This window comes from Enterobacter ludwigii, assembly GCF_001750725.1.
In the GTDB taxonomy this organism is placed as follows: domain Bacteria; phylum Pseudomonadota; class Gammaproteobacteria; order Enterobacterales; family Enterobacteriaceae; genus Enterobacter; species Enterobacter ludwigii.
This window is the reverse complement of record NZ_CP017279.1, coordinates 3,090,863-3,206,205: the sequence shown is the minus strand read 5'-3', so window position 1 is coordinate 3,206,205 and position 115,343 is coordinate 3,090,863. Positions and strand designations below refer to the sequence as shown.

The following is a 115,343-nucleotide window of genomic DNA, read 5'->3' as shown; positions in this document are numbered from 1 at the left end:
GATGTAGCACGGTACCTGCTGCGGATGTTGAGCCGCATTGCCCATGAACGAGAACACCGGCATGGGGTTATCACCGTGCTGTTGTGCCAGCACGCTGAAATCAATGGTGCGCGCATCAATACGCGGTGGCGTGCCTGTTTTCAGGCGACTGACGCGCAGCGGAAGTTCACGCAGACGACGAGACAGCGGAATGGACGGCGGATCGCCAGCACGGCCACCGCTGTAGTTATCCAGACCGATATGGATTTTGCCATCCAGGAAGGTCCCGACAGTCAGTACGACGGCTTTCGCGCGGAACTTGAGGCCCATCTGGGTTACGGCACCCACAACGCGATCGTTTTCAACGATAAGATCTTCTACCGCCTGCTGGAAGATCATCAGGTTTGGCTGATTCTCCAGGGCAGTACGTACCGCCTGACGGTAAAGCACGCGGTCTGCCTGAGCACGGGTGGCGCGCACAGCGGGACCTTTGCTTGCGTTTAGTATCCTAAACTGGATGCCGGCATGATCGATCGCTTTCGCCATCAGGCCGCCAAGTGCATCCACTTCTTTTACCAGGTGTCCTTTCCCAATGCCGCCAATCGCCGGATTACAGGACATTTGTCCCAGCGTGTCGATATTGTGTGTCAAAAGCAGGGTCTGCTGACCCATTCGCGCTGCGGCCATTGCGGCCTCAGTGCCTGCATGACCCCCGCCAATGATGATGACGTCAAAAGGATCCTGATAAAACATGGTGGTCTGCCTCGCGTAAAGCGGTATGAAAATGGATTGAAGCCCGGGCCGTGGATTCTACTCAACTTTAGTCTTTCGAGAAAGCATTGGGATCCTGGGCTATTAAAAAGAAGATCTTTTTATTTAGAGATCTGTTCTATTGTGATCTCTTATTAGGATCGAGTACCTCTGTGGATAAGCCCGATCTCACGATGAAGATCATGCAGTTAGAAAGGATCGTTTGCTGTGAATGATCGGTGATCCTGGCCAGTATAAGCTGGGATCAGATCGCGACTTTATACACAGGGCCAAAACAGCCTCAGAGTTATAACTTGGATAACTACCGCTTAATACGAGCTTTTAACCAGAGTTATCCACATCTGTTCGCGCGATCTTTAATCGTTTTTGAGTAAATTTTTCCATTCACCCAGCCAGATCTCCGCTGGATCTTCCGGAATGTCATGATCGAGGATGTTGATCTTTAGTGTTTCACCTAGCTGTTTTGCCCCACAGGCAGTCACAGCGGCTTCGACTTTCTCTATTGCACCGCAAAAGGTGTCATATTCACGACTGCCGATACCCACCGCGCCAAAACGGACGTTTGACAGGTCAGGCTGCTGTTCCAGCAGTTCGTCATATAAAGGTTGCAGATTATCCGGCAGATCGCCTGCGCCGTGCGTCGAGGTGATCAGTAGCCAGACCCCATCAGTCGGGAGATCGTCAAGCAACGGGCCGTGCAGTGTTTCGGTGGAAAAGCCCGCGTCTTCCAGCTTCTCAGCCAGATGTTCCGCAACGTATTCCGCGCCGCCCAGGGTGCTGCCACTGATAAGGGTAATGTCTGCCATTGATCGCTCGCTCAAATAAAGAGGGGCTCATTGTACGCTGTGAACGAGCTGGGATCTACCTGTGGAAAATGTGGGAATGAATTTGCCCGATCAGGGGCGGATGGTACGCATGATCGGGTTCTGCAGGGAGATCAATGTTTCAGTGGACTGAATTTCATCAATTGTTTGGATCTTGTTGATAAGTACCTGCTGGAGGGCATCAATGGAGCGGCACATCACCTTTATAAAGATACTGTAGTGCCCGGTGGTGTAGTACGCCTCCGTGACTTCTTCAAGCGCGTTGAGCTTCGCCAGGGCTGACGGATAGTCTTTGGCGCTTTTGAGAATAATGCCAATAAAGCAGCAGACGTCATAACCCAGCTGCTTAGGGCTGACGTCGATACGTGCGCCAGTAATGATCCCCGCCTGTTTCATCTTTTCCACGCGAACGTGGATTGTGCCCGGACTGACGCCAAACTGTTTCGCCAGTTCCGCGTAGGCAGTACGTGCATTGGCCATTAAGGCCTCCAGGATGCCGCGGTCCAGATTATCGATCTGATAATTTTCCATAGCTTTTTCTTATGAACATTAATGAATCTCTCTATTCTAGCGCCTTATTTTAATGAATCAAAAGTGAAGGTGGCTTTTTGTTGATGGGTTATTGAATAACAGGCCATTTCTGTTGCTTAATCTCTATCAACAGGACGCAGGAGTATAAATAATGAAAACCGCTTACATCGCAAAACAACGCCAGATCAGCTTCGTTAAATCCCATTTTTCACGTCAGCTGGAAGACAAGCTTGGTCTGATCGAAGTCCAGGCGCCCATTCTCAGCCGCGTGGGTGACGGGACGCAGGACAACCTTTCTGGATGCGAAAAAGCGGTACAGGTGAAAGTGAAAACACTGCCAGACGCCCAGTTCGAAGTGGTGCATTCCCTTGCGAAGTGGAAACGTCAAACCCTGGGACAACACGACTTCAGCGCGGGCGAAGGGCTTTACACGCACATGAAAGCCCTTCGCCCCGATGAAGACCGTCTTACGCCAATGCACTCTGTCTACGTCGATCAATGGGACTGGGAGCGCGTCATGGGCGATGGCGAGCGTCACGTCGGTACGCTGAAATCCACCGTTGAGGCGATCTACGCCGGGATCAAAGCGACCGAAGCGGCAGTGAGCAAAGAGTTTGGTCTGGCACCGTTCCTGCCGGAATCGATCCACTTTGTCCACAGCCAGGAACTGCTGAGCCGTTATCCCGATCTGGATGCCAAAGGCCGTGAGCGTGCGATCGCCAAAGAATTGGGTGCTGTGTTCCTGATCGGGATTGGCGGCAAATTGTCTGACGGTAAACGCCATGATGTGCGTGCGCCGGATTATGATGACTGGAGCACGACGGGTGAAGGCGAACGCGCCGGTCTGAACGGCGATATTCTGGTCTGGAACCCGGTGCTGGAAGATGCGTTCGAGCTCTCTTCAATGGGGATCCGCGTGGATGCTGACGCCCTGAAGCGTCAGCTGGCACTGACCGGGGATGAAGATCGCCTCACGCTGGAGTGGCACCAGGCGCTGCTGCGCGGAGAGATGCCGCAGACCATTGGCGGTGGTATTGGCCAGTCCCGTCTGACCATGCTGCTGTTGCAGCTGCCACATATTGGTCAGGTGCAGTGCGGTGTCTGGCCACAACAGGTACGCGATCGCGTTGAATCTCTTCTGTAATTAGCGCTGCCAGCGTCTTAGCAGGCGGCTACGTAACCCGGTATCAAAGCGCCAGATATGATCGAAGATGCGCATGATGCCGGGCTTTCCATGGGCAGACATCGCCACAGCATGGAAACGGTGCTGGTGCACTCGCTGTATCTCCTTCACTTTATTCACCACGTCATCCGGTAGCCGCTGGGCAATAAAATCGGAGATGACCACGGCGTCAGCGTCATACCAGTCTCCGCCCTGCATCCGCTCAACGATGCTTCGAAAACAGCTGGCCAGATCGGTACCGCCACGAAAGCGCTGGCTTAAAAAGCGGATCGCCTGCTCAATACCCTGCTGATGGGTCAGTTCATACCCCACAACTTCGCTGGAAAAGAGCATGATGAAGCAGCGACGTCGATCGGCGAGCGCCACGCGCATCAGAGCCAGGCAGAACGCTTTCGCGCACTGTTCGTTAAACCCCCCCATCGAGCCGGACGTATCCACGCACACAATAAAAGGCCCGCGCGGCTGTTCGTCAAAATCCTGATGGATGACCGGGCGCTGGCTGAGCTTTTCACGCCAGGCTTCGCCATGCAACCGGTAGGTCAGAAGCTGTTTTTCCACCAGCCGGCGATAAAACTCGTACTCAAGCTCGGTCATCCCCAGCGTACTCAACTCCGTGGGCAGCAGGCGCAAAATATCGTCGCTTTGCTGGAGCCCATCCACCTGCTCAGGCACGGTGGCCGGTTCACGGACCAGGGTGCGGAAGGTCTCCATTGGGGCATCTTTCTTTGGGACCGATTTGGCCTCCCGTGAACGACCCAGCTGTTCGGCAAGCTTCATCAGCTCTGGCTGCTGTGCCAGAAAATCGCCGTACTTGACGATGAGCTGGTAATCTCCGCGCCGCAGCTGACCGGCGCTCATATCCCAAAGACGCCCGGCGGCGTTTTCATTTTCCACCAGCACCTGCTCCAGTTGACCGCTTAAGGTCATGCGTTCCTGCACTTCGCTAAGCAGCTGTTCACGCTCCTCATCCAGCAACTGCTGGTTCAACGTTGTGGCCTGCACCACCAGGCTGAGGCGCCAGCGTTGTAAAAAGAGGGTGTGTAGCGCGGGGGTAAACGTGGCGTTATCCGTGACCAGCGCTCGCGCCTGGCTGGCAAACGGAGAGTGTACCGTGTCGAGTAACGTCAGGGTTTGCGGGAGCTGGGCGATAAACTGTGACGTAGAGAGCCGCTGGCACTGCTGATAGCAGGCCACCTCGTCAGTTAATTCAGGGGGGACTTCGGTCTCTTTGAACCGCTGACGCAGGTTTTCGCGCCAGCGCGGGAGATCGTCGGTCATCGCCTTTTTGAGCCGCGGGAATTTTTCAAAAAAAGCCGCCAGCTGCGGGGAGGCCAGAAGGGTGATGACCACCTCTTCGATCAACCCCTCTTCGCTGACGGCCAGCATGACGTTAAGCGTATCCAGCGTTAGCATTGACGAGCCTGTTTGATCTGCGCGCTGACATCCTGCAGGCTGGCTTCGATGCGACCTAACCAGTCGCTATGAATAAAGAGGCATTTTTGCTGCTCGCTGAAGCGCGTATGTTGCTGGTGCCATTCCGTATCCAGCGCTTCAAGCTGGCGTTTAATCTCTTCCGGCACGCTGTCAGAGGCGGTTCCCGGAAGCGCAAGACGCGATCCCTGCAGGCTGACGTCGCGGATCACCAGATGCTGGCTGCTGTCCACTTCCAGCGTCAGCGGCTGGGCAAAACCGATGCCGTTGAGTTTGCCGCGGATCTCCCCGCCCTTATCAAGCCACTGAGCCAGTGGCTCTCGCTCCACGGTGATATGGACCACCTGCATGTCATGCAGCTTAAGGGGCTGCTGAAGCAGGAGCGTCAGCGTTGTACTGGTCAGTTCGGACGGCAGCTCATAATGCGCTTTGCGGGCGAACATACCGCCAAGGCGGTTTACTTTCAGCGCTGTTTTGTCGCTTTGTTGTTGCTGCAGCTGAATACGCCGTTGGGCAATCGCCCCGAGCTGGTTGAGCATCGACTGCTGGCCCCAGGCGTGTCCGGTCATCAATACGTCAAGCTGCTGCTGCATCAGGTTCATGCCTTCCGCGTCGTGCCAGAGACAATCTTTTAAAAGGATCAGATCGATTGGCGCAACGGCATCGCGGCCGCTGAACAGGGCGCTGGCCTGCAGCAGGCGGATCGCTTTTTTCCAGCGACGGTCGGAGACATACGGCGCAGAAGGCAGTAAATCGAGCTGCTGGCGCAGCAGATAGATCAGCTCAAACACCGAATCCGGCAGTGTGATTTTGCCGATATCCTCCTGCCACTGGTAATACTCCTCATCCGTGACCTGCAGCGAAGCGGGGACCGGGTTTTCATTCTCATCCTGCTGGCTGACCAGCATCGAGCGGAAGTTGGATTTATCCTGCACTTTGTCGAGCCACAGGCGGATCAGCATGCGGTCATACAGCGCTTCAAGGCTGCTGTCGGCTTCCGGGAGTTCGTTAGAGGCCGCCACCAGAAGGCGCATCGGGATTTTCTCTTCGCTGGCACCGTTGCGGAATCGGCGTTCGTTTATCGCCGTGAGCAGGGTGTTCAGAATAGCCGGCCCCGCTTTCCAGATCTCATCAAGAAAAACAATTTCCGCTTCCGGAAGATACCCCTCAGTCAGGCGCTGATAGCGCCCCTCATCTTTCAGCGCCTGAATGGAAAGCGGGCCGAAAACTTCTTCTGGGGTGGAAAAGCGGGTCATCAGGTATTCGAAAGCGCGGGCGTTCTGAAAGGCAAATTTCAGCCGGCGGGCAATCAGGCTTTTGGCGATGCCCGGAGGACCAAGCAGAAAGACGCTTTCACCGCTCAACGCCGCCAGTAAACAGAGGCGAATGGCGTGGCTACGCTCGAAAAGGCCTTTTTCCAGCGCGCCGCTGAGGCGGGAAATTCTTTCTGCTATTAAATGTGAGTGAGCCATAATAGTTTTGCATCCTTTCGCCGTCGTGGCGGCCAATTGAAGCGAGTATAGACGTTTCAGTCAGGGCTGGTAATAGACTGAAGTGCGGCGCTATTTTCTTTGCGCTACATTAATGCGGTTGCATTTAGGGGTACGATTTTGCATTGAATCGTGCATACTGTGCGCTTTTTGTGGGCCAAGGGACTAAGCACACATTTGTTATTTAAACGAAAAGACTAGTCTATGAGCACTGATAATAAGCAATCATTACCCGCAATAACGCTTGCGGCGATCGGGGTTGTCTACGGTGATATCGGCACCAGCCCGCTTTATACGCTTCGTGAATGTCTGTCCGGTCAGTTTGGTTTTGGTGTTGAGCGCGATGCCGTCTTTGGCTTCCTGTCCCTCATCTTCTGGCTGCTGATCCTGGTGGTTTCAGTGAAATACCTCTCCTTCGTTATGCGTGCAGATAACGCCGGTGAAGGGGGGATCCTGACTCTGATGTCCCTTGCCGGGCGGAATACCTCCGCCAGAATGACGTCGGTGCTGGTCATTATCGGCCTGATTGGCGGCAGCTTCTTCTATGGGGAAGTCGTCATTACGCCCGCGATTTCGGTTCTCTCGGCGATAGAGGGGCTGGAGATTATCGCGCCACAGCTTGATTCATGGGTTGTTCCGCTGGCGATCCTTGTCCTGACGCTGTTGTTCATCATCCAGAAGCACGGCACCGGGCTGGTGGGCAAGCTGTTCGCTCCGATTATGCTGGCCTGGTTCCTGGTCCTGGCGGCACTCGGTTTACGCAGCATTATTGCTAACCCGGACGTGCTGCATGCGCTGAACCCTTACTGGGCCGTGCATTTCTTCCTGGAATACAAAGTGGTTTCCTTCGTCGCGCTCGGTGCCGTCGTGCTCTCCATCACCGGTGTTGAGGCGCTGTATGCCGATATGGGGCACTTCGGGAAACTGCCTATCCGCGTGGCGTGGTTTTTAGTGGTCCTGCCGTCGCTGGTGCTGAACTATTTCGGTCAGGGTGCGCTGCTGCTGCAAAACCCGGAGGCGATTAAGAACCCATTCTTCCTGCTGGCTCCGGACTGGGCGCTGGTGCCCATGCTGATTCTGGCGACGCTGGCGACCGTTATTGCCTCGCAGGCGGTAATTTCAGGCGTGTTCTCTCTGACGCGTCAGGCTGTGCGTCTGGGGTATCTCTCGCCTATGCGCATTATCCATACCTCCGAGATGGAGTCGGGCCAGATTTACATTCCGTTCATCAACTGGCTGCTCTATTTCGCCGTGGTGATTGTCATCGTCAGCTTCGAGCACTCCAGCAACCTGGCGGCGGCGTACGGTATTGCGGTAACCGGTACGATGGTACTGACCTCGCTGCTCTCCACCACGGTAGCGTACCGAAACTGGCACTGGAACAAATTCCTCGTGATGATGATTCTGGTCGGCTTCCTGTGCATTGACGTGCCGCTGTTCTCCGCCAACCTCGACAAGATTGTCTCCGGTGGCTGGCTGCCGCTGACGCTCGGTCTGGTGATGTTCATTGTCATGACCACGTGGAAAAGCGAACGTTTCCGCCTTCTGCGCCGTATGCATGAGCACGGTAACTCCCTGGAGGCTATGATTGCCTCGCTGGAGAAATCGCCGCCGGTACGCGTGCCGGGCACCGCGGTGTATATGTCGCGTGCGCTGAACGTTATCCCGTTTGCGCTGATGCATAACCTCAAGCACAACAAAGTGCTGCACGAGCGCGTGATCCTGCTGACCCTGCGCACCGAAGATGCCCCGTACGTCCACAATGTCCGCCGCGTGCAAATCGAGCAACTGTCGCCGACCTTCTGGCGCGTCGTGGCAAGCTACGGCTGGCGTGAGACACCAAACGTCGAAGAGGTGTTCCATCGCTGCGGTCTGGAAGGTCTGAGCTGTCGCATGATGGAGACCTCGTTCTTTATGTCCCACGAGTCGCTGATTATCGGCAAGCGCCCCTGGTATTTGCGTCTGCGCGGCAAGTTGTACCTTATCCTGCAGCGTAACGCCCTTCGCGCGCCTGACCAGTTTGAGATCCCGCCTAACCGTGTGATTGAGCTGGGAACGCAGGTCGAAATCTAGGTCCTCGAGTGGCCTGAAGCCCTCTCCTGGATGGAGAGGGTGCAACCCTAAAAAAGCGGTAACCAAAGGGTTACCGTTTTTGCATTTATCGCCTTCTCATTTCACGTAGCGAAACGTTTCGACGCCGATCACAAATCTGTTATGTCATGGTGGTTTTCTGAACACCGTTAAGACTAAACTGATTTCAGCGAAACGTTTCGCTAGTGGAGCAAGAAAATGAAGAAAGGCACCATTCTTAACGCAGAAATCTCATCGGTTATTTCCCGTCTTGGGCATACCGATACGCTGGTGGTTTGCGATGCAGGCTTACCGGTTCCGCGCAGCACCACCCGTATTGATATGGCGTTAACGCAGGGCGTGCCCTCGTTTATGCAGGTACTGGACGTGGTGACGGCGGAGATGCAGGTTGAGGCGGCCATTCTCGCGACGGAAATTAAACACCATAATCCGCAACTCCACGAAACGTTGCTCAGCCACATTGAGCAACTGCAACAACACCAGGGAAACACCATAGAAATTCGTTACACAACGCACGAGCAATTCAAACAACAAACCGCAGACAGTCAGGCGGTGATTCGCAGCGGGGAGTGTTCCCCGTATGCGAATATCATTCTCTGTGCTGGCGTCACCTTCTGAGGCCATCATGGACGCATTACTGCAACTGAAAGGGATCGATAAAGCGTTCCCGGGCGTAAAAGCCCTCTCTGGCGCGGCACTGAACGTTTATCCCGGACGCGTAATGGCGCTGGTAGGCGAAAACGGGGCCGGCAAATCCACCATGATGAAAGTGCTGACCGGTATCTATCAACGCGATGCCGGCTCGCTGCTGTGGCTGGGTAAAGAGACCACGTTCAACGGCCCGAAATCCTCCCAGGATGCGGGGATCGGTATTATCCACCAGGAGCTGAACCTGATCCCGCAGCTCAGCATTGCGGAAAACATCTTCCTCGGACGTGAGTTCGTTAACCGGTTTGGCAAAATCGACTGGAAAACGATGTATGCCGAAGCGGATAAACTGCTGGCGAAGCTAAACCTGCGCTTCAAGAGCGACCGTCTGGTGGGCGACCTCTCCATTGGCGATCAGCAAATGGTTGAAATCGCGAAGGTGCTGAGCTTTGAGTCGAAGGTCATCATTATGGATGAACCGACGGACGCGCTGACCGACACCGAAACCGAATCTTTATTCCGCGTTATCCGCGAGCTGAAATCGCAGGGACGCGGGATTGTCTATATCTCTCACCGTATGAAAGAGATTTTCGAGATCTGCGACGACGTAACGGTCTTCCGCGACGGGCAATTCATTGCCGAGCGCGAAGTCGCCACGCTGACCGAAGATACCCTTATCGAAATGATGGTGGGACGTAAGCTCGAAGACCAGTATCCGCATCTGGACAAAGCACCGGGTGAGATCCGCCTTAAGGTGGACAACCTCTGTGGCCCGGGCGTGAACGATGTCACCTTTACCCTGCGCCAGGGGGAGATCCTTGGCGTGGCGGGGTTAATGGGGGCAGGCCGTACCGAGCTGATGAAAGTGCTCTATGGCGCACTGCCGCGTACCAGCGGTTATGTCACGCTCGACGGTCATGAGGTGGTGACTCGCTCTCCACAGGATGGCCTGGCAAACGGCATCGTCTATATCTCCGAAGACCGCAAGCGTGACGGCTTAGTGCTGGGGATGTCGGTAAAAGAGAACATGTCGCTTACTGCCCTGCGCTATTTCAGCCGCAGCGGTGGCAGCCTGAAGCACAAAGATGAACAGCAGGCGGTCAGCGATTTTATCCGTCTCTTCAACGTTAAAACGCCGTCGATGGAGCAGGCGATTGGCCTGTTGTCCGGTGGGAATCAGCAGAAAGTGGCCATTGCACGCGGTCTGATGACGCGTCCGAAAGTGCTGATCCTTGATGAGCCAACCCGCGGCGTGGACGTTGGGGCCAAGAAAGAGATCTATCAGCTGATTAACCAGTTCAAGGCCGACGGCCTGAGCATCATTCTGGTCTCTTCCGAGATGCCAGAAGTATTAGGCATGAGCGATCGCATTATCGTCATGCACGAAGGGCATCTCGGTGGTGAATTCACTCGCGAGCAGGCCACCCAGGAAGTTCTGATGGCTGCCGCTGTGGGCAAGCTTAATCGCGTGAATCAGGAGTAAGAAGATGACTACCCAGGCTGTTTCTGGTCGCCGTTATTTCACAAAAGCATGGCTGCTGGAACAAAAATCGCTGATTGCCCTGCTGGTGTTGATCGCGATTGTTTCGACCATGAGCCCAAACTTTTTTACCGTTAATAACCTGTTCAATATTCTTCAGCAGACGTCGGTTAACGCCATTATGGCGGTAGGGATGACGCTGGTGATTTTGACGTCGGGTATCGATCTGTCCGTCGGTTCCCTGCTGGCGCTCACCGGTGCGGTTGCGGCTTCAATTGTAGGGATTGAAGTCAACGCGCTGGTGGCCGTTGCAGCTGCGCTGGCACTTGGGGCGGCAATTGGTGCCGTGACCGGTGTGATTGTGGCGAAAGGTCGCGTTCAGGCGTTCATTGCGACGCTGGTCATGATGCTCCTGCTGCGCGGTGTCACCATGGTTTACACCAACGGCAGTCCGGTAAATACCGGCTTTACGGATAACGCCGATCTGTTTGGCTGGTTCGGTATTGGTCGTCCGCTGGGTATCCCGACGCCGGTCTGGATCATGGCTATCGTTTTCCTCGCGGCGTGGTACATGCTGCATCACACCCGTCTGGGTCGTTATATCTATGCGCTGGGCGGTAACGAAGCGGCAACGCGTCTGTCCGGGATCAGCGTCAATAAAGTCAAAATCATCGTCTATTCGCTGTGTGGTCTGCTGGCCTCTCTGGCAGGCATCATCGAAGTGGCGCGTCTCTCTTCTGCGCAGCCAACGGCGGGGACGGGGTATGAGCTGGATGCCATTGCGGCAGTCGTTCTGGGCGGTACGAGTCTTGCGGGCGGTAAAGGTCGCATTGTTGGGACATTGATCGGCGCACTGATCCTTGGTTTCCTGAATAATGGTTTGAATTTATTAGGTGTTTCCTCCTATTACCAGATGATCGTTAAAGCAGTGGTGATTTTGCTGGCGGTCCTGGTAGACAACAAAAAACAGTAACTGACGACACTACAGGACATCTTAGATATGAACATGAAAAAGCTGGCAACCCTGGTTTCTGCTGTCGCGCTGAGCGCAACCGTAAGTGCTAACGCAATGGCGAAAGACACCATCGCGCTGGTTATCTCCACGCTGAACAACCCGTTCTTCGTCTCTCTGAAGGACGGTGCACAGAAAGAAGCTGACAAACTGGGCTACAACCTGGTGGTGCTGGACTCTCAGAACAACCCGGCGAAAGAGCTGGCAAACGTTCAGGACTTAACCGTACGTGGCACCAAAATCCTGCTGATCAACCCAACGGATTCTGACGCTGTGGGTAACGCCGTGAAGATGGCAAATCAGGCGAAGATCCCGGTCATCACCCTTGACCGTCAGGCGACGAAAGGCGACGTAGTCAGCCACATCGCTTCTGATAACGTACTGGGTGGCAAAATCGCGGGTGACTACATCGCGAAGAAAGCGGGTGAAGGCGCGAAAGTTATCGAACTGCAGGGTATTGCCGGTACGTCAGCGGCGCGTGAGCGTGGTGAAGGCTTCCAGCAGGCGGTTGCAGCGCACAAATTTAACGTACTGGCCAGCCAGCCTGCTGACTTCGACCGCACGAAAGGTCTGAACGTGATGCAGAACCTGCTGACCGCGCACCCTGACGTGCAGGCTGTGTTTGCACAGAACGACGAAATGGCGCTGGGCGCGCTGCGTGCTCTGCAGACCGCAGGTAAATCTGATGTGATGGTTGTCGGATTTGACGGCACGCCGGATGGTGAAAAAGCAGTAAAAGATGGCAAACTGGCGGCGACCATCGCTCAGCTGCCTGAGCAGATCGGCGCAACGGGCGTGCAGACTGCTGATAAAGTGCTGAAGGGCGAAAAAGTTCAGGCCAAATATCCTGTTGACCTGAAACTGGTCATCAAGCAGTAAAAGGCGAATCAGGCAGTCGCTGGCTGCCTGAGGGACACCCTATAAAGAAAAGTGTGGCATACGCCACCGGGTCACACCGGTGGCGCTCTCAGATGGACACCTCAACCATGAAAACCGCAGGCAATCTTGTCGTCCTTGGCAGTATCAATGCCGATCACATTCTTAACCTTGAATCGTTCCCGACACCGGGCGAAACCGTCACCGGTAATCAGTATCAGGTGGCATTCGGCGGTAAGGGCGCCAACCAGGCCGTCGCCGCAGGACGCAGTGGGGCGAAGATCGCCTTTATTGCCTGCACGGGTGATGACGATACCGGTGAGCGCGTACGCAAACAGCTGGCCAGCGATAACATTGATATTGCGCCTGTCAGCGTTGTCGAAGGGGAATCAACCGGCGTGGCGCTGATTTTCGTCAACGCGGAAGGTGAGAATGTCATCGGTATTCATGCGGGGGCTAACGCCGCGCTGACCACTGAGCGGGTAAACGCGCAGCGCGAGATCATCGCGAATGCCGAAGCGCTTCTGATGCAGCTGGAATCACCTGTTGAAAGCGTCCTGGCGGCCGCAGAGATAGCGCATCAAAATCATACCACTGTCGTACTCAATCCTGCGCCTGCGCGGGTATTATCAGACGAGCTGCTGGCGCTGGTGGATATCATTACCCCGAACGAAACTGAAGCGGAGAAACTGACAGGCGTTCGCGTTGAAAATGATGACGACGCCGCGCGGGCGGCGAAAGTGCTGCACGATAAAGGCATCGGCACCGTTATCATTACCCTTGGCAGTCGTGGAGTGTGGGCCAGCGTAAACGGGGAAGGCCGTCGCGTACCGGGCTTTAAGGTTAAGGCGATTGATACCATCGCGGCGGGAGATACCTTTAACGGTGCATTGGTGACTGCGCTGCTGGAAGGCAAGAGAATGGATGATGCTATTCGCTTTGCCCATGCCGCCGCGGCGATTGCCGTAACGCGCAAAGGTGCCCAGCCTTCCGTTCCGTGGCGTAAAGAGATTGATGAATTCTTAAGTCAGCAGGGGTAACGCTTGGCCACAATGAAAGATGTCGCCCGCCAGGCGGGCGTTTCTACGTCGACAGTCTCCCACGTCATTAATAACGATCGCTTCGTTAGCGAGGCGATTCGGGAGAAAGTCGAAGCCGCGGTTAAAGATCTCAATTATGCGCCGTCCGCGCTGGCGCGCAGCCTCAAGCTCAACCAGACGCGCACCATCGGCATGCTGATCACCGCCAGTACCAACCCCTTTTATTCTGAACTTGTTCGCGGTGTCGAACGCAGCTGCTTCGAGCGTGGTTACAGCCTGGTGCTGTGCAATACCGAAGGGGATGAGCAGCGAATGAACCGCAACCTGGAGACGCTGATGCAAAAACGCGTCGACGGGTTACTGCTGCTGTGTACCGAAACACATCAGCCCTCGAAAGAGATTATTCAGCGCTACCCTTCTATTCCCACGGTGATGATGGACTGGGCGCCGTTCGACGGTACCAGCGATCTCATTCAGGATAACTCGCTGCTGGGGGGTGACATGGCCACCCAGTATCTGATCGATAAAGGCTATACCCGCATCGCCTGCATTACCGGCCCCCTGGATAAAACCCCGGCGCGCTTGCGTCTTGAGGGGTATCTTTCTGCGATGGCGCGGGCGGGGCTTACTGTTCCGGATGGCTACCGTATTACCGGTGATTTCGAATTTAACGGCGGCTTTGAAGCTATGCAGAAACTGCTGTCGCAAGCGCAGCGTCCGCAGGCTGTGTTTATCGGCAACGATGCGATGGCGTTTGGCGCGTATCAGGCGTTATATCAGGCGGGACTGCGTGTTCCACACGATATGGCGGTGATTGGTTACGATGACATTGAACTGGCCCGCTACATGACGCCGCCGCTCACCACGATTCATCAGCCAAAAGATGAACTGGGCGAGCTGGCCATCGATGTGCTTATCCACCGAATGGCCGAGCCCGGCCTGCAGCAACAACGTCTGCAGCTTACTCCTGTTCTGATGGAACGGGGTTCGGTTTAGCCTTTGCTTTGTGGCGCTCTTTGATCAGGTTGCGGCCATCTTTGGGTTTTAACAGCATAAAGACCAACGCCGACACGACGGTGAGTGCGCCCATGGTAATAAAGGTATAGTGGAACTGTTCGACGGTGTTCGCGCTGTCAAAACCTTCATAAAACCGCAGTACCGCCGCACTGACGGCCACCCCCAGACTGATCGACAACTGCTGAGTCACTGCCAGCACGCTGTTGCCGCTACTGGCGTTATCGTCGGTCAGGTCGGCGAGGGTGATGGTGTTCATCGACGTGAACTGTGTCGACATGGCCATTCCCAGCACAAACAGGGGCAGGATCAGCATCCAGACCGGTAAAGAGGCGGATTGCAGGGAGAACTGCGCGATCATCAGCCCGATAAAGACCGTTACACCTACCAGCGTCTTACGATAACCAAACCAGCGCAACACCTGCGTGACGGTTGATTTGGCCAGAATAGAGCCCATCGCCGTGGGGGCCATCATGCAACCGGCAATCAGAGCCGGGTAGCCGAAACCCACCTGCAGCATCAGTGGCATCAGGAACGGCACGCAGCCCGTCCCCAGGCGTGAGGCAATGTTGCCCGCAATCCCCACGGAAAACGTTCGGGTGTTAAACAGCGACAGAGAAATTAACGGCGTCGGGTGACGGCGTGCATGACGTATATAAAGAAGGAACAGCAAAATACCGCCGAGGATGACGGAGAGTGCAATCCATGTCGCGACGATCTTCTCACCAAACAGCTCCATCCCGCTGGAGAAGAGCACCAGGCTCAGGCCAAACAGGAAAAAACCACGCATATCGAAACGGCGTCTTGGGGTGGTGAAGTTCGGCATATATTTGCGGGCATAAAGCAGCCCCGCGACGCCAATGGGAATATTAATCAGGAAGATCCAGTGCCAGCTTGCCCAGGTAACGAATACCCCGCCGAGAACCGGACCCAGTATGGGGCCGACCAGGCCGGGCATCGTGACGAAGTTGAGCACAGGAAGCAGTTCGCTGCGCGGATAGGCGCGCAGTAACGCCAGACGCGCCACGGGCATCATCATCGCCCCGCCAACGCCCTGAAGAACACGGAAGATGACCAGCTCTGTAAGAGACGTTGACAGCGCACAGGCCAGAGAGCCGAGCGTAAAGAGCGTCACGGCCAGCATGAATATTTTGCGGGTGCCGAAGCGGTCAGCCAGCCAGCCGCTTACCGGAATGAGCATCGCGACAGTCAGGGTATAACTGATGATGGCGGACTGCATCGCCAGCGGGGATCGGTTAAGGCTTTGTGCAATCGCGGGTAGCGCTGTGTTGAGGATGGTGGCATCCAGTGCCTGCATAAAGAACGCCATGGCTGCAATCCACGGCAATCCGGCCATGCTGCGCGCTTTTCTCTCTCTCATTTATGTACCTGCTGGTGGGTTGGCGCGGCCAGCAATGCCTGGCATGCATCCTGGGCTCGCTGCCCGTCGCTCTCCTGAATGGCATCAACAATCGCCTGGTGCAAATCCAGCTTTACCACTTCGTCTTGCGTAATAGAGGTAAAGTAGGTGTGGTATACCGAATGGAATAAAGAGGCAAAGGATGTCAGGAACGGATTGGCGCTCATCATATAGATGTGTTCATGCCAGGCCATATCGACCTCAATCCAGCGTTCGCGGTTGAAGTGTTTTTTCAGGAACACCATCTCTTCCATTAGGGCATTGAGCTGCGCTTTCTGTTCTGCCGTCCCGAGCGTGGCGGCAAGGAGGCAGGCCTGAGGTTCAAGACTGCTGCGCATCACCAGGAAGTGATCGACGACCTGATGAAAGTTATCTTCCGTCATCCACCATGAGAGCAGTTCCTGATCGAGGAAGTTCCAGTTGCTCTGTGGCATCACACGCGTACCAATGCGAGGACGCGGAAGCACCATTCCTTTTGCCGTTAAGGTTTTCACCGCTTCGCGAACGGCAGTACGGCTCACCCCAAACTGCTCACCCAACTCCATTTCACCCGGCAGGATGCTCCCCGGGGCATATTTACCCGCTAAAATCAGCTGAGCCAGTTTTTCTGCCAGCACATACGACAGGTTTTTTTGGGCAGCCAGTTGTTGTGCGCTTAATGGCATCGCGTTTATTCCTTAAAGATTCATGCTGATAATTATGCCACCTCGGGTGTTATTTTGGTTGCAGATACATCAAATAGAACAATTTGTAGCTTGATTTCACCCCTGTTGGTGAAAAAAAACACGGACAGAAACTTTTTTTGAATTTCCTCTTGTCACTTCAGAATAACTCCCTATAATGCGCCTCCACTGACACGGAACAACGGCACACACGCCGCCGGGTTGGCGGGGTTCAGAGATGAACACCAACAGAGAAAAGCAAAAATAAATGCTTGACTCTGAAGCGGGAAAGCGTAATATGCACACCCCGCGCCGCAGCGAAAACGAAGCGGCACTGCTCTTTAACAATTTATCAGACAATCTGTGTGGGCACTCAAAGTGACATGGATTCTTAATGTCTTCGGACACTAAATGAATACCAAGTCTCTGAGTGAACATACGTAATTCATTACGAAGTTTAATTCACGAGCATCAAACTTAAATTGAAGAGTTTGATCATGGCTCAGATTGAACGCTGGCGGCAGGCCTAACACATGCAAGTCGAACGGTAGCACAGAGAGCTTGCTCTCGGGTGACGAGTGGCGGACGGGTGAGTAATGTCTGGGAAACTGCCTGATGGAGGGGGATAACTACTGGAAACGGTAGCTAATACCGCATAACGTCGCAAGACCAAAGAGGGGGACCTTCGGGCCTCTTGCCATCAGATGTGCCCAGATGGGATTAGCTAGTAGGTGGGGTAACGGCTCACCTAGGCGACGATCCCTAGCTGGTCTGAGAGGATGACCAGCCACACTGGAACTGAGACACGGTCCAGACTCCTACGGGAGGCAGCAGTGGGGAATATTGCACAATGGGCGCAAGCCTGATGCAGCCATGCCGCGTGTATGAAGAAGGCCTTCGGGTTGTAAAGTACTTTCAGCGGGGAGGAAGGTGTTGTGGTTAATAACCGCAGCAATTGACGTTACCCGCAGAAGAAGCACCGGCTAACTCCGTGCCAGCAGCCGCGGTAATACGGAGGGTGCAAGCGTTAATCGGAATTACTGGGCGTAAAGCGCACGCAGGCGGTCTGTCAAGTCGGATGTGAAATCCCCGGGCTCAACCTGGGAACTGCATTCGAAACTGGCAGGCTAGAGTCTTGTAGAGGGGGGTAGAATTCCAGGTGTAGCGGTGAAATGCGTAGAGATCTGGAGGAATACCGGTGGCGAAGGCGGCCCCCTGGACAAAGACTGACGCTCAGGTGCGAAAGCGTGGGGAGCAAACAGGATTAGATACCCTGGTAGTCCACGCCGTAAACGATGTCGACTTGGAGGTTGTGCCCTTGAGGCGTGGCTTCCGGAGCTAACGCGTTAAGTCGACCGCCTGGGGAGTACGGCCGCAAGGTTAAAACTCAAATGAATTGACGGGGGCCCGCACAAGCGGTGGAGCATGTGGTTTAATTCGATGCAACGCGAAGAACCTTACCTACTCTTGACATCCAGAGAACTTTCCAGAGATGGATTGGTGCCTTCGGGAACTCTGAGACAGGTGCTGCATGGCTGTCGTCAGCTCGTGTTGTGAAATGTTGGGTTAAGTCCCGCAACGAGCGCAACCCTTATCCTTTGTTGCCAGCGGTCCGGCCGGGAACTCAAAGGAGACTGCCAGTGATAAACTGGAGGAAGGTGGGGATGACGTCAAGTCATCATGGCCCTTACGAGTAGGGCTACACACGTGCTACAATGGCGCATACAAAGAGAAGCGAACTCGCGAGAGCAAGCGGACCTCATAAAGTGCGTCGTAGTCCGGATTGGAGTCTGCAACTCGACTCCATGAAGTCGGAATCGCTAGTAATCGTAGATCAGAATGCTACGGTGAATACGTTCCCGGGCCTTGTACACACCGCCCGTCACACCATGGGAGTGGGTTGCAAAAGAAGTAGGTAGCTTAACCTTCGGGAGGGCGCTTACCACTTTGTGATTCATGACTGGGGTGAAGTCGTAACAAGGTAACCGTAGGGGAACCTGCGGTTGGATCACCTCCTTACCTTAAAGAACCTGCCTTTGTAGTGTCCACACAGATTGTCTGATGAAAAGTAAATAGCAAGGCGTCTTGCGATTGAGACTTCAGTGTCCCCTTCGTCTAGAGGCCCAGGACACCGCCCTTTCACGGCGGTAACAGGGGTTCGAATCCCCTAGGGGACGCCACTTGCTGGTTCGTGAGTGAAAGTCACCTGCCGACATATCTCAAAACTCATCTTCGGGTGACGTTTGAGATATTTGCTCTTTAAAAATCTGGATCAAGCTGAAAATTGAAACGACACACATGTTATGTGTGTTCGAGTCTCTCAAATTTTCGCAAACCGGTGATGAATCGAAAGAAACATCTTCGGGTTGTGAGGTTAAGCGACTAAGCGTACACGGTGGATGCCCTGGCAGTCAGAGGCGATGAAGGACGTGCTAATCTGCGAAAAGCGCCGGCGAGGTGATATGAACCTTTGACCCGGCGATGTCCGAATGGGGAAACCCAGTGTGTTCCGACACACTATCGTTAACTGAATACATAGGTTAACGAGGCGAACCGGGGGAACTGAAACATCTAAGTACCCCGAGGAAAAGAAATCAACCGAGATTCCCCCAGTAGCGGCGAGCGAACGGGGAGCAGCCCAGAGTCTGAATCAGCTTGTGTGTTAGTGGAAGCGTCTGGAAAGTCGCACGGTACAGGGTGAAAGTCCCGTACACGAAAGCACACAGGCTGTGAACTCGAAGAGTAGGGCGGGACACGTGGTATCCTGTCTGAATATGGGGGGACCATCCTCCAAGGCTAAATACTCCTGACTGACCGATAGTGAACCAGTACCGTGAGGGAAAGGCGAAAAGAACCCCGGCGAGGGGAGTGAAAAAGAACCTGAAACCGTGTACGTACAAGCAGTGGGAGCCTCTTTTATGGGGTGACTGCGTACCTTTTGTATAATGGGTCAGCGACTTATATTCTGTAGCAAGGTTAACCGTATAGGGGAGCCGAAGGGAAACCGAGTCTTAACTGGGCGTTAAGTTGCAGGGTATAGACCCGAAACCCGGTGATCTAGCCATGGGCAGGTTGAAGGTTGGGTAACACTAACTGGAGGACCGAACCGACTAATGTTGAAAAATTAGCGGATGACTTGTGGCTGGGGGTGAAAGGCCAATCAAACCGGGAGATAGCTGGTTCTCCCCGAAAGCTATTTAGGTAGCGCCTCGTGAACTCATCTTCGGGGGTAGAGCACTGTTTCGGCTAGGGGGCCATCCCGGCTTACCAACCCGATGCAAACTACGAATACCGAAGAATGTTATCACGGGAGACACACGGCGGGTGCTAACGTCCGTCGTGAAGAGGGAAACAACCCAGACCGCCAGCTAAGGTCCCAAAGTCATGGTTAAGTGGGAAACGATGTGGGAAGGCACAGACAGCCAGGATGTTGGCTTAGAAGCAGCCATCATTTAAAGAAAGCGTAATAGCTCACTGGTCGAGTCGGCCTGCGCGGAAGATGTAACGGGGCTAAACCATGCACCGAAGCTGCGGCAGCGACGCTTATGCGTTGTTGGGTAGGGGAGCGTTCTGTAAGCCGTTGAAGGTGTCCTGTGAGGGGTGCTGGAGGTATCAGAAGTGCGAATGCTGACATAAGTAACGATAAAGCGGGTGAAAAGCCCGCTCGCCGGAAGACCAAGGGTTCCTGTCCAACGTTAATCGGGGCAGGGTGAGTCGACCCCTAAGGCGAGGCCGAAAGGCGTAGTCGATGGGAAACAGGTTAATATTCCTGTACTTGGTGTTACTGCGAAGGGGGGACGGAGAAGGCTATGTTAGCCGGGCGACGGTTGTCCCGGTTTAAGCATGTAGGCGGAGGTTCCAGGTAAATCCGGTTCCTTATTAACGCTGAGGTGTGATGACGAGGCACTACGGTGCTGAAGTAACAAATGCCCTGCTTCCAGGAAAAGCCTCTAAGCATCAGGTAACATCAAATCGTACCCCAAACCGACACAGGTGGTCAGGTAGAGAATACCAAGGCGCTTGAGAGAACTCGGGTGAAGGAACTAGGCAAAATGGTGCCGTAACTTCGGGAGAAGGCACGCTGATATGTAGGTGAAGCCCCTGCGGGTGGAGCTGAAATCAGTCGAAGATACCAGCTGGCTGCAACTGTTTATTAAAAACACAGCACTGTGCAAACACGAAAGTGGACGTATACGGTGTGACGCCTGCCCGGTGCCGGAAGGTTAATTGATGGGGTTAGCGGTAACGCGAAGCTCTTGATCGAAGCCCCGGTAAACGGCGGCCGTAACTATAACGGTCCTAAGGTAGCGAAATTCCTTGTCGGGTAAGTTCCGACCTGCACGAATGGCGTAATGATGGCCAGGCTGTCTCCACCCGAGACTCAGTGAAATTGAACTCGCTGTGAAGATGCAGTGTACCCGCGGCAAGACGGAAAGACCCCGTGAACCTTTACTATAGCTTGACACTGAACACTGGTCCTTGATGTGTAGGATAGGTGGGAGGCTTTGAAGCGTGGACGCCAGTCTGCGTGGAGCCAACCTTGAAATACCACCCTTTAATGGCTGGTGTTCTAACGTAGACCCGTGATCCGGGTTGCGGACAGTGTCTGGTGGGTAGTTTGACTGGGGCGGTCTCCTCCCAAAGAGTAACGGAGGAGCACGAAGGTTAGCTAATCCTGGTCGGACATCAGGAGGTTAGTGCAATGGCATAAGCTAGCTTGACTGCGAGAGTGACGGCTCGAGCAGGTGCGAAAGCAGGTCATAGTGATCCGGTGGTTCTGAATGGAAGGGCCATCGCTCAACGGATAAAAGGTACTCCGGGGATAACAGGCTGATACCGCCCAAGAGTTCATATCGACGGCGGTGTTTGGCACCTCGATGTCGGCTCATCACATCCTGGGGCTGAAGTAGGTCCCAAGGGTATGGCTGTTCGCCATTTAAAGTGGTACGCGAGCTGGGTTTAGAACGTCGTGAGACAGTTCGGTCCCTATCTGCCGTGGGCGCTGGAGAATTGAGGGGGGCTGCTCCTAGTACGAGAGGACCGGAGTGGACGCATCACTGGTGTTCGGGTTGTCATGCCAATGGCACTGCCCGGTAGCTAAATGCGGAAGAGATAAGTGCTGAAAGCATCTAAGCACGAAACTTGCCCCGAGATGAGTTCTCCCTGAGACTTTAAGTCTCCTGAAGGAACGTTGAAGACTACGACGTTGATAGGTCGGGTGTGTAAGCGCAGCGATGCGTTGAGCTAACCGATACTAATGAACCGTGAGGCTTAACCTTACAACGCCGAAGATGTTTTGGCGATGAGAGACGATTTTCAGCTGATACAGATTAACAGAATTTGCCTGGCGGCTTTAGCGCGGTGGTCCCACCTGACCCCATGCCGAACTCAGAAGTGAAACGCCGTAGCGCCGATGGTAGTGTGGGGTCTCCCCATGTGAGAGTAGGGAACTGCCAGGCATCAATTAAAAGAACCCCGTACCGTATGGTGCGGGGTTTTTTGCTTTGGGTTTTTCCCGTCGCCGGAGAGAGCATCAGACAGCACACCAATTCAAAATAAACGCGGCGATCTCCTCAACGTTATTCAAATCCAGTACCGGTACCTCCAGATCCAGGGCTACGTCACTGGCGATTGCAATCACATGCTCATCAAGCGTCAGCTCGTGAACATCATGCCCGGCATGGCTTCTGAACAGCAGGATCTTTGCCACCGCGTCATGCTTAAACCCCTCAACCAGCACCAGATCCAGAGTAGAGTGATCCATCCGGCTAACCAGATACATGAGATCCAGCGGCGCTTCATCCGGTGTTTCAGTCATCAATGCCCAGCGCTGATCACTCGCCACCATCGTTTGGGCTGCTCCCGCCTTACGCAGCTCATAGCTGTCTTTTCCCGGCTTATCGACATCCATATTGTGATGCGTATGCTTAATTAATCCGGGGCGAACACCTTTAGCGCAAAGCGCAGGGATCAGTTTTTTCAGCAGCATCGTTTTCCCGGTACCACTCCAGGCTGAAATGGCCAAAACAGGTATCATTTTTTCTCCTGCATCATCTGCAAATCTTCTGTGGTATTGACGTTCATAAACGCCGACTTAAAATCGCTAAAATCGACTGGATGGCCGCCTGACTGGCGCATAAAAGCCATCACCCTGCGCTCTCCTGCCGTCAGGTACTCCTGTAACGCCGTAACTAACGAACGGTGGATCAACGCAACAGCAGGGTGGTCACGCTCACCATCATGGGCCCAGACAACGGGTGCGCTACCACGAAGCCGTACCATGCGTTCGACAAGACAAGACGGAATAAACGGGGTATCACACGGACAGAAGATAAACCACTCTCCGTGCGACTGCTGCATAACCGAAAGCATACCGGCCAGCGGCCCGGGGTAATTCTCCTGGATATCCTCGTAAACGGGATACCCGCTACGCTGATAAACATCTCTATGCCTGTTAGCGCTGATGGCCATTGTCATGACCTGGCCCGCAAGCGTATCAGCGACATGCTGCCAGAGTGGCTTACCGTTAAGGAGCTGAAGACCTTTATCTTTCCCCCCCATTCGGGTTGCCTTGCCACCCGCCAGAACAACGCCGATTATTTGCTGCCCATGATTCATGAATATCGCCTCTTTTATTGTGGGATTGACCCTGCTAACGTGTCACTCTCAATGAAAGGAGCACCACCATGAAATGTAAACGTCTGAATGAAGTCATTGAACTCCTCCAGCCGGCCTGGCAAAAAGAGCCAGAGCTTAATCTGATGCAATTTTTACAGAAACTGGCGAAAGAGTCAGGTTTTGACGGCGAACTGACAGACCTTTCTGACGATATCCTGATCTACCATCTCAAAATGCGCGACTCTGCCAAAGACGCTGTTATTCCTGGTATTCAGAAAGATTATGAGGAAGATTTTAAAACCGCGTTGCTGCGCGCACGTGGCGTAATTAAAGAGTAAAAGCTTGTAAGCGGCGGCACCGAAATCGCCACAAGATGATATCCTGAATCATTCGTATAATTTCCGGATGATCGGATGAACGACCAGGCTTTTACTTTCCAGACATTACACCCGGATACCATTATGGATGCGCTGTTTGAACAGGGTATTCGGGTGGATTCCGGGCTAACTCCCTTAAATAGCTACGAAAACCGCGTCTATCAGTTTCAGGACGAGGATCGTCAGCGCTTCGTCGTAAAGTTCTATCGCCCTCAACGTTGGTCCGCAGAACAAATTCAGGAAGAGCACCAGTTTGCTCACGATCTGCTGGATGATGATGTTCCCGTTGCCGCGCCGCTTAAATTTAATAACCAAACGCTGCTCACCCACGAAGGGTTTTACTATGCCGTATTCCCAAGCCTGGGGGGCCGCCAGTTTGAAGCGGATAATATCGATCAGATGGAGTGGGTTGCCCGATATCTGGGACGCATTCACCAGACGGGACGCAAAGAAGACTTTATTGCCCGTCCGACAATCGGTATTCAGGAATACCTGCTTGAACCTCGTCAGGTATTTGAAACCTCGGCGCTAATCCCCAAAGCGCTTAAGGATAATTTCCTCAACGCGACCGATAAACTTATTGATGCGGTGAAAACCTGCTGGCGCGATGATATTTCCGTTCTGCGTCTGCACGGCGATTGTCACGCTGGTAATATTCTCTGGCGTGATGGCCCGCTGTTCGTCGATCTCGATGATGCACGTATGGGGCCTGCGGTTCAGGACCTGTGGATGCTGCTCAATGGCGATAAAGCTGAGCAACGGATGCAGCTTGAAACGATTATTGAGGCCTATGAAGAGTTTAGCCCTTTTAATTCAGACGAAATTGTCCTGATTGAACCTTTACGCGCGATGCGTTTTGTTTACTATCTCGCATGGTTAATCAGGCGTTGGGACGATCCTGCATTTCCCCGTAATTTCCCGTGGCTTACCGGAGAGGATTACTGGCGCAGCCAGATATCCACATTTACTGAGCAGGTTAAGGTTCTTAAGGAGCCCCCTCTGCAATTAACGCCGATGTATTAATTGGACACACCCAGGAGAGAGTTAATCATGAAAAAAATTTGGCTGGCGCTGGCAGGTATGATTCTGGCATTTAGCGCTTCTGCTGCGCAGTTTACCGACGGCAAACAGTATACGACGCTGGAAAAACCAGTCGCTGGCGAGCCACAGGTTCTGGAGTTCTTCTCGTTCTATTGCCCACATTGCTATCAGTTCGAGCAGGTGCTGCATGTTTCCGATAACGTGAAGAAAAAGCTGCCAGAAGGCACCAAAATGACCAAGTATCACGTTGAGTTCCTGGGCCCATTGGGTAAAGACCTGACTCAGGCATGGGCGGTAGCTATCGCGCTGGGCGTGGAAGATAAGATCACTGCACCAATGTTTGAAGCAGTCCAGAAAACCCAGACAGTTCAGACGACTGCAGATATCCGTAAAGTCTTCGTGGATGCCGGTGTGAAAGGTGAAGAATACGACGCGGCATGGAACAGCTTTGTGGTGAAATCTCTGGTAGCCCAGCAGGAAAAAGCCGCCGCAGACCTTCAGCTGCAGGGCGTTCCGGCGATGTATGTTAACGGCAAATATCAGCTGAACACGCAGGGCATGGACACCAGCAGCATGGATATCTTCGTACAGCAGTACGCGGATACCGTGAAATATCTGGTCGAGAAGAAGTAAGATCAATAAAGAAAAAAACGCCGGTCACTGACCGGCGTTTTTGTATGAAGATTTAATCTTTTCTATCTGTTCATCTTTCTCATTCCAGAGCGTATTCAGCCAACGCTGGAAAAGACGTTTGAAATTCTTATCGTTAACGTAATCCCCGTGCAACCCGTCATCAACCGGCACCAGCTCGATACGTACAACGATCCGCGTCAGCTTGCCGCTGAGCATATCGAAGAACGGTGTCCTGTCGTTTTCCGGATAGCAGAGCGTGACGTTGAGTAATTTATCGAACTGCGCGCCCAACACGTTAAGCGCCATCGCAATGCCCGCAGCCTTGGGCGGCAGCAGGTGCTGATAAGGAGAGCGAGTTTGTTGACGCTTCTCTTCCGTAAAGCGCGAGCCTTCCACGAAGTTCACAATGGTTGTCGGATGCGCGCGAAATTTTTCGCAGGAACGGCGCGTGGTTTCCACATCTTTACCACTACGCTCCGGATGACGAAGCAAATAGCTGCGCGAATAGCGTTTCATAAACGGCATATCGAGCGCCCAGCAGGCCAGACCGATAAAAGGTACCCAGGCGAGCTGCTGTTTCAGGAAGTATTTGTTCATCGGGATATGTTTGCGGAAAAGCACGCATAACACCACGATGTCAGCCCAGCTGTGGTGGTTGCAGATAAGCAGGTACCAGTTCTTTTTGTTGAGGCCTTCAAGCCCTTCCACATCCCACTTCAGGTGTGGATTCAGGTACAACAGGAACGCCAGTCCTTCACACCAGCAGTACATCATAAAATTACAAAATGCGGATACGGCTCGCCATACCACGGGCACGGGCAGCAGCAACTTAATGATGCCGGCAATAATGATCGGCACAGAACAGGCGACAGTCACCAGAATAGTTAAAATGATGCTTAAAGGTAATGTTATTGCTGCGAGCAATCTCGACATGATGAGCTTTTTCAGATGGTTAGCTGTAAGTGAGCGGCCGGCTATCCGGTGCAGGGCGCTGATTTTATCAGAAATCAGACAAAATAAGGGTGCTTTCATGCCAGGCGTTGCGGGATAACGCCCGGGAGCAGAAGATTTCGCTATAACGGCATGCGGCCCTGGGCTTATATCCACATAGACTAAATTGTCATCAATTGGCCATAAAGATCAAATGAAACATAATAACTCTATGATATATAGCATCTATTTATTATGAGGTATGTACTTTTAGCGTCTGTTATTCCTGTGACGTAAAAGTATGCACAAACTTATCCACAGATTTATTTTTGCGAGCGATCCTCACGATCGCAAAATCTTTTCCTGTATCTGGCGCTAATAACTGATGTTTTCATCCTTCTGTGGCATCCTTTACGCATAAATTGATTAAAGGCACGGACATTATGGTTCAGATCCCAGAAAACCCTCTTATTCTCGTCGACGGCTCTTCTTACCTGTATCGGGCGTACCATGCGTTTCCTCCTCTGACCAATAGCGCAGGGGAACCTACCGGCGCAATGTACGGCGTGCTAAACATGCTGCGCAGCCTGATCCTTCAGTACCAGCCAACCCATGCGGCAGTGGTGTTTGATGCGAAAGGTAAAACCTTCCGCGACGAGCTTTTTGAGCATTACAAATCTCACCGTCCGCCAATGCCTGACGATCTGCGTGCGCAGATTGAACCGCTGCACGCGATGGTAAAAGCGATGGGCTTGCCGCTGCTGGCCGTCTCTGGGGTCGAAGCCGATGACGTAATAGGTACGCTGGCACGTGAAGCAGAAAAAATGGGTCGTCCGGTACTGATTAGTACAGGGGATAAAGATATGGCGCAGCTGGTAACGCCAGGTATCACCCTGATTAACACCATGACCAACACCATCCTGGGGCCTGAAGAGGTGGTCACAAAATATGGCGTGCCGCCAGAGCTGATTATCGACTTCCTCGCGCTGATGGGCGACTCCTCGGATAACATCCCAGGTGTACCTGGCGTGGGTGAAAAGACCGCCCAGGCGCTGCTTCAGGGATTGGGTGGGCTGGATACGCTGTACGCGGAGCCGGACAAAATCGCCGGGCTCTCCTTCCGTGGTGCAAAAACCATGGCCGGAAAGCTGGAAGAGAACAAAGAGGTGGCTTATCTCTCCTATAAGCTGGCAACCATTAAAACCGATGTTGAACTGGAACTGGGTTGTGAGCAGTTGGAAGTGCAGCAGCCTTCCGCAGACGAACTGCTAATCCTGTTTAAGAAATACGAATTTAAGCGCTGGACCACTGACGTGGAAGCCGGTAAATGGCTGCAGGCAAAAGGGGCCAAACCGGCCGCTAAGCCAAAGGAGACGATTGTCGTTGATGCCGAAGAGCTGGCAGAAGAAGAGGCCATCGCGCTCTCTTTCGACAACTACGAAACCCTCCTTGAAGAGTCACAGCTGGTGGCGTGGATTGAGAAACTCAAAAAAGCGCCGTTCTTTGCCTTCGACACGGAAACCGACAGCCTCGATAACATCTCGGCCAATATGGTCGGCCTGTCATTTGCGACGGAGCCGGGAATGGCGGCCTATGTGCCCGTTGCACATGATTACCTCGATGCGCCTGATCAGATCCCGCGTGAGCGTGTGCTGGAGCTGCTGAAGCCGATTCTGGAAGATGACAAGGCGCTTAAGGTCGGGCAAAACCTCAAATATGATCGCGGCATTCTGCAAAACTATGGCATTGAGCTGCGCGGCATTGCGTTCGATACCATGCTGGAATCTTACATTCTCGACAGCGTGGCGGGTCGTCACGATATGGACTCCTTATCCGACCGTTGGCTCAAGCATAAGACCATTACCTTTGAAGAGATTGCCGGAAAAGGTAAAAACCAGCTCACCTTCAATCAGATTGCCCTGGAAGAAGCGGGTCGCTACGCGGCCGAAGACGCCGATGTCACGCTGCAACTGCACCTGAAGATGTGGCCAAAACTGCAGAAGCACGAAGGTCCGCTGAACGTGTTCCAGCACATTGAGATGCCGCTGGTACCTGTGCTCTCGCGCATTGAGCGCAACGGCGTAAAAATTGATCCGACGGTGCTGCATAACCACTCTGGAGAACTGGCGCAGCGGTTGACCGAGCTTGAGCAGAAGGCGCATGAGCTTGCCGGCGAACCGTTTAACCTTTCGTCTCCGAAACAGCTTCAGACCATCCTGTTTGAAAAACAGGGAATTAAGCCGCTGAAGAAAACCCCTGGCGGCGCGCCATCAACGTCTGAAGAAGTGCTTGAGGAACTGGCGCTGGATTACCCGCTGCCAAAAGTGATTCTCCAGTACCGTGGTCTGGCGAAGCTGAAGTCTACCTATACCGATAAACTTCCGCTGATGATCAACCCTAAAACGGGCCGCGTGCATACCTCGTATCATCAGGCTGTGGCGGCGACCGGTCGTCTCTCCTCGACCGATCCAAATCTGCAGAACATTCCGGTACGTAATGAAGAAGGCCGTCGTATCCGTCAGGCGTTTATCGCGCCAGACGACTACCTGATCGTCTCGGCCGACTACTCGCAAATTGAGCTGCGTATTATGGCGCACCTGTCACGCGACAAGGGGCTGCTGACGGCCTTTGCGGAAGGAAAGGATATCCACCGTGCAACGGCGGCTGAAGTCTTTGGGCTGCCGCTGGACAGCGTGACTCACGAGCAACGTCGCAGTGCGAAGGCGATCAACTTCGGTCTGATCTACGGCATGAGCGCCTTTGGCCTTTCGCGCCAGCTCAACATTCCGCGTAAAGAGTCGCAGAAGTATATGGATCTCTACTTCGAGCGTTATCCGGGCGTGCTGGAATATATGGAACGCACCCGTGCGCAGGCGAAGGAGAAAGGCTACGTCGAAACCCTGGATGGTCGTCGCCTTTATCTGCCGGACATCAAATCAAGCAACGCCGCACGTCGTGCCGGTGCAGAACGTGCTGCCATCAACGCCCCGATGCAGGGGACGGCGGCAGACATTATTAAGCGCGCGATGATCGCAGTTGATGCCTGGCTGGAAAAAGAGAAGCCACGCGTGAAGATGATCATGCAGGTACACGATGAACTGGTATTCGAAGTCCACAAAGATGATCTGGACGCCGTGTCGAAGAAGATCCACGAACTGATGGAACGCAGCATGACGCTTGACGTGCCGTTGCTGGTGGAAGTGGGCAGCGGTGAAAACTGGGATCAAGCTCACTAAGGGTTCTGCCAATAACGCGCTTTTTATGTAAGTTAGCAACATAACAAAGTGCGTTTTGTGACGATCATTAGAATTCCCTATGTAAAGAATGAAAAAAAACTACAAAAAGTGCTTTTTCTACAGCAAAAAAAGGGGTAGAGTTATTCGCGTAGGGTACAGAGGTAAGATGTTCTATCTTTCAGACCTTTTACTTCACGTAATCGGATTTGGCTGAATATTTTAGCCGCCCCAGTCAGTAATGACTGGGGCGTTTTTTATTGCGGCAAAGAAAAATCCAGGCAAAAAAAAGCGCGGACATCGCCGCGCTCGGTATTACTCTTCTTCCGCTTCCGTCGCGGGTTCCAGCTCGTTGAACCAGCTATCGAGCTTCTGACGCAGCTTGTCGACACCCTGCTTTTTCAGCGAGGAGAACGGCTCTACCTGTACGTCGCCGTTAAAAGCCAGCACCGCTTCGCGAACCATATTCACCTGCGCTTTACGCGCGCCGCTCGCCAGTTTATCCGCTTTAGTCAGCAGTACCAGCACGGCTATCTCACTTGAGACAGCCCAGTCGATCATCTGCTGATCGAGATCTTTCAGGGGATGGCGGATATCCATCAGCACCACCAGACCTTTCAGGCACTGGCGTTTTTCCAGGTATTCACCCAGCGCGCGCTGCCATTTGATCTTCATCTCTTCCGGTACTTGCGCGTAACCATATCCTGGTAAGTCGACCAGGCGTTTGCCTTCTGCCACTTCAAACAGGTTAATCAGCTGAGTACGGCCAGGTGTTTTTGAGGTACGCGCCAGGCTCTTCTGATTGGTCAGCGTATTCAGGGCGCTGGATTTGCCCGCGTTAGAGCGGCCAGCAAAAGCCACTTCAATGCCAGTATCAGAAGGAAGGTGGCGGATATCGGGCGCACTGGTGACAAAATGCGTCTGTTGGTAGTTCCAGGTAGTCACGTGGTCGTCTCCAAAATCGTAATCTGAGGGGGATTATACCTGAATGCCGGCAAAAGACTTTTTTGATTGCACAGTGCCTGTAGGTTAAAACCCTGGCGGTTGTGAGAGATCGGCTATGAATACTATGGGAGATTTCAGAGAATTCGCAGGCGTTAAAAAAGCCAAATTGTTTTAAATCATAAGTTTATTCTCGGGTAATTATCTGAAAATCCGTTTTTGTGCCGTTTCGTTGCTTGTCAGTTTAACTGAACAGGGTAAAGTGTGCGTCAGGGCGAGGAAGCCAACAGGAAACAGACTTAAGGATTAGGGTCAGGAGCGCCAGGAGGCGAAGACGCAGGATTGTCAGGATGACCAACGCCTGGAGGCGTTTTAACAGGAAACGGAACCGTATCACGGATGGTATTAGCCAAGGGATAAACAGGGTTTGTTGTTGGCAAACACGGAATGTCTGACCCGTTAAGGGTTGTGAGTCAGGAAAAAAGGCGACAGATTGCTCTGTCGCCTTTTTTCTTTGCTTGCTTTCTGCTAGATTTCGCCGCAATTCTATACTGAAGAAAACGACTTAAAGATAAAACATCATGAAAAAACCGACCTCCGCTGCGGGTGCCAAACGCCCTGCAAAAGCACACCGCAAAACGCGCGAAGAACTGAACCAGGAATCGCGCGATCGCAAACGCGATAAAAAACATCGCGGTCATGCTGCGGGTAGCCGTGCAAACGGTGGTGATGCTTCTGGCGCTTCTGCGAAAAACAAGCAGCAGAAAGACCCACGTATTGGCAGTAAAACACCTGTTCCACTGGGCGTGACAGACACCCCGGTCACTAAGCAGCACAAACCAAAGAGCGAGAAACCTATGCTTTCACCGCAGGCTGAGCTGGATTTGCTGGAGAACGATGAGCGCCTGGACGCGCTGCTGGAACGTCTTGAAGAGGGTGAAACCCTGACCGCCGAAGAGCAGTCATGGGTTGATGCCAAACTGGACCGCATTGATGAGCTGATGCAGAAGCTGGGTCTGTCTTACGACGATGACGAAGATGAAGAAGAAGACGAAAAGCAGGAAGATATGATGCGTCTTCTGAAGGGTGGAAACTAACATTTGCATCCGGCAGGGACGATAGTCCTGCTAATAACCCTTCCGGTTATATGTTATCTGGTGTGGTTATTCGTTAAACTACGGCGGTTGTCGCGGCGACAGAAGTGGCTGCGCACCCGAGTGATGGCCCGCGATGGGGCCAGAACGGGCCGCCGTATGCGAACGCGACACCAACGGAAGGAGTGAGCATGTCTGTACCAACTATCGACTGGGATTTGGCCCTAATCCAGAAATATAACTATTCCGGGCCGCGTTATACGTCATACCCCACCGCGCTGGAGTTCTCCGATAGTTTCGGCGAAGCGGCGTTTCAGCAGGCTGTCGCGCGCTACCCCGAGCGTCCGCTGTCGCTCTATGTCCATATTCCGTTCTGCCACAAGCTCTGCTACTTCTGCGGCTGCAATAAAATCGTTACCCGTCAGCAACATAAAGCCGATCAGTATCTGGATGCGCTGGAGCAGGAGATTCTGCACCGTGCCCCGCTATTTGCCGGCCGTCACGTCAGCCAGCTTCACTGGGGTGGGGGGACGCCAACGTATCTGAATAAAGCGCAGATCAGCCGTTTAATGACGCTCCTGCGCAACAACTTCCGGTTTAACGACGATGCTGAAATCTCGATCGAGGTCGATCCGCGCGAAATTGAGCTGGATGTACTGGATCACTTACGCGCTGAAGGTTTCAATCGCCTGAGCATGGGCGTGCAGGACTTCAACAAAGAGGTGCAGCGGCTGGTGAACCGTGAGCAGGATGAAGAGTTTATCTTTGCCTTACTCAACCACGCCCGCGATATCGGCTTTACGTCGACCAATATCGACCTGATTTACGGCCTGCCTAAGCAAACGCCGGAGAGCTTCGCCTTCACGCTGAAACGCGTGGCCGAACTCAACCCGGACCGCCTGAGCGTCTTTAACTATGCGCATCTGCCGACGCTGTTTGCCGCTCAGCGCAAAATCAAAGATGCCGACCTGCCTTCTGCCCAACAGAAGCTGGATATTCTGCAGGAAACCATCGCCTCGCTGACCGAAGCCGGTTATCAGTTCATCGGCATGGATCACTTTGCTCGTCCGGATGACGAGCTGGCTATTGCCCAGCGCGAAGGCGTACTGCACCGAAATTTCCAGGGCTACACCACCCAGGGCGACACCGATTTGCTGGGGATGGGCGTCTCCGCCATCAGCATGATCGGTGACTGCTACGCGCAGAACCAGAAAGAGCTGAAGCTTTACTATCAGCAGGTAGATGACGCGGGCAACGCTCTGTGGCGCGGTATCGCATTAACGCGCGATGACTGCATCCGTCGTGATGTGATTAAGGCGCTCATCTGTAACTTCCGTCTTGATTTCAGCGAGGTGGAAACGCAGTGGGAACTGCATTTCAGCGATTACTTTGCTGATGACCTGAAGCTGTTAGCGCCTCTGGCAAAAGATGGGCTGGTGGATGTTTCAGAACGTGCAATTGACGTGACACCCAAAGGGCGCCTGTTGATTCGTAATATCTGCATGTGCTTCGACGCCTATCTGCGTCAGAAAGCGCGTCTGCAGCAGTTCTCACGCGTCATTTAAGACGTGCCAAAATATTTGGCCGGGTAAGGCGAAGCCGCTACCCGGCTTTTTTGTTAGCGACTCTCTAGCTAAACAGCCCAACCAGCGCCGCGCACAGCACAGCAGCAACGGCTGTTTGTGGCGTGTGGCTTTCAGCTGCTCCACTTGAGAGCATATTCACTAATGTTTCCAGCATGATGATCACCCTCACTTTCCGGGCACGATCATACAAAAATCATTGATACAGTAAAGCGCAAAATAGCAGCAATTTGCGCTCAATTAATAACCTTTACACAAGGGTAAAGATCACTCCATGCCAAGCTCTTTCAGCTTACGCGTCAGGGTATTACGTCCCCATCCCAGCAGGCGTGCCGCTTCCTGCTTATGGCCCTGTGTATGGCGGAGTGCGGTGGTCAACAGCGTGCGCTCCATCTCGGGCTGGGCTTCAGACAGCAAGTTTTGATGACCGGAACGCAGCGCGCGATCGGCCCACTGTGCCAGCAGCGTCGCCCAGCTGTCCGGCAATGCATGTCCGGTGCTGCTTTCTGGCGCAGTCGCTTCAAACAGTTCAGCCGGTAAATCCTGAATCAGGACTTCCTGTCCGGCGGCCATTACGGTCAACCAGCGACAGGTGTTTTCCAGCTGACGCACGTTGCCCGGCCACGCCAGACGGGTGAGGGCGGCATCGGTTTCCGGGTGCAACTGCTTGGCTTCCACGCCCAGCTCACGGGCAGCGACCTGCAGAAAATGACGCGCCAGGCGGGGAATATCTTCACGGCGTTCACGTAGCGGTGGCAAATGAACGCGGATCACGTTCAGGCGATGGAATAAATCCTCACGGAATTTACCTTCCTGGACGCGCTGCTCCAGATTCTGGTGCGTCGCGGCAATAATGCGCACGTCAACCTTCACCGGCGCATAGCCACCTACGCGATAAAACTGTCCGTCGGCCAACACGCGCAGCAGACGGGTCTGGACATCCAGCGGCATATCGCCGATTTCATCCAGGAAGAGTGTTCCACCGTCAGCCTGCTCGAAGCGACCCTGGCGAATGGTATTCGCGCCAGTAAAAGCCCCTTTCTCATGGCCAAACAGTTCGGATTCAATTAAATCCTTTGGGATGGCTGCCATATTTAGAGCGATAAACGGTGCTTTTGCCCGCGGGCTGTGGCGATGTAAGGCATGCGCTACCAGCTCTTTACCGGTTCCCGATTCGCCATTAATCAGTACGCTGATGGACGAGCGTGACAGACGGCCAATGATACGAAACACATCCTGCATGGCCGGCGCTTCGCCAATGATGTCCGTCGTGGGCCCGAAGTCAGGCGTGTGACGAGGCTGTTGCTGCTCCTGGTAGTGGCTGATCGCGCGCTCAACCAGGGCGACCGCTTCGTCAATATCAAACGGTTTGGGCAGGTAATCGAACGCCCCTTGCTGATAGGCGCTCACCGCGGCGTCCAGGTCGGAATGCGCCGTCATTATGATGACCGGAAGCATAGGATGGCGTTGTTTGATCTGCTTTAAAAGCGCCAGCCCGTCCATTCCCGGCATGCGAATATCCGAAAGCAGCACATCCGGCGTTTTGGTGGTGAGTGCGTCGAGCACTTCGCTGCCGCTCTCAAACGTCGTGCAGCTTAATCCTGCCCCTGTGAGCGCGCGTTCAAGCACCCAACGGATGGAGCTATCGTCATCGACTACCCAGACTATCCCTCGTTGCATAAACGTCACCTTTATTTTTTAATCGGCAGGAAAACCGAAAACTCGGTATGTCCCGGCCAACTGGTAAATTCAATTTTTCCAGAGTGTTGATCGATCAAACTACGGGCAATGGATAACCCCAGGCCGGTACCGCCTTCGCGACCGCTGACCATCGGGTAGAACAGGGTGTCCTGAAGATGCGACGGAATACCCGGCCCGTTGTCCTCAACGTCGATGCGAGCAGCCAGACGATAGCGCACGCCGTGCAGTGTGAGCTGGAACGCGGTGCGGGTGCGCAAAATAATTTCGCCCCCTTCCGGCCCCAGTGCCTGCAGGGCATTACGCACAATATTCAGCAAGACCTGCTCAATCTGATCCGGGTCATGCGCCAGTTCCGGCAGGCTTGGGTCGTAATCACGGACCAGCGTGACGTTCTCCGGCAGCTCCATTGAGACGAGTTTCACAACCCGCTCAGCCACTTTATGAATACTTTCTGAGACATGCATGCCGGGCTGTTGCGGCCCGAGCAGACGGTCAACCAGGTTACGCAGGCGGTCTGCCTGCTCAATGATGACGTTGGTGTACTCCGCCAGCGCAGGGTCGGGCAGCGCTTTGGTCAGGAGTTGTGCCGCACCGCGTAAGCCACCCAGCGGGTTCTTGATTTCATGCGCCAGGCCTCGCACCAGGTCACGGGCGGCAATTTGCTGGGCATGCTGAAGTTGTTCCTGGCTCAGGCGGCGCTGATTATCCATCGGCGCCATTTCAAGCAGGATCAGCCCTTCAGGAAGCCGTTGTGCGGTAAGCGATAAAATATGTGAGCGCCCGTCGATCACCAGCGTGACTTCGTTATCGGTAAAGCCCTGACCGGCCTGCAGACTTTCCTGCATCAGGCCAATATTCAGCGAGAAATAGCTCAATAATTCCGGAAGCGGGGTGCCAAACAGTTTGCGTGAGCTCTGGGCGAGCAGCTGCTGCGCCGCCGGGTTGGCGTAATGTACGGCCAGCTCGTCGTCGACCAGCAAAATACTGTTAATCAAAGAATTGAGGATCTGCCCAGCATCGGGCAGCGTGCCAGTTGCCATTCAGCAGTCTCCTGGAGTTGGTTGCACTAATTTAGTGCAGTATAGCTTTTTCGTCGTAAAAAGCGCGTGAGATCAGTTTGTTGGTGGAGAAAAAAGCCCATCCGGAGATGGGCTGAAAGTTTCCACGGCAACAAATAAAAGCTTGTGAGATCGCGCGTAAAAGGGCGCGCGAAACTCATTGAAACTTAAACGCTGTAGTACAGTTCGAACTCAACCGGGTGTGGCGTCATACGCACACGGTCGTTCTCTTCAGTACGCAGGGCGATGTAAGCATCGATAGCGTCGTCAGTGAACACGCCACCTGCAGTCAGGAACTCGCGGTCTGCATCCAGCGCCTGCAGGGCTTCTTCCAGAGAGCCTGCAACCTGTGGGATCTCTTTCGCTTCTTCTGGCGGCAGGTCGTACAGGTTTTTGTCCATGGCTTCGCCTGGGTGGATCTTGTTCTTGATACCGTCCAGACCCGCCATCAGCAGTGCTGCGAAGCACAGGTATGGGTTAGCAGCTGGATCCGGGAAGCGAACTTCGATACGACGCGCTTTAGGAGACGCTACCACAGGGATACGGATAGAAGCAGAACGGTTACGCGCAGAGTACGCCAGCATTACCGGTGCTTCGTAGCCTGGGACCAGACGCTTGTAGGAGTTAGTGGTTGGGTTCGCCAGGGCGTTGATCGCTTTAGCGTGTTTGATTACGCCGCCAATGTAATACAGAGCCTGCTCAGACAGACCGGCATATTTGTCGCCAGAGAACAGGTTGGTTCCGTTCTTGGACAGAGACATGTGGCAGTGCATACCGGAACCGTTATCGCCAAACATTGGTTTTGGCATGAAGGTCGCGGTTTTACCGAAACGGTGCGCAACGTTGTGCACAACGTATTTGTAGATCTGAATTTCGTCTGCTTTTTTGGTCATGGTGTTGAAGCGGGTTGCCACTTCGTTCTGACCCGCAGTCGCCACTTCGTGGTGGTGAGCTTCAACCACCAGGCCCATCTCTTCCATCACCAGACACATGGTGGAACGGATGTCCTGAGCGGAGTCGACCGGAGGAACCGGGAAGTAACCGCCTTTAACGCCAGGACGGTGACCTTTGTTACCACCTTCGTATTTGGTGGCGGAGTTCCATGCACCTTCGATATCGTCGATGGCAACGTGGGAGCCAGAAATAGAGGCACCGAAACGGATGTCATCAAACAGGAAGAATTCTGGTTCTGGCCCGAACAGTACGGTGTCTGCGATACCGGTTGAACGCAGGTACTCTTCAGCGCGTTTCGCGATGGAGCGTGGGTCGCGGTCGTAGCCCTGCAGTGTGCCTGGCTCGAGGATGTCGCAACGGATGATCAGGGTTGGTTCTTCGAAGAACGGATCAATGACCGCAGTGGAAGCGTCAGGCATCAGAACCATGTCAGATTCGTTGATACCTTTCCAGCCGCCAATGGAGGAGCCGTCAAACATTTTGCCTTCTTCAAAGAATTCGGCGTTTACCTGATGAGCAGGAATAGTGACGTGCTGTTCTTTACCTTTGGTATCGGTGAAGCGCAGATCAACAAACTTCACTTCATGTTCGTTCAGCATCGTCAAAACGTGTTCAGCGGACATACTTAACTCTCCAGATTGGTCATTGTCGTCGTGGTAACGAGGTCTTCAATTTCTGTCTTGGGCTGGCTGTGTGCCATTTTTTTGCCGTATTTTTATAAAGCGAAATCTGTGCCAACTTTTAAAACACCCCAAAAAGGCGTTATCATGCGCACCATAGTGCAAAAGTGCTGCACCACAATGGTTATGTTGCACCAGTATAGTGCTTCAGTGTGAACACTGAGCACCATATTGGTGCAATTTTCGTTAAAGTGCCCTTTTTACGCTCCGTGAAAGCGATCACAAAGCATCTCTGCAATACTTGTTTGCGGGGGATGTTTGTGATCCTGTTTTGTAGTGCGATTAATCCGTGTACAATAACGCGCTATTTCTAATGCCTGAGGCAAAGTTGTGATCGAAAATTTGCGTAACATCGCCATCATCGCGCACGTCGACCATGGTAAAACCACCCTGGTTGATAAGCTGCTGCAGCAGTCCGGTACGTTTGATGCTCGTGCCGAAACTCAAGAGCGTGTGATGGACTCCAACGATTTGGAGAAAGAGCGTGGGATTACTATCCTCGCGAAAAACACCGCTATCAAATGGAATGACTACCGTATCAACATCGTTGATACCCCAGGGCACGCCGACTTCGGTGGTGAAGTTGAGCGCGTGATGTCCATGGTGGATTCCGTGCTGCTGGTGGTTGACGCATTTGACGGCCCAATGCCGCAAACGCGCTTCGTGACCAAAAAAGCATTTGCCCATGGCCTGAAACCTATTGTTGTTATCAACAAGGTTGACCGTCCGGGCGCGCGTCCTGACTGGGTTGTTGATCAGGTGTTCGACCTGTTCGTTAACCTCGACGCGACCGACGAGCAGCTGGACTTCCCTATCATTTACGCTTCGGCGCTGAATGGTATCGCGGGTCTGGATCACGAAAATATGGCGGAAGACATGACTCCGCTGTATCAGGCGATTGTCGATCACGTACCGGCTCCGGATGTTGATCTTGATGGTCCGCTGCAGATGCAGATCTCCCAGCTGGACTACAACAACTACGTTGGCGTTATCGGTATCGGCCGCATCAAACGCGGTAAAGTGAAGCCGAACCAGCAGGTTACTATCATCGATAGCGAAGGCAAAACCCGTAACGGTAAAGTGGGCAAAGTGCTGACTCACCTGGGTCTGGAGCGTATCGACAGCGAACTGGCTGAAGCGGGCGACATCATCGCGATTACCGGTCTGGGCGAGCTGAACATCTCTGACACCATCTGCGATCCGCAGAATGTGGAAGCGCTGCCAGCCCTGTCTGTTGATGAGCCAACGGTAACCATGTTCTTCAACGTCAACACCTCTCCGTTCTGTGGCAAAGAAGGTAAATTCGTTACCTCTCGTCAGATCCTTGACCGCCTGAACAAAGAGCTGGTGCACAACGTTGCGCTGCGCGTTGAAGAAACTCAGGATGCTGACGCATTCCGCGTTTCTGGTCGTGGTGAGCTGCACCTGTCTGTTCTGATCGAAAACATGCGTCGTGAAGGTTTCGAAATGGCGGTTTCCCGTCCGAAAGTTATCTTCCGCGAAATCGACGGCCGTAAACAAGAGCCGTTCGAGAACGTAACGCTGGACGTTGAAGAGCAGCATCAGGGTTCTGTTATGCAGGCTCTGGGTGAGCGTAAAGGCGACCTGAAAAACATGAATCCAGATGGCAAAGGCCGCGTACGTCTCGACTACGTGATCCCAAGCCGTGGTCTGATCGGTTTCCGTTCAGAGTTCATGACCATGACGTCCGGTACCGGTCTGCTGTACTCCACCTTCAGCCACTACGACGACGTGCGTCCGGGTGAAGTTGGTCAGCGTAACAACGGCGTTCTGATCTCCAACGGTCAGGGTAAAGCGGTTGCGTTTGCGCTGTTCGGTCTGCAGGATCGCGGTAAGCTGTTCCTGGGTCACGGTGCTGAAGTTTATGAAGGCCAGATCATCGGTATTCACAGTCGTTCTAACGACCTGACTGTAAACTGCCTGACCGGTAAGAAACTGACCAACATGCGTGCGTCCGGGACTGACGAAGCAACGGTTCTGGTTCCACCGATCAAGATGACCCTGGAGCAAGCTCTGGAGTTCATCGATGACGACGAACTGGTAGAAGTGACCCCACTGTCTATCCGTATCCGTAAACGTCACCTGACCGAGAACGATCGTAAACGTGCAATGCGCGGTGCGAAAGAAGAGTAATACGGTCAATCCGTAGGCCGGGTAAGCGCATGCGCCACCCGGCACGTAAAAAGCCGCTGAGCGATCAGCGGCTTTTTTTATTATCAGAACGAATACCTTAACCCCAGGCGGATACGGTACTGCTCGCGGTTGTAATCATTCCATCTGTCCAGCCACTGAAGCTCAAGATAGGGCAGCCAGTTTTTATCGATTTTATAGCTAAATTTATGGGTGATTTCCCAGTGATGGTCTTTGCCATTTTTGCTGTGGTAATCGTTCACGCGCTGGAAAAAATGCGGTTCAAAGGTATAGAAAAACGCATCCGTGACCTTGAAATTCCAGTAGTTAGCGAATTCGTGAGTGTCGTTTTTATCCATCTGGCCGTTGTAGTCCGGCGTATCGTAATTGTTGTGGTTATAGCGATAGCGGAAGGTCAGATTAAACCAGTCGAGAAATTTATAATTGGTATCCAGATAGATAGCGCCTCCGGACCCGGCGCTGCTGTCATTCAGTAAACCGCCAGGCTGAAAGGTGAGTTTATCGGTCGGTTTAAAAAGTGGATACCACCCTTCAATTTCGTTATAGCTGTGCTTAAGCTCGTCCCATTTGCCCACGTTATAGGCGTTAGTGAACATCAGCCCCGCGCCCTTATCGAAGTTATAGCCAGCACGCAGGATCACTTCGTGCAGTTCAGAGGCCGTATTATAGGCTTCGCGCGTTTCGACATAGGCGCCGGCAATTGCCGAGCAGGACACAGACGACACAACCAGTGCAGTAACGATTCTTTTCATAATCAGTCCATGTATGAGGTACAGAAAGGCCCCCCTCCTGTTACACAGGAAGGGAATCAGGGCCGGATTTATTGTTATAAAGTGACTGCTGACGCTTTATTGTTGGTGGTTAACTCAGGGGGTTTTGCGGGTTGTTTTTTCCGTTTTCCAATCTCCTCAATAATAAAGGCGAAGCGTGCTTCGTTGAGTTTATAAAAGAGTCCCATGGTTATCGCGGCAACGATCGCCAGGCCGCACGGCCAGAGAAAAATTAGCTGACGGAGCCCTAGTAGCGTGCCCGCACTCTGCACGGCGTGTGGAATGTAGCCAATCTGCGTCAACATAATGCCCGGCAGGAAACCGGCGAGGGCGGCGGAGATTTTGCGCGAGAAGGTATAACCGGTATAAACCGACCCTTCGGCGCGAATGCCTGTTTTCCACTCGCCATAATCCACGGTATCGGGCACCAGCGCCCAGTTGAGGCTGTTTACGAATGCCGTACCGAAAAAGGCCATGCAGGAAAAGAGCACAAAGAGCAGGGAGCTGGTTCCCCAGAGGAAGTTCATTACGTCGCCCACGGCCCACAGCGTCAGCCCGCCAAGGTAGACCGGCTTCTTGCCAAAGCGCTTAACCGCGCCCGGCACCAGAAACACGCCAACCAGAATGCAGCCCATACTGAAAAAACCCATCCACGACAGCAGATGCAGATCGTTTAGCACGTACTGGGTGTAGTAGACCTGAATCGCCAGTTTGATATTAAACGCGGCGAGGGTGCAAAGGTTGGCGATACACAACACCAGCAACGGTGGGTTGCGGAAAATGGCACAGAAGGATTTCAGGATGCCAGGCTTATGATGATCGGGCGTGACCTCCACATAGCGCTCTTTCACACCGCTGTAGCACCACCACATGCAGAACAGACCGCCGGTGACGAACACCAGTGCGGCCACCAGATAGCCGAGAGAGGGCTGGCTGACAAACAGCGCCTGGATTGGCATAAACCCCACGGTGCAGAGCAATAACCCAACCGTTGCGCCGCCCTGGCGCCAGGCCGCAAGCTGCGCCCGCTCGTTCGGATTTTTAGTGATGGCGGGAACCATCGCACCGTAAGAGCAGTTCATCAGGCTATAACAGAGGCCAAACATCATGAAGAGCAGGGTGGCAATAGCGGTTTTCACCGTCAGGCTAAAATCGGTGGCCACAAACTGCGCCGTGGCCACCAGGGCAACCGGCACCGAGGCATAAAGAATAAACGGCCTGAATTTGCCTCTGGCACCGATGTTACGCCGCGAATCCAGCAACACCCCGGTCAGCATGTCGGTGAATGCGGTAAAGAACTTCGCCACCAGGAAAATAATGCCGCCATAAAAAGCGGGCATGCCCAGTTCATCAGTATAAAACTTCAGCAGATACAGCGTGCCAATACAGAGCATCAGGTTAGAGCCAAAATCGCCCATCCCGTAGGCGCACTTTTCGCGCAGGCTCAGCTTCAGGGTTAACGGATCACTCTTGTGTGTCATGGTCGATCCTCACAGCGCCCCGCAGGGCGCTCTCTCAAGTCAGTTATGCTGTACGTTTGCGCAGTTCAATTTCTTCCACGATGCGCACATACATCTTCTCGTTGAGGTTGTAGAAACAGCCCATCGCCACGATGGTGATGACGGCCAGCAGACTGGGGTAGATAAATATCAGCTGCCGCAGCCCTTCAACCGTTCCGGCGGATTGCACCACGTTTGGCACATAGCCGATTTGCGTGAGCATGATGCCGGGGAAGAAGCCGGCCAGCGCCTGTGAGACCTTCCGGAAGAAGGTAAAGCCGGTATAGACCGTCCCTTCGGATCGCACGCCGGTACGCCACTCGCCGTACTCCACGGTATCGGACACCAGCGCCCAGTTGAGGCTATTCACGAAGGCTGAGCCGAAGAAGGCCAGACAGGAGAACGCCACAAAGCTTACCGAACCACCGCCAAAGAAGTAGTTGAGCAGGTCGCCTGCCACCCAAATCAGCAGCCCGCTGATATAGACCTTTTTCTTGCCGAAGCGACGCACCGCGCCGGGCATCATAAAGACGCCGATAAAAATGCAGCCCATGCTGAAAAAGCCCATGTAGGACAACAGAATAGGGTCGTTCAGCACGTACTGCGTGTAATAAACCTGAATGGCGAGCTTAACGTTAAAGGCCCCCAGCGTGCACAGGTTGGCGATGCAGAGAATAAACAGCGGTCGGTTACCGGCGATGGCGCGAAACGACTGCAGCAGGCCGGGCTTCTGGGCTGGATTGGCGGGCTGCATTTCAACGTAACGCTCGGTCACGCCCTTATAGCACCACCACATAAAGAACAGCCCGAACAGCGAGAAGAGGGTCGCGGCAAAGATATACCCAAGCTGGTCATTGCCTTCAATCAGGTTCATTACCGGCACAAACCCGACGGTACAGAGCAGCAGGCCAAGCGTGGCGCCACCCTGACGCCAGGCGGCCAGCGAAGCGCGCTCGTCCGGGTTTTTGGTAATGGCCGGCACCATCGCACCGTAGGAGCAGTTCATCATGCTGAAGAACAGGCCGTAAAGCATGAACAGCACGGTCGCCATCACTGTTTTGCCGGTGATTTCAAACGGCGTGCCGACAAAGTTTGCGATGGCCAGTAACGTCACCGGGAACGCCGCATACAGCACGAACGGGCGGAATTTGCCCTTAGGACCGATCTTGCGTCGGGAATCGAGCATGATACCCGTGCCCATATCGGTGAAGGCGGTGAAGAACTTGGCAATCAGGAAGATGATCCCGCCGTAGGTACCAGGCAGGCCAAGAACGTCGGTGTAGAACTTCAGCAGATACAACGTGCCGATATCCAGAAGGATGTTAGAGCCGAGATCGCCCATCCCGTAGGCGAGTTTCTCTTTAAACGGCAGGCGTAGCGTTGCCGGATCGGAAGCGTGTTGACGCATTATTGTTCTCCATCTGCCCGCAGGTTTCCCTGCGGGCGAGCCTTATCAGATATGACGTAAGGTGCTAAACAGGTCTGCCCATTCGCTTTGCTGGCGATAAAACACCGGCGGTTTGCCGAGCGGAGCGTCAACGGTGATGTCACCGCCCTCATGCGTTTCACCCGTCCAGGCATTCACCCAGGTGTCCTCAGGCAAATAGAGCGTCCAGTCACGACGGCCTTCTTCATGGACCGGTGCCACCAGCAGATCGCGGCCAAACAGATACTGGTATTTCAGCGTGTAGCTGCGCGCATCGTTTTCGTAATGCAGGAACAGCGGACGCATCACCGGCAGGCCGCTTTTCGCGTTCTGCGCAACGGCGGCTTTGATGTAGGGCTTCAGGGTAGTGAAGACGGTCGTCATACGCGCAAAGTGGGCGATGGTTTCGCCGTCGCCATCAAACTGCCAGTTATCGCCAGGGCGGTTGCCCTCGTGGGTACGCATCATCGGTGTGAAGGCGCTGAAGTCGCACCAGCGCAGCAGCAGCTCTTTGCTGCGTTTCATCTCAAACAGCGTGGTATAACCGCCGATGTCGCTGTGATGCAGCCCGTGCCCGGTCATTGCCAGTGAGAGTGCCGCAGGAACCACTGATGCCAGACCGTCGTCCAGGCTCCAGTCGACGTTCTGATCGCCGGCCCACATCATCACCGAGTGTTTCTGGCTGCCGGTATAACCCGCGCGCATAAAGAACAGGATCTCGCCGAGCTTGCCGGTCTCTTCCAGCGCCTCGTAGTTACATTTCGCCCATAGCGCAGGCCAGGCGTTATGCATGATTTCCGCGCTCACGCCGTTGTGCAGGAAGGTATCAGTCGGCAAATATTCACCAAAATCAGCCATCCAGCCGCCACAGCCCAGCGCTATCAGGTTCTTTTTGATGACCTCTTTGTACCAGCCGTAGGCTTCCGGATTCGTCAGGTCGATAACGCCCGCGTAGAACTCGCCGAACTCGACGTGATAGTCCTGACCGTCGGCGTTTTTGGTCAGATAACCGCGTTTCGCCGCCTCTTCACAGAGGTCTCTGTCGCTGGCCACGTAAGGGTTGATATAGGAGAGGAACTGCACGCCCTCCTGCTTCCACTGCGGGATACGTGTATCCAGCTGCGGATACAGATCGCTGTTCCACTTCCAGTTCCACATCACGCGTTTGCCAAAGGAGGTCATCCGGATGCCGGACCAGTCCTGCGCCCAGATACCGTTCACCTTCACACCGCCGTTGCGCATGGTGTCGAGCTTTTGCTGGCACACGTCGGTGCCGCCCTGAACGCCCAGCGTTACCCCGTCGTAAACCCAGTCCGGCAGTTCGGGCTGACGGCCCAGTAACCCGGTCAGTTTTTCCAGCAGATCGACATACGTTTGCGCACATTCGAAGCGCAGCGTGGCGTTATCTTCCCAGAAGGCCAGCTCGTGGAACCCCGGCGCGCTGAAGTCGAAATTCATATAACAGCTGTTATCCACGTGGCAGTAGTACTTCTGGGTACTCACAAAGGTGGGTTGCGGGAAGAAGGTCCAGTAGTAATCGCCGCCCGCGTTCTCTTTGCAGTCTGCCTGCCAGGTGACGTAGGTCTGCTTATTACGGCCCACGCCCTGCTCGCTAGTCCACAACGGGAACGGCTTGCCGCGCAGGTCGAAGTAGGAGAACTGCTCTCCGCAACCATAGATATGATCCTCGGGCTGGGCCGCCAGCCGCAGCCAGATGCGGTTATGGCAGGTGGCATCATTTTTGAGTTTCAGCTCCAGGCGTCCTTCGGCATCCACACCCACCAGTAGCGTGGCGCTGACGGCGTCACCCCGGGTAAAGCGAATCGCCCAACCCGCATTTTGCGGCGCGACGGTGGCCTCGGTCAGGGCAATTTTTTCGTTGAGTTTGTCTTTGATGCTGAAGTTGCCGCGAAACATCTCGATATCGGCTTCACCTGCGCCGATCCACAGGCACGGGGTGTCGGCGGTGTGGGACAGAATCAGACGATCCTGCCAGCTCAGGGTGAAACCATGTTCACTGCTTTTAAGAATAATATTGTGTAGGGTACGCATAAGATCTCCGTTTTTATTATTTGGCTTGGCTATCCAGTAATCCGGCGGCAACGGCCGGGGCTAACCCTGGCGCCAGCGGTAAGCGAGGGATCACCAGGCAATGCAGCAGATGATAAATATCCTGCTTGCCGTCCCAGACTTTGGTGGTCACTTCGTTATGGATATCCAGCTCCTGCCACCATGAACCGTTCTCGTAGTCGATCAGGTATTTGATGCAGTAATCCCACCATTTCTGATACCAGGCTTCGTACTGCGCCTCGCCGGTGACGGTATAGAGCGCATAGGCCGTTCCCATCGCTTCGACAATCGGCCAGCGCACGCGCTCGCGAACGATGGGCTTACCGTCCCAGCCAACGGAATAGACAAAACCGTCGGCACCATCGGGTGCCCAGGCGTCGCGGATTGTGGCGTGGAACAAGCCTTTTGCATCTTCCAGCAGCCATGCGGGGGGTGTTTCAAAACGCGCTTCCAGCGCAGCGCGCAGGTGCAGCATCAGGCGGCCCCACTCGATCCAGTGGCCTGGCGTACCGCCGTAGGCGCGAAAACGGTGAGCGGGGTTATCAATGTTGTAATCGCGGATGGGGTTCCATTGCGTATCGAAATGCTCATTAACCCGGTACTCGCCCTTGCGTGCCACGTCGTGAATGATCACCGAAGCAATGCGCAGTGCGCGGTCGAGCCATTTACGGTCATGCGTCACGTCATACACAATCAGGAAGGCTTCGACAGCGTGCATATTGGCGTTGCCGCCACGGTACTCTTCGGTTTTGCTGAAGGCCTCATCCCAGGATTCCAGGCACATCTGTTCCTGTTCGCTCCAGAAATAACGCTCAATCACCTCGATGGCATCGTCCAGTAACTTGCGAGCCTGCGGATGGCCGGTGGTGACGGCGCTGGCCGCGCCCAGCAAAACAAAGAAGTGCTGATAGCCCTGCTTGGAGGCATCCATAACGCCTTCATCGTTAATACAGGCGTACCAGCCGCCATATTGCGGGTCACGCAGCGGGCCATTCAGGGCGTTGATGCCATGCTCCACCAGGGCATATGCGCCGGGACGCCCCATGTTTGCCGCCACGGCATAAACGTGCAGCATACGGGCGGTGATCCACAGATGCGTGCCCATATCGCTGCGCACCTGACCGTTATTGCCCAGCCAGCCAAAACCGGTCGGCACGGCGGCGTTTTTACCGAAATCGAGAATGCGGTCAGTCTCTTGTTCAAGCCAGCGGTTATGGCTCAGGGTGTTAAACCATTTCATGTTCGGGTCCTTTCTTAACGGCGAGCCATCATTTCGTCGACGATCTCACCCAAACGCTGCAGTTTCGGCACAGAAATATCACGGAGCATCAGTTCCGTGTCCGGCAGGCCAATCACTGATGACCAGACGGCGCGGCCGGCTAAAAAGCCGGATGCGCCCGCCTGCATCGCAACACTCACCGCCCTTGGGAACAACTTATCGTCCACGCCGGATGAGAGGATCACCCACGGCATGGCGATGTTCTCGTTCAGTTTTTGCGAGGCAGTCAGCAATTCCTGCTGACTGCCTTTGCCGAACAGGGGCATCTCCACTTTGTAGAGGTCAGCTCCGCTGTCTCCCAGCTCTTTTGCCGCGTCGATAATGGCCTGTTCACGATTAAACGTCGCGCCGCGACGCGGCGGGCGGACTACCGGCTCAATAATGCTAAGTAGTCCATTGTTATGGCACAGCTGATTGAACGCCTTCACCATCTCCAGACGCTGCTGTGGATCTTCGTCGCTACGCCACAGCACCAGTAGCTTCAGTGCTTTGCCGCCATCGCGCCTGACCGCCTGAGCATCAACGTTTTTATCGATGACGACGCTGTCAACGGGGATCCCGTTCCCCGGAATAAATTCGTCTGCTGCCACAATCATCGCGCAGCTTTTGGCAACGGCCTGTTGCTCAACGATCTGCTGGTAGCAAAACTGCTGATCGACAAGAATGGCGGAGGCATACGGCGACAGAATTTTGGCCGCGTTGACCTTAAAGTCGGTGAGATGCCGATCGGTGACCGGCACCGGAGCGCCCGCCGCAGCAAACATCAGGCGCATCGCTTCGCGCTGGTCAACGGCCAGCATTGCAAAACCGCCGGAAGGTCGGGTGATATCTTTCAGGGTGTACATCGTCATTCCTCAGTCCTTTCGTATCAGTGTGTTTTTTTCAGCCCGGCGGATGCGCGAACCTGTTCAAGAATGGCTGTCCAGTCTTCGCGCCCGCGTCCGGCGGCCCGCGCCTGGTTGTAGACTTCACGGGAGGCGGCGCCCAGCGGCATCGGGACGTGGAGCTGGTTTGCCACGTCCAGCGCGATCCCCAGATCTTTATGCGCGAGGTCGATCATAAAGGCCGGTGTAAGATCGCCTTTGAGCACCTTGTTAGGCCATGAGGTGGTGAAGTGGCCTTTGCCTGCTGGCGTACCGCTCATGACGCTGAGCGCCACATCGAAAGAGAGGCCGAGGGCTTCACACAGCACGGCGGCTTCAGCGGACAGCGCGTTCAGGGCAATGCTCATGTAGTTGTTAATAAGCTTCACGCGGATACCCATGCCTGGCCCACCTGCGTTTATCAGTTCATTGCCCATCGCCATCAACACCGGCGTGGCTCGTTCAACCTGCTGCGCGGTGCCACCAGCCAGAAGGAGTAATGTTCCGGCGACGGCATGGTCCGATGTGCGTCCGACAGGCACATCCATCATGCTGAAACCACGTTCAGCCATGTCGTGGATCAGGGCATCGGTCTGTAGCGGGTGAATGGTGGACATATCAATGACCAGCGCTTCGCGGGATAACCCTTCGCAGACGCCCTGCTCACCAAACAAGACTGTGCGAACCAGGTCTCCGTTTGGCAGCATGGTGATGACAAATTCGGCCTCCTTTACTGCCTGTGCAGGCGTGGCTGCAGCCAGGGCTCCACGCGCCACCAGGGCCTGTATCGCCTGTGGGTTTACATCAAAAACGTGAAGCTGGTGGCCCTGTTTAAGCAGATTCGTTGCCATAGGCGCACCCATCTGTCCTAACCCGATAAAGGCAATTGCTGACATGCTTCTCTCCTGTCACATCGTGTCAATTATTGAGCGTTTGTGTTGTCTGTTTTTGATCGTATTTGTAATTTATAGTCAAAAAATTGACAGGGGTCACTTTTTAAACATTTCGTGAAATTAAAATGAGAGCATCAGAAAACGCAGAAGGAATCACCATGACTCGCATCGTTTGTGTCGGCATTACCGTGCTGGATCGCATCTGGTATCTCGATGATTTACCGAAAGAAGGTGGCAAATATGTCGCAAAAGACTATACGGAGGTGGGCGGCGGTCCTGCGGCGACTGCGGCGGTGGCGGCAGCGAAACTGGGGGCTGAGGTGGACTTTATTGGCCGGGTGGGTGATGACGATACCGGCAGAAGACTGCTCGCGGAGCTGGAGTCCCTGGGGGTAAACACGCGCTATACGCGGAGGGTGAAAGGAGCCCGTTCATCGCAATCGGCCGTGCTGGTGGATGGTCACGGGGAGCGTGTCATTGCTAACTACCCCAGCCCCGATCTCCCGGCTACGGCGGCATGGCTGCAGGATATCGACTTTTCGCAATGGGATATCGTATTAGCCGACGTGCGCTGGCACGAAGGGGCTAAACAGGCGTTCACCCTTGCCCGCCAGCAGGGCGTCAGCACGCTGCTTGATGCCGATGTCACCCCGCAGGACATTGCTGAGCTGGTCGCCTTAAGCGATCACGCGGCCTTCTCCGCGCCGGGTTTGCGGCGTTTAAGCCAGCTGGACGACACGGAAAGCGCGCTGAGAAAAGCACAAACGCTCACAAATGGACATGTCTACGTCACGCAAGGGCGTGAAGGGTGTTACTGGCTGGAGCAGGGCGCGCTTCGTCATCAGCCGGGATTTGCGGTCGACGTGGTGGATACCACAGGTGCAGGGGATGTCTTTCACGGTGCGCTGGCGGTGAGTCTGGCGCAGCAGGGGGCGTCACCAGACGCGGTACGTTTCGCGAGTGCGGTTGCGGCACTGAAATGTACCCGGCCCGGCGGACGGGCGGGTATACCTGACTGTGATCAAACCCGCTCTTTTTTGTCACTTTTTGTATAAAATGCGGGGCGTGATGGTTTTCAGAGGACAGCCCATGAGCCTTACCGAACTGACCGGCAACCCGCGGCACGATCAACTGCTTACGTTGATTGCTGACCGCGGCTATATGAACATTGATGAACTGGCGCAACTGCTGGACGTCTCAACGCAAACCGTGCGCCGGGATATCCGCAAGCTGAGTGAGCAGGGGCTGATCACGCGTCATCATGGCGGCGCGGGCAGGGCATCCAGCGTGGTGAACACCGCGTTTGAGCAACGTGAAGTCTCCTTGACCGAAGAGAAACGGGCCATTGCCGAAGCGATTGCCGACTACATTCCCGATGGTTCAACCATCTTCATTACTATCGGGACGACGGTGGAGCACGTTGCCCGGGCGCTGCTCAACCATAATCATCTGCGCATCATCACCAACAGCCTGCGGGTGGCGCATATTCTGTATAAGAACCCGCGCTTTGAAGTGATGGTGCCTGGCGGTACGCTGCGTCCGCATAACGGAGGCATTATCGGGCCTGCAGCGACGGCGTTCGTGTCAGGCTTCCGTGCCGATTACCTGGTGACCAGCGTCGGAGCAATTGAACACGACGGCGCGATGATGGAGTTTGACGTTAATGAAGCCAGCGTGGTGAAAACCATGATGGCCCACGCGCGACATATTTTACTGGCGGCCGATCATACGAAATACCACGCCTCTGCTGCCGTTGAAATTGGTAACGTGTCGCAGGCAACCGCGCTCTTCACCGATGAGCTACCGGGATCTGCACTGCACAATCATCTCAAATCCAGCAAGGTTGAAGTTGTTGAGGTGAATTCAGGCGACGAACAGCAGGCAGGCTAACCCTTCTTAATGGCCCGATATTCAGGCTCGGGCCTTTCCTTTCTGTAAGCTGAATCTGGCGCATAGCCAAACCTTATCTTTCCCGCTACAGTTACTTTTCCACGGCGAGCAGGAGATAAAAAATGCTTTATATCTTTGACTTAGGAAATGTAATCGTCGATATCGATTTTAATCGGGTGCTGGGCGCATGGAGCGACTTTAGCCGTGTCCCGCTGGCGACGTTAAAGCAGAGTTTCGCCATGGGCGAGACTTTCCATCAGCACGAGCGCGGCGAAATTAGCGATGAAGAATTTGCTGAACGTCTGTGTCATGAAATGGATGTGCCGTTAAGTTACGAGCAGTTTTCCCATGGCTGGCAGGCAGTGTTCGTCGCGATCCGCCCTGACGTGATCGCCATTATGCATAAACTCCGCGAGCAGGGGCATCGGGTTGTGGTGCTGTCGAATACTAACCGTCTGCATACCACGTTCTGGCCTGACGAGTATCCTGAGGTGCAGGCGGCGGCCGATAAAATCTACCTCTCCCAGGAGATGGGGATGCGTAAACCCGAAGCGCGTATCTATCAGGCGGTTCTGCAGGCGGAAGGATTTACCGCGGCTGATGCGGTCTTTTTCGACGACAATGCCGATAATATAGAGGGAGCTAACCAGTTGGGTATCACGTCAATTCTGGTGACCGGAAAGGAGACGATACCAAACTATTTTGCGAAGCAGTTATGCTAAAAACCGTTCATCAAAAAGCCACGCATCATACTCGTCCGCTCAGGGCGTGGCTGAAACTGCTCTGGCATCGCATTGATGAGGACAACATGACCACGCTGGCGGGTAACCTCGCCTACGTGTCATTGCTCTCGCTTGTGCCGCTGGTGGCCGTCATTTTTGCGCTATTTTCCGCTTTTCCGATGTTTGCAGATGTCAGCCTGCAGCTTCGCCACTTTGTCTTTGCGAATTTTATTCCCGCCACCGGGGATGTCATACAGAACTACATTGAACAGTTTGTCGCTAACTCCAGCAAAATGACGGCGGTCGGGGCGTGTGGCCTGATCGTCACGGCGCTGTTATTGATGTACGCCATAGATAACGCGCTGAATGCCATCTGGCGGAGTAAAAAGGCGCGGCCCAAGGTTTATTCCTTTGCGGTGTACTGGATGATCTTAACGCTGGGGCCCTTGCTGGCCGGAGCGAGTCTGGCTATCAGTTCGTATCTGCTTTCGCTGCGCTGGGCCAGCGATCTCAACGGCGTTATCGATAACCTGTTGCGTATCTTCCCGCTGATTTTATCGTGGCTCTCTTTCTGGCTGCTGTACAGCGTGGTACCGACCACGCGCGTGCCTAACCGCGATGCGGTCGTGGGCGCGCTGGTCGCGGCATTGCTCTTTGAACTGGGCAAAAAAGGGTTTGCCCTTTACATCACCATGTTCCCGTCTTATCAGCTGATTTACGGCGTGCTGGCGGTGATCCCCATTTTATTTGTCTGGGTCTACTGGACCTGGTGTATCGTCTTGCTTGGTGCCGAAATAACTGTCACTCTCGGCGTATACCGCGAACTTAAAAAAGCAGCAGAAGCTGAAAAACAACAAGAAGCAGACCAACCATGATTGCATTGATACAGCGCGTAACCCGTGCCAGCGTCACCGTGGAGGGAGAGGTGACGGGTGAAATTGGCCCAGGACTTTTAGTGTTGTTAGGTGTCGAAAAGGATGATGACGAACAGAAAGCCAACCGCTTATGCGAGCGCGTGCTGGGCTACCGCATTTTCAGCGATGCGGAAGGTAAGATGAACCTGAACGTTCAGCAGGCGGGTGGCAGCGTGCTGGTGGTCTCCCAGTTTACGCTGGCGGCCGATACCGAGCGCGGCATGCGCCCGGGTTTCTCTAAAGGTGCCGCACCGGATCGTGCAGAAGCCCTTTACGAGTACTTTGTGGCGCGTTGTCGTCAACAGGACATGAATACGCAAACCGGACGATTCGCTGCAGATATGCAGGTATCGCTGGTGAACGATGGCCCCGTCACATTCTGGCTCCAGGTATGAGCCAACTGGCGGCGTGGCCGCGGGTAACAAGAGAGAGTACAGCTATGTATCACCTTCGAGTACCGCAAACGGAAGAAGAGTTAGAAGCCTATTACCAGTTCCGCTGGGAAATGTTACGCAAGCCATTACATCAGCCAAAAGGGTCTGAGCGCGACGCCTGGGATGCGATGGCCCATCACCAGATGGTGATGGACGAAGAGGGTAACCTCGTCGCCGTCGGGCGTTTGTACATCAATGCCGATAACGAAGCTTCAATCCGCTTTATGGCGGTTCATCCTTCCGTGCAGGATAAAGGCCTCGGCACCTTGATGGCGATGACTCTTGAGTCCGTCGCCCGTCAGGAAGGGGTTAAGCGCGTCACCTGTAGCGCCCGCGAAGACGCCGTCGAATTCTTCGCCAAACTCGGTTTTGTTAACCAGGGGGAAATCACCGCCCCGCAAACCACGCCGATTCGTCACTTTTTGATGATCAAACCCATCGCTACGCTGGATGATATTCTCCATCGCGCCGACTGGTGTGGGCAGCTCCAGCAGGCCTGGTATCAGCACATTCCCCTGAGTGAAAAAATGGGCGTGCGTATTCAGCAGTACACCGGGCAAAAATTCATTACCACCATGCCGGAAATCGGCAATCAGAACCCCCATCACACCCTGTTTGCCGGCAGCCTGTTTTCACTCGCCACGCTGACCGGCTGGGGGCTTATCTGGCTGATGCTCCGCGAACGCCATCTTGGCGGCACCATTATTCTGGCCGATGCCCACATACGTTACAGCGCGCCGATCAGTGGTAAGCCGAGCGCCGTTGCCGATCTTGGCGCACTCGGGGGCGATCTCGACCGCCTGGCGCGCGGGCGTAAAGCGCGCGTACAGATGCGCGTTGAGCTGTTCGGCGATGAAACGCCGGGTGCCGTCTTTGAAGGTACCTACATCGTTCTTCCTGCGAAGCCGTTTGGCGCGTTTGAAGAGGGTGGAAACGAAGAAGAGTAGGCTCCGTCGTCCCGGCATGATTGCCGGGCTAATTCCCCGCGCCGATCCGTCTGGCAATATCCCTCAGAAGATCGCGCGCAGACGGGCTGACCCCGCCAAGCTGGAAAAATCCATGGATAACCCCCAGCCACCGCTGAGCCGTACACGTGACGCCTTGCTCAGTCAGGCGCTGATATAGCGCCTCACCTTCGTCGCAAAGCGGATCAAACTCGGCAGTAATGATGTGCACGGGAGGCAGGCCGCTAAAATCCTTTCGCCAGAGCGGGCTCGCTTCAGGATGCTGGCGTTCCGTGTTGGCCAGATAGAGCTCATATCCGCTCAGCAGCGTATCGCGGGTGATGACGTAATCCGCGCCGTTACGGGTATAACTTTCAAAATAGGCCGTGGCATCCAGCATCGGGTAGATAAGAATGAGCTGCGCAGGCTGCCAGAGTCCGGAAGACGTGAGCCGCAGGGCAGTCACCAGTGCCAGATGGCCTCCCGCGCTGTCCCCGCACAGGGTGATACGGTTTTTATCCACACCAAACATATCCGCGTATTGCCAGACCAGATGTGCGCCTCTTTCTGCATCATCATGGGCGGCAGGGTAGGTATGTTCAGGAGCAAGTCTGTACTGGATCGCAATGACGCGGCAGTTGCCATAAAACGCTAACTGGCGCAGTTGATTATCGTGAGTATCGAAGCCGCCGCTGATAAAGCATCCCCCGTGGTAGTAGATAACGGTCGGCAGCTTTTCAGCAGCATCTGGCGGAGAGAAGACGCGATATGTGATGCCTTCGAGGTTCAGCGTTTCTACGTCAACGCGCGTTTCTCTCTCACCGGCAAGCGCTGTGCTGGCAATATAGCCTGCTCTCCGGTCATCAATACTTTGGCTACGCGCAGAAGGGCGTCCTGCTGCGATGAACGCCTGAACCAGCGTATCAATCCCTTTTTCGAGTGCCATGTGGGTCCCTTTAATCTGTATGAATATACAGTGTTATAACTCAGTTTGCTGTCGAGTGAAACAGGGAAAATGAGGCTGAAAACGATTCTGGAAAGCGGCTCGCAAAAGTAAACATGGATGTTAAATTTGGCTTTAGTCCTGAATAACGCACGTGTAGTTTGCCTGAACAGTGATGCTGGAAGATATGCGAGAGGAAGGCGAGGATGTTTCAGTCAACCAGATACAGGCCGGGCAAACCAACGTTGCCCGGCACTGTGAGTGGGGATTACTCCCCTTCACCCGGGAACAGGAACGGGTTAATAGAGCTGCGGGCAAAGCCCTCTTGCTCCATTTTGGCGTCCAGAATCAGCGAGGCGAGATCGTCGGCGACGGCTTCGACTTTCGGGTCTTTTTCCTGATAAAGGATCTTCAGGTAGGTACCGCAGTCGCCGCAGCTTTCAGCTTTGACCGCCGCGTCTTCATTTTCCAGCGACCAGTAGTTGAGATCGCGCGTCTGCTCGCAGTTGCTGCATTTAATGCGCACCACGTGCCACTCGGTTTCACACAGGTTGCAGTGCAGATAACGCAGCCCCTGAGTGGTACCGATCTGCACCATGCTGGACACCGGCATTGAGCCGCATACCGGGCAGAATTGACGCGCTTCACCGTATTCGGCACGGGCTTTACCCGGGATCAGGCTGGCCATTTGCGCCCAGTAAAGCGACAACGCTGCCCAGATGAACGGCGCTTTGTCGCTGCTGACCAGGGAGAAATCGGACGCAAACAGCGCGCTCGCCATCTCTTCCAGCTCCTGATCGGAGGCTTTTTCCAGATTCTCAATGACCGCCAGCGCGGTACCGCTCATCTCGGGTTTCAGCTCGGCAATCAGGGAGTGCAGCAGCGTATGCCAGTGCTTATCGCGCGGCAGAACGTGGATATCCAGCGGAGGCTTACCCTGCTCGCTGGCCTCTTTGATGCGCGCGGTCAGGTCAATTTGCAGCGGGTGGTCGTACAGCACCACTTCCTGCGCATGGGCAACCAGCGCGGCAAAACGCAGAAAATCACCCAGTGGGTTGTTCTCTGCCAGCTCGCGCAGACGCTCTGCGCGGCGGTTATAGAGGTTCTTGAGTCTGGGGAATAACAACGGCGGAATATATTCCGCCGTGCGTTTCTCGCTCGAACCCAGCTCATCTTGCGGGATTATGCGAATACTCATTCAGATGACTTTTCCTGTTTCTGGCGGACCTCTCGGTACCAGCGCGGGTGATGTTTCTTCGCCCACGTACTGGTTACCCAGCCTTCCACCATCGCGGTAATGGTGCCTTTCACCCAAAGGGCGGCGTAAATATGCACCATGATAACCACAATTAACGCCACTGCGGCAAATGAATGCAGCATCAGCGCGAATCGGATCACCGGGATTGAGAAAGCAGGCGCAAAATACGGACGCCAGATGATCACGCCGCTCACCAGCAACAGGACCAGGAAGATAATCGCCGCCCAGAATACGCACTTCTGGCCGAAGTTATAACGCCCGGTATCACCCACTTCCTCGTTGACGACGATCTTACGAATATTCTTCGCCCAAAAGATATCATCCCGATTGATTAGGTTATGGTGCCAGTATCGGAAAAACATGATGATGAACGACGCGAACATGATGACGCCAACAAACGGGTGCAGTATACGCGCCAGCTGTGGTGTCCCCATGATCTGCATCAGCCAGTTGAAGGAGGGGAAGAAGAACCCCAGCCCGCTTATCGCCGCCAGCATGAAGCAGAAGGCGGTGACCCAGTGGTTAATGCGTTCCGGCGCGGTATAGCGCACGATGGTGTCACGTTTTTTCATTTGCGCACCTCGTCTTTCTCTTCATGCAGGTTGTCGTCTTCCTCTTCCGCGCGGTTCGGACCAACACCGACATAGTGGAAGATGCTCGCTGCGAAGGTGGCAGCAAAACCCACCGCTGCCAGCGGTTTCCAGATGCCTTTCCAGAACTTCACGGTCGCGCTGATTTCCGGGTTCTCCGGCAGGCCGTGATACAGATTCGGCTTGTCTGCGTGGTGCAGCACATACATCACGTGCGTGCCGCCCACGCCGGCCGGATCGTACAGGCCTGCGTTGTCGTAGCCACGGGTTTTCAGTTCGCTCACGCGTTCAGCCGCCAGCGTTTTCATATCCTCTTTGGAACCAAAGTGGATAGCGCCCGTCGGACAGGTTTTCACGCACGCAGGCTCCTGGCCGACGTTTACGCGGTCTACGCACAGCGTGCATTTGTAGACGCGGTTGTCTTCCGGGTTCATGCGAGGGACATCGAACGGGCAGCCCGCTATGCAGTAGCCGCAGCCAATGCACTGCTCGGACTGGAAGTCGACGATACCGTTAGCATACTGAATGATAGCCCCTTCTGACGGACATGCCTTCAGGCAGCCCGGATCCGCACAGTGCATACAGCCATCTTTGCGGATAAGCCATTCCAGTTTGTCGTTCTGTTCCACTTCCGAGAAACGCATCACCGTCCAGGACTTGGCGGTCAGGTCAGCCGGGTTGTCGTACACCCCGACGTTGTGACCCACTTCATCACGGAGGTCGTTCCACTCAGAACAGGCCACCTGGCAGGCTTTACAGCCGATACAGGTGGTCACGTCGATAAGCTTCGCCACTTCCTGCTGGTGGTCCCGCGCCTGAGGCGCGGGCGTGAAACCGTTAGTCGCGGAACGACGGATAATGTCTTGAGATTGATAAGCCATAAGTCGTCTCCGTTACACCTTTTCCACGTTCACGAGGAAGGCCTTAAACTCCGGCGTCTGCGTGTTCGCATCACCGACGAACGGCGTCAGGGTGTTCGCAATGAACCCTTTCTTCGCCACGCCCTCATAACCCCAGTGAATCGGAATACCGATGGTATCCACCTGCTGACCGTGAACGTTCAGCGTGCGAATACGCTTGGTCACCACCGCCTTGGCCTTGATGTAGCCACGGTTAGAAGAGACCTTCACGGTATCGCCATGGGCAATGCCGAGCTTGTTCGCCAGCTTCTCGCCGATCTCCACAAACTGTTCCGGCTGCGCGATAGCGTTAAGCAGCGCGTGCTTGGTCCAGTAGTGGAAGTGTTCGGTCAGACGGTAAGTGGTGCCCACATACGGGAACTTGTCTTTTTTACCCAGCGCGTCGAAATCGCCCTTAAAGATGCGGGCTGCCGGGTTAGAGACCACGTTCGGGTGCAGCGGGTTGGTGCCCAGCGGCGTCTCAAACGGCTCGTAGTGTTCCGGGAATGGCCCTTCCGCCATCTTATCGATAGCAAACAGGCGTCCCATCCCTTCAGGCTGCATGATAAACGGCCCGACATCGCTGCCTGGAGGGGCAGTACTGTAGTCCGGAATATCCACACCGCCCCATTTCGCGCCGTCCCATTTCAGCAACTGACGCTTCGGATCCCACGGATTACCCTGCGGGTCAGCGGAAGCACGGTTGTAGAGAATGCGGCGGTTCAGCGGCCATGCCCAGGCCCAGCCCAGCGTATTGCCGAGGCCTGACGGGTCAGCATTATCGCGGTTGGCCATCTGGTTACCTTTCGGCGTCCAGCTACCGGCAAAGATCCAGCAGCCACTGGCGGTCGTGCCGTCATCACGCAGGTGCGCGAAGGTACTGAGCTGATCGCCTTTCTTCGCCAGCACCGTCCCGGTGGCCGGGTCGATAACATCTGCCAGCGCTTTACCGTTGCTCTCCATCGCCACTTCTTCCGGCGCTGGGTTTTCCGGCGTCGAGTAGTTCCAGGTCATGTTCAGCACCGGTTCCGGGTTCGCACCGCCTTCCGCCGCATACATCTTACGCAGGCGTAAGAAGATACCGGCCAGGATCTCGCCGTCGTTCATGGCGATGCCCGGGGCGTCCGCACCTTTCCAGTGCCACTGCAGCCAGCGGCCAGAGTTCACGATGGAACCGTTCTCTTCCGCGAAGCAGGTAGAAGGCAGACGGAACACTTCAGTCTGAATCTTCGATGGGTCAACGTCATTCGACTCACCGTGGTTCTGCCAGAAGGTCGACGTCTCGGTGTTGAGTGGGTCAATCGTCACCAGGAACTTCAGTTTCGACAGCGATTCAACAACCTTGTTCTTGTTCGGGAATGAGGCGACCGGGTTAAAGCCCTGGCACAGATAGCCATTCACCTTGCCCTGATGCATCATCTCGAAGTACTGCAGAACGTCGTAACCTTTGTCCCACTTCGGCAGCCAGTCAAAGCCCCAGCTGTTTTCCGCTGTCGCTTTGTCACCGAAGAAGGCTTTCATCATCGAGACGAAGAACTTCGGATAGTTGCCCCAGTAGTTCACCTGACCTTCGAGCAGCGGTTTAGGCGTACTGGCTGTGAGGTAGGTTTGCAGGTCGGTCTGTTTTTCGCTTGGCAGGTTCATGTAACCTGGCAGGCTTTGAGACAGCAGACCAAGGTCGGTCAGACCCTGAATGTTGGAGTGACCACGCAGGGCGTTCACGCCGCCGCCAGCCATCCCCATGTTGCCGAGCAGCAGCTGTACCATCGCCATGGTACGGATGTTCTGCGCGCCGACAGAGTGTTGGGTCCAGCCGAGCGCGTAGAGGAACGACGCCGTTTTGTCTTTCGCGCTGGTTTCGGCGATAAGCTCGCACACCTTCAGGAAGTCTTCCTTCGGCGTACCACAGATGTTTTCGACAACGTCCGGCGTGTAGCGGGAAACGTGCTCTTTCAGCAGGTTCCACACGCAGCGCGGATGCTGCAGCGTCGTATCACGCTTCGCAAAGCCTTTCTCGTCCAGCTCATAGTTCCAGCTGGTCTTGTCGTATTTGCGTTTTTCGGCGTCATAACCGCTGAACAGTCCATCTTCGAAGTGGTAATCCTCACGCACGATCAGGCTGGCGTTGGTATAGGCTTCGGTGTATTCGCGGTTATATTTTTCGTTGGTCATCAGGTACAGCAATACGCCTGACAGGAAAGTGATGTCAGTACCTGAACGAATAGGGGTGTAGAAATCCGCCACTGACGCAGTACGCGTAAAGCGGGGATCGATCACAATCAGTTTCGCACCGTTGTGGATTTTGGCTTCCATCGCCCAGCGGAACCCGACAGGGTGCGCTTCAGCGGCGTTACCGCCCATCACCACAATAAGGTTGGCGTTCTTGATGTCGACCCAGTGGTTGGTCATCGCACCGCGACCAAATGTTGGAGCAAGACTTGCTACCGTTGGTCCGTGTCAGACACGCGCCTGGTTGTCGACCGCGAGCATACCGAGTGCACGCGTAAATTTCTGGGTTAAATAGCCGGTTTCGTTACTGGAAGCAGACGCACACAGCATCCCGGTGGAGAGCCAGCGGTTGACGGTGACGCCTTCAGCGTTCTTCGCAATAAAGTTGGCATCGCGGTCTTCTTTAATCAGTTTAGCGATGCGGTCAAATGCGTCTTCCCAGCTGATTTGCTGCCATTTATCGGAACCTGGCGCACGATATTCAGGGAATTTCAGGCGGCTTTCGGAGTGGATAAAGTCAACCAGGCCGGCACCTTTCGGGCACAGCGCGCCGCGGTTGACCGGATGGTCCGGGTCACCTTCGATATGGAAGATAGACGCTTTGGCGTTTTTAGCACCGTCGCCGAGGCTATACATCAACAGCCCGCAACCGACAGAGCAGTACGTACAGGTATTACGGGTTTCACGGGTGCGCAGCAGTTTATATTGCCGCGTCTCCGCCAGCGCTACACCGGGTGCAAAACCCAGTGCCGCCGCCGTGGTGCCTGCCATACCGCCAGCGCAGATCTTAAAGAACTGCCTTCTGCTGACCTGCATGGGTCACTCCTTGTTTCGACATTGCTTACATATGTAGTTTTGACTTCGCGGTTGAACAGTGACCGCAAAGGAGAAAAATTTGCGTTAATCCCTCAGTTCTACGAGGGATATCATCAGAATACCACAATGTCGGTACGCCTGTTCCAATGGCGTTAATACAAAGTGAACGTATTATCACTGTGTTGATTATAAAGTGTGATATGAGTCACATTATTGCCCCGGCATGTTAAAGGGCTGTATCACCGCCTCGGTTGCGCCTCTCCCAAATGAGTAGGTAAACTTGATGAGGATGGGTGCTGAAAAGTTGATCCATACTATGCGTATGGCCTGCGGTTTGTGATGCAATAGCAGGCTCACCTCCGTGGTTGTTCAGGAATACCGCTGTGTCTAAACAAAACCGTGTTACCCACTCGTCGCCACTGCCTGCCGGTATCGTGGAACTGTCGGTACACAGACCGCCCCACATTACCCACACCACGCCTGATTTTCTGGCGGAGGAAGTGCCCGTTGCTCTGGTTTACAACGGTATTTCCCATGTGGTGATGATGGCCTCGCCCAAAGATCTGGAGCTGTTTGCGATTGGTTTTTCCCTCTCGGAAGGCATCATTGAGCACCCGCAAGAAATTTACGGCATGGATGTGGTGAAGGCCTGCAACGGCCTTGAAGTGCAAATCGAACTCTCAAGCCGCCGCTTTATGGGGCTCAAAGAGCGGCGACGCGCGCTGGCCGGGCGTACCGGATGTGGGGTTTGCGGGGTAGAGCAGCTCAATGATATCGGTAAGCCTGTCGCACCTCTGCCGTTTACCCAGACTTTCAATCTGGCCCATCTCGACCATGCCCTTGAACATCTGAATGACGTGCAACCTGTCGGCCAGCTGAGCGGATGCACGCATGCGGCGGCATGGGTTCTGCCATCGGGCGATATTGCCGGGGGGCATGAGGATGTCGGCCGCCATGTGGCGCTGGATAAACTGATGGGCCGCCGGGCGCGCGAAAGCGACCTCTGGCAGCAGGGGGCGGCACTGGTCTCCAGCCGCGCCAGCTACGAGATGGTGCAAAAGTCGGCGATGTGCGGCGTTGAAATCCTTTTTGCCGTATCGGCCGCGACCACGCTGGCGGTGGAAGTGGCGGAGCGCTGTAATCTGACGCTGGTGGGGTTCTGTAAGCCGGGAAGGGCGACGATTTATACCCATCCGCAGCGTTTAATAGTTAATCAGTAAATTTGAAAAAGAATAGCAAATCCTTCCGCTTTTAGTTGTTCATGATGAGGTCTACTATTTATCTCATCAAGGCACGGTGCCTTAAACAAACAACTAATTGAAAGGGTTTATATCATGAAAAGCATCAAAACTTTTGTCGCAGTAATCGCTCTGGCTACGTCTTTCGGTTCTTTCGCTGCACAGACTGTGACCGCAACCGCCTCTACCATTGATGGCGCAGAAGCGAAAATTGCTGCACAGGCTCAGGAAGCGGGCGCGTCATCTTACAAAATTACGCAGGCGTTTACGGGTAACCGCGTACACATGACCGCTGAACTGAACAAATAAGCTGCCACACCGTCGAAAGAGCGCCCCAGGGGCGCTTTTTTTATTGGATACCCGCCAGGCGCAGCATTGCAGTCACGACCGCTGCCGCCACGATCACCACAATTAACGGCATTTTTCGCCATGCCAGAAACACTGCAAACGCCACGCCCAGTACGCGCGCCATACCGGCAAAATGCTCACCTTCATAGAAGGTGGTCGCCAGCGCGACGGAAAACAGCAAAACCGTTGCCGCATCTGAAAGCAGAGCCTGAGAGCGGTCTGACAGCGCCAGTCGGTTGCCGAGTTTTGCCCCGCCGAGACGCATTAAATAGGTTCCCACGGAAAGCACGGCGATACCGAGAATAAAGACCGTCATATTCCCCATTATTTTTTCCTCGCAGCAAGACCCAGTAAAGAGAGCAGAACCGGTAAACCCACCGGGGCAAACGGCACGGCGGCCAGTGACAATGCAGCACCGCTGCAGGCGCGGATCAGGGTAGTGCGATTTTTAAAAGCCGGCACCACTAACGCCAGTAAAATCGCCGGGAATACCGCATCCAGCCCGATGGTTTCAAGGTCCGGCAACAGTTTGCCAACCATGGTGCCCAGCAATGTACCCAGCGGCCAGACGATCGCCACGCCTAAACCGCATAACCAGTATGCCGCCTTACGCTGTTCGGGCGTTTTTTGCGACAACCCGAACACCACGCTTTCGTCGTTCATAATGTGGCAACCCAGAAAACTCAGGCCACGTTTACCCACCAGTTCACGCACCGTCACTCCAAACGGTACATGACGTGCATTAACCAGTAATCCGGCAGCCGCCGCTGCCAGAGGGTTACCGCCGCTTGCCACAATGCCGATAAACATAAATTCAGAGGCACCCGCCAGCACGGTAATGGAGAGTAAAAACGGGACCCAGACCGGGAAACCGTAGGCCATTGCCAGCGAACCATAGGACATCCCGACGACGCCTACCGCGAGACACACCAGGATGATTGCTTTTATCGTGTCGCCTTTCAGGATTGAGAGATGATGCTTCATACAATTTTAGCCATATCGAACGTATTTCCATTATAATGAACGCATCAGAATCGTTTTTCAAGACGAACGATTCGTTCGATTTATAGAACAAAGGGGCCGTTTTTATGACGCAGCCAATCAGCGTGATCGCTAAAAGTCTGGTGCGAGAACGCCTGCGAACCGGACTTTCACTGGCGGAAATCGCGCGCCGTGCCGGGATCGCTAAATCCACGCTGTCGCAGCTGGAGTCCGGCAACGGGAATCCCAGCCTGGAGACGCTCTGGTCACTCTGTGTGGCGCTGGACATTCCTTTTGCCCGTTTGCTTGAACCGCAGCAGCCGACCACTCAGGTGATCCGCCGTGGAGAAGGAACGAAGGTGGTTGCCGGACAGGCCAATTATGAAGCCATTTTGCTGGCGGCGTGCCCGCCGGGCGCGCGTCGTGACATCTACCTGTTACTCACCCAGCCGGGTGCCGACCGCATTTCTCAGCCACATCCGGCAGGCTCAGTGGAGCATATTATTGTGACGCAGGGTAGAGCGCTGGTTGGTCTGATCGACGCGGCGGAAGAGCTTGGCCCGGGGGATTACATTTGCTATCCCGCTGACCAGCCGCATATCTTTAAGGCCCTGGAGCCGGATACGCACGCGCTTCTGGTGGCTGAACAAAATTAACGCAGATACGGAAAATCATGTCGCTTAAAGCCATTGCCAAAGAACTGGGGCTGTCTGTTACCACCGTTAGCCGCGCCCTTAACGGGTATGACGATGTCTCCCGCGAGACGCGCGCCCGCGTCGAAGCGGAGGCTCAGCGCCGTGGCTACCGGCCAAACACCTTCGCGCGTCGCCTGAAGATGGGCAAAATCGACGCCGTGGGTCTGGTTTTTCCGGTGCATCCTGTTCCGCTCAATAACAGCGTCTTTATGGACATGGTCGGCGAAATTAGCCACGAACTGGCGCGACATGAAATCGATCTCCTGCTGATTGCCGATGACGATCTGGCGGATAAGCACAGCTATATGCGTATGGTGCAAAGTCGTCGCGTGGATGCGCTGATTGTGGCGCACACGCTGGATCATGACCCGCGGCTGGAACAGCTTCAGGCCGCCGGTTTTCCCTTTCTCGCGCTCGGGCGCAGCCAACTGCCGCAGCCCTATGCGTGGTTTGATTTCGACAACTATGCCGGCACGTACAATGCCACCCGCTGGCTGATTGAAAAGGGGCATCGCCGCATCGCCTTGCTGGGTGAAAGCAACAATCAGGCCTTCATCACCCAGCGCCGCCAGGGTTATCTGGATGCGCTACGCGAAGCCGGGTTATCCAGCGAATGGCTGTGCGCCATGCCGCCTTCGCGCCGCGTGGGTTACGCCACGACGAATGAACTTCTCTCCCTGCCGCAGCCCCCCACGGCCATCATTACCGACTGCAACACTCACGGCGACGGCGCGGCCATGGCGCTGGCGCAGCGGGGTCTTCTCTGCGGTGAAAACGCCGTTTCGCTGGTGGTTTACGACGGCTTACCGCAGGACAGCATTGTCGATGTTGATGTGGCGGCGGTTATTCAGTCCACCCGCCAGGGCGTCGGGAAACAGATCGCTGACATGGTGCGTCAGTTGATTAACGGCGACGATATCGCTCAGCTTCAGGTGCTCTGGCAGCCAGAGTTCTTCCCGGGCCAGACGGCCTAAACACAGCAAAATTCCAAAGCCGATCACAGATCCGAAACGTTTTGGTTTGTATCCGAAACGTTTCGGATCAACACTCAGATCATCCCGATGACAGGAGAGGTCTGATGCACGATTCCATTTTTCGACTCGAAAGTAAGGCGGTTGACCTGGTGATTACCACGCACCCGTTCGCCGAAATTCTCTACTGGGGGCCGCACCTTCACCACTTTTCACCGCAAGATGTGGTAAGTCTTGCTCGTCCGGTGGCGAACGGCAGGCTCGACGTTGACGCCCCGGTGACGCTGATGGCGGAGCTGGGACACGGTCTGTTTGGTTCGCCCGGTATTGAAGGGCACCGCCAGGGGCTGGACGGGTCGCCTGTCTTTAAGACCACCCATGTGCAGCACGAGGGGCAAACCCTGACGTTAACGGCGGAAGATGAACATGCCGGGTTGCGTCTGACCAGCGAGCTGGCACTGGATGCAAGCGGGGTTCTGGTGGTGCGTCACGGTTTAACTAACCTGCGGGCGCAGGCGTGGCAGGTTGATCGTTTCGCCGTGACGCTACCGGTCGCTGAACGCGCGCAGGACGTGATGGCGTTCCACGGACGCTGGATCCGTGAGTTCCAGCCGCATCGCGTGAAGCTTGAACACGACAGCGTTGTGATTGAAAACCGCCGCGGCAGGACCTCTCACGAACACTTCCCGGCGCTGATCGCCGGTACGTCCTCATTTAACGAAATGCACGGCGACGTCTGGGGCGTGCATCTGGGCTGGAGCGGCAACCACCGCCTGCGTGCGGAAGTCAAAACCGACGGACGCCGCTATCTGCAGGCCGAAGCCCTCTACCTGCCGGGAGAAATGGCGATTGAAGAGGGGGAAACGCTCTGGACACCACGCCTGTATGCGAGCTACTCCGCACGGGGTCTGAACGGCATGAGCCAGTCGTTCCACCGGTATCTGCGCGAGAACGTTATCCGCTTCCCTGAAAACAAACCGCGCCCGGTACATCTCAATACCTGGGAGGGGATCTACTTCAGCCATGACCCGGCGTACATCATGCGCATGGCCGATGAGGCTGCGGCGCTGGGCGTAGAGCGTTTTATCATCGACGACGGCTGGTTCAAAGGCCGTAACGATGACCACGCGGCGCTGGGTGACTGGTACCTGGACGAGAAAAAATACCCGGACGGGCTGACGCCGGTGATTAACCATGTGAAAAAGCGCGGCATGGAATTTGGTATCTGGATTGAGCCGGAGATGATTAACCCGGACTCGGATCTGTATCGCGCCCATCCCGACTGGGTGCTGGCGCTGCCGGGCTACACCCAGGCAACGGGCCGTCATCAACTGGTGCTCAACCTGAATATTCCGCAGGCTTTTGATTATCTGGTCGAGCGCATGAGCTGGCTGCTGGGCGAACATGCCATCGACTACGTTAAGTGGGATATGAACCGCGAACTGGTACAGCCCGGGCACCACGGCAAAGCCGCCGCGGATGCGCAGACGCGGCAGTTTTATCGTCTGTTAGACGTGCTGGGCGAGCGTTTTCCGCACATCGAATTTGAGTCCTGCTCCTCGGGCGGCGGGCGAATCGATTATGAAGTCCTGACCCGCAGTCACCGCTTCTGGGCCTCTGACAACAACGACGCGCTGGAGCGCAATACCATCCAGCGTGGCATGAGCTACTTCTTCCCGCCGGAAGTGATGGGCGCGCATATCGGTCATCATAAATGTCACGCCACCTTCCGCCAGCACAGCATTGCTTTCCGCGGCCTGACGGCACTGTTTGGCCATATGGGACTGGAGCTTGATCCGCTCACCGTCGATGCTCAGGAGCGTGAAGGCTATCGCCATTACGCCGCGCTGCACAAGCAGTGGCGGGAAGTCATCCATCACGGTACCCAGTGGCGCGTGGATATGCCGGATGCCAGCACGCTGGCGCAGGGTATAGTGAGCGAAGACAAAACGCAGGGGTTGTTTATGGTCAGCCAACTGGCCATGCCGGATTACACGCTCATGATGCCGCTGCGCATGCCGGGGCTCGACGCGCAGGCGCAGTACCGCATCACGCTGCTCGACCACCCCAACATTCGACTCACCGGTGAGGGCGGGCACACCATGCGCAAGCTACCGGCGTGGATGGAAACGTCCCAGACGGCCAGCGGTGAGTGGCTGATGCAGGCGGGGATCGCACTGCCGATTCTGGACCCGGAAACCGCCATTCTGATTGGCGTTGAACGCGTGTAAGGGTGATGGGCCGGGAGACTGGCCCTCCGTTGAGGATAAAAATAATGAACACAACAACCTGTACCCACAAAGACAACCCTAACTTCTGGATCTTCGGGCTGTTCTTCTTTCTCTACTTCTTCATTATGGCCACCTGCTTTCCGTTTCTGCCGATCTGGTTGTCGGATGTCATCGGCCTGAACAAAACCCATACCGGGATCGTATTCTCCTGTATCTCGCTTTCGGCCATCGCCTTCCAGCCCGTGCTTGGGGTCATTTCGGATAAGCTGGGGCTGAAAAAACACCTGCTGTGGATTATCACGGTGCTGCTGTTTCTGTTCGCGCCGTTCTTCCTGTATGTCTTTGCGCCACTGCTGAAAACCAGTATCTGGCTGGGGGCGCTGAGCGGCGGTCTGTATATCGGTTTTGTCTTCTCCGCAGGTTCAGGCGCAATTGAGGCCTACATCGAACGCGTGAGCCGTAACAGCGTGTTTGAATACGGCAAGGCGCGCATGTTCGGCTGTCTCGGCTGGGGGCTGTGCGCTTCAACGGGCGGTATTCTGTTTGGCATCGACCCGTCGTATGTCTTCTGGATGGGATCAGCGGCTGCGCTGCTGCTGATGCTGTTGCTGGTGGTTGCGAAACCGAAGCCAAACCAGACTGCGCAGGTGATGAATGCGCTGGGGGCTAACCAGCCGCAGATCACCGCCAGGACGGTCTTTAACCTGTTCCGTCAGCGCAGAATGTGGATGTTCATTCTGTACGTCATCGGTGTGGCCTGCGTGTATGACGTTTTTGACCAGCAGTTTGCCACCTTCTTTAAAACCTTCTTCGCAACGCCGCAGGAGGGAACGCGAGCCTTTGGTTTTGCCACTACGGCGGGGGAAATTTGCAACGCGATCATCATGTTCTGCTCGCCGTGGATCATCAACCGTATCGGCGCGAAGAATACGCTGCTGATTGCCGGGCTGATTATGGCGACGCGCATTATCGGCTCGTCGTTCGCCACCACCGCGGTGGAGGTCATTGCCCTGAAGATGCTGCACGCGCTGGAGGTTCCGTTCTTGCTGGTGGGGGCGTTCAAATACATCACTGGCGTGTTCGATACCCGTCTGTCGGCCACTATCTATCTGATTGGCTTCCAGTTTTCCAAACAGTCGGCGGCGATTTTCCTCTCTGCTTTCGCCGGGAATATGTATGACCGGATCGGTTTCCAGGAGACCTACCTGATGCTGGGGTGTTTTGTACTGGCGATTACGGTGGTCTCGGCCTTTACGCTGAGCAGTAAGCAGGAGATTGCGGCGCGCCGCGCTGCGGTGGAGGCAAACTAACGCAGGACGCTGCCGCGGATGCGGCAGCGTTAACGCTTTAGGGCAGGTAAAACACCGCTTTCAGTTCGGCACTCACCGGGCTATTGTCGGGGTTCGAGGGCATTACCTCACCCATGTATTTCCACCAGCGCTGACAAACGTCGGTCTTTGCCACCGCGTTCCAGCGCGCTTCCGATTCAATTTCAACGCTCGCAAACAGCAGGTTACGCGCCTCATCGAGATAGATAGCGTAGTGGTGCGCACCGTGGTCTTTTAATACCGCCTCCAGCTCTGGCCAGATGGGGTTATGGCGACGCGCGTACTCGTCGTGCGCGTCAGGGTTCACCTGCATCACAAATGCTTTGCGGATCATCATGCCTCCAGCCGCTTTCGCGGGCCGCTATGGGTACAAATCCAGTGCCGACTGCATCGGCGTGACGCCAAAGCGTTTACCGAGTGCTATCAGCTCTTCCCGGGTAATGGTCTGCTTCATGCCGCCCATCGACAGGACCTTCACCAGCACCTCGGCGGACTTCTCGGCGGTATCAATCAGACCAAACGTTTCGTCGAGCGTCGGCCCGCTGCCGAATACCCCGTGGAACGGCCACAGCACCAGGGAGTGTGACTGCATTTCGATGGCGGTGGCCTGGCCGATTTCGTCGGTACCCGGCACCATCCACGGCAGAATGCCGACCCCGTCGGGGAAAACCACCAGACATTCGGTGCTGCCTTCCCACAGCTTCCGCGTGAGGTAATCGCTACTGTTTTCCAGCACGTAGGTCAGGGCGATCAGGTTAGTGGCGTGACAGTGCATGATCACCCGGTCTTTGCCGTGGGTTGCCTTGATACGCTCACAGTGAGAGAGGAAGTGCGCCGGGAGTTCAGACGTGGGCACTGCATCGTCCGTCAGCCCCCAGAGGATGTGATAGCCTGCGCCGTCGCTGTCCACTCTCACCACCCCGAGGTTGGCCTGCGGGTCGAGTTGCACGTTACGGAAGAATTTACCGGAACCGGTGACGATAAACGGCGTACTGGCGAGCTGCGGCATTGGCTGGCTCAGGGCGATATAGCGCGGCTTCTGATGGAACTCGGCGGCGAACGGTTCAATGTCGGCATCATCCAGGCGCAGCGTCAGGTTACCGCCATTGCGCTCGTCCCAGCCTTTCAGCCAGGCGTCGGAGGTGGCTTTAATCATGCCCTGGACGAACCAGGCGTTAGTGATGGTCTGCATAGTGTTTCATTTCCCGTGATCGTGGTGAGCGTTTCCCTCACCCCGGCCCTCTCCCTGTGGGAGAGGGGGTAAAAGTGGCCTCTTCCACAGGAAGAGGGTGAGGGCATATTTATCCGCGCTGACTCAGCACGTCTTTCTCATACATCCGCACGTTATCCAGCCACTGACTGCCCGCTGGGGTGTCGTTACGCTGGCAGTACATCTCCCACACCGCCTGCCACGGCAGGGTTTTCTGCTCTTCCAGCAGCACCAGGCGCGCGGTGTAATCGCCGTTCTCTTCCAGCTGTTTCAGGGCGCTGGTGGGCTCCAGCAGCGCACGCAGCAGGGCTTTTTTCATGTTGCGGGTGCCAATCACCCAGGCTGCGATGCGGTTGATGGAGGCGTCAAAGAAGTCGAGGCCAATGTGCACGCGGTCAAACAGATCGTGGCGAATGATTTCGCTGGCAATGGCCTGGGTTTCGTCATCCAGCAGCACCACGTGGTCGCTGTCCCAGCGTACGGGACGGCTCACGTGCAGCAGCAGGCGGGGTACGTAGAGCATGGCGGCGGAGATTTTGTCGGAGATCACCTCCGTCGGGTGGAAGTGGCCGGCATCCAGGCACAGCGCGGTCTGGCGGCTGGTGGCGTAACCCATGTAAAACTCGTTCGAGCCCACGGTGTAGCTTTCCGCACCAATACCGAACAGCTTGCTCTCTACGGCGTCGATGTGGTGCGCCGGGTTCAGTTTTTCGCTGATGGCTTCATCCAGCGCCGCCAGCAGGCGCTGACGCGGGGCCAGACGGTCAACGGTGATGTCTTTCATGCCGTCCGGGATCCAGATGTTCATCACCGACGGCGTGCCGAGCTGCTCGCCAAAGTACGCGGAGACGCGGCGGCTGGCTTTTACGTGGTCAATCCAGAACTGGCGGATATCGTCGTTCGCGTGGGCAAGGGTAAAACCGTCGGCGCTCAGCGGGTGCGAGAAGCAGGATGGGTTGAAATCCAGGCCCAGCTGGTTGGCTTTCGCCCACGCCACCCAGTTTTTAAAGTGCGCAGGTTTGAGCTCGTTACGCGCGACCGGCGTGTCAGATTCCAGATAGATAGCATGCAGGTTCAGCCGCTTAGGCCCCGGGATCAGGCTCAGCGCCAGCTCCAGGTCGGCGCGCAGCTCGGTGGCGTTACGCGCTTTGCCCGGATAGTTGCCGGTGGCCTGAATGCCCCCCGTCAGCGAGCCGCCCGGGTTTTCAAAACCGGCAACGTCGTCGCCCTGCCAGCAGTGTATGGAGACCGGCAGACGATCGAGCTGGCGCAGCGCCTCATCGACATCCACGCCGACGGCGGCGTAACGCTGTTTAGCCAGGTCCCAGGCTTGTTCAAGTTGAGTGGTCATGCGCAAAGCTCCTTAGTCAGTCGGTTTTGCTGAAACTGCGCCCGATAGCGGGCAATTTCATGGCAGGGATTGGGGATGAACGTGGTCAGCGTGGCGTTCGCCGAGACCACCGTGCGGAAATCGTCCACGCTGGCAAGTTCGTCCAGGGTCATGAGCTGAATGCCAATATTGCCGAGCGTCGACGCTTCAATCGGGCCCGCCACCACGGTGATCCCGCAGGCATCGGCGCAGAGCTGGTTCAGAAGCTGGTTCTGGCAGCCGCCACCGACAATATGCAGCTGAGTGAACGGCCGGCCGCGAAGGTCGGCCAGCTCGCTCAGGATCTCGGCATACAGCAGGGCGAGGCTGTCGAAAATACAGCGTGCCAGCTCTGCCGGTTTCGATGGAACGGGCTGCCCGGCGTCGACGCAGGCGGCCTGGATTTCGGCGCTCATGTCCGCCGGGTTGATAAAGCGGTCATCATTAGGATTGATCAGGAAACTGCAGGCTTTCAGTCTTTCGGTGTCGGCAATAAGCGCGGGCAGGTCGGTAATGTTCTGCTCTTTAAGCACGCGCTGGAGCAGCCACAGACCCATGATGTTCTTCAGCACGCGGTAGCGCCCTTCGGCACCGCCTTCGTTGGTGATGTTCGCGGTCAGCGCGGCATCGCTGGTGTAGGGAGTTTTGCTCTCAAAGCCCATCAGCGACCAGGTCCCGGAAGAGAGGTAGGCCGCGTCGTTACCGGCAAGCGGAGACGCAATGACGGCGCTGGCGGTATCGTGACTCGCAACCGCCACCACCGGGATCGCATTACCCTGCGGGCACATCCATTGACCGATCACATTGCCAGGGTGCGTCGGCGTGCCGAACCAGGAGGGTGAAGCCCCGGTCCAGGCCAGCAGGTGTTCATCCCAGTTATCGGAGTTGATGTTCACCAGTTGCGTGGTGGTGGCGTTGGTGTATTCCCAGTTCATGTTGCCGGTCAGGCGGTAGCTGAAGTAGTCCGGGATCAGCAGTGCATGCGCCACGCGGGGAACCAGCGCCGGCTGCTGTTCGACCAGCGCGCGCAGTTGATAGAGCGTATTGAATGGCAGAAACTGAATACCGCTGCGGCCATAAATATTCTCTTTGCCAAGCCCGGCAATCGCACGCGCCATCAGGCCGTCGGTGCGGCTGTCGCGATAGGCTATCGGCAAACCAACGCGTTCACCGTTGCTGTCCAGCAGTACGTAATCGACGCCCCAGGTATCGATGCCGATACTGTCGATACGGATCCCCGCATCGCAGACCTTCTGCAGTCCGGTGCGGATCGCTGCCTCAAGGCTGTCGATATCCCATACCTCACAGCCGTCCTGCTTTTGCAGGCAGTTAACAAAGCGGTGCATCTCCCGAAGCGAAAGCGTCTGCCGCTTGCCGTCATAAGTGGCCAGCATTACACGGCCGCTGGATGCGCCGAGATCGACAGCCACGCAATGGCGAAAAGTCATGGTTGTGTCCTTCTTAAAGTCATTAGCGGTGAGTGTAAAAAAAGGAACCCATCTCCACCTTCTCGCCAGTGACAGCGGTTTTCCGGGGCTGGCAAGAAAGCAAAGATGAACGTGAGGGAGTTCACAGTTTCCAGGCGTGACGGGGTTTGCAGGCAGTGTGACGCTTACCGCATTTCCTGATCTTTCAGCCTGTTTCTTGAAAAACGGACAGTTTTTGCGAGGTTTACGGTCGAAAATTTAAGGTGAGGGGGCGGGGCCTTAATTACTATTTTGAGAACATTTCTCATTGATGGGGCCGTTATGACCGTACTGCACAGCGTGGATTTTTTTCCTTCGGGTGGGTCGTCTGTCGCGATTGAACCGCGACTCCCTCAGGTGGCGTTTCCTGAGCATCATCATGATTTTCACGAAATTGTGATTGTTGAACACGGAACGGGGATCCATGTGTTTAACGGCCAGCCGTATACCATCAGTGGTGGGACGGTCTGCTTTGTGCGCGATCATGACCGGCACTTATATGAACATACCGACAACCTGTGCCTGACTAACGTGCTCTACCGTTCGCCCGATGCGTTCCAGTTCCTGTCCGGGCTGAACCATCTCCTGCCGCAGGAGAAGGACGGCATCTATCCTTCGCACTGGCGGGTGAATCAGTCCACGCTGCAGCAGGTGCGCCAGCTGGTGAGCCAGATGGAACAGCGCGACGAGGGACAGGAGACCCACGTCATCGCCACGCGTGAGCTGTTGTTTATGCAGCTGCTGGTGCTGCTGCGCCGCAGTAGCATGGTGGCCGGGCTGGAGAATAACGATGCGCGTTTGACTCAACTGATGGCCTGGCTGGAGGACCATTTCGCCGAGGATGTCTGCTGGGAAAAGCTGGCGGATGATTTTTCGCTGTCGCTCCGGACCTTACATCGTCAGCTGAAGCAGCAAACCGGGTTGACGCCGCAGCGCTATTTGAATCGTCTGCGCCTGATTAAAGCGCGCCATCTGCTGCGTCATACCGATGAGAGCGTCACGGATATCGCCTATCGTTGCGGTTTCGGCGACAGTAACCACTTTTCGACCCTGTTTCGCCGGGAATTTAGCTGGTCACCGCGCGATATTCGCCAGGGAAAGGACGCGTCACTGCAGTAACGCGAGGGTTGTCACCGTTTCCCGTGGGCAAAAACGCTAATAATGTCAGGTTATTTGCTGTCGAGGTGGTGTCGTGGTTGCTCAGTTAATGCTTCGCAAAGTGGATTTTTTTGCCTCCGCCGGCCAGGCCGTCGCGGTGGCGGATCGCTATCCGCAAAACGTCTTTGCCGAGCACACTCATGAGTTCTGCGAGCTGGTGCTGGTGTGGCGGGGCAATGGCTTGCATATCCTCAACGACCGGCCCTACCGCATTACGCGTGGGGATCTGTTTTACATCCGTGCTGAAGACAAACACGCCTACGCTTCGGTCAACGACCTGGTCCTGCAGAACGTGATTTACTGCCCTGACAGGCTGAAACTCAACGTCGACTGGGCGGCTTACATTCCGGGTTTTAATGATACGAAGTGCGCGGCGCACTGGCGACTGAGCAGTAACGGCATGACGCAGGTGCGACAGGTGATTTCTCAGCTGGAGCAGGAGAGCCAGAAAAGCGATCCTGAGGCTCACCAAATGGCTGAACTGCTTTTCGCCCAACTGGTCATGACGTTGACGCGCCATCGCTACGCCATTGATAACCCGTCGGCTACCGCGCAGGAAGCCCTGCTCGATAAGCTCATCACCACCCTGGCGGGCAGCCTTAACAAAAGCTTTGTGCTGGAGAAATTCTGCGAGCAGGCACAGTGCAGCGAGCGCGCGTTGCGCCAGCAATTCCGCACCCAGACCGGGATGACGGTGAACCATTATCTGCGCCAGCTGCGCATCTGCCATGCCCAGTACCTGCTTCAGCATACGGAACTGATGGTCAGCGATGTGGCGATGCGCTGCGGCTTTGAGGACAGTAACTATTTTTCGGTGGTCTTTAACCGCGAGGTGGGGATGACGCCGGTTCAGTGGCGTCATCGCAGTCGTAACGCGGCGTAATCAGTTCGCCATGCCGAGGCCCACAATGTTGGCCGCAATAATGATCACCACGCACCCCAGACTCAGCACGCCCACCGGGCGACGGCCGGCGTTGTTCCACTCTTTCAGAAGCAGACCCACCAGCCCACCGCACAGCACGTAGAAGCTCATGTGCAGCATCCAGCTCATATAGTCATACTGCGCCGGAATACTGGCGTGACCCCACGCGTAGAAGAAGAACTGGAGATACCACATCAGCCCACCGAGCGCCGAGAGCAGCACGTTCCCGATAATCATCTGTTTAGCCAGCGAGAAGTCGGCTTTCAGTGACAAGGTCTTCACGTTTGCCAGACGGAAAAAACAGAAACCGAGGTTAACCACCGCTCCGCCACCCATGATCACCACGTAGCTTGGCAGTGCCACGTACAGCGGGTCTACGCCCAGTGCGGCAGCAGCTTCATGCATCGGTTTGGCGGCGTTCATCGCGAATGACATGCCTGCGGAGAAGATCCCGCACATCACCGCCAGCAGCAGGCCTTTCTTCAGGTTAAACTCTTCGGCTCTGATGCCCATTTTGCGCTCTTTCAGCTGCCCTGCGCGGGTGACAATGCCCACGCCAATGACGGCCACCAGCACGCCCAGCAGCGTCATCTGGCCGCCTTTGGTGTTGATCAGCACGTCGACGTTACCGTTGAGGATCGGCGTCATCAGAGTGCCAACAATCAGCGTAATACCAATCGCGATGCCAATGCCCATCGACATGCCGAGGTAGCGCATGGTGAGGCCATAGTTAATGTTACCGACGCCCCACATGGCGCCAAAGAGAAAGACCGGCAGCAGGGTGGAGGCGTTAAAGGAGGAGAAGTAGCCCCAGAAATCCGGGAGCAGCATGGCGCTGATGGTCCAGGGAAGAATTATCCACGAGACCACACCGCCGACGGACCACATGGTTTCCCATGACCACTGTTTGACCTGTTTAAACGGGGCATAGAAACAGGCTGCACTGGCCGCGCCTATCAGATGCCAGAAAATACCCATCGTAATCGCATGATTCATGTTTACATCCTCATCGTTTTTATATGCCGGTGGCTTCCCACCGACTCGATGAGTGTAAAAATTAAGCAGTCGGGTAACCTTCGGAAGGTTGCCGCACTTTGGTTTTGAATGGCAATCAACGCGTTAACCGGGTGAGCAGACTCACAATTTCAGCAATAACCGAAAACCGAATAACCTTATAAAAACTACGGCATTGATAATCATTTTCAATATCATTTAATTAACTATAATGAACCAACTGCTTACGCGGCATTAACAGCTGTGCCGCCCGACAATAATGGAGAGGATTATGAGTTATACACTGCCATCCCTGCCGTATGCCTACGACGCACTGGAACCGCATTTCGACAAGCAGACGATGGAAATCCATCACACTAAACACCACCAGACCTATGTGAACAACGCGAACGCCGCGCTGGAAAGCCTGCCAGAGTTCGCTAGCCTGCCTGTTGAAGAGCTGATCACCAAACTGGACCAGCTGCCAGCTGACAAGAAAACCGTTCTGCGTAACAACGCAGGTGGTCACGCTAACCACAGCCTGTTCTGGAAAGGCCTGAAAACCGGTACCACCCTGCAGGGCGACCTGAAAGCGGCTATCGAGCGCGATTTCGGTTCTGTAGACAACTTCAAAGCGGAATTCGAAAAAGCCGCTGCGACCCGTTTCGGCTCTGGCTGGGCGTGGCTGGTTCTGAAAGGTGACAAACTGGCGGTTGTTTCAACGGCTAACCAGGATTCCCCGCTGATGGGTGAAGCAATCTCTGGCGCATCCGGTTTCCCTATCCTGGGTCTGGACGTGTGGGAACACGCTTACTACCTGAAATTCCAGAACCGTCGCCCTGACTACATCAAAGCCTTCTGGGACGTGGTGAACTGGGACGAAGCAGCAGCGCGTTTCGCCGCGAAAAAATAAGGTTGCATTGACGCCTGTGAGAAGCGAGTCTGATGACTCGCTTTTTTTGTATCTGCAGAAAGGAGCAGCGATGCATTTTCCGGTGAATGTCTTTACAGGCAAGGTAAGGGAGTACGACGGTAGCCGCCCGAGCGCCATCGCCAAAATTCAGGTCGACGGCGAGTTGACGTTAACCGACCTCGGGCTGGCGGGCGATGAGCAGGCCGAAAAGAAAATCCATGGCGGGCCTGACCGCGCGCTGTGCCACTATCCGCGGGAACACTATCAGCACTGGATAACCGAGTTTCCCGAACAGGCGGATATGTTTGTCGCGCCCGCGTTTGGTGAGAATCTCTCAACGGAAGGGCTGACCGAGAAAAACGTCTTTATCGGCGATATCTACCGCTGGGGCGATGCCCTGATTCAGGTGACGCAGCCGCGCTCGCCGTGCTTCAAACTAAACTATCATTTCGGCATCAGCGACATGTCTGCCCGACTGCAGGGCGCGGGTAAAACGGGCTGGTTATATCGGGTGGTGCTGGCAGGACAGGTATCGGCAGATGCGCCGCTGGTGCTGGCATCGCGCCTGAGTGATGTCTCGGTATATGACGCCTGCGCGATTGCCTGGCATATGCCGTTTGATGACGACCAGTACCATCGGCTTTTGTCCGCTGCGGGGCTGTCCACGAGCTGGACCCGAACGATGCAGAAACGCCGTTTAAGTAGCAAGATCGAAGATAATTCGCGGAGATTGTGGGGGAAATAGTTTCCCCGCAGGAGAGGCAAGCCGGGTCAGCGATACCGCCGCCCGGCTAAACGGCTACGAACGTTTATACAACGGCAGCCACAGCGTTAACCGCAACCCACCCAGCGGGCTGTCGTCGGCCTTCACCCAGCCTCGATGCTGCTGCATGGCGGTTTCCACAATCGCCAGACCCAGCCCCGTGCCGCCAGATTCACGGTCACGCGCCTCGTCGGTACGGTAGAACGGACGGAAAATCTGTTCGCGGTCTTCCGGGCTTACCCCAGGACCATCGTCATCAACGATGATGGTGATCCCGTCTTTATCCACCGAGAAGGCTACCTCAATCTTCGTGTGCGAATAGCGCAGGGCGTTACGCACGATGTTCTCCAGCGCGCTTTCCAGCGTGTTGGGGTTACCGTACAGCGGCCATGGCCCTGGCGGGAAGTTGACGGTAAAGGATTTCCCCATCTGCTCCGCTTCGAACGCCGCGTTATCCAGCACTTCATGCCACAGGTGGTTGGCTTTCACCGTTTCGCTCACCAGCGCATTTTTCTGCTGATTGCGCGACATGACCAGCAGGTCGTTAATCATGCTGTCCAGACGATGCGCTTCCGTTTCAATACGTTCCAGCTCTTTGCTCTCACCGCTGCGGCGACGCAGCAGCGCGGTGCCGAGCTGTAAGCGCGTGAGCGGCGTGCGCAGCTCGTGCGAGATATCCGACAGCAGGCGTTGCTGTGCCGTCATCATGCGGTCGAGGGCGCTCACCATCTGGTTAAAACTGGTCCCGGCGGCAAGGAACTCCTGTGGACCGGCTTCCAGTTCAGGGTGTTGTCGCAGGTTACCCTGCGCCACTTCGTCCGCCGCGTTTTTCAGCTTACGCGCCGGTTTCGCCAGACTCCACGCCAGCCACAGCAGCAGCGGTGAGCTAACCAGCATGGTGACAATCAGCAGCAGAAGCGGACGGTCAAACAGCAGGTTGATGAAATCGGACTGGGAGTTGCTCGCCGGGCGGATCAGGTAAAGCTGGTAATTATCCTCGCCATCTCTGACGGAGAAGGGGCCCACCATCTCAACCCGACCGTATTTTTTCTTCTGAGGATGGTCGGCGTTATCCGCCTGACCAATGAAGTTACGGATGATCTGCATTTCATTGCGATCGGCGCCAATCACGCGCCCTTCGCTGGTCACCAGCAACAGGCGCTGGCCTGGCGGTGCCCATTTGTCGATAGCGCGAAACAGCCTGCGCCACCACATTAAATCGTTCGGCGGGTCGTTTGCCAGCTCGGCTTCCACGTGCTGCTCGATCATCACGCCCTGACGTTGCTCGCTGTCGAGAAGCTCCGTCATCTGGCGTGAGTCGAGTTTTGGCAACATCAAAACGAGCATTAAAACCAGTGCCAGCGTCAGCCAGAAAATGGCGAAGATGCGGGCTGTTAAGCTTCCTATCATGAAGCGGAAACCATCAGATAACCGCGACCACGCAGGGTTTTAAACCACGGGTGCCCGTCCTTGCGTTCCGGCAGCTTGCGGCGCAGGTTCGAGATATGCATATCGATGGCGCGATCAAACGGGGTGAGGCGTTTGCCGAGCACTTCCTGGCTCAAATGTTCACGCGATACCACCTGGCCGAGGTGCTGGGCCAGCAGGTACAGTAGGGTGAACTCGGTGCCAGTCAGTTCCAGCGTTTCACCGTCAAAACTCGCTTCCTGACGGCCCGGATTCAGGCTCAGGGAGTCGACTTCCAGCGTCGGTGAACTGTTGTCGCTGTTCTGCTGCTGTTCGCTCCAGTGAGAACGACGCAGGATAGCGCGAATACGGGCAACCAGTTCACGGTCGTTAAACGGCTTTGGTAAATAGTCATCCGCGCCCAGCTCAAGGCCAAGTACACGGTCAAGTTCGCTACCGCGAGCGGTCAGCATAATTACGGGCGTCTGGTGTGTCTGGCGAAGCTCTTTCAACGTATCAATGCCGTTTTTCTTCGGCATCATAACGTCGAGCAAAAGTAAATCGATGCTGTCGTCAAGGAGACTCAGCGCCTGCTCGCCATCATGGGCAACCAGAACGTTGAAACCTTCCATGTCGAGCAACTCCTTTAAAAGGGATGTGAGCTCTCGGTCATCATCAACTAACAGGATTTTATTCATTGTTTAAATACCTCCGAGGCAGAAATTACGACATCAAGGCTATCTAATCCATGACTTTACGTTGTTTTACACCCCCTGACGCATGTTTGCAGCCTGAATCGTAGACTGTCTCTCGTTGAATCGCGACACGAAAGATTTTGGGAGCAAGTGATGCGCAAAGTTACCGCTGCCGTCATGGCCTCAACGCTGGCGTTCAGTACATTAAGCCAGGCCGCTGTAGCTATCCCCGGCGATAACGGGCCCTCAACGGAGGGGGCAACGCAGCACAGCAGCCAAAGCCATATGTTTGATGGCATAAGTTTAACCGAACATCAGCGTCAACAGATGCGAGATCTGATGCAGAGGGCACGACACGACCAGCCCCCTGTTAATGTTAGCGAAATGGAGACAATGCACCGCCTTGTCACCGCAGAAAAATTTGACGAAAGCGCTGTACGCGCTCAGGCCGAAAAAATGGCACAGGAGCAGGTTGCCCGCCAGGTAGAGATGGCGAAGGTCCGCAACCAGATGTTCCACCTGCTAACGCCCGAGCAGCAAGCGGTTTTGAACACAAGACATCAGCAGCGAATGGACCAGTTGCGTGAGGTTGCACGGATGCAGCGAAGCTCAGAAACAACGTTTTTCAGTAGCAATAGCAGTACCCGTAGTAACCAGTAAACCCTGTTTTCCTTGCCATAGACACCATCCCTGTCTTCCCCCACATGATGTGGGGGTTTTTTTTGCCCTTCATTCTGCTTTGTTAACCGTTTATTCATCCTTTGACTCCCCATGCTTCCGTTATACTAGCGGCATGACATGACAGGAGCGTTTATGAATCAATCCTATGGAAGACTGGTAAGTCGGGCAGCGATTGCAGCGACCATCGTGGCTTCAAGCCTGTTAGTGATTAAAATTTTTGCGTGGTGGTATACCGGCTCAGTCAGTATTCTCGCGGCGCTGGTGGACTCGTTGATGGATATTGCCGCCTCGCTGACGAACCTGTTGGTTGTGCGTTACTCGCTGCAACCGGCAGATGAAGAACACACGTTTGGGCACGGTAAAGCCGAGTCGCTGGCCGCGCTGGCGCAAAGCATGTTTATTTCCGGCTCCGCGCTGTTTCTGTTTTTAACCGGTATTCAGCATCTCGTCTCGCCGTCACCGATGAACGATCCCGGCGTGGGTGTGGTCGTAACGATTGTGGCACTTATATGCACACTTGTTCTGGTAACGTTCCAGCGCTGGGTTGTTCGCAAAACGCAAAGCCAGGCAGTACGGGCGGATATGCTTCATTATCAATCTGATGTTATGATGAATGGCGCTATTCTTATTGCGCTCGGTCTGGCCTGGTATGGCTGGCATCGGGCCGATGCGTTGTTTGCGTTAGGGATTGGCATCTATATTTTATATAGCGCCTTACGGATGGGGTATGAAGCGGTGCAATCGCTTCTGGACCGCGCCCTCCCGGACTCAGAACGTAATGAAATTTTTTCTATCGTGACCTCCTGGCCTGGTGTCAGAGGTGCACACGATCTTCGAACGCGGCAGTCAGGGCCGACCCGCTTTATTCAGATTCATATTGAAATGGAAGACAACCTGCCACTGGTTCAGGCTCACGTTATTGCTGAGCAGGTCGAGCAGGCGATTTTGCAGCGTTTTCCTGGTTCAGACGTCATTATTCACCAGGATCCCTGCTCGGTTGTACCCGGACATGTTGAGCTTTCGTAATTGGTTGTAAAAAAGTGAGCCAGGCCAGCATTTTGTGTATAAATTACCGCCATTTGGTCTGACCTGAATCAATTCAGCTGGAAGTGATTGATATACTATTTGCAGTATTCGTTGGTCGATAAATTCTTCCGGCAACAGATTTCAATTTTGCATTCCTAAGTTCAGAGGTAGTCATGATTAAGAAAATCGGTGTGTTGACAAGCGGCGGTGATGCGCCGGGCATGAACGCGGCAATTCGTGGGGTTGTCCGTTCAGCGCTGACGGAAGGCCTGGAAGTTTTTGGTATCTATGATGGTTATCTGGGCCTGTATGAAGATCGCATGGTTCAGCTCGACCGTTACAGCGTGTCCGACATGATCAACCGTGGCGGTACCTTCCTCGGTTCTGCGCGCTTCCCGGAATTCCGTGATGAACACGTCCGTGAAGTGGCTATTGAGAACATGAAAAAACGTGGCCTCGACGCACTGGTTGTTATTGGTGGTGACGGCTCGTACATGGGTGCAAAACGTCTGACTGAAATGGGCTTCCCGTGCATCGGGCTGCCGGGTACGATCGACAACGACATCAAAGGCACTGACTACACCATCGGTTATTTCACCGCACTGGGCACCGTTGTTGAAGCGATTGACCGCCTGCGCGACACCTCTTCTTCCCACCAGCGTATCTCCATCGTGGAAGTGATGGGCCGTTACTGTGGTGACCTGACGCTGGCTGCGGCCATCGCCGGCGGTTGTGAGTTCGTGGTGGTTCCGGAAGTGGAATTCAGCCGTGAAGATCTGGTGGCTGAAATCAAAGCGGGTATCGCAAAAGGCAAGAAACACGCCATCGTAGCCATCACCGAGCATATCTGTGACGTTGACGAGCTGGCGAAGTACATCGAAACCGAAACCAAACGTGAAACGCGTGCTACCGTTCTGGGCCACATCCAGCGTGGGGGTTCCCCGGGTCCATACGACCGCATCCTGGCATCACGTATGGGTGCATACGCCATTGAACTGCTGCTGCAGGGTCATGGCGGTCGTTGCGTGGGTATTCAGAACGAAAAACTGGTTCACCATGACATCATCGACGCCATTGAAAACATGAAGCGTCCGTTCAAGGGTGACTGGCTGGACTGCGCAAAAAAACTGTACTGAGCGGTGACTTTCCCCCGGTCGCGCTGAGTTAACCGGGTCCGCAGTCCACGCTCATAAAGACCGGGTAAGGCGATATCGCCGCCCGGTTTTTTTATGCCTGCTCGTTTTTTATTCCTCTACGTTATAGCCAATCTTTTTTTATTCTTTAATCATTGGTTAGCTTTCTGGCACGCTGCAAGCATCAAAACACTACACAAGAGATCCGGGCGATGAATAAATGGGGCGTGGGGTTAACATTATTGCTGGCATCGACCAGCGTTCTGGCTAAGGACATCCAGTTACTGAACGTGTCATACGACCCGACGCGTGAGCTGTACGAGCAGTACAACAAAGCCTTCGCGGCACACTGGAAACAGGAAACCGGCGACAACGTGGTGGTGCGTCAGTCGCATGGTGGCTCCGGTAAGCAGGCGACCTCGGTAATCAACGGGATTGAAGCCGACGTGGTTACCCTGGCGCTGGCCTATGACGTCGACGCCATCGCCGAGCGTGGGCGTATCGATAAAAACTGGATCAAACGCCTGCCAGACAACTCAGCGCCTTACACCTCGACCATTGTTTTCCTGGTGCGTAAGGGCAACCCAAAACAAATTCATGACTGGAACGATCTGGTTAAGCCGGGCGTTTCCATTATCACCCCGAACCCGAAAAGCTCGGGTGGCGCACGCTGGAACTACCTGGCGGCCTGGGGCTACGCGCTGCATCACAACAACGGTGACCAGGCGAAAGCCCAGGCGTTCGTGAAAGCGCTGTATAAAAACGTTGAGGTGCTGGACTCTGGCGCACGCGGTGCCACGAATACCTTCGTTGAGCGTGGGATTGGCGACGTGCTGATCGCATGGGAAAACGAAGCCCTGCTCGCCACCCACGAACTGGGTAAAGACAAGTTCGAGATCGTTACGCCAGGCGAATCTATCCTCGCCGAACCTACCGTTTCTGTGGTTGATAAAGTGGTTGAGAAGAAAGAGACCAAAGCGGTGGCGGAAGCGTACCTGAAGTATCTCTACTCGCCAGAAGGCCAGGAAATTGCGGCGAAAAACTACTATCGTCCACGCGATCCGGCGGTGGCGAAGAAATATGAAAGCGTCTTCCCGAAACTGAAGCTTTTCACCATTGATGAAGAGTTCGGCGGCTGGGCGAAAGCGCAGAAAGAGCACTTCTCTAACGGCGGAACTTTCGACCAGATCAGCAAGCGTTAAACGTTAGCAGGACAGACACGGTGACCCGGCGCGAGAAATCCGCCGGGTTTTTTATTTGGTCATCATTTTGCGTTACTCTTTCGCCACTATCGAAAACAGGGAACGCATTGTGAAAAAAATACTATTACTGATTCTGGTTGTCATCATTCTTGCCGCGGGTGGCTGGTACTGGATGAAAACGGGTAATCCGAATGCGTTGCGTCATATCGTTCTCGACCAGTGTCTGCCGAATCAACTCCAGCACCGTAACCCGGCCCCGTGCGCGCAGGTAAAGCCTGATGCGGGTTATGTGGTGTTTAAAGACCGCAACGGGCCGCTGCAGTATCTCCTGATGCCGACTTACCGTATCAAAGGAACCGAAAGCCCGCTGTTGACCGAGCCGAATACGCCCAACTTCTTCTGGCTGGCCTGGCAGTCACGCAACTTTATGAGCATGAAGCGCGGGGCCGAGGTGCCGGACAGCGCAATTTCGCTCACCATTAACTCCCCGACAGGCCGTACGCAGAACCATTTTCATATCCATATCTCCTGCCTGCGCCCGGACGTGCGCGAGAAGCTTAATGCCGCGCAGGGGCAAATCAGTACCCAGTGGTTACCGTTCCCGGGCGGGCTGGAAGGGCATGAGTACCTCGCCCGTCGCGTGACGGAAAATGAGCTGGTACAGCGCAGTCCGTTTATGATGCTGGCTGAAGAGCTGCCGGAAGCGCGTGACCATATGGGGCGCTTCGCGCTGGCCATGGCGCAGCAGTCGGATGGATCGTTTGTCTTACTGGCGACCGAACGTAACTTGCTGACCCTGAATCGCGCGTCAGCTGAGGAATTGCAGGATCATCAATGCGATATCCTGAAGTAACATCACCATAAATAGCGTTTACTCGTCCTGCCTGTCACCGTAGACTTGCTGAAAAAAACGACAGGAGACAGGAATGTCGCTCTGGTTAACGCATCCTCTGTTTGTGCCCTCATTGATAGTCGGCGTCACCATCGTGCTGTGGGCGACGTCGCTATTGCCGGAATTTATCACCGCGCTGCTGTTTTTCACGGCGGCGATGACCGCCAGAATCGCCCCGGCGGAGGTGATTTTTGGTGGTTTTGCCTCGTCTGCATTCTGGTTAGTGTTTAGCGGCTTCGTGCTGGGGGTGGCAATCCGTAAAACCGGTCTGGCGGACAGGGCCGCACGGGCGTTGTCGGCAAAACTCACTGATTCGTGGGTATTGATGGTGGCAAGCGTGGTGGGGCTAAGCTACGCGCTGGCGTTTGTGATGCCGTCGAATATGGGCCGTATCGCGCTGCTGATGCCGATTGTCGCCGCCATGGCCAAAAGGGCCGCCATCCCCGACGGTTCCCGCGCGTGGTATGGCCTGGCGCTGGCCGTCGGGTTCGGAACCTTCCAGCTCTCGGCGACCATCCTGCCTGCCAACGTGCCGAATCTGGTGATGAGCGGCGCCGCGGAGGGCTCGTACGGGATCCATCTGAACTATGTCCCGTATCTGCTGCTGCATACACCCGTCCTCGGGATCCTGAAAGGAGGCATTCTGATCGGCCTGATCTGCTGGTTGTTCCCTGGCAGCCCGAAACCGGCCACCGATCTTACGCCGTCTGAACCGATGGGCCGGGATGAAAAACGTCTCGCCTGGCTGCTGGCGGTGGTGCTGGGGATGTGGGTGACAGAGAGCTGGCACGGCGTTGGACCGGCGTGGACGGGGCTGGCGGCGTCGGTCATCGTCATGCTGCCACGCGTTGGGTTTATCACCGGTGAAGAGTTTTCTGCGGGAGTGAACATGCGCACCTGCATTTACGTGGCGGGGATTCTCGGGCTGGCGATTGTAGTGACCCAAACGGGTATCGGTTCCGCGGTGGGGGAGGCGTTATTGCGGATTATGCCGCTTGATGCCAACAGACCGTTCACCAGCTTCCTGGCGCTTACCGGTATTACCACGGCACTCAACTTCATTATGACCGCGAACGGTGTACCGGCGTTGTATACCACGCTGGCACAGAGTTTTTCGGACGCCACCGGCTTCCCGCTGTTGTCGGTAATCATGATTCAGGTACTGGGGTATTCCACGCCGCTGCTGCCGTATCAGGCGTCGCCGATTGTGGTGGCAATGGGTTTAGGGAAGGTGCCTGCAAAGGCGGGGATGTTGCTCTGTCTGGCGCTGGCGATTGCAACGTATCTGGTGCTGCTGCCGCTGGATTATCTGTGGTTTAGCGTGCTAGGGAAAGTGTAATTTCCCTCCCCGGTGGGGGAGGGAAGTCGGTTTTTACGCCTGTTTAGCCGCTTCTGCTGCTTTAACGATCACCGCGAAAGCGTCAGCTTTCAGGGATGCACCGCCAACCAGCGCGCCATCGATGTCTGGCTGGGTGAACAGCTCAGCAGCGTTGGATGCGTTAACAGAACCGCCGTACTGAATAATTACCTGCTCAGCCACTTTCGCGTCCGCTTTAGCAATGTGGTCACGGATAAATTTGTGAACCGCCTGTGCCTGCGCAGGGGTCGCTGATTTGCCGGTACCGATCGCCCAGACGGGTTCGTACGCGATAACCGCGCCTTCGAATGCTGCAGCACCCTGCGTTTTCAGCACGGCGTCGATCTGACGAGCACACACTTCTTCCGTTTTGCCTGCTTCGTTTTCGGCTTCGGTTTCACCGATGCACAGAACCGGGATCAGACCCTGCTCTTTCAGCACCGCGAATTTCTTCGCGATAAATTCGTCGGATTCTTTGTGGTAAGTGCGACGCTCAGAGTGGCCGATGATGATGTATTTCGCGCCGATATCTTTCAGCATTTCAGCAGAGGTTTCACCGGTGAATGCGCCTGACAGGTTAACGTCAACGTTCTGTGCGCCCAGAATGATGTGGCTGCCGTCAGCGGCATGTTTAGCCAGATCCAGGTACATATCCGGCGGAGCGATAGCAACCGCGCAGCCCGTCACGCCCGCCAGCTCTTTACGCAGGTTCGCAACCAGTTCGTTTACCATGTGGCGGCTGCCGTTCAGTTTCCAGTTACCCATCACTAAAGGATGTCGCATTTCAATTCTCCACGCTAAATTAGCGAATTAAGGAATATGGCCGCCCTGTCGGGCAGCATGGTCTGTGAATCAGTATAGAGATTTTCCCTCGAAAGGCTTTGCTTTTTGTCATTAATTCGCCCCGCCGAGTGTGTCTGATAGTGCCAGCTTAATCGGTTCAACAGCGAAGGTCAGTCCTTTTTCGCCGTTATCTGCCACCACATAGCGTATGGCCCCTTCGGTATCGGCGTAGTACCGCTTGTTTTTACCGGCGGTGAGAAGTTTTTGCAGCTTTTGCTGGCTTTGCTTTTTGGTCAGTGCGGGCGTAAAAGCCTGCAGTATCGCGCTCATGTACTCGAGCGCTTTTGCCTTAGCGGCTTTCTGCTCTGGCCCCTGAATCGGCAGCCAGGTTATCTGCATGCTTTTGATTTTTAGCGTGCCGCGCTCCAGCGCAGTGGAGGCATATAAATTCTCGTTAATCTTGCTCGCAGCCCGGGTCAGGGTTGGCGTATCCCGGGAGCTGTCAATGGCGCGGAATTCATCCAGCGGTAGCGTGGGGTTGGTTTTATTGAAGGTTTCACGAAACTGGCTGATTGACTGATCGAACGAGGGCGCACCTGCCAGCAGATAGGGGGCTGTCGTCGGGGCAGTGGTTTCGGCGGCGTGCAGGGGGACACCCGCGATGAGCATCGCTAAACACAGGAAAAGAGAACGTGCCGAACTTTTCATCAACATTGCCCCTGGCCGTAAGTGTTCATGATTAAATCGATATCTGGTCGGCTTGTCAAAAGGTCACAACTCCAGGGTAAAATGCGCGCTATATGATAATAAGGAACCTTACATGACCATACAGCAGTGGTTGTTTTCATTCAAAGGGCGTATTGGACGCCGTGACTTCTGGATCTGGATGGCGACGTGGATCGTTGCCATGCTGCTTCTGTTTTTCGTGGCCTTCAACGCATGGCTCAGCACACAAACGGCGGCGTTTGCGCTGGTCTGTTTACTGTGGCCAACCGCGGCCGTGGTGGTGAAACGTCTGCACGATCGCGGCCGTTCCGGCGCGTGGGCTTTTCTGATTATTCTGGCGTGGATGCTGGTGGCCGGGAACTGGTCGATACTTCCGTCCATCCTTCCCTGGGTGGTGGGCAGACTGCTACCAACCATTATTTTTGTCATGATGGTGGTCGATCTGGGCGCGTTTATCGGCACCCAGAGCGAAAACAAATACGGCAAAGACACCCTTGAGGTGAAATACCGCTGATCACCAGTAGTGTTCGGCAGTCATATGACCCGGCCGGCGGCGAAGATGTTTCGTCATCTGCCGGGTATCCTTCAGAAGCTGCTGCGTGTCGCGAACCATCTGCGGGTTGCCACACAGCATGACGTGGCTGGTTTCAGCGCTCATCGGCAAGCCAATTGCGTCTTCCAGTGCACCACTCTCAATCAATGCCGGTACGCGGCCCGTCAGTGAACCTGCTGCGGTTTCGCGGCTGACCACGGTCTGAATTTTCAGTTTCCCGCCGTACTGCTTTTCCAGCGCCTGCATCTGCGGAAGATAGCTCAAGTCTGCGGCATAGCGCGCGGCGTGAACCAGCACGATGTTTTTAAAGCGCTCAAGGTCTTTGCCGTACTGCAAAATAGAGAGATAGGGGCCAATGGCCGTGCCGGTTGCCAGCATCCAGAGGGTGTCGCAGTCCGGGATTTCGTCCAGCACGAAGAAACCGGCCGCTTCACTCACAATTTGCACATCGTCACCGGGCTTAAGCGCGGCAAGGCGTGGGCTGAGTTTGCCGTCCGGGACGGTAACCAGATAGAACTCGAGATCCGGGTTATCGGGGGCATTAACGTAGGAATAGGCGCGCTGCACGCGCTCGCCGTCAACATCCAGCCCCAGCTTCGCAAATTGCCCGGCCGTAAACGGGTGGACGGGAGCATGCAGGGTGAGACTAAATAGCGCATCGGTCCAGAACTGTATTTTTGTGACTTTACCTGTTACCCAGTCCGCCATGATCTTCTCCTGTGCTTTTTCTCTGGTCTATCTTCCGGACTTGTGGCGAAGATTTCCAGCCCATTTGGGCCGGAAAGCTCTATCGATCAAACGGTTTTACAGAATGTGCGCCTGCACGTCAGGGTCTTTACGATCCAGATAGTGAACAGACTGAATGCGGCGAATGGTGCGCGATTTACCGCGGATCAGCAGGGTTTCGGTGGTGGCCATATTGCCCTTACGGGTGATGCCATCCAGCAGGTCACCTTTGGTGATGCCGGTTGCGGAGAAGACAACGTTGTCGCTGCGCGCCATGTCATCCAGCGCAAGCACCTTGTTGGCTTCAATACCCATCGCTTCGCAGCGTGCCAGCTCTTCTTCCCCAATACGGCGATTCTCTTCGCTGTCGCCTTTGACTTCGTGACGGGGCAACAGACGGGCCTGCATGTCGCCATCCAGAGCGCGGATCACCGCGGCGGAGACCACACCTTCCGGCGCGCCGCCAATGCCGTAAAGCACATCCACTTCGCTGTCTGGCATGCAGGTCAGGATAGACGCTGCCACGTCGCCATCCGGGATGGCAAAGACGCGAACACCGAGCTGTTGCATCTGGGCAATGGTGGCATCGTGGCGCGGTTTCGCCAGAATGGTCACGGTGAGCGCGCTAAGCGGTTTTTCCAGCGCCCTGGCAACGTTACGCAGATTCTCTTCCAGCGGCAGGCTCAGGTCGATAGCCCCTTTGGCGCCGGGGCCGACAATCAGCTTTTCCATGTACATATCCGGTGCGTTGAGGAAACAGCCTTTGTCCCCTACCGCCAGCACGGCCAGCGCGTTGGCCTGGCCCATTGCCGTCATGCGGGTACCCTCAATCGGGTCGACGGCGATATCCACGGCATCACCTTTGCCGGTGCCCACTTTCTCACCGATATAGAGCATTGGCGCTTCGTCGATCTCGCCTTCGCCAATGACGATGGTGCCATCGATATTGACCTGGTTAAGCACAATGCGCATGGCATGGACAGCCGCACCGTCTGCGGTATTTTTGTCGCCACGGCCGAGCCATTTATAGCCCGCCAGTGCGGCAGCTTCGGTAACGCGGGAAAACTCGATAGCCAGTTCACGTTTCATGAGGTACTCGTGCAATCAAAAGGAATTGCACGAAGTTTATCACAGAGTGGGGGCGGGTGCGGTCGGTCCCCTCTCCCCGGCGGGGAGAGGGGAAGGGTGAGGGGAGAAATTACTGCTCGTGCTCTTCCCACGCCAGGGCGCGTTTCACCGCTTTCTTCCAGCCGCTGTAGCGGTAGTTACGCTCAGTGGTTTCGATGCCAGGGCGGAATTCGCGTTCGATAACCGCTTTTTCCTGCAGTTCATCCAGATTCTGCCAGAAGCCGACAGCCAGACCTGCAAGATACGCCGCACCCAGCGCGGTGACTTCACGTACTTCCGGGCGCTCTACGCGGGTGCCCAGAATGTCGGACTGGAACTGCATCAGGAAGTTGTTGGCAACGGCGCCGCCGTCCACGCGCAGGGCGTGCAGACGAATGCCGGAGTCAGCCTGCATCGCTTCCAGTACGTCGCGCGTCTGATAAGCGATGGATTCCAGCGTCGCGCGGATAATGTGGTTCGAGTTTACCCCACGGGTCAGGCCGAAAATCGCGCCGCGTGCATACGGGTCCCAGTAGGGGGCGCCCAGACCGGTAAAGGCCGGAACCACATACACGCCGTTGGTGTCCTTCACTTTGGTTGCGAAATACTCGGAGTCAAACGCATCGCTGATGAGTTTCATCTCGTCACGCAGCCACTGAATAGACGCACCTGCCATGAACACCGCACCTTCCAGCGCATAGTTCACTTCACCGCGTGGGCCGCAGGCGATGGTGGTCAGCAAGCCGTTTTCTGATTTCACCGCTTTCTCACCGGTGTTCATCAACATAAAGCAGCCGGTACCGTAGGTGTTTTTCGCCATCCCTTCCTTAACGCACAGCTGGCCAAACAGCGCCGCCTGCTGGTCACCGGCAATACCGGCAATTGGAATACGCGTGCCGCCTTTGCCGCCGATATTGGTCTGACCGTAAACTTCAGAAGATTTACGGACTTCTGGCAACATCGCGCGCGGGATATCCAGCGCGTCCAGCATCTTGTCATCCCACTCCAGGGTATTGATGTTGAACAGCATGGTGCGCGAGGCGTTGGTATAATCAGTGACGTGGACACGCCCCTGGGTCATCTTCCAGATAAGCCAGGTGTCGACGGTACCGAACAGCAGCTCACCGCGTTTTGCACGTTCACGTGAACCCTCAACGTGGTCGAGGATCCATTTCACTTTGGTACCGGAGAAATACGGGTCAACGACCAGACCGGTTGCGCTACGCACATAGTCTTCCATACCGTCGCGCTTCAGCTGTTCGCAGATTTCTGACGTACGGCGGCACTGCCAGACGATGGCATTGTAAATGGGCTTACCGGTTTCGCGCTCCCAGACGATAGTGGTTTCACGCTGGTTGGTAATACCGATAGCGGCAATCTCGTCGGAACTGATATCGGCTTTCGCCAGCACTTCTACCAGCGTGGAACTTTGTGAAGCCCAGATCTCCATAGGGTCGTGTTCGACCCAGCCTGGACGAGGATAGATTTGCTCAAATTCGCGCTGTGACACGCTGACGATATTCGCGTCATGATCCATTACGACAGCGCGGGAGCTGGTAGTGCCCTGGTCGAGCGCAACGATATATTTTTTTTCGGTCATGGTATGTGTCCCGTAGTCAGATTACAGCGAAGCTTTTTGTTGTGCGGTAGAAGTCGTTTCCTTCTCCTCTTCCACACAGGTGTCGCACGGTAAATGGCGACCAATTAATTTGCGGTAGCTAAATGCACCCAGCGCAGCCCCGACAACCGGTGCAAACAGCGGTACCAGGAAGTAAGGGATATCTTTACCGCCGGTGAAGGCCACGTCGCCCCATCCTGCGATAAAGGCAAAAGCTTTAGGTCCGATATCACGCGCCGGGTTCATCGCAAACCCGGTCAGCGGGCCCATGGATGCGCCGATCACCGCAATCAGCAAGCCAATCAGCAGCGGTGCCAGCGGGCCGCGCGGAATGCCGTTTCCGTCGTCGGTCAGCGCCAGGATAACGCCCATCAGAATAGCGGTAATCACCATTTCAACTGCGAACGCCTGCACAAAATTGATATGCGGGTTGGGATAGGTTGAGAAAATGCCTGCCAGATCCAGACTTTCGACACTGCCACGCACCATATGATGTGTCTGTTCGAAGTCGATGAAAAGATTGTAATAAAGCCCGTAAACTAACGCCGCTGCGCAAAACGCGCCGGCAAACTGAGAAAGGATGAAGGGAACAACTTTGCGTCCGTCGAAGCACGCGAACAGCCACAGCGCGATGGTCACCGCCGGGTTAAGATGTGCGCCGGAAACCCCTGCGGTCAGGTAGATGGCCATCGCCACGCCCAGACCCCAGATAATACTGATTTCCCACTGACCGAAACTGGCACCCGCCACTTTCAGTGCAGCAACACAGCCCACTCCGAAGAATATCAACAACCCGGTACCAAGGAACTCGGCAATGCACTGGCCTTTTAAGGTTGATGTCTGACTCATAATCGGAATCCTGAAGAAATTGATGTTTATTGTTAGCATGACCGCCCGTGACAGCCACGATGCCCTGTAGACATAGTGTTAATTTATCGTTAACGAGCAAAAACGAGAAATATCGAAATCAAAATGTGTGGTCTGCGTCAATAAAATGAGCGTTTTCGCGCCATAAAGCGCATTTTTACACCAATAGCAAAATGTGAGCTGAATCATTTCATTAACGAATCAGTTAACAATTTAGGGGTATATGCCGCGAACGCACCAGGACGAGGCCGAAAAGTGTTGCAAACCACGATCTGCGCGGTCTGCCGCTGGACAGGGGCGACGGGGCTTCATACAATCGGCATATCTGTTGTGCGCGTTTACGTTAAAGCGTCGCCTTGCAATTCAGGAGAGGTAGGATCATGTCTTTAGAAGTGTTTGAGAAACTGGAATCGAAAGTACAGCAGGCGATTGACACCATCACGCTGCTGCAGATGGAAATTGAAGAGCTGAAAGAGAAGAACAACAGCCTGGCGCAGGAAGTTCAGAACGCCCAGCACAGCCGTGAAGAACTGGAGCGCGAAAACAACCAGCTACGTGAACAGCAGAATGGCTGGCAGGATCGTCTGCAGGCGCTGCTGGGGCGTATGGAAGAAGTGTAATTTCTTTCGGGAAATGCAGAACAGGCCGGGTAAGGCGTCGCCGCCACCCGGCTTTTTTTATTACTCGATATCCAGCGGATCTTCGGAAAGGATAATCCCGGTGTTATCGGCATAGAGATGGTCACCAGAGAAGAAGGTCACGCCGCCGAAATTGACGCGCACGTCGCTTTCGCCGATACCTTCACCCGCAGCACCCACCGGAATGGCCGCGATAGCCTGAATGCCAATGTCCAGGTCTTCGAGATCGTCCACCTGGCGCACTGAGCCATACACCACAATGCCTTCCCACTCGTTCTGTACGGCAAGACGGGCGAGCTCAGCATCAATGAGGGCACGACGTACGGAGCCCCCGCCATCAACCAGCAGAACGCGGCCACGGCCGTTCTGTTCGAGCAGATCATAGAGCAACCCGTTATCCTCGAAACATTTCACCGTGACGATTTGTCCGCCAAACGACGACCGCCCACCAAAGTTGGAGAACAGCGGTTCAACGACGTTGACATCTTCCTGGTAGATGTCACAAAGCTCGGAGGTATCGTATTTCATAGGTTTAACGCTCAGTTGCTGCGAATGTGTTCAGTATATCGTGCTAAATGCGTTGTTGGCAAAATCATCAATTGTTAATTGATATTTGTCAGTTAACCCAGCGTCTGACTTAAGACAATCCCGATGACGAACAACAGGTTAGTCAGCAGTGCCCCTTTTACCGTACGCTCCAGCATTGGCGGCATGGCCGCAGGGCTGAGTTCACGCATGACGAATCGCGCCTGCTTAATCAGCAGCGGTGCGGCGAGTACAAACAGCCAGCCCCATATGCTGTGCAGCGAGATAACGTTAAACAGCGCCAGGCACAGCAGAGCGCCCAGCAGCAGACACGCATGATAACGGCGTGCATTAACGGGCCCCAGACGCACGGCCAGCGTGTTTTTGCCGTTCTTACGGTCGCTGTCGATATCGCGCAGGTTGTTGATGTTAAGCACCGCCGTCGCCAGCATGCCGCAGGCGGTTGCCGGCAGGAACAGGGCCGGGATCAGGGTATGTGCCTGTAAGTACCCGCTCCCCATCACGCTCAGCCAGCCGAAGAACACCAGCACGGAGATATCACCCAGCCCAATATACCCGTAAGGGCGGGTACCGACGGTATAGGTAATGGCGGCAATAATGGCGAGCAGACCCAGTACCAGGAAACCAATGAAATCGCTGGGGGTTTTAGACGCGACCGTTACCAGCGCCAGGCCGGAAAGACAAATCAGCGCCACGGTGATGATCAGCGCGCGCTTCATCTGCGCCTGGGTAATGACCCCTTTCTGCATACCGCGCAGTGGCCCGATACGGTCGGGTTTGTCGCTGCCTTTAACCGCATCGCCATAGTCGTTGGCGAGATTGGAGAGAATTTGCAGCAGACCGGCGGTAATCAGTGCCAGCCCGGCAACCAGCGGATCGAAATAGCCTTGCCACCAGGCAAGCGCCGTACCGACGATAATGGCGGCAAAGGCCAGAGGAAGAGTTTTAGGGCGCAGACTTTCGAGCCACGCCTGAGTACGGCTGATGTCAGTCATAGTAATTTAGCCAATAAAAATGGGGGCTTTAGCCCCCATTAAACGTGATGAGAATGCAGTAACCGCGATTATAGGATAAAACGGCTCAGATCTTCATCTGCCACTAACGCATCCAGGTGTTTACCCACATATTCTGCGTCAATGGTAATGCTTTGACCGTTCAGGTCGCTCGCATCATAAGAGATATCTTCCATCAGGCGCTCCAGCACGGTGTGCAGACGACGGGCACCGATGTTCTCGGTGGTTTCGTTGACCTGCCAGGCGGCCTGGGCGATGCGTTTGATACCGTCTTCAGTGAACTCGATGTTCACACCTTCGGTTGCCATCAGCGCTTTGTACTGTACGGTCACAGAGGCATTTGGCTCGGTCAGGATGCGTTCGAAATCTTCAGTGGTCAGCGCCTGCAGCTCCACGCGAATCGGCAGACGACCCTGCAGTTCCGGGATCAGGTCAGACGGTTTCGCCACCTGGAATGCGCCAGAGGCGATAAACAGGATGTGGTCCGTTTTGACCATACCGTGTTTGGTGGAGACGGTGCAGCCTTCAACCAGCGGCAGCAGGTCGCGCTGAACGCCTTCACGGGAGACATCCGGGCCTGAGGATTCGCCACGCTTACAGATTTTGTCGATTTCGTCGATAAACACGATACCGTGCTGCTCAACCGCGTCGATAGCATCCTGCTTCAGCTCTTCCGGGTTCACCAGTTTCGCCGCTTCTTCTTCGATCAGCAGCTTCATGGCGTCTTTGATTTTCAGCTTACGCGCTTTCTGCTTCTGGCCGCCCAGGTTCTGGAACATAGACTGCAGCTGGCTGGTCATCTCTTCCATGCCAGGCGGTGCCATGATTTCCACACCCATAGGGGCAGCAGCAAGATCGATCTCAATCTCTTTGTCGTCCAGCTCGCCTTCACGCAGTTTTTTGCGGAACGCCTGACGCGCCGCTGACGGCTCAGCCTGCTGTTCAGCCTGGCCCCAGTTGTTCTTCGCCGGTGGGATCAGGACGTCAAGAATGCGCTCTTCCGCCATCTCTTCGGCGCGGTAGCGGTTTTTCTCAATCGCCTGGACGCGCACCATTTTGATCGCCGAGTCGGTCAGATCGCGAATGATGGAGTCCACTTCTTTTCCCACATAACCCACTTCGGTGAACTTGGTGGCTTCGACTTTGATGAACGGGGCGTTAGCCAGTTTCGCCAGACGACGGGCGATTTCGGTTTTACCGACACCGGTCGGGCCGATCATCAGAATGTTTTTTGGCGTCACTTCATGGCGCAGCTCTTCTTCGAGCTGCATGCGGCGCCAGCGGTTACGCAGGGCAATAGCCACGGAACGCTTGGCGTTGTCCTGGCCGATAATATGCTTGTCCAGTTCGCTGACAATTTCGCGTGGGGTCATTTCAGACATGGGAGATCCTTACGCTTTAGACGGTAATTCTTCGATGGTGTGGTTGTGGTTGGTATAGATGCAGATATCACCTGCAATATCCAACGCCTTCACCGCGATATCGCGCGCGTTCATGTCGGTATTTTCCAACAGCGCACGGGCTGCAGCCTGGGCGTACGGGCCACCAGAGCCAATAGCAATCAGGTCGTTTTCAGGCTGAATGACGTCACCGTTACCGGTGATGATAAGCGAAGCGGTTTCATCGGCCACCGCCAGTAGCGCTTCAAGTTTGCGCAGCATGCGATCGGTACGCCAGTCTTTCGCCAGCTCAACGGCGGCTTTCACCAGGTGACCCTGGTGCATTTCCAGTTTGCGTTCAAACAGTTCGAACAGCGTGAAGGCGTCAGCTGTGCCGCCTGCAAAACCGGCGATCACTTTGTCGTTGTATAAACGACGAACTTTCTTCACGTTGCCTTTCATTACGGTATTACCCAGCGTGGCCTGGCCATCACCGGCGATTACCACGTGGCCGTTACGGCGTACACTTACTATTGTTGTCACGAGCAGACCCCCTGGTTACAGAATCGGGAAACAGAAGCCCTGAGCCTGTGCTCAGGGCTGAATAGAATGATAGATGGGGGGGAATTTGGGGGTTTCAACCCCCGGTAGCGAGTCGAATGCAGTTTGTGTGTCCCGCCACTTTCAAACGGGAAATGGTTCCGTCGGCATTTTCTTTGCCTTTGACCGGGCCAATCACCACGCGATTCCAGCCGTTATTGGTGGTAATGCGTGAATCAAACCCTTCAAAAGCCAGCTGTGCGCGCACCGTTTCCGCCTGCTCAGCACCTTTGAATGAACCACATTGCACCATCCAGCGGCGTTCGTCTTTTTTCTCAGCAGTCTGTTTCGGCGCATCGGTCTCTTTGGTTACCGGTGCGGCCTGCTGCGTTTTCGGCTGCTGCGCAGTGGTATGCGCCGGCGTCTGCAGCAGATCCTGATACGGCTGAGCCGCCTGTTTCTGCGGCTGGGCCTTCGGCGGTTGCTGCACTGGCTGGGACTGCGCCGTTCGCGTTTGCTGCTGATACGGCTGTTCCGTCACCCGCGGCTGCGTTTTAGGCTGCTGCACTGGCTGGGTTTGCGCCCACTGCTGTTGTTGCTGCTGTTGCTGTTGGAGCTGCTGCTGCGCCTGACGACGCTGCAGCGTTTGCTGACGCTGTTCCGGCGTCTGCTCGTTCCACGGCACTTCGTTCAGCTGCGTAGGCTGCTGGCGCATATCGGCCTGCATTTGTGCCAGCAACTGACGCTGTTCATCCGTCAACTGGCTGGCATTTTGCACTTCGCCACCCGCTGAAGGTTCGGTCGGCGCACGTACGCCAGGCTGACGGCTTTCCAGCTCTTTGATATAGCGCCAGCGCTCTTCAGGCTTCGGCGGAAGGCCGTTTCCGGCAACCTTGCTGGCCTGAAGCGCCTCGGACTCTTCTTTTTTATGGTGCGTGATAAAGTACAGACCACCAATAAAGGCCACGACTACAGCCGCAGCAATAGCGACCATCGCTGGCGAGACAGCAGGCAGGTTACGTTGCTTTTTCCTTGAGCTACTCTTTTTGCGTCGCGAAGGTGCCGGCTGGCCGCGACGTACATAATCTCGTTGTGCCACTATCGTTTCGCTGTATTTATTCGTTCGTCAGCCCGCCATGTTACTTAAGCGGCGGGGCTTTGACCAGATAAGGGTGTCTGAAAGACATTTACTTTAAGTCAATGCCTGGGTAGAACCGCGCACAATCAATTCACAGTCCAGCAACCGCGAGCCGCTGTTAACTGTTTGACCATGCAGCTGATCCAGCAGAAGAAGCATCGCTTCACGCCCAATATCATAGCGCGGCTGCGCCACGGTCGAGAGTGGAGGATCGCAAAATTCTGACAGCGAAATATTATCGAATCCGATGATCGACAAATCTTTCGGTATGCGCAGGCCGCGGCGCTTCGCATACGATAATGCCCCCAGTGCCATCACATCGCTGTGACAGAATACCGCGGTCGGCGGCTCGGGCAGATCCAGCAGCTTCTCCAGCGCCTGTCCACCAGCTTCAAAGGTGAAATCCCCGCGAGCAATGTAGTGCGGATCGACGGTGACGCCGGTACGGCGCAGCGCCTGAACGTAGCCCTGCAGGCGGTAGTGGCACAATGGCATCTCTTCCGGCCCGGCAATGCAGCCAATACGCTTGTGCCCCAGCTCCTGAAGATAGTTGACGGCGTTGAACGCGGCGGTCAGGTTATCAATATGTACCGTCGGCAGCTCCAGCTCTGGTGCAAACTCGTTGGCCATCACCATCGGCGGTAAATTGCGCTGCTCTTCAATGCTGGCATCAAACGGCAGGCGAGACCCAAGCAGCAACATGCCGTCGATCTGCTTGGTGATAATGAGGTCGATAAAGGTTTTTTCCTGCTGGTTCTGGTGAGCGCAGTCGCCAATCAGCACCAGATAACCTTGCTCTGCCGCCGTCACTTCGATACCGCGAATAATCTCGCTGAAGAAGGGATCGCAGATGTCCGGCACAATCACCAGGATGGTGCGCGACTCATTGCGTTTAACGTTTCGTCCCATCGCCTGCGGGAAATAGCCCACTTCCAGCGCAGCCTGCTCTACCCGGTTACGGGTCGCCTGGGAGACTTTATCCGGGTTCATTAATGCGCGGGACACGGTTGCCGTAGAGACTTGTGCTTTCTGGGCAACGTCTTTCATGGTCGCCGTGGCAACCTCTTTCCTGGACTTCAACGTCTTCTCCTCGCCTGAACACCGAACTTCTGACGCCACCATTTTTACAGATAGTTAATGGAATCGGTTACAGAATTTTCATAAAAAGTGTGAGGAGCGTTAAATTTTTCGATCCGTCTTCAGCCTTCGATAGGATCAACGTCCAGTACCCACTTCACTTTGCGCGCTTCCGGTAGGGTATTGATCAGCACCAGCGCGCCGCTGACGATATGTTGCAGGCGGATGCGCGAAGGGTGCTGGAGCAAAATCTGCCAGCGGAAACGTCCACCACGCTTTGGTGCCAGCGCCGGCACCGGCCCCAGTATCCACAGCGGGTTATCCACCAGCGGACTGGCCTGCAGGAGGTTTCTCAGCTGCTGCAGGAAAAGCGGTGCCTGCTGGTTGTTGTGATCTTCTGCGCGGATGATGACGTGGCTGGTCCACGGCGGAAGCTGCATCGTCTGGCGTTCTGCCAGCGCCTGCTCCGCAAACGCGTCATAGCCTTTATGCAGCAGGGTTTGCAGTAACGGATGTTCAGGATGGTGGGTCTGTAATACCACCTCACCCTGTTTGCCTGCGCGACCGGCACGTCCGGCAACCTGGGTATAAAGCTGGGCAAAACGTTCTGCAGAGCGGAAATCGGCCGAAAACAGCGCGCCGTCTACGTCCAACAGGGCGACCAGCGTTACGTCCGGGAAGTGGTGCCCTTTGGCCAGCATCTGCGTGCCAATCAGAATGCGTGCGCCACCGCGATGCACTTCCGCCAGCTGCTGTTCCAGCGCCCCTTTGCGGCTGGTGGTGTCACGGTCGATGCGGGAAAGAGGAACGTCAGGGAAGAAAGGCTTAAGGGCCTCCTCCAGTTGCTCCGTCCCCAGACCGACCGGCACGATATGCGTTGAGCCACATGACGGACACTGGCGTGGTACCGGCCGCTGGCTGTCGCAGTGGTGGCAGCGCAAATGGCGCTGGGCCTGATGGAATGTGTAGTAGTGGTCGCAGCGCGGGCATTCGGCAATCCAGCCGCAGTCGTGACACAGCAGCGCCGGGGCAAATCCGCGGCGGTTAAGGAACAAAATGACCTGATTACCGGCCTGCAAATGCTGGCGCATCCGGGTGATAAGCGCAGGCGCTAACCCCGCCTGCACCTGCTGGCCTTTTAGATCCAGCACATGCTGAATGGCAGGGCGTGCGTTCCCTGCGCGCCGCGTCAGGCGCAGCATGTGGTATTTACGCTGGCGAACGTTATGCAGCGTTTCGAGGGCGGGCGTCGCGGAGCCAAGAATAATCGGGATTTGCTCGCTGTGGGCGCGATAAACGGCCAGATCGCGGGCGTGATAGCGCCAGCCTTCCTGTTGCTTATAGGAGCTGTCATGCTCTTCATCGATGACGATAACGCCGAGGTTTTTAAACGGCGTAAACAGCGAGGAACGGGTGCCAATCACAATCGCCGCTTCGCCGTTTTTGGCTTTCAGCCAGGCGCTGAGGCGCTCGCTGTCGTTCAGGCCCGAGTGTAACACTTCAACCGGCGCATTAAACCGCTCGCGAAAACGGGCGATGGTTTGTGGTGTAAGGCCGATTTCCGGAACCATCACCAGCGCCTGTTTACCCTGCGCAAGCACGTTTTCCAGTACGCTGAGATACACTTCTGTTTTGCCGGAGCCGGTGACCCCTGCCAGTAGCCAGGCGGAGAAATGATCGGAGGCGCTGTGAATGGCTCCTACGGCGGTGGCCTGCTCGGTGTTGAGTCGCAGACGATCCCCTGAAACGGAGAAACTGTCCCGCCAGTCATAAAGGGCAGGCGCCTCGCTTGCCAGTTCGCTCAGCCCTTTTTTGCGCAGGGCCTGCAGCGCCGTTTCACTCACCGCAAGCTCATCAACCTGATGTCGCCAGATTTTCCCCTGACGCAGGGCCGCCAGCGCCTGCTGCTGTTTCTGCGAGCGTTTCAGGCTATTGATATCGACCGCCTGACCCTCTTCAGTGGCAAACCAGTACCACAGGGGAGCGTGGCTGGCACTTTTACCCTGACGAAGCATAATAGGCAGGGCGTGGAACAGGACATCGCCGATGGGGTGATGGTAGTAATCTGCCGCCCACAGCAGGAGCCGCCAGATGCTGGTGGAGAAAACGGGCTCGCTGTCCAGTACCTCCGCGACGGCTTTCAGCTCATTGAGCGGCAATTCGCTCTTATCGCTCACTGACACCACAATCCCAATACGCTGCTGTTTGCCAAATGGCACGGTCACGCGACAGCCCGCTTTGGCGCTCATGCTGTCAGGCAGCAGATAGTCAAAGGTGCGGGGAAGCGGAACGGGCAGGGCAACGTGAGCGACGGGCATCGAATCTTCCTGACTTGAAAAGTGGCGCGTTAGTATACACATTAGTGAAAGCGGCGTGCGGATCAGTTTGCATACGTTGGTCAAATTCTGTATGATTCGCCGCCTTTGGTGTACTTTACGCCAAAGAACTTACATTCAACATCGCGTGGTGTCTGGCGTTAGGGCTGGAAGAGCGACGCGGCCTTAACTGAGGTTCTCCCATGAAAAAAGATATTCACCCGAAATACGAAATGATTACTGCAAACTGTTCTTGCGGTAACTCTATCCAGATCCGCTCTACCGTGGGTCACGATCTGAACCTGGACGTGTGCGGCAAATGCCACCCGTTCTACACTGGTAAGCAGCGTGATGTTGCAACCGGTGGCCGTGTTGACCGCTTCAACAAGCGTTTCAGCATCCCGGGCGCTAAGTAAGTTTCCCGAAAAAAAGGCACCGCAAGGTGCCTTTTTTGTATCCGCTTCTCAGTATTCCCACGTATCCGGGTCGATACCCAGTTCACGCATGATCACCTTCGCCTCTTCCGGAATTTCATCACTACGCTCTTTGCGCAGATCTTCATCGTTTGGCAACGGTTGACCGGTAAACGCATGCAGAAACGCTTCGCACAGCAGTTCGCTGTTGGTCGCGTGGCGCAGGTTGTTCACCTGACGACGCGTACGTTCATCGGTGAGGATCTTCAACACCTTCAGAGGAATGGAAACCGTAATTTTCTTTACTTGCTCACTCTTCTTACCGTGCTCAGCGTATGGGCTGATATATTCGCCGCTCCATTCAGCCATGAGATACCTTTAATCCTCTCAGTCATTAATCTAAAGGTGCAAAACCCGTCATCGCCAGTTTTGACCGTAATCCAGCGTAGTTTACCGTAGAGACGATACCGTGGCACGGATATTGCCGCTGCAGCGTGCACTAAAGCATATAATTTTAACGGCTATTTGCGCATTGCTCAATCTATACGCAAAGAAGTTTAGATGTCCAGATGTATTGACGTCCATACTTTCAGTGTTTACTCTGGTGCCTGACTTTTCACCTCTTTTAGCCAGGAAGCCTTCACCATGACGCGTAAACAGGCCACCATCGCAGTGCGTAGCGGATTAAATGATGACGAGCAGTACGGCTGTGTTGTCCCGCCAATTCATCTTTCCAGTACTTACAATTTTACCGGTTTTAATGAACCCCGTGCGCATGACTACTCCCGTCGCGGCAACCCGACGCGTGACGTAACCCAGCGCACGCTGGCGGAGCTGGAAGGCGGTGCAGGCGCCGTGTTAACCAACACCGGGATGTCTGCGATTCACCTGGTGACGACGGTATTTCTGAAGCCGGGCGACCTGCTGGTGGCACCGCACGACTGTTACGGTGGTAGCTATCGTCTGTTTGACAGCCTCGCAAAACGCGGGTGCTACCGCGTGCTGTTTGTCGATCAAAACGACGAACAGGCGCTGAAACAGGCGCTGGCAGAGAAACCGAAGCTGGTGCTGGTGGAAAGTCCAAGCAATCCATTGTTGCGTGTCGTCGATATTGCGAAAATTTGTCAGCGCGCAAGGGATGCGGGAGCGATAAGTGTAGTGGATAATACCTTCCTCAGTCCGGCCCTTCAGAACCCGCTTGCGCTGGGTGCCGATCTGGTATTGCATTCATGCACTAAATATCTGAACGGTCATTCTGATGTGGTAGCGGGCGTGGTGATTGCAAAAGATCCCGACGTTGTCACCGAACTGGCATGGTGGGCCAATAACATTGGCGTCACTGCGAGCGCTTTCGACAGCTACCTGTTGTTGCGCGGTATCCGCACGCTGTCGCCGCGCATGGAAGTGGCGCAGCGCAATGCTCAGGCGATTGTTGATTTCCTGAAGACCCAGCCGCTGGTGAAAAAGCTCTATCACCCGTCGCTGCCGGAAAACCAGGGGCACGAGATTGCCGCGCGTCAACAAAAGGGATTTGGCGCGATGTTAAGTTTTGAACTGGACGGTGACGAGCAAACGCTGCGTCGCTTCCTGAGCGGGCTGTCATTGTTTACGCTGGCGGAATCATTAGGTGGGGTTGAAAGCTTGATCTCCCACGCCGCGACCATGACGCACGCAGGTATGGCACCAGAAGCACGTGCCGCCGCCGGTATTTCTGAGACGCTGCTGCGTATCTCGACCGGTATTGAAGATTCTGAAGATTTAATTGCCGATCTGGAAAATGGCTTCCGGGTCGCAGCCAAGGGGTAATCATGAGTGTGATAGCGCAGGCAGGGGCGAAGGGTCGTCAACTGCACAAGTTTGGTGGTAGTAGTCTTGCTGATGTGAAGTGTTACCTGCGTGTCGCAGGGATCATGACAGAGTATTCGCAGCCGGGGGACATGATGGTTGTCTCCGCGGCTGGCAGCACCACCAACCAGTTGATTAGCTGGCTCAAACTGAGTCAGACCGATCGCCTCTCTGCGCATCAGGTGCAACAGTCCTTACGTCGTTACCAGAGTGAGCTGATTGCCGGCTTACTGCCTGCGGACGTCGCGGACGGATTGATTAGCGCCTTTACGCATGACCTTGAGCGTCTGGCTGCCCTGCTGGACAGCGGTATTACCGACGCGGTGTATGCCGAGGTGGTCGGTCACGGTGAAGTGTGGTCTGCGCGCCTGATGGCGGCCGTGCTGCAACACCTGGGCGTGGATGCAGCCTGGCTTGACGCGCGTGACTTCCTGCGCGCCGAACGCGCCGCTCAGCCGCAGGTGGATGAAGGCTTGTCATATCCGCTGCTGCAACAGTTGCTGGTTCAGCATCCGGGCAAACGTATTGTGGTGACCGGCTTTATCAGCCGCAGCAGTGCCGGTGAAACCGTGCTGCTGGGACGTAACGGCTCTGACTACTCAGCGACGCAAATTGGTGCGCTGGCAGGCGTTTCCCGCGTCACCATCTGGAGCGACGTGGCCGGTGTCTACAGTGCTGACCCGCGTAAAGTGAAGGATGCCTGCCTGCTGCCGCTGCTGCGTCTGGACGAGGCCAGCGAGCTGGCACGCCTGGCGGCACCGGTTCTGCATGCGCGTACGCTACAGCCCGTTTCCGGGAGCGACATCGACCTGCAGCTGCGCTGTAGTTACACCCCGGATCAAGGCTCTACCCGTATCGAACGCGTCCTGGCGTCCGGTACGGGGGCGCGAATTGTGACCAGCCATGACGACATCTGCCTGATTGAGTTCCAGGTCCCGGTGGGCCAGGATTTCAAACTGGCACACAAAGACATCGACCTGATCCTCAAACGCGCCCAGGTGCGTCCGCTCGCCGTTGGCGTGCATAACGATCGCCAGCTGCTGCAGTTCTGCTACACCGCTGAAGTGGCGGACAGCGCCCTGAAAATTCTTGATGAAGCGGGCCTGCCGGGCGAGCTTCGCCTGCGTCAGGGTCTGGCGCTGGTGGCGATGGTGGGGGCGGGCGTTACCCGCAACCCGCTGCACTGCCATCGTTTCTGGCAGCAGCTGAAAGGCCAGCCGGTTGAATTCACCTGGCAGTCGGAAGAGGGCATTAGCCTTGTGGCCGTACTGCGTAAAGGACCTACCGAGAGTCTGATTCAGGGGCTGCATACCTCTCTGTTCCGTGCGGAGAAACGCATTGGACTGGTGCTGTTTGGCAAAGGAAACATCGGCTCACGCTGGCTGGAGCTGTTCGCTCGCGAGCAGGTGACTCTCTCAGCGCGTACGGGGTTTGAATTTATTCTCGCGGGCGTGGTGGACAGCCGCCGCAGCCTGCTGAACTACGAAGGGCTGGATGCCAGCCGGGCGCTGGCCTTCTTTAACGATGAAGCGGTTGAACAGGACGAAGAGTCGCTGTTCCTCTGGATGCGCGCGCACCCGTATGACGATCTGGTGGTGCTGGACGTGACCGCCAGTGAACAGCTTGCCGATCAGTATCTTGATTTCGCCAGCCACGGTTTCCATGTTATTAGCGCCAATAAGCTGGCGGGGGCGAGCAGCACGGACAAGTACCGTCAAATCCACGACGCGTTTGAAAAGACAGGCCGTCACTGGCTGTATAACGCCACGGTGGGCGCTGGCTTGCCGGTTAACCATACCGTGCGTGATTTGATTGAAAGCGGCGACAGCATTCTGGCGCTGAGTGGCATCTTCTCCGGCACGCTCTCCTGGCTGTTCCTGCAGTTTGATGGCACCGTGCCGTTCACTGACCTGGTGGATCAGGCATGGCAACAGGGCTTAACGGAACCTGACCCACGCGTTGACCTCTCCGGTAAAGACGTTATGCGTAAGCTGGTGATCCTGGCGCGCGAAGCCGGTTATGACATCGAACCTGATGCCGTCCGCGTTGAGTCGCTGGTGCCTGCTGGCTGCGAGGACGACTCTGTCGACCACTTCTTCGAGAACGGCGAAGAGCTGAACGAGCAGATGGTGCAACGTCTGGAAGCGGCAAACGAGATGGGGCTGGTGCTGCGCTACGTGGCGCGTTTCGAAGCGAACGGAAAAGCACGTGTGGGTGTCGAGGCGGTTCGTCCTGAACATCCGCTGGCGGCACTGCTGCCGTGCGATAATGTTTTCGCCATTGAAAGCCGCTGGTACCGCGATAACCCACTGGTGATCCGTGGCCCGGGTGCGGGGCGCGATGTGACCGCCGGGGCCATCCAGTCCGACATCAACCGTCTGGCTAAACTGCTGTAATCTTTCTTGTTCCCTCTCCCTATGGGAGAGGGACAGGGTGAGGGCATCAGACCGCACTCACCTGCCATCATGAACTCCCTTCATCTTCCCTGAGCATTCCTCACCATTCCTGGCGATTATTTCTGTTGACGTCCCTCCGCTTTTCCGTCATTTTTACATCTGGACGTCTAAACGTATAGAAGTTCGAAACACAACACACAATGACACGCGATTGATGAGGTAAGGTATGAGCTTTTTTCACGCCAACCAGCGGGAAGCCCTGAATCAGAGCCTGGCCGAAGTAAATGGTCAGATTAACGTCTCTTTTGAATTTTTCCCGCCGCGCACCAGTGAAATGGAGCAAACCCTCTGGAGCTCTATCGATCGCCTGAGCAGCCTGAAACCGAAGTTTGTCTCCGTCACCTACGGTGCCAACTCCGGTGAGCGTGACCGTACGCACAGCATCATTAAAGGCATTAAGGACCGTACGGGTCTGGAAGCGGCTCCGCACCTGACCTGTATCGACGCGACGCGCGATGAGCTGCGTGCCATTGCCCAGGACTACTGGAACAACGGTATTCGCCATATCGTCGCCCTGCGCGGTGACCTGCCGCCGGGGAGCGGTAAACCGGACATGTACGCCACCGATCTGGTCGCGCTGCTGAAAGAGGTCGCAGACTTCGACATTTCCGTTGCTGCTTATCCTGAAGTTCACCCGGAAGCGAAAAGCGCCCAGGCGGATCTGCTTAACCTGAAGCGTAAAGTGGACGCCGGTGCGAACCGCGCCATTACCCAGTTCTTCTTTGATGTGGAAAGCTACCTGCGCTTTCGTGACCGCTGTGTGTCCGCGGGCATAGACGTCGAAATTATCCCGGGAATTTTGCCGGTCTCTAACTTCAAACAGGCGAAGAAATTTGCCGATATGACCAATGTGCGCATTCCACACTGGATGTCTAAAATGTACGAAGGGCTGGACGATGACCCGGAAACACGCAAGCTGGTGGGCGCAAACATCGCGATGGACATGGTGAAGATCTTGAGTCGTGAAGGGGTGAAGGATTTCCACTTCTATACGCTCAACCGCGCGGAAATGAGTTACGCCATTTGCCATACGCTGGGTGTTCGGCCTGGCGCATAACAAATAGAAGCCCTCTTCGGAGGGTTTTTTGATTTATAAGGGTTTTATTTACCCGCCATATCAGCAATGCTGCCTTTGACGTACAGAACGCACATACTTTCAATGGGAAATTAAACGGAATTAACTATCGAATCTGTGGGTTATCTCAACTATACCTTATCAACAAGGGCGTATATCGTAACCGTAACACTGTAAAAGGGAGCATAGCGATGAGCACGTCAGACGACAGCAATAATGCGGCATCAATCGGCAAGTGCCCGTTCCATCAGGGCAGCGTCGATCACAGCGCGGGGGCAGGCACAGGCAGCCGCGACTGGTGGCCAAAACAACTCCGCGTCGATCTTCTTAATCAACATTCCAACCGTTCTAACCCTCTGGGTGAAGACTTTGACTACCGCAAAGAATTCAGCAAACTTGATTACTCAGCGCTCAAGGGCGATCTCAAAGCACTTCTGACCGACTCTCAGCCGTGGTGGCCAGCCGACTGGGGCAGCTATGCGGGCCTGTTTATCCGTATGGCCTGGCACGGCGCAGGTACCTATCGCTCCGTTGACGGTCGCGGTGGCGCAGGGCGCGGTCAACAGCGCTTTGCCCCCCTGAACTCCTGGCCAGATAACGTAAGTCTGGATAAAGCGCGCCGTCTCCTGTGGCCTATCAAGCAAAAATACGGTCAAAAAATTTCCTGGGCTGACCTCTTCATCCTTGCCGGTAACGTGGCGCTGGAGAACTCTGGCTTCCGTACCTTTGGTTTTGGGGCCGGGCGTGAAGATGTCTGGGAGCCGGATATGGACGTGAACTGGGGTGATGAAAAAGCCTGGCTCACCCACCGTGACCCGGAAGCACTGGCGAAGCGCCCACTGGCAGCCACCGAAATGGGGCTGATTTACGTTAACCCGGAAGGGCCAAACGCCAGCGGTGAACCGCTGTCAGCGGCCGCGGCGATCCGTGCCACCTTTGGCAACATGGGGATGAACGACGAAGAGACCGTTGCGTTGATTGCAGGCGGTCATACCCTCGGTAAAACCCACGGTGCAGGTGAGGCGACCCATGTCGGCGCCGACCCGGAAGCCGCGCCAATTGAAGCGCAGGGTCTGGGCTGGACCAGTACGCACGGTACCGGCGTTGGCGCAGATGCGATCACCTCCGGGCTGGAAGTCATCTGGTCACAAACGCCGACCCAGTGGAGTAACTACTTCTTCGAGAATCTGTTCAAATACGAGTGGGTGCAGACCCGCAGCCCGGCGGGTGCGATTCAGTTCGAAGCGGTGGATGCACCAGACATTATGCCTGATCCGTTCGACCCGTCGAAAAAGCGCAAACCGACGATGCTGGTCACCGATCTGACGCTGCGTTTTGACCCCGAGTTCGAGAAAATCTCCCGCCGCTTCCTGAACGATCCGCAGGCCTTTAACGAAGCCTTTGCGCGCGCGTGGTTCAAGCTGACCCACCGTGATATGGGGCCAAAAGCGCGTTACATTGGTCCGGAAGTGCCGAAAGAAGATCTCATCTGGCAGGATCCACTGCCGCAGGCGGTGTTCAATCCGACCAAAGAGGACATCGAGAGTCTGAAGGCGGAAATCATTGCCTCGGGTCTGTCCGTGAGCGACCTGGTTTCCGTTGCCTGGGCGTCTGCATCGACCTTCCGCGGTGGCGATAAGCGTGGCGGCGCCAACGGTGCGCGTCTGGCACTGGCACCCCAGCGCGACTGGGAAGTTAACGCCGCAGCGGTTCGCGCGTTACCCGCCCTGGAAGCTATTCAGCGTACCACCAACAAAGCGTCACTGGCCGATATCATCGTACTGGCAGGTGTGGTGGGTGTTGAACAGGCGGCGAAAGAGGCCGGCGTTTACGTCAATGTACCGTTCACGCCGGGCCGCGTTGATGCGCGCCAGGATCAGACGGATATCGAGATGTTTAACCTGCTCGAACCGATTGCCGATGGCTTCCGTAACTACCGTGCACAGGTTGATGCCTCCACTACCGAGTCTCTGTTGATTGATAAGGCCCAGCAGCTGACGCTCACTGCACCAGAACTGACGGTGCTGATTGGTGGTCTGCGCGTACTGGGGGCGAACTTCGATGGCAGTCAGAACGGCGTGTTCACCCATCGTGAAGGCGTGCTGAGTAACGATTTCTTCGTGAACCTGCTGGACATGAATACCCAGTGGAAAGCGACCGATGAATCAAACGAGCTGTTTGCCGGCAGCGATCGCGCCAGCGGTGAAGTGAAATACACCGCCACGCGTGCCGATCTGGTATTCGGTTCGAACGCCGTGCTGCGCGCGCTGGCCGAGGTTTACGCCAGCAGCGACGCCCATGAGAAATTCGTCCGCGACTTTGTTGCCGCTTGGGCGAAGGTGATGGATTTGGATCGGTTTGATCTGCAGTAAATACAATCCCCGCTTCGGCGGGGATTTTTTTATTATCCGGCCATACCGGTTATGCCCACTCCCGCAGGAACTGTTGCCCGTACTGATCGGCCACCAGCAGCGCCGCGTAAACCTGATCCGGTGATACCCCGCCTGGCATGTTGTGAATGGTTTCACCCTCTGCGCAGGCTGCCTCGGCAATCAGCCGCATTTTAAGCGGAATATCCTCTTTAATGTTCAGTTGTGCCAGCGTGATGGGCAAACCTACGCTGTGACACAGCGCCGCGACGGTTTCAATTTCCTCTACCGGGGCATTTTCCAGCACCAGTTGCGTCAGCGTCCCAAACGCCACTTTTTCACCGTGATAGAACGAATGTGCCTCCGGCACGGCGGTCATTCCGTTATGAATGGCGTGCGCGGCCGCCAGTCCACCGCTTTCAAATCCAACGCCGCTCAGATAGGTATTGGCTTCAATGATGCGCTCCAGCGCCGGTGTGACCACGTGCTGCCCGGCCGCGAGCATCGCTTTCTCACCCTCTTCAATTAACGTGTTGTAGCACAGCTCGGCGAGGGCTAGCGCAGCCTGGGTACATTTTCCGCCCGCCATGGTGATCGCGCCGCTACGGGAACAGGCGCGCGCTTCAAACCAGGTGGCAAGGGCATCGCCTATCCCGGCGGCCAGCAGACGCGGCGGAGCGCCAGCCACCACCCGGGTGTCGACAATCACCATGTTCGGGTTATGCGGCAGCATCAGGTAGCGATCGAATTCACCGCTGTCGGTATAAATGACGGAAAGGGCGCTGCACGGGGCGTCGGTGGAGGCGATAGTCGGGGCGATGGCAACGGGCACGTCCATAAAATGCGCCAGCGCTTTGGCGGTATCCAGCGTTTTCCCGCCGCCGATACCGAGCACCGCCATACAGTCGGCGCCGTCGGCCCGTTTTTTCAGGCGATCGATTTCGTTTTGCGAACATTCGCCACCGAAGGGCGCGATTTCAGCATGAATTCCCGCTTTTTTGAAACTCTCAAGTAAGGTCTCTTGTGCAAAACCCAGCACAAACTTATCGCCCACAACCAACCAGCGTGTTGCCAGTGGTTTCAGATAGTCGCCGAGACGGGTGAGAACATCAGCGCCCTGGATATATTTCCCCGGCGATTGAATGATACGGTCCATAACAGATCTCCCTTAGAGATTGAGGTTACCAAACGCGTTTTTCCAGTCGTGCTCAAACTTCTCTATGGCTGACTCTACCGCCGGGGTGCCGAGCATTTGTTGCGCTACATCTAAAGGAAGCGTGATTGCTTCACATCCGGCGAGCAGGCAGTCCAGCGCCTGACGTGGTGTTTTGAAGCTGGCGGCCAGCACGCTGCTTTCTGGGGCGTGCCGTTCGAGCAGGGATTGCAGCTCCTGTACCATACGAATGCCGTCCCCGCCCTGAGCGTCGACGCGGTTAACATACGGTGCGACATATTTCGCTCCCGCCAGCGCGGCCAGTAAACCCTGGGCGGCGCTGTAAACGGCCGTGCCCAACGTGGTTATGCCCTCTTTTTTCAGCATTTTTATCGCCATAAGGCCCTGTGCGGTCACCGGGATTTTCACCACGATGTCAGGAATGGCGTTACTCAGGCGTTTGGCTTCTGCCACCATCCCTTCGGCTTCACGGCTCATGGTCTGGGCAAACAGCGTACCCTGTGGCCCGATGGCGTTTTGCAGACGCGGCAGTACGTTCCAGAGGGTTTCGCCGCTGGCGGCTACAATGCTCGGGTTGGTGGTGACGCCGGCAATCGGAAAAATGCGCGCCAGGCGCTCAACCTCTGCCACGTTGGCGGTATCCAGATACAGTTCCATTATTTTTCCTTAAGTCAGAAAGGTTAACTTAAGGATAAGGTGGGGCTGCTGGCCGGGGATACAGGTCAATTTTGCCAAATACTGGACAAATGTAATGTGCTTAGTGAAGTGAGAGGGCGATCACAATGCTAGTTTTTGGCAGTCAGCTGGCTGTGATACTGGCGGCGGTACTCGGAAGGGGAGCGTTCGGTATGTTTACGAAAGAGGCGGCAGAAGTAGTTGCTGTCTGTAAAGCCGCAGCGGGCGGCAATGTCTTTGATTTTTAGATCATAACCCTTGAGCAACTGGCGCGCGTGTTCCAGACGCGTTTGGGTCAGGTATTCATTGAACCCCACGTTCCCGGTCTTCTGAAACAGATGTGAAAGGTAGTTGGGTGAAATATAAAACGCCCGCGCCACGGAATCGCGGGTCAGCGGTGAGGCGTGATGTTCATCGAGATAGCGCCGGATGGCTTCAAACAAAGCACGACTGCGGCTGTCAGTATGAATGTCGCTGCCAAGAAGATCGCGACAGTGGCTGAGCATACTCAGTACCACCAGTCTGGCCGTTTCCTGTTCATCAGGCTGCATCTGCAGCTCGGCCAGCGTTTGCAGGAGAAACGCTCCGGTTCGGGGGCCGCGCCGGGCAACCTGCTGGTGCTGTATAAGCACGTTATCCCGATAAAGACGAAGCGACAGCTGCTGTTTACCGAAGCTGATGCTGAGCGCGTGACCGGTATGAAGTAACCCCTCCGCAGAGGAAGAAAACCACGCTTCGCAGGCATTATCGAGGTTAATGACCAGGCAAGGCGTTGTGCGGGAGTGTGGGTCGGGCGGGGCAACAAACCGTACGTCACGTAGCGCGACGGTGCCATTAATGAGGTCGGTCAGAAGGGTGCTGATGTCGTGGTGCATGGCGTGAATACCGGATATCGCCCGGCAGCGTTAGCGCTGCCGGGCCTGTATGAAGCCAATGGATTAGCCTGTGTTACGCATACCTGCCGCAACGCCTGCAATCGTCACCATCAACGCCTGTTCGACGCGTGGATCCGGCTCTTTACCTTCTTCTTCCGCCAGACGTGAACGGTGCAGCAGCTCCGCCTGCAGGACGTTCAGGGGGTCGGTGTAGATGTTACGCAGCTGGATGGACTCGGCAATCCACGGCAGATCCGCCATCAGGTGCGAGTCGTTAGCAATATCCAGCACCACTTTGATGTCGTCTTCCAGCAGTTCGCGCAGCTCTTTACCCAGCGTCCACAGCTCAGGCTTCACCAGACGCTGATCGTAGTATTCCGCCAGCCACAGGTCTGCTTTCGAGAAGACCATCTCCAGCATACCCAGACGGGTGGAGAAGAACGGCCAGTCGCGGCACATGGTTTCCAGTTCGTTCTGTTTGCCATCTTCCACCACTTTCTGCAGCGCCGCGCCTGCGCCCAGCCAGGCGGGCAGCATCAGACGGTTCTGGGTCCAGGCGAAGATCCACGGGATGGCACGCAGAGACTCTACGCCACCGGTCGGGCGGCGTTTAGCCGGACGTGAACCCAGCGGCAGTTTACCCAGCTCCTGCTCAGGGGTAGCTGAACGGAAGTAAGGCACAAAATCTTTGTTTTCACGCACGTAGCCGCGGTACAGATCGCAGGAGATATCTGACAGCTCGTCCATGATATGGCACCAGGACTCTTTCGGCTCTGGCGGTGGCAGCAGGTTCGCTTCCAGAATCGCACTAGTGTAGAGCGACAGGCTGCTGATGGTCACTTCCGGCAGGCCGTACTTGAAGCGGATCATTTCGCCCTGTTCGGTCACACGCAGGCCGCCTTTCAGGCTTCCCGGCGGTTGTGACAGCAGTGCCGCATGCGCTGGCGCACCACCACGGCCAATCGAGCCACCGCGTCCGTGGAACAGCGTCAGTTCGATGCCTGCTTTTTCACAGGTCTTGATCAACGCGTCCTGTGCCTGATACTGCGCCCAGGATGCCGCCATGACGCCCGCGTCTTTTGCGGAGTCGGAATAGCCAATCATCACCATCTGTTTGCCCTGAATAAAGCCGCGGTACCAGTCGATGTTCAGCAGCTGCGTCATGACGTCGTTGGCGTTGTTCAGGTCATCAAGGGTTTCAAACAGCGGTGCAACCGGAAGGGCATAGTCGATACCGGCTTCTTTGAGCAGAAGGTGAACGCCCAGCACGTCAGACGGCGTTTTCGCCATGGAGATCACATAGGCAGCCACCGATCCTTTCGGCGCATCAACGATCGCTTTACAGGTGTTGAGCACCTCGCGGGTTTCGTTGCTTGGTTCCCAGTTACGTGGCAGCAGGGGACGCTTGGAGTTCAGTTCACGGATCAGGAAGGCTTGTTTGTCCGCTTCGGACCAGCTTTCATAGTCGCCGATGCCGAGATAGCGGGTCAGTTCGCCCAGCGCTTCGGTATGACGGGTGCTTTCCTGACGGACGTCAATACGCACCAGCGGCACGCCGAAACACTTCACGCGACGCAGGGTGTCGAGCAGTTCGCCATTCGCGATGATGCCCATTCCGCAGGCCTGCAGTGATTTATAGCAGGCATACAGCGGCTCCCAGAGCTGCTCGTTCTGGCTCAGCAGGCCTTCCGGCTTTGGCAGGCGCTGGCCTTTCAGACGCGCTTCCAGCCAGGCCTGCGTCGCCATCAGTTGGCCACGCAGTTTTTTCATCAGGAAACGATACGGCTCGCTGGCACCTTCTTCGCCGGCCAGCGCGCGCAGTTCCGGCGTGGCCTCTACCATCGACAGCTCGGAGATCAATACCTGAATATCTTTCAGGAACAGGTCGGTTGCTTTCCAGCGGCTCAACAGAAGCACGTGGCGGGTAATTTCCGCGGTGACGTTCGGGTTGCCGTCACGGTCGCCGCCCATCCAGGAGGTGAAGCGCACCGGCACAAAATCGACCGGCAGGCGGTAATCCAGATTCGCTTCCAGCTGCTCGTTCAGTTCACGCAGGTAGTTCGGCACCCCTTCCCACAGGCTATTTTCCACTACTGCAAAGCCCCATTTGGCTTCGTCGACCGGGCTTGGACGATGCTTACGAATTTCATCGGTGTGCCAGGACTGGGCAATCAGCTGGCGCAGACGGCGCATCAGCTGGTTGCGTTCGTAGTCAGCAATGTCTTTGTTATCCAGCTGCTTGAGGCAGTTGTTCACTTCCACCATTTTGTGGATCAGGGTGCGGCGAGTGATTTCGGTTGGGTGAGCGGTCAGAACCAGCTCCAGCGAAAGGGACTCCACCGCTTTTTTGATGATGTCTTCGTTGAGGTCTGGTTGGTCTTTCAGTTTACGAAGCGTACGGGCAATGACTTCCGGGTTGCTGGCAGCTTCGCCATTCGGCGAAATGCTGTGGTATTGCTCAGCGGTGTTTGCCAGGTTCAGAAACTGGCTGAAGGCGCGGGCAACGGGCAGCAGCTCATCGTTAGAAAGGTTCTGCAAGGTGGTGAGCAGCTCCTGACGACTGGCCTCGTTACCTGCACGGGAAGATTTTGACAGCTTGCGGATGGTTTCAACGCGGTCGAGGATGTTTTCCCCCAACGCATCTTTGATGGTATCTCCAAGCACTTTGCCGAGCATACTGACATTACTACGCAACGCGGAATATTGTTCGTTCATAAAAACCCAGTCACCCCATCATTTTTGTTTATGCCCAATCGAAAATCTTTTGGACAATATTTTGTCATCTCCCTTTATAAAGCCACGTAAAACCCCCGTCGTCAATTGCTGCGAAAACGGTTCAGCAAACGAATAAATGTGGGTAATTTACGAAATTTAATTCGCTTTGCGTCAGATAAGAGATGCTTATGGGAATGTGACGAAGATCGCGGGATTTGTTGCCCTTACCCTGACCCTCTCCCACCGGGAGAGGGAACCCTCAGGGGCATTTTAATGCCAGCAGAAGTGATGCACGACCTGAGTAATCAGTTCACGGGTCGGTTTGATAAAGCGCGTTTCCAGATATTCATCCGGCTGGTGAGCCTGGTTGATGGAACCCGGGCCAAGCACCAGCGTAGGACACAGGGTCTGAATAAACGGTGCTTCGGTGCAATAGTTCACCACGTCGGTTTTCTCGCCGAGCAGCTTTTCCACGACTTCAACCAGTTGATGATCCGGCGGACATTCGTAGCCAGGGATCGGCGGATGAAGCTCGGAGACCGTCAGGCGGCCCGGCCAGCGCTCGCTGACCGGCGCCAGCGCTTCGGTCAACAGGCCGTCGAGATCGCTCAGCGTCATGCCCGGCAGCGGACGGATATCCATATGCAGTTCGCAGCAGGCGCAGATACGGTTGGATGCATCGCCACCGTGCAGGCTGCCGAGGTTCAGCGTCGGGTAAGGCACGGTGAATGCGTCGTAGTGATAACGCTCTTTCAGCGAGTCGCGCAACTGCATGATGCGGCCGATGGCGTCGTGCATCAGTTCGATGGCGTTGACGCCGCGCGCCGGATCGCTGGAGTGGCCTGACTGGCCCAGCACGCGCACCGCCGTGGAGATATGGCCTTTGTGGGCGCGGATTGGCTGCAGTGACGTTGGTTCACCAATAATGGCGCAATCCGGGCGAATCGAGGTGTTTTCAGAGAAGTAGCGCGCCCCGGCCATGCTGGTCTCTTCATCGGCAGTGGCCAGAATGTAGAGCGGTTTCTTCAGCGTTGTCACGTCCACGTCACGCAGCGCATCGAGGATAAAAGCAAAAAAGCCTTTCATGTCGGCGGTGCCCAGACCGTAAAGCTTGTTGTCATGCTCGGTCAGGGTGAACGGATCGCGTGTCCAGCGGCCATCGTCAAAGGGTACGGTATCGGTATGACCGGCCAGCAGCAGGCCGCCGGCACCCTGTCCGGTACTGGCGAGCAGGTTAAATTTATGGCGTGTTCCGGGGACGGGCTGAACCTCAACGTTAAACCCAATATCGCTAAACCAACCTGCCAGCAGATTGATTAAAGACTCATTGCTCTGATCCAGCGCTTCTTCGGTCGCACTGATGGAGGGTGTGGCAATCAGGGCGCGGTAAATCTCGATAAATGGCGGTAAGTTCATTTTCATTGTTGACACACCTTAGGTCGTGATAGTATCAATATTCATGCAATAAATGTGAATAAAAATACATTAACGTTGAGCATAAAGGAACCCGATGTTGAATACGCTGATTGTAGGCGCTAGCGGTTATGCGGGCGCAGAGCTTGTAAGCTACGTGAATCGCCATCCTCATATGACCATAACCGCTTTGACCGTGTCAGCGCAAAGCAATGATGCAGGAAAGTTAATTTCCGATTTGCATCCGCAACTTAAAGGCATTGTTGATCTGCCGCTGCAGCCAATGTCTGACATCCGCGCGTTCACCGACGGCGTTGACGTGGTGTTTTTAGCTACCGCACACGAAGTCAGCCACGACCTGGTTCCGCACTGTCTGGCGGCCGGCTGTGTGGTGTTCGACCTCTCCGGCGCCTTCCGTGTG

At 55.3% G+C, this 115,343-nt stretch carries 101 protein-coding genes, 1 tRNA gene and 3 rRNA genes (2 of these 105 running past the window's edge); 50 read left to right on the top strand and 55 right to left on the bottom strand.

Features of this window, described 5'->3' with window-relative positions:
- The 3 genes from mnmG to asnC all read right to left on the bottom strand — a co-directional run.
- Positions 1–732: the 5' end (the start) of a tRNA uridine-5-carboxymethylaminomethyl(34) synthesis enzyme MnmG gene (gene mnmG, locus BH714_RS15065; RefSeq protein ID WP_020882766.1), read on the bottom strand. 1,158 nt of this gene lie to the left of the window's left edge; the window shows 732 of its 1,890 coding nt (coding positions 1–732); its start codon is at positions 730–732; its stop codon lies beyond the left edge, outside the window.
- Positions 733–1,106: 374 nt separating this feature from the next.
- A complete protein-coding gene (gene mioC, locus BH714_RS15060; protein ID WP_020882767.1) occupies positions 1,107–1,556 on the bottom strand; it encodes an FMN-binding protein MioC in 450 nt (149 codons plus the stop codon).
- A 90-nt stretch (positions 1,557–1,646) separates the two neighbouring features.
- Positions 1,647–2,105 carry a transcriptional regulator AsnC gene (asnC, locus tag BH714_RS15055; protein WP_014172275.1) on the bottom strand — a complete coding sequence of 153 codons (459 nt, stop codon included), beginning with the start codon at positions 2,103–2,105 and terminating at the stop codon, positions 1,647–1,649.
- Between the two features lie 151 nt (positions 2,106–2,256).
- Between asnC and asnA the strand changes: the two genes are divergently transcribed.
- Positions 2,257–3,249, top strand: a complete 993-nt coding sequence (gene asnA / locus BH714_RS15050) for an aspartate--ammonia ligase (protein WP_020882768.1) — start codon at positions 2,257–2,259, stop codon at positions 3,247–3,249.
- On the opposite strand, the gene viaA is transcribed toward asnA, so the two are convergent.
- Together viaA and ravA are read right to left on the bottom strand one after the other, a co-directional pair.
- Complete coding sequence (gene viaA, locus BH714_RS15045; RefSeq protein WP_040018316.1) at positions 3,250–4,701, bottom strand: ATPase RavA stimulator ViaA; 1,452 nt, start codon at positions 4,699–4,701, stop codon at positions 3,250–3,252.
- On the bottom strand, positions 4,695–6,191 hold the full coding sequence (gene ravA, locus BH714_RS15040; protein ID WP_025202724.1) for an ATPase RavA: 1,497 nt from the start codon (positions 6,189–6,191) through the stop codon (positions 4,695–4,697). Before ravA ends, viaA begins: the two co-directional genes overlap by 7 nt.
- Before the next feature lie 222 nt (positions 6,192–6,413).
- On the opposite strand from ravA, the gene kup reads away from it, so the two are divergent.
- The 7 genes from kup (at position 6,414) to rbsR (ending at position 14,352) form a co-directional block, all read left to right on the top strand.
- Positions 6,414–8,282, top strand: a complete 1,869-nt coding sequence (kup, locus tag BH714_RS15035) for a low affinity potassium transporter Kup (protein WP_014172271.1) — start codon at positions 6,414–6,416, stop codon at positions 8,280–8,282.
- A gap of 216 nt (positions 8,283–8,498) precedes the next feature.
- Positions 8,499–8,918 carry a D-ribose pyranase gene (gene rbsD, locus BH714_RS15030; RefSeq protein ID WP_040018315.1) on the top strand — a complete coding sequence of 140 codons (420 nt, stop codon included), beginning with the start codon at positions 8,499–8,501 and terminating at the stop codon, positions 8,916–8,918.
- Between the two features lie 7 nt (positions 8,919–8,925).
- Positions 8,926–10,431, top strand: a complete 1,506-nt coding sequence (rbsA, locus tag BH714_RS15025) for a ribose ABC transporter ATP-binding protein RbsA (protein ID WP_020882771.1) — start codon at positions 8,926–8,928, stop codon at positions 10,429–10,431.
- 4 nt (positions 10,432–10,435) lie between these two features.
- Positions 10,436–11,401, top strand: a complete 966-nt coding sequence (gene rbsC / locus BH714_RS15020; protein ID WP_020882772.1) for a ribose ABC transporter permease — start codon at positions 10,436–10,438, stop codon at positions 11,399–11,401.
- A gap of 27 nt (positions 11,402–11,428) precedes the next feature.
- The gene (rbsB, locus tag BH714_RS15015) at positions 11,429–12,319 is read left to right on the top strand and encodes a ribose ABC transporter substrate-binding protein RbsB (RefSeq protein ID WP_014172267.1); all 891 of its coding nucleotides are present in this window, start codon (positions 11,429–11,431) and stop codon (positions 12,317–12,319) included.
- A 107-nt stretch (positions 12,320–12,426) separates the two neighbouring features.
- Complete coding sequence (gene rbsK, locus BH714_RS15010) at positions 12,427–13,356, top strand: ribokinase (RefSeq protein ID WP_020882773.1); 930 nt, start codon at positions 12,427–12,429, stop codon at positions 13,354–13,356.
- A gap of 3 nt (positions 13,357–13,359) precedes the next feature.
- Positions 13,360–14,352 carry a ribose operon transcriptional repressor RbsR gene (gene rbsR / locus BH714_RS15005; RefSeq protein WP_072255737.1) on the top strand — a complete coding sequence of 331 codons (993 nt, stop codon included), beginning with the start codon at positions 13,360–13,362 and terminating at the stop codon, positions 14,350–14,352.
- Here the strand turns inward: rbsR and mdtD are convergent.
- Complete coding sequence (mdtD, locus tag BH714_RS15000; RefSeq protein WP_020882775.1) at positions 14,318–15,751, bottom strand: multidrug transporter subunit MdtD; 1,434 nt, start codon at positions 15,749–15,751, stop codon at positions 14,318–14,320. The two genes, rbsR and mdtD, sit on opposite strands and share 35 nt — an antisense overlap.
- Positions 15,748–16,455 (bottom strand): FadR/GntR family transcriptional regulator, encoded by a 708-nt coding sequence (locus tag BH714_RS14995; protein ID WP_020882776.1) that lies wholly within the window; start codon positions 16,453–16,455, stop codon positions 15,748–15,750. The genes mdtD and BH714_RS14995 overlap by 4 nt, the downstream gene beginning before the upstream one ends.
- 476 nt (positions 16,456–16,931) lie before the next feature.
- On the opposite strand from BH714_RS14995, the gene BH714_RS14985 reads away from it, so the two are divergent.
- The 4 genes from BH714_RS14985 to rrf all read left to right on the top strand — a co-directional run bounded on the left by BH714_RS14985 (position 16,932) and on the right by rrf (position 21,911).
- Positions 16,932–18,471 (top strand): 16S ribosomal RNA (locus tag BH714_RS14985).
- Between the two features lie 85 nt (positions 18,472–18,556).
- Positions 18,557–18,632: transfer RNA gene (locus tag BH714_RS14980), tRNA-Glu, on the top strand.
- Between the two features lie 192 nt (positions 18,633–18,824).
- A 23S ribosomal RNA gene (locus BH714_RS14975) occupies positions 18,825–21,731 on the top strand.
- 64 nt (positions 21,732–21,795) lie between these two features.
- Positions 21,796–21,911, top strand: a 5S ribosomal RNA gene (gene rrf, locus BH714_RS14970).
- Together the 16S, 23S and 5S rRNA genes with 1 tRNA gene alongside form the textbook arrangement of a ribosomal RNA operon.
- A gap of 74 nt (positions 21,912–21,985) precedes the next feature.
- On the opposite strand, the gene mobB is transcribed toward rrf, so the two are convergent.
- Both mobB and mobA read right to left on the bottom strand, forming a co-directional pair.
- Positions 21,986–22,489 carry a molybdopterin-guanine dinucleotide biosynthesis protein MobB gene (gene mobB, locus BH714_RS14965; RefSeq protein WP_040018313.1) on the bottom strand — a complete coding sequence of 168 codons (504 nt, stop codon included), beginning with the start codon at positions 22,487–22,489 and terminating at the stop codon, positions 21,986–21,988.
- Positions 22,486–23,070, bottom strand: coding sequence for a molybdenum cofactor guanylyltransferase MobA (gene mobA / locus BH714_RS14960; RefSeq protein WP_040018312.1), 585 nt, complete (start codon positions 23,068–23,070; stop codon positions 22,486–22,488). Before mobA ends, mobB begins: the two co-directional genes overlap by 4 nt.
- A 68-nt stretch (positions 23,071–23,138) precedes the next feature.
- On the opposite strand from mobA, the gene BH714_RS14955 reads away from it, so the two are divergent.
- The 3 genes from BH714_RS14955 (at position 23,139) to dsbA (ending at position 25,121) form a co-directional block, all read left to right on the top strand.
- Positions 23,139–23,408 carry a YihD family protein gene (locus BH714_RS14955; protein WP_010436801.1) on the top strand — a complete coding sequence of 90 codons (270 nt, stop codon included), beginning with the start codon at positions 23,139–23,141 and terminating at the stop codon, positions 23,406–23,408.
- 75 nt (positions 23,409–23,483) lie between these two features.
- Positions 23,484–24,470 carry a serine/threonine protein kinase gene (locus tag BH714_RS14950; protein WP_020883991.1) on the top strand — a complete coding sequence of 329 codons (987 nt, stop codon included), beginning with the start codon at positions 23,484–23,486 and terminating at the stop codon, positions 24,468–24,470.
- Between the two features lie 27 nt (positions 24,471–24,497).
- A complete protein-coding gene (dsbA, locus tag BH714_RS14945; RefSeq protein WP_020883990.1) occupies positions 24,498–25,121 on the top strand; it encodes a thiol:disulfide interchange protein DsbA in 624 nt (207 codons plus the stop codon).
- 24 nt (positions 25,122–25,145) lie between these two features.
- Here dsbA and BH714_RS14940 read toward each other — a convergent pair whose 3' ends face one another.
- Positions 25,146–26,054 (bottom strand): acyltransferase, encoded by a 909-nt coding sequence (locus BH714_RS14940; RefSeq protein WP_040019066.1) that lies wholly within the window; start codon positions 26,052–26,054, stop codon positions 25,146–25,148.
- Between the two features lie 440 nt (positions 26,055–26,494).
- Between BH714_RS14940 and polA the strand changes: the two genes are divergently transcribed.
- Together polA and spfP are read left to right on the top strand one after the other, a co-directional pair.
- A complete protein-coding gene (polA, locus tag BH714_RS14935) occupies positions 26,495–29,287 on the top strand; it encodes a DNA polymerase I (protein WP_040018310.1) in 2,793 nt (930 codons plus the stop codon).
- A 166-nt stretch (positions 29,288–29,453) separates the two neighbouring features.
- A complete protein-coding gene (gene spfP, locus BH714_RS24570; protein ID WP_071892919.1) occupies positions 29,454–29,501 on the top strand; it encodes a small protein SpfP in 48 nt (15 codons plus the stop codon).
- A gap of 98 nt (positions 29,502–29,599) precedes the next feature.
- On the opposite strand, the gene yihA is transcribed toward spfP, so the two are convergent.
- The gene (gene yihA / locus BH714_RS14930) at positions 29,600–30,229 is read right to left on the bottom strand and encodes a ribosome biogenesis GTP-binding protein YihA/YsxC (protein ID WP_014172255.1); all 630 of its coding nucleotides are present in this window, start codon (positions 30,227–30,229) and stop codon (positions 29,600–29,602) included.
- A gap of 578 nt (positions 30,230–30,807) precedes the next feature.
- Here yihA and yihI point away from each other — a divergent pair.
- Positions 30,808–31,323, top strand: coding sequence for a Der GTPase-activating protein YihI (yihI, locus tag BH714_RS14925; RefSeq protein WP_014172254.1), 516 nt, complete (start codon positions 30,808–30,810; stop codon positions 31,321–31,323).
- Positions 31,324–31,511: 188 nt separating this feature from the next.
- Positions 31,512–32,885, top strand: a complete 1,374-nt coding sequence (gene hemN, locus BH714_RS14920) for an oxygen-independent coproporphyrinogen III oxidase (RefSeq protein ID WP_032680057.1) — start codon at positions 31,512–31,514, stop codon at positions 32,883–32,885.
- Positions 32,886–32,949: 64 nt separating this feature from the next.
- Here hemN and BH714_RS24105 read toward each other — a convergent pair whose 3' ends face one another.
- The 4 genes from BH714_RS24105 to glnA form a co-directional block, all read right to left on the bottom strand.
- Positions 32,950–33,060 (bottom strand): YshB family small membrane protein, encoded by a 111-nt coding sequence (locus tag BH714_RS24105; RefSeq protein WP_032670298.1) that lies wholly within the window; start codon positions 33,058–33,060, stop codon positions 32,950–32,952.
- Between the two features lie 110 nt (positions 33,061–33,170).
- Entirely contained in the window at positions 33,171–34,583 is a 1,413-nt protein-coding gene (glnG, locus tag BH714_RS14910; protein ID WP_020883985.1) for a nitrogen regulation protein NR(I), read from the bottom strand.
- Positions 34,584–34,594: 11 nt separating this feature from the next.
- Positions 34,595–35,644: a nitrogen regulation protein NR(II) gene (gene glnL / locus BH714_RS14905; RefSeq protein WP_014172250.1), complete on the bottom strand. Its 1,050-nt coding sequence runs from the start codon at positions 35,642–35,644 to the stop codon at positions 34,595–34,597.
- A gap of 185 nt (positions 35,645–35,829) precedes the next feature.
- Positions 35,830–37,239: a glutamate--ammonia ligase gene (gene glnA / locus BH714_RS14900; protein WP_040018308.1), complete on the bottom strand. Its 1,410-nt coding sequence runs from the start codon at positions 37,237–37,239 to the stop codon at positions 35,830–35,832.
- Positions 37,240–37,626: 387 nt separating this feature from the next.
- Here glnA and typA point away from each other — a divergent pair, with 387 nt between their 5' ends.
- Positions 37,627–39,450 carry a ribosome-dependent GTPase TypA gene (gene typA, locus BH714_RS14895; protein WP_014172248.1) on the top strand — a complete coding sequence of 608 codons (1,824 nt, stop codon included), beginning with the start codon at positions 37,627–37,629 and terminating at the stop codon, positions 39,448–39,450.
- Positions 39,451–39,533: 83 nt separating this feature from the next.
- Here the strand turns inward: typA and ompL are convergent, their stop codons facing one another.
- The 7 genes from ompL to yihU form a co-directional block, all read right to left on the bottom strand.
- Positions 39,534–40,220 carry a porin OmpL gene (gene ompL / locus BH714_RS14890; RefSeq protein WP_040018307.1) on the bottom strand — a complete coding sequence of 229 codons (687 nt, stop codon included), beginning with the start codon at positions 40,218–40,220 and terminating at the stop codon, positions 39,534–39,536.
- Between the two features lie 74 nt (positions 40,221–40,294).
- Positions 40,295–41,719 (bottom strand): MFS transporter, encoded by a 1,425-nt coding sequence (locus tag BH714_RS14885; RefSeq protein ID WP_020883983.1) that lies wholly within the window; start codon positions 41,717–41,719, stop codon positions 40,295–40,297.
- A gap of 43 nt (positions 41,720–41,762) precedes the next feature.
- Complete coding sequence (locus BH714_RS14880) at positions 41,763–43,145, bottom strand: MFS transporter (protein WP_020883982.1); 1,383 nt, start codon at positions 43,143–43,145, stop codon at positions 41,763–41,765.
- 45 nt (positions 43,146–43,190) lie between these two features.
- Positions 43,191–45,215, bottom strand: coding sequence for an alpha-glucosidase (locus BH714_RS14875; protein WP_040018306.1), 2,025 nt, complete (start codon positions 45,213–45,215; stop codon positions 43,191–43,193).
- 16 nt (positions 45,216–45,231) lie between these two features.
- Positions 45,232–46,473: a sulfoquinovose isomerase gene (yihS, locus tag BH714_RS14870; protein WP_014172243.1), complete on the bottom strand. Its 1,242-nt coding sequence runs from the start codon at positions 46,471–46,473 to the stop codon at positions 45,232–45,234.
- 14 nt (positions 46,474–46,487) lie between these two features.
- On the bottom strand, positions 46,488–47,363 hold the full coding sequence (gene yihT, locus BH714_RS14865) for a sulfofructosephosphate aldolase (RefSeq protein WP_014172242.1): 876 nt from the start codon (positions 47,361–47,363) through the stop codon (positions 46,488–46,490).
- A gap of 17 nt (positions 47,364–47,380) precedes the next feature.
- Complete coding sequence (gene yihU / locus BH714_RS14860) at positions 47,381–48,271, bottom strand: sulfolactaldehyde 3-reductase (protein WP_040018305.1); 891 nt, start codon at positions 48,269–48,271, stop codon at positions 47,381–47,383.
- A gap of 155 nt (positions 48,272–48,426) precedes the next feature.
- Here yihU and BH714_RS14855 point away from each other — a divergent pair, with 155 nt between their 5' ends.
- The 6 genes from BH714_RS14855 to fabY all read left to right on the top strand — a co-directional run bounded on the left by BH714_RS14855 (position 48,427) and on the right by fabY (position 53,175).
- Positions 48,427–49,323: a sugar kinase gene (locus BH714_RS14855; RefSeq protein WP_040018304.1), complete on the top strand. Its 897-nt coding sequence runs from the start codon at positions 48,427–48,429 to the stop codon at positions 49,321–49,323.
- Positions 49,324–49,357: 34 nt separating this feature from the next.
- Positions 49,358–50,158: a DeoR/GlpR family DNA-binding transcription regulator gene (locus tag BH714_RS14850; RefSeq protein WP_032679260.1), complete on the top strand. Its 801-nt coding sequence runs from the start codon at positions 49,358–49,360 to the stop codon at positions 50,156–50,158.
- Between the two features lie 122 nt (positions 50,159–50,280).
- A complete protein-coding gene (gene yihX, locus BH714_RS14845) occupies positions 50,281–50,880 on the top strand; it encodes a glucose-1-phosphatase (protein WP_014172238.1) in 600 nt (199 codons plus the stop codon).
- The gene (locus tag BH714_RS14840) at positions 50,874–51,755 is read left to right on the top strand and encodes a virulence factor BrkB family protein (RefSeq protein WP_014172237.1); all 882 of its coding nucleotides are present in this window, start codon (positions 50,874–50,876) and stop codon (positions 51,753–51,755) included. Before yihX ends, BH714_RS14840 begins: the two co-directional genes overlap by 7 nt.
- Entirely contained in the window at positions 51,752–52,189 is a 438-nt protein-coding gene (gene dtd, locus BH714_RS14835; protein WP_020883977.1) for a D-aminoacyl-tRNA deacylase, read from the top strand. The genes BH714_RS14840 and dtd overlap by 4 nt, the downstream gene beginning before the upstream one ends.
- A 44-nt stretch (positions 52,190–52,233) precedes the next feature.
- Positions 52,234–53,175 carry a fatty acid biosynthesis protein FabY gene (gene fabY / locus BH714_RS14830; RefSeq protein ID WP_020883976.1) on the top strand — a complete coding sequence of 314 codons (942 nt, stop codon included), beginning with the start codon at positions 52,234–52,236 and terminating at the stop codon, positions 53,173–53,175.
- Between the two features lie 28 nt (positions 53,176–53,203).
- Here the strand turns inward: fabY and BH714_RS14825 are convergent, their stop codons facing one another.
- The 5 genes from BH714_RS14825 to fdnG form a co-directional block, all read right to left on the bottom strand.
- Complete coding sequence (locus tag BH714_RS14825; RefSeq protein WP_040018303.1) at positions 53,204–54,118, bottom strand: alpha/beta hydrolase; 915 nt, start codon at positions 54,116–54,118, stop codon at positions 53,204–53,206.
- A 265-nt stretch (positions 54,119–54,383) separates the two neighbouring features.
- Positions 54,384–55,313, bottom strand: coding sequence for a formate dehydrogenase accessory protein FdhE (fdhE, locus tag BH714_RS14820; protein ID WP_040018302.1), 930 nt, complete (start codon positions 55,311–55,313; stop codon positions 54,384–54,386).
- On the bottom strand, positions 55,310–55,945 hold the full coding sequence (gene fdoI / locus BH714_RS14815) for a formate dehydrogenase cytochrome b556 subunit (protein ID WP_014172232.1): 636 nt from the start codon (positions 55,943–55,945) through the stop codon (positions 55,310–55,312). The genes fdhE and fdoI overlap by 4 nt, the downstream gene beginning before the upstream one ends.
- Positions 55,942–56,844, bottom strand: a complete 903-nt coding sequence (gene fdxH, locus BH714_RS14810) for a formate dehydrogenase subunit beta (RefSeq protein ID WP_040018301.1) — start codon at positions 56,842–56,844, stop codon at positions 55,942–55,944. The genes fdoI and fdxH overlap by 4 nt, the downstream gene beginning before the upstream one ends.
- 12 nt (positions 56,845–56,856) lie before the next feature.
- Positions 56,857–59,907, bottom strand: a complete 3,051-nt coding sequence (gene fdnG / locus BH714_RS14805; protein WP_088202997.1) for a formate dehydrogenase-N subunit alpha — start codon at positions 59,905–59,907, stop codon at positions 56,857–56,859.
- A gap of 383 nt (positions 59,908–60,290) precedes the next feature.
- Here fdnG and fdhD point away from each other — a divergent pair, with 383 nt between their 5' ends.
- Together fdhD and BH714_RS14790 are read left to right on the top strand one after the other, a co-directional pair.
- Positions 60,291–61,127, top strand: coding sequence for a formate dehydrogenase accessory sulfurtransferase FdhD (gene fdhD / locus BH714_RS14795; protein WP_020883973.1), 837 nt, complete (start codon positions 60,291–60,293; stop codon positions 61,125–61,127).
- A 114-nt stretch (positions 61,128–61,241) separates the two neighbouring features.
- Entirely contained in the window at positions 61,242–61,454 is a 213-nt protein-coding gene (locus BH714_RS14790) for a YdgH/BhsA/McbA family protein (RefSeq protein ID WP_008501827.1), read from the top strand.
- A gap of 40 nt (positions 61,455–61,494) precedes the next feature.
- On the opposite strand, the gene BH714_RS14785 is transcribed toward BH714_RS14790, so the two are convergent.
- Complete coding sequence (locus tag BH714_RS14785) at positions 61,495–61,818, bottom strand: AzlD domain-containing protein (RefSeq protein ID WP_040018299.1); 324 nt, start codon at positions 61,816–61,818, stop codon at positions 61,495–61,497.
- Positions 61,818–62,477: an AzlC family ABC transporter permease gene (locus tag BH714_RS14780; protein WP_040018298.1), complete on the bottom strand. Its 660-nt coding sequence runs from the start codon at positions 62,475–62,477 to the stop codon at positions 61,818–61,820. Before BH714_RS14780 ends, BH714_RS14785 begins: the two co-directional genes overlap by 1 nt.
- 104 nt (positions 62,478–62,581) lie before the next feature.
- Here BH714_RS14780 and BH714_RS14775 point away from each other — a divergent pair, with 104 nt between their 5' ends.
- The 4 genes from BH714_RS14775 (at position 62,582) to BH714_RS14760 (ending at position 67,681) form a co-directional block, all read left to right on the top strand.
- Positions 62,582–63,130, top strand: a complete 549-nt coding sequence (locus BH714_RS14775; protein WP_014172225.1) for a helix-turn-helix domain-containing protein — start codon at positions 62,582–62,584, stop codon at positions 63,128–63,130.
- A gap of 17 nt (positions 63,131–63,147) precedes the next feature.
- Complete coding sequence (locus BH714_RS14770; RefSeq protein WP_040018296.1) at positions 63,148–64,143, top strand: substrate-binding domain-containing protein; 996 nt, start codon at positions 63,148–63,150, stop codon at positions 64,141–64,143.
- 104 nt (positions 64,144–64,247) lie between these two features.
- Positions 64,248–66,371 (top strand): alpha-galactosidase, encoded by a 2,124-nt coding sequence (locus tag BH714_RS14765; protein ID WP_040018295.1) that lies wholly within the window; start codon positions 64,248–64,250, stop codon positions 66,369–66,371.
- Positions 66,372–66,415: 44 nt separating this feature from the next.
- Complete coding sequence (locus tag BH714_RS14760) at positions 66,416–67,681, top strand: MFS transporter (protein ID WP_040018294.1); 1,266 nt, start codon at positions 66,416–66,418, stop codon at positions 67,679–67,681.
- A 37-nt stretch (positions 67,682–67,718) separates the two neighbouring features.
- On the opposite strand, the gene rhaM is transcribed toward BH714_RS14760, so the two are convergent.
- The 4 genes from rhaM to rhaB form a co-directional block, all read right to left on the bottom strand.
- Positions 67,719–68,033 (bottom strand): L-rhamnose mutarotase, encoded by a 315-nt coding sequence (gene rhaM, locus BH714_RS14755; protein ID WP_032679248.1) that lies wholly within the window; start codon positions 68,031–68,033, stop codon positions 67,719–67,721.
- A gap of 27 nt (positions 68,034–68,060) precedes the next feature.
- Positions 68,061–68,891, bottom strand: a complete 831-nt coding sequence (gene rhaD / locus BH714_RS14750) for a rhamnulose-1-phosphate aldolase (RefSeq protein WP_014172220.1) — start codon at positions 68,889–68,891, stop codon at positions 68,061–68,063.
- A gap of 109 nt (positions 68,892–69,000) precedes the next feature.
- On the bottom strand, positions 69,001–70,260 hold the full coding sequence (gene rhaA, locus BH714_RS14745; RefSeq protein WP_040018293.1) for an L-rhamnose isomerase: 1,260 nt from the start codon (positions 70,258–70,260) through the stop codon (positions 69,001–69,003).
- Positions 70,257–71,726, bottom strand: a complete 1,470-nt coding sequence (gene rhaB / locus BH714_RS14740; RefSeq protein WP_040018292.1) for a rhamnulokinase — start codon at positions 71,724–71,726, stop codon at positions 70,257–70,259. The genes rhaA and rhaB overlap by 4 nt, the downstream gene beginning before the upstream one ends.
- Positions 71,727–72,026: 300 nt before the next feature.
- On the opposite strand from rhaB, the gene rhaS reads away from it, so the two are divergent.
- Together rhaS and rhaR are read left to right on the top strand one after the other, a co-directional pair.
- Positions 72,027–72,863, top strand: a complete 837-nt coding sequence (gene rhaS / locus BH714_RS14730) for an HTH-type transcriptional activator RhaS (protein WP_040018291.1) — start codon at positions 72,027–72,029, stop codon at positions 72,861–72,863.
- A 73-nt stretch (positions 72,864–72,936) separates the two neighbouring features.
- Positions 72,937–73,785 carry an HTH-type transcriptional activator RhaR gene (gene rhaR, locus BH714_RS14725; RefSeq protein WP_014172216.1) on the top strand — a complete coding sequence of 283 codons (849 nt, stop codon included), beginning with the start codon at positions 72,937–72,939 and terminating at the stop codon, positions 73,783–73,785.
- Here rhaR and rhaT read toward each other — a convergent pair whose 3' ends face one another.
- The gene (gene rhaT, locus BH714_RS14720; RefSeq protein WP_020883962.1) at positions 73,786–74,820 is read right to left on the bottom strand and encodes an L-rhamnose/proton symporter RhaT; all 1,035 of its coding nucleotides are present in this window, start codon (positions 74,818–74,820) and stop codon (positions 73,786–73,788) included. It lies immediately after the preceding gene.
- A 289-nt stretch (positions 74,821–75,109) separates the two neighbouring features.
- Here rhaT and sodA point away from each other — a divergent pair, with 289 nt between their 5' ends.
- Together sodA and yiiM are read left to right on the top strand one after the other, a co-directional pair.
- Positions 75,110–75,730, top strand: a complete 621-nt coding sequence (sodA, locus tag BH714_RS14715) for a superoxide dismutase [Mn] (protein ID WP_014833772.1) — start codon at positions 75,110–75,112, stop codon at positions 75,728–75,730.
- A gap of 70 nt (positions 75,731–75,800) precedes the next feature.
- The gene (yiiM, locus tag BH714_RS14710) at positions 75,801–76,475 is read left to right on the top strand and encodes a 6-hydroxyaminopurine reductase (RefSeq protein ID WP_040018289.1); all 675 of its coding nucleotides are present in this window, start codon (positions 75,801–75,803) and stop codon (positions 76,473–76,475) included.
- Between the two features lie 54 nt (positions 76,476–76,529).
- Here the strand turns inward: yiiM and cpxA are convergent, their stop codons facing one another.
- Both cpxA and cpxR read right to left on the bottom strand, forming a co-directional pair.
- On the bottom strand, positions 76,530–77,903 hold the full coding sequence (gene cpxA / locus BH714_RS14705) for an envelope stress sensor histidine kinase CpxA (RefSeq protein WP_010436910.1): 1,374 nt from the start codon (positions 77,901–77,903) through the stop codon (positions 76,530–76,532).
- Positions 77,900–78,598, bottom strand: coding sequence for an envelope stress response regulator transcription factor CpxR (cpxR, locus tag BH714_RS14700; protein ID WP_014172213.1), 699 nt, complete (start codon positions 78,596–78,598; stop codon positions 77,900–77,902). Before cpxR ends, cpxA begins: the two co-directional genes overlap by 4 nt.
- Positions 78,599–78,748: 150 nt before the next feature.
- On the opposite strand from cpxR, the gene cpxP reads away from it, so the two are divergent.
- The 6 genes from cpxP to BH714_RS14670 all read left to right on the top strand — a co-directional run bounded on the left by cpxP (position 78,749) and on the right by BH714_RS14670 (position 84,868).
- Positions 78,749–79,255: a cell-envelope stress modulator CpxP gene (gene cpxP / locus BH714_RS14695; protein WP_020883960.1), complete on the top strand. Its 507-nt coding sequence runs from the start codon at positions 78,749–78,751 to the stop codon at positions 79,253–79,255.
- A 153-nt stretch (positions 79,256–79,408) separates the two neighbouring features.
- Entirely contained in the window at positions 79,409–80,302 is an 894-nt protein-coding gene (gene fieF, locus BH714_RS14690) for a CDF family cation-efflux transporter FieF (protein ID WP_020883958.1), read from the top strand.
- A gap of 173 nt (positions 80,303–80,475) precedes the next feature.
- Positions 80,476–81,438 (top strand): 6-phosphofructokinase, encoded by a 963-nt coding sequence (gene pfkA / locus BH714_RS14685; RefSeq protein ID WP_014172210.1) that lies wholly within the window; start codon positions 80,476–80,478, stop codon positions 81,436–81,438.
- Between the two features lie 209 nt (positions 81,439–81,647).
- Positions 81,648–82,637 carry a sulfate ABC transporter substrate-binding protein gene (locus tag BH714_RS14680; RefSeq protein ID WP_032680073.1) on the top strand — a complete coding sequence of 330 codons (990 nt, stop codon included), beginning with the start codon at positions 81,648–81,650 and terminating at the stop codon, positions 82,635–82,637.
- A 109-nt stretch (positions 82,638–82,746) separates the two neighbouring features.
- Positions 82,747–83,490, top strand: a complete 744-nt coding sequence (locus BH714_RS14675; RefSeq protein ID WP_040018288.1) for a CDP-diacylglycerol diphosphatase — start codon at positions 82,747–82,749, stop codon at positions 83,488–83,490.
- Between the two features lie 73 nt (positions 83,491–83,563).
- Complete coding sequence (locus tag BH714_RS14670) at positions 83,564–84,868, top strand: SLC13 family permease (protein WP_025202752.1); 1,305 nt, start codon at positions 83,564–83,566, stop codon at positions 84,866–84,868.
- Positions 84,869–84,901: 33 nt separating this feature from the next.
- Here the strand turns inward: BH714_RS14670 and tpiA are convergent, their stop codons facing one another.
- On the bottom strand, positions 84,902–85,669 hold the full coding sequence (gene tpiA, locus BH714_RS14665; RefSeq protein WP_014172206.1) for a triose-phosphate isomerase: 768 nt from the start codon (positions 85,667–85,669) through the stop codon (positions 84,902–84,904).
- A 111-nt stretch (positions 85,670–85,780) separates the two neighbouring features.
- Complete coding sequence (locus tag BH714_RS14660; protein WP_020883954.1) at positions 85,781–86,377, bottom strand: DUF1454 family protein; 597 nt, start codon at positions 86,375–86,377, stop codon at positions 85,781–85,783.
- A 112-nt stretch (positions 86,378–86,489) separates the two neighbouring features.
- Here BH714_RS14660 and BH714_RS14655 point away from each other — a divergent pair, with 112 nt between their 5' ends.
- Positions 86,490–86,909, top strand: coding sequence for a DUF805 domain-containing protein (locus BH714_RS14655; RefSeq protein ID WP_025202755.1), 420 nt, complete (start codon positions 86,490–86,492; stop codon positions 86,907–86,909).
- Here BH714_RS14655 and fpr read toward each other — a convergent pair whose 3' ends face one another.
- The 4 genes from fpr to BH714_RS14635 form a co-directional block, all read right to left on the bottom strand.
- Positions 86,910–87,656: a ferredoxin--NADP(+) reductase gene (fpr, locus tag BH714_RS14650; protein WP_014172203.1), complete on the bottom strand. Its 747-nt coding sequence runs from the start codon at positions 87,654–87,656 to the stop codon at positions 86,910–86,912.
- A gap of 96 nt (positions 87,657–87,752) precedes the next feature.
- Entirely contained in the window at positions 87,753–88,763 is a 1,011-nt protein-coding gene (glpX, locus tag BH714_RS14645; RefSeq protein ID WP_040018287.1) for a class II fructose-bisphosphatase, read from the bottom strand.
- A 109-nt stretch (positions 88,764–88,872) separates the two neighbouring features.
- Complete coding sequence (gene glpK, locus BH714_RS14640; protein WP_014172201.1) at positions 88,873–90,381, bottom strand: glycerol kinase GlpK; 1,509 nt, start codon at positions 90,379–90,381, stop codon at positions 88,873–88,875.
- Between the two features lie 21 nt (positions 90,382–90,402).
- Entirely contained in the window at positions 90,403–91,248 is an 846-nt protein-coding gene (locus BH714_RS14635) for an MIP/aquaporin family protein (protein WP_014885705.1), read from the bottom strand.
- Positions 91,249–91,646: 398 nt separating this feature from the next.
- On the opposite strand from BH714_RS14635, the gene zapB reads away from it, so the two are divergent.
- Positions 91,647–91,886, top strand: coding sequence for a septal ring assembly protein ZapB (gene zapB / locus BH714_RS14630; RefSeq protein ID WP_008501806.1), 240 nt, complete (start codon positions 91,647–91,649; stop codon positions 91,884–91,886).
- A 60-nt stretch (positions 91,887–91,946) separates the two neighbouring features.
- Here zapB and rraA read toward each other — a convergent pair whose 3' ends face one another.
- From rraA to priA, 7 genes are all read right to left on the bottom strand, one after another.
- The gene (rraA, locus tag BH714_RS14625; RefSeq protein ID WP_014172197.1) at positions 91,947–92,432 is read right to left on the bottom strand and encodes a ribonuclease E activity regulator RraA; all 486 of its coding nucleotides are present in this window, start codon (positions 92,430–92,432) and stop codon (positions 91,947–91,949) included.
- Positions 92,433–92,524: 92 nt separating this feature from the next.
- Positions 92,525–93,445: a 1,4-dihydroxy-2-naphthoate polyprenyltransferase gene (gene menA, locus BH714_RS14620; protein ID WP_040018286.1), complete on the bottom strand. Its 921-nt coding sequence runs from the start codon at positions 93,443–93,445 to the stop codon at positions 92,525–92,527.
- Between the two features lie 68 nt (positions 93,446–93,513).
- Complete coding sequence (gene hslU, locus BH714_RS14615) at positions 93,514–94,845, bottom strand: HslU--HslV peptidase ATPase subunit (RefSeq protein ID WP_014172195.1); 1,332 nt, start codon at positions 94,843–94,845, stop codon at positions 93,514–93,516.
- 9 nt (positions 94,846–94,854) lie between these two features.
- Positions 94,855–95,385, bottom strand: coding sequence for an ATP-dependent protease subunit HslV (gene hslV, locus BH714_RS14610; RefSeq protein WP_014172194.1), 531 nt, complete (start codon positions 95,383–95,385; stop codon positions 94,855–94,857).
- Between the two features lie 94 nt (positions 95,386–95,479).
- Positions 95,480–96,481 carry a cell division protein FtsN gene (gene ftsN, locus BH714_RS14605; protein ID WP_014172193.1) on the bottom strand — a complete coding sequence of 334 codons (1,002 nt, stop codon included), beginning with the start codon at positions 96,479–96,481 and terminating at the stop codon, positions 95,480–95,482.
- Between the two features lie 93 nt (positions 96,482–96,574).
- A complete protein-coding gene (cytR, locus tag BH714_RS14600; protein ID WP_020883949.1) occupies positions 96,575–97,600 on the bottom strand; it encodes a DNA-binding transcriptional regulator CytR in 1,026 nt (341 codons plus the stop codon).
- 119 nt (positions 97,601–97,719) lie between these two features.
- Entirely contained in the window at positions 97,720–99,915 is a 2,196-nt protein-coding gene (priA, locus tag BH714_RS14595; protein ID WP_020883948.1) for a primosomal protein N', read from the bottom strand.
- 200 nt (positions 99,916–100,115) lie between these two features.
- Here priA and rpmE point away from each other — a divergent pair, with 200 nt between their 5' ends.
- Entirely contained in the window at positions 100,116–100,328 is a 213-nt protein-coding gene (gene rpmE, locus BH714_RS14590; RefSeq protein WP_003862040.1) for a 50S ribosomal protein L31, read from the top strand.
- A gap of 48 nt (positions 100,329–100,376) precedes the next feature.
- Here the strand turns inward: rpmE and metJ are convergent, their stop codons facing one another.
- A complete protein-coding gene (metJ, locus tag BH714_RS14585) occupies positions 100,377–100,694 on the bottom strand; it encodes a met regulon transcriptional regulator MetJ (RefSeq protein WP_007369220.1) in 318 nt (105 codons plus the stop codon).
- A 276-nt stretch (positions 100,695–100,970) separates the two neighbouring features.
- Here metJ and metB point away from each other — a divergent pair, with 276 nt between their 5' ends.
- The 4 genes from metB (at position 100,971) to katG (ending at position 108,073) form a co-directional block, all read left to right on the top strand.
- Positions 100,971–102,131 carry a cystathionine gamma-synthase gene (gene metB, locus BH714_RS14580; protein WP_014172189.1) on the top strand — a complete coding sequence of 387 codons (1,161 nt, stop codon included), beginning with the start codon at positions 100,971–100,973 and terminating at the stop codon, positions 102,129–102,131.
- A 2-nt stretch (positions 102,132–102,133) separates the two neighbouring features.
- Positions 102,134–104,566, top strand: coding sequence for a bifunctional aspartate kinase/homoserine dehydrogenase II (locus BH714_RS14575; RefSeq protein ID WP_040018285.1), 2,433 nt, complete (start codon positions 102,134–102,136; stop codon positions 104,564–104,566).
- A gap of 226 nt (positions 104,567–104,792) precedes the next feature.
- Positions 104,793–105,683: a methylenetetrahydrofolate reductase gene (metF, locus tag BH714_RS14570; RefSeq protein ID WP_014172187.1), complete on the top strand. Its 891-nt coding sequence runs from the start codon at positions 104,793–104,795 to the stop codon at positions 105,681–105,683.
- A gap of 209 nt (positions 105,684–105,892) precedes the next feature.
- Positions 105,893–108,073 carry a catalase/peroxidase HPI gene (katG, locus tag BH714_RS14565; protein WP_025202761.1) on the top strand — a complete coding sequence of 727 codons (2,181 nt, stop codon included), beginning with the start codon at positions 105,893–105,895 and terminating at the stop codon, positions 108,071–108,073.
- Positions 108,074–108,122: 49 nt separating this feature from the next.
- Here the strand turns inward: katG and gldA are convergent, their stop codons facing one another.
- The 5 genes from gldA to argE all read right to left on the bottom strand — a co-directional run bounded on the left by gldA (position 108,123) and on the right by argE (position 114,931).
- Positions 108,123–109,226, bottom strand: a complete 1,104-nt coding sequence (gene gldA / locus BH714_RS14560; protein WP_040018283.1) for a bifunctional L-1,2-propanediol dehydrogenase/glycerol dehydrogenase — start codon at positions 109,224–109,226, stop codon at positions 108,123–108,125.
- Positions 109,227–109,238: 12 nt separating this feature from the next.
- Positions 109,239–109,901: a fructose-6-phosphate aldolase gene (gene fsa, locus BH714_RS14555; RefSeq protein ID WP_040018281.1), complete on the bottom strand. Its 663-nt coding sequence runs from the start codon at positions 109,899–109,901 to the stop codon at positions 109,239–109,241.
- Positions 109,902–110,029: 128 nt separating this feature from the next.
- Entirely contained in the window at positions 110,030–110,794 is a 765-nt protein-coding gene (locus BH714_RS14550; protein WP_040018280.1) for a helix-turn-helix transcriptional regulator, read from the bottom strand.
- A 63-nt stretch (positions 110,795–110,857) separates the two neighbouring features.
- The gene (ppc, locus tag BH714_RS14545; RefSeq protein ID WP_014172182.1) at positions 110,858–113,509 is read right to left on the bottom strand and encodes a phosphoenolpyruvate carboxylase; all 2,652 of its coding nucleotides are present in this window, start codon (positions 113,507–113,509) and stop codon (positions 110,858–110,860) included.
- A gap of 270 nt (positions 113,510–113,779) precedes the next feature.
- Complete coding sequence (argE, locus tag BH714_RS14540) at positions 113,780–114,931, bottom strand: acetylornithine deacetylase (RefSeq protein WP_020883942.1); 1,152 nt, start codon at positions 114,929–114,931, stop codon at positions 113,780–113,782.
- 88 nt (positions 114,932–115,019) lie between these two features.
- Here argE and argC point away from each other — a divergent pair, with 88 nt between their 5' ends.
- On the top strand, positions 115,020–115,343 hold the 5' portion of the coding sequence (gene argC, locus BH714_RS14535) for an N-acetyl-gamma-glutamyl-phosphate reductase (RefSeq protein ID WP_040018278.1). It continues 681 nt past the right edge of the window; the window shows 324 of its 1,005 coding nt (coding positions 1–324); its start codon is at positions 115,020–115,022; its stop codon lies off the right edge, out of view.

Coding starts and splice junctions, on each gene's coding strand:
- hemN (WP_032680057.1), top strand. CDS start 31,512: ATGTCTGTACCAACTATCGACTGGGATTTGGCCCTAATCCAGAAATAT.
- asnA (WP_020882768.1), top strand. CDS start 2,257: ATGAAAACCGCTTACATCGCAAAACAACGCCAGATCAGCTTCGTTAAA.
- rbsD (WP_040018315.1), top strand. CDS start 8,499: ATGAAGAAAGGCACCATTCTTAACGCAGAAATCTCATCGGTTATTTCC.
- BH714_RS14780 (WP_040018298.1), bottom strand. CDS start 62,477: ATGAAGCATCATCTCTCAATCCTGAAAGGCGACACGATAAAAGCAATC.
- BH714_RS14575 (WP_040018285.1), top strand. CDS start 102,134: ATGAGTGTGATAGCGCAGGCAGGGGCGAAGGGTCGTCAACTGCACAAG.
- rhaD (WP_014172220.1), bottom strand. CDS start 68,891: ATGCAGACCATCACTAACGCCTGGTTCGTCCAGGGCATGATTAAAGCC.
- rhaS (WP_040018291.1), top strand. CDS start 72,027: ATGACCGTACTGCACAGCGTGGATTTTTTTCCTTCGGGTGGGTCGTCT.
- rhaT (WP_020883962.1), bottom strand. CDS start 74,820: ATGAATCATGCGATTACGATGGGTATTTTCTGGCATCTGATAGGCGCG.
- rhaM (WP_032679248.1), bottom strand. CDS start 68,033: ATGATCCGCAAAGCATTTGTGATGCAGGTGAACCCTGACGCGCACGAC.
- viaA (WP_040018316.1), bottom strand. CDS start 4,701: ATGCTAACGCTGGATACGCTTAACGTCATGCTGGCCGTCAGCGAAGAG.
- ppc (WP_014172182.1), bottom strand. CDS start 113,509: ATGAACGAACAATATTCCGCGTTGCGTAGTAATGTCAGTATGCTCGGC.
- kup (WP_014172271.1), top strand. CDS start 6,414: ATGAGCACTGATAATAAGCAATCATTACCCGCAATAACGCTTGCGGCG.
- ravA (WP_025202724.1), bottom strand. CDS start 6,191: ATGGCTCACTCACATTTAATAGCAGAAAGAATTTCCCGCCTCAGCGGC.
- rbsC (WP_020882772.1), top strand. CDS start 10,436: ATGACTACCCAGGCTGTTTCTGGTCGCCGTTATTTCACAAAAGCATGG.
- pfkA (WP_014172210.1), top strand. CDS start 80,476: ATGATTAAGAAAATCGGTGTGTTGACAAGCGGCGGTGATGCGCCGGGC.
- rpmE (WP_003862040.1), top strand. CDS start 100,116: ATGAAAAAAGATATTCACCCGAAATACGAAATGATTACTGCAAACTGT.
- fabY (WP_020883976.1), top strand. CDS start 52,234: ATGTATCACCTTCGAGTACCGCAAACGGAAGAAGAGTTAGAAGCCTAT.
- BH714_RS14875 (WP_040018306.1), bottom strand. CDS start 45,215: ATGCGTACCCTACACAATATTATTCTTAAAAGCAGTGAACATGGTTTC.
- BH714_RS14770 (WP_040018296.1), top strand. CDS start 63,148: ATGTCGCTTAAAGCCATTGCCAAAGAACTGGGGCTGTCTGTTACCACC.
- cpxA (WP_010436910.1), bottom strand. CDS start 77,903: ATGATAGGAAGCTTAACAGCCCGCATCTTCGCCATTTTCTGGCTGACG.
- mioC (WP_020882767.1), bottom strand. CDS start 1,556: ATGGCAGACATTACCCTTATCAGTGGCAGCACCCTGGGCGGCGCGGAA.
- fdxH (WP_040018301.1), bottom strand. CDS start 56,844: ATGGCTTATCAATCTCAAGACATTATCCGTCGTTCCGCGACTAACGGT.
- BH714_RS14855 (WP_040018304.1), top strand. CDS start 48,427: ATGACTCGCATCGTTTGTGTCGGCATTACCGTGCTGGATCGCATCTGG.
- mobA (WP_040018312.1), bottom strand. CDS start 23,070: ATGAATCATGGGCAGCAAATAATCGGCGTTGTTCTGGCGGGTGGCAAG.
- mdtD (WP_020882775.1), bottom strand. CDS start 15,751: ATGAGAGAGAGAAAAGCGCGCAGCATGGCCGGATTGCCGTGGATTGCA.
- BH714_RS14680 (WP_032680073.1), top strand. CDS start 81,648: ATGAATAAATGGGGCGTGGGGTTAACATTATTGCTGGCATCGACCAGC.
- dsbA (WP_020883990.1), top strand. CDS start 24,498: ATGAAAAAAATTTGGCTGGCGCTGGCAGGTATGATTCTGGCATTTAGC.
- fpr (WP_014172203.1), bottom strand. CDS start 87,656: ATGGCGGACTGGGTAACAGGTAAAGTCACAAAAATACAGTTCTGGACC.
- yiiM (WP_040018289.1), top strand. CDS start 75,801: ATGCATTTTCCGGTGAATGTCTTTACAGGCAAGGTAAGGGAGTACGAC.
- rraA (WP_014172197.1), bottom strand. CDS start 92,432: ATGAAATACGATACCTCCGAGCTTTGTGACATCTACCAGGAAGATGTC.
- metF (WP_014172187.1), top strand. CDS start 104,793: ATGAGCTTTTTTCACGCCAACCAGCGGGAAGCCCTGAATCAGAGCCTG.
- rbsB (WP_014172267.1), top strand. CDS start 11,429: ATGAACATGAAAAAGCTGGCAACCCTGGTTTCTGCTGTCGCGCTGAGC.
- BH714_RS14785 (WP_040018299.1), bottom strand. CDS start 61,818: ATGGGGAATATGACGGTCTTTATTCTCGGTATCGCCGTGCTTTCCGTG.
- BH714_RS14950 (WP_020883991.1), top strand. CDS start 23,484: ATGAACGACCAGGCTTTTACTTTCCAGACATTACACCCGGATACCATT.
- BH714_RS14550 (WP_040018280.1), bottom strand. CDS start 110,794: ATGCACCACGACATCAGCACCCTTCTGACCGACCTCATTAATGGCACC.
- BH714_RS14765 (WP_040018295.1), top strand. CDS start 64,248: ATGCACGATTCCATTTTTCGACTCGAAAGTAAGGCGGTTGACCTGGTG.
- gldA (WP_040018283.1), bottom strand. CDS start 109,226: ATGGACCGTATCATTCAATCGCCGGGGAAATATATCCAGGGCGCTGAT.
- zapB (WP_008501806.1), top strand. CDS start 91,647: ATGTCTTTAGAAGTGTTTGAGAAACTGGAATCGAAAGTACAGCAGGCG.
- fieF (WP_020883958.1), top strand. CDS start 79,409: ATGAATCAATCCTATGGAAGACTGGTAAGTCGGGCAGCGATTGCAGCG.
- glnL (WP_014172250.1), bottom strand. CDS start 35,644: ATGGCAACTGGCACGCTGCCCGATGCTGGGCAGATCCTCAATTCTTTG.
- yihX (WP_014172238.1), top strand. CDS start 50,281: ATGCTTTATATCTTTGACTTAGGAAATGTAATCGTCGATATCGATTTT.
- BH714_RS14635 (WP_014885705.1), bottom strand. CDS start 91,248: ATGAGTCAGACATCAACCTTAAAAGGCCAGTGCATTGCCGAGTTCCTT.
- BH714_RS24105 (WP_032670298.1), bottom strand. CDS start 33,060: ATGCTGGAAACATTAGTGAATATGCTCTCAAGTGGAGCAGCTGAAAGC.
- rbsK (WP_020882773.1), top strand. CDS start 12,427: ATGAAAACCGCAGGCAATCTTGTCGTCCTTGGCAGTATCAATGCCGAT.
- hslU (WP_014172195.1), bottom strand. CDS start 94,845: ATGTCTGAAATGACCCCACGCGAAATTGTCAGCGAACTGGACAAGCAT.
- argE (WP_020883942.1), bottom strand. CDS start 114,931: ATGAAAATGAACTTACCGCCATTTATCGAGATTTACCGCGCCCTGATT.
- tpiA (WP_014172206.1), bottom strand. CDS start 85,669: ATGCGACATCCTTTAGTGATGGGTAACTGGAAACTGAACGGCAGCCGC.
- BH714_RS14840 (WP_014172237.1), top strand. CDS start 50,874: ATGCTAAAAACCGTTCATCAAAAAGCCACGCATCATACTCGTCCGCTC.
- BH714_RS14670 (WP_025202752.1), top strand. CDS start 83,564: ATGTCGCTCTGGTTAACGCATCCTCTGTTTGTGCCCTCATTGATAGTC.
- BH714_RS14955 (WP_010436801.1), top strand. CDS start 23,139: ATGAAATGTAAACGTCTGAATGAAGTCATTGAACTCCTCCAGCCGGCC.
- ompL (WP_040018307.1), bottom strand. CDS start 40,220: ATGAAAAGAATCGTTACTGCACTGGTTGTGTCGTCTGTGTCCTGCTCG.
- dtd (WP_020883977.1), top strand. CDS start 51,752: ATGATTGCATTGATACAGCGCGTAACCCGTGCCAGCGTCACCGTGGAG.
- fdoI (WP_014172232.1), bottom strand. CDS start 55,945: ATGAAAAAACGTGACACCATCGTGCGCTATACCGCGCCGGAACGCATT.
- BH714_RS14790 (WP_008501827.1), top strand. CDS start 61,242: ATGAAAAGCATCAAAACTTTTGTCGCAGTAATCGCTCTGGCTACGTCT.
- polA (WP_040018310.1), top strand. CDS start 26,495: ATGGTTCAGATCCCAGAAAACCCTCTTATTCTCGTCGACGGCTCTTCT.
- yihU (WP_040018305.1), bottom strand. CDS start 48,271: ATGTCAGCAATTGCCTTTATCGGGTTAGGACAGATGGGTGCGCCTATG.
- BH714_RS14660 (WP_020883954.1), bottom strand. CDS start 86,377: ATGAAAAGTTCGGCACGTTCTCTTTTCCTGTGTTTAGCGATGCTCATC.
- yihS (WP_014172243.1), bottom strand. CDS start 46,473: ATGAAATGGTTTAACACCCTGAGCCATAACCGCTGGCTTGAACAAGAG.
- cpxR (WP_014172213.1), bottom strand. CDS start 78,598: ATGAATAAAATCCTGTTAGTTGATGATGACCGAGAGCTCACATCCCTT.
- glnG (WP_020883985.1), bottom strand. CDS start 34,583: ATGCAACGAGGGATAGTCTGGGTAGTCGATGACGATAGCTCCATCCGT.
- BH714_RS14940 (WP_040019066.1), bottom strand. CDS start 26,054: ATGTCGAGATTGCTCGCAGCAATAACATTACCTTTAAGCATCATTTTA.
- rhaB (WP_040018292.1), bottom strand. CDS start 71,726: ATGACTTTTCGCCATTGCGTGGCTGTCGATCTCGGCGCATCCAGCGGC.
- asnC (WP_014172275.1), bottom strand. CDS start 2,105: ATGGAAAATTATCAGATCGATAATCTGGACCGCGGCATCCTGGAGGCC.
- rbsA (WP_020882771.1), top strand. CDS start 8,926: ATGGACGCATTACTGCAACTGAAAGGGATCGATAAAGCGTTCCCGGGC.
- fsa (WP_040018281.1), bottom strand. CDS start 109,901: ATGGAACTGTATCTGGATACCGCCAACGTGGCAGAGGTTGAGCGCCTG.
- BH714_RS14825 (WP_040018303.1), bottom strand. CDS start 54,118: ATGGCACTCGAAAAAGGGATTGATACGCTGGTTCAGGCGTTCATCGCA.
- BH714_RS14760 (WP_040018294.1), top strand. CDS start 66,416: ATGAACACAACAACCTGTACCCACAAAGACAACCCTAACTTCTGGATC.
- glpX (WP_040018287.1), bottom strand. CDS start 88,763: ATGAAACGTGAACTGGCTATCGAGTTTTCCCGCGTTACCGAAGCTGCC.
- BH714_RS14885 (WP_020883983.1), bottom strand. CDS start 41,719: ATGACACACAAGAGTGATCCGTTAACCCTGAAGCTGAGCCTGCGCGAA.
- menA (WP_040018286.1), bottom strand. CDS start 93,445: ATGACTGACATCAGCCGTACTCAGGCGTGGCTCGAAAGTCTGCGCCCT.
- fdhE (WP_040018302.1), bottom strand. CDS start 55,313: ATGAGTATTCGCATAATCCCGCAAGATGAGCTGGGTTCGAGCGAGAAA.
- glpK (WP_014172201.1), bottom strand. CDS start 90,381: ATGACCGAAAAAAAATATATCGTTGCGCTCGACCAGGGCACTACCAGC.
- BH714_RS14850 (WP_032679260.1), top strand. CDS start 49,358: ATGAGCCTTACCGAACTGACCGGCAACCCGCGGCACGATCAACTGCTT.
- yihT (WP_014172242.1), bottom strand. CDS start 47,363: ATGACGATGTACACCCTGAAAGATATCACCCGACCTTCCGGCGGTTTT.
- katG (WP_025202761.1), top strand. CDS start 105,893: ATGAGCACGTCAGACGACAGCAATAATGCGGCATCAATCGGCAAGTGC.
- metB (WP_014172189.1), top strand. CDS start 100,971: ATGACGCGTAAACAGGCCACCATCGCAGTGCGTAGCGGATTAAATGAT.
- priA (WP_020883948.1), bottom strand. CDS start 99,915: ATGCCCGTCGCTCACGTTGCCCTGCCCGTTCCGCTTCCCCGCACCTTT.
- BH714_RS14655 (WP_025202755.1), top strand. CDS start 86,490: ATGACCATACAGCAGTGGTTGTTTTCATTCAAAGGGCGTATTGGACGC.
- BH714_RS14775 (WP_014172225.1), top strand. CDS start 62,582: ATGACGCAGCCAATCAGCGTGATCGCTAAAAGTCTGGTGCGAGAACGC.
- yihI (WP_014172254.1), top strand. CDS start 30,808: ATGAAAAAACCGACCTCCGCTGCGGGTGCCAAACGCCCTGCAAAAGCA.
- BH714_RS14995 (WP_020882776.1), bottom strand. CDS start 16,455: ATGCCATTAAGCGCACAACAACTGGCTGCCCAAAAAAACCTGTCGTAT.
- rhaA (WP_040018293.1), bottom strand. CDS start 70,260: ATGACCACTCAACTTGAACAAGCCTGGGACCTGGCTAAACAGCGTTAC.
- cpxP (WP_020883960.1), top strand. CDS start 78,749: ATGCGCAAAGTTACCGCTGCCGTCATGGCCTCAACGCTGGCGTTCAGT.
- sodA (WP_014833772.1), top strand. CDS start 75,110: ATGAGTTATACACTGCCATCCCTGCCGTATGCCTACGACGCACTGGAA.
- mobB (WP_040018313.1), bottom strand. CDS start 22,489: ATGATACCTGTTTTGGCCATTTCAGCCTGGAGTGGTACCGGGAAAACG.
- glnA (WP_040018308.1), bottom strand. CDS start 37,239: ATGTCCGCTGAACACGTTTTGACGATGCTGAACGAACATGAAGTGAAG.
- BH714_RS14880 (WP_020883982.1), bottom strand. CDS start 43,145: ATGCGTCAACACGCTTCCGATCCGGCAACGCTACGCCTGCCGTTTAAA.
- metJ (WP_007369220.1), bottom strand. CDS start 100,694: ATGGCTGAATGGAGCGGCGAATATATCAGCCCATACGCTGAGCACGGT.